This is a genomic window from Paenibacillus sp. sgz302190, from assembly GCF_059820445.1.
The window spans coordinates 1-115,343 of the sequence record NZ_JBZYAO010000012.1 but is presented as its reverse complement, the minus strand read 5'-3'; the positions used below and the strand labels follow the sequence as shown (position 1 = coordinate 115,343).

The 115,343-nt window shown below is 53.5% G+C and carries 89 protein-coding genes and 2 riboswitches (1 of these 91 running past the window's edge); of the genes, 71 read left to right on the top strand and 18 right to left on the bottom strand.

Features of this window, described 5'->3' with window-relative positions; all coding sequences use genetic code 11:
- From AC6RNO_RS15555 to AC6RNO_RS15525, 7 genes are all read right to left on the bottom strand, one after another.
- Window positions 1–242, bottom strand: partial view of a BadF/BadG/BcrA/BcrD ATPase family protein gene (locus AC6RNO_RS15555; protein WP_497105973.1) — the 5' end (the start) only. 679 nt of this gene lie to the left of the window's left edge; 242 of the gene's 921 nt are visible here — the first part of the coding sequence; it begins with the start codon at window positions 240–242; the stop codon falls past the left edge of the window.
- A 12-nt stretch (window positions 243–254) separates the two neighbouring features.
- Window positions 255–1,172, bottom strand: a complete 918-nt coding sequence (gene murQ / locus AC6RNO_RS15550; RefSeq protein ID WP_474684788.1) for an N-acetylmuramic acid 6-phosphate etherase — start codon at window positions 1,170–1,172, stop codon at window positions 255–257.
- Window positions 1,173–1,212: 40 nt separating this feature from the next.
- Window positions 1,213–2,037, bottom strand: a complete 825-nt coding sequence (locus tag AC6RNO_RS15545) for an ABC transporter permease subunit (protein ID WP_497105972.1) — start codon at window positions 2,035–2,037, stop codon at window positions 1,213–1,215.
- On the bottom strand, window positions 2,034–2,957 hold the full coding sequence (locus AC6RNO_RS15540; RefSeq protein WP_474684786.1) for a carbohydrate ABC transporter permease: 924 nt from the start codon (window positions 2,955–2,957) through the stop codon (window positions 2,034–2,036). Before AC6RNO_RS15540 ends, AC6RNO_RS15545 begins: the two co-directional genes overlap by 4 nt.
- 144 nt (window positions 2,958–3,101) lie before the next feature.
- Window positions 3,102–4,403 carry an extracellular solute-binding protein gene (locus tag AC6RNO_RS15535; RefSeq protein ID WP_497105971.1) on the bottom strand — a complete coding sequence of 434 codons (1,302 nt, stop codon included), beginning with the start codon at window positions 4,401–4,403 and terminating at the stop codon, window positions 3,102–3,104.
- A gap of 34 nt (window positions 4,404–4,437) precedes the next feature.
- Entirely contained in the window at window positions 4,438–5,436 is a 999-nt protein-coding gene (locus AC6RNO_RS15530; protein WP_497105970.1) for a serine hydrolase, read from the bottom strand.
- Window positions 5,411–6,292, bottom strand: coding sequence for a MurR/RpiR family transcriptional regulator (locus tag AC6RNO_RS15525; protein WP_474684783.1), 882 nt, complete (start codon window positions 6,290–6,292; stop codon window positions 5,411–5,413). Before AC6RNO_RS15525 ends, AC6RNO_RS15530 begins: the two co-directional genes overlap by 26 nt.
- A gap of 338 nt (window positions 6,293–6,630) precedes the next feature.
- Here AC6RNO_RS15525 and AC6RNO_RS15520 point away from each other — a divergent pair, with 338 nt between their 5' ends.
- The 3 genes from AC6RNO_RS15520 (at window position 6,631) to AC6RNO_RS15510 (ending at window position 9,070) form a co-directional block, all read left to right on the top strand.
- Window positions 6,631–7,914 (top strand): sodium:proton antiporter, encoded by a 1,284-nt coding sequence (locus AC6RNO_RS15520; protein ID WP_497105969.1) that lies wholly within the window; start codon window positions 6,631–6,633, stop codon window positions 7,912–7,914.
- 164 nt (window positions 7,915–8,078) lie between these two features.
- A complete protein-coding gene (locus AC6RNO_RS15515) occupies window positions 8,079–8,309 on the top strand; it encodes a hypothetical protein (protein ID WP_474684781.1) in 231 nt (76 codons plus the stop codon).
- A gap of 2 nt (window positions 8,310–8,311) precedes the next feature.
- Window positions 8,312–9,070: a type II toxin-antitoxin system VapC family toxin gene (locus AC6RNO_RS15510; protein ID WP_474684780.1), complete on the top strand. Its 759-nt coding sequence runs from the start codon at window positions 8,312–8,314 to the stop codon at window positions 9,068–9,070.
- A 389-nt stretch (window positions 9,071–9,459) separates the two neighbouring features.
- Here AC6RNO_RS15510 and AC6RNO_RS15505 read toward each other — a convergent pair whose 3' ends face one another.
- From AC6RNO_RS15505 to AC6RNO_RS15495, 3 genes are all read right to left on the bottom strand, one after another.
- Complete coding sequence (locus AC6RNO_RS15505; RefSeq protein WP_497105968.1) at window positions 9,460–10,338, bottom strand: haloalkane dehalogenase; 879 nt, start codon at window positions 10,336–10,338, stop codon at window positions 9,460–9,462.
- 15 nt (window positions 10,339–10,353) lie between these two features.
- Complete coding sequence (locus AC6RNO_RS15500) at window positions 10,354–10,803, bottom strand: MarR family winged helix-turn-helix transcriptional regulator (protein WP_474684778.1); 450 nt, start codon at window positions 10,801–10,803, stop codon at window positions 10,354–10,356.
- A gap of 235 nt (window positions 10,804–11,038) precedes the next feature.
- On the bottom strand, window positions 11,039–11,911 hold the full coding sequence (locus AC6RNO_RS15495) for a putative RNA methyltransferase (protein ID WP_497105967.1): 873 nt from the start codon (window positions 11,909–11,911) through the stop codon (window positions 11,039–11,041).
- A 303-nt stretch (window positions 11,912–12,214) separates the two neighbouring features.
- On the opposite strand from AC6RNO_RS15495, the gene nikA reads away from it, so the two are divergent.
- From nikA to AC6RNO_RS15405, 18 genes are all read left to right on the top strand, one after another.
- The gene (gene nikA, locus AC6RNO_RS15490) at window positions 12,215–13,828 is read left to right on the top strand and encodes a nickel ABC transporter substrate-binding protein (protein WP_497105966.1); all 1,614 of its coding nucleotides are present in this window, start codon (window positions 12,215–12,217) and stop codon (window positions 13,826–13,828) included.
- 8 nt (window positions 13,829–13,836) lie between these two features.
- Complete coding sequence (gene nikB / locus AC6RNO_RS15485; protein ID WP_497105965.1) at window positions 13,837–14,772, top strand: nickel ABC transporter permease; 936 nt, start codon at window positions 13,837–13,839, stop codon at window positions 14,770–14,772.
- Window positions 14,773–14,776: 4 nt separating this feature from the next.
- Window positions 14,777–15,607, top strand: coding sequence for an ABC transporter permease (locus AC6RNO_RS15480; RefSeq protein WP_488436034.1), 831 nt, complete (start codon window positions 14,777–14,779; stop codon window positions 15,605–15,607).
- 16 nt (window positions 15,608–15,623) lie between these two features.
- Window positions 15,624–16,556: an ATP-binding cassette domain-containing protein gene (locus tag AC6RNO_RS15475; protein ID WP_497105964.1), complete on the top strand. Its 933-nt coding sequence runs from the start codon at window positions 15,624–15,626 to the stop codon at window positions 16,554–16,556.
- On the top strand, window positions 16,553–17,356 hold the full coding sequence (locus tag AC6RNO_RS15470) for an ATP-binding cassette domain-containing protein (protein WP_497105963.1): 804 nt from the start codon (window positions 16,553–16,555) through the stop codon (window positions 17,354–17,356). Before AC6RNO_RS15475 ends, AC6RNO_RS15470 begins: the two co-directional genes overlap by 4 nt.
- A gap of 455 nt (window positions 17,357–17,811) precedes the next feature.
- Window positions 17,812–21,642 carry an S-layer homology domain-containing protein gene (locus AC6RNO_RS15465; RefSeq protein ID WP_497105962.1) on the top strand — a complete coding sequence of 1,277 codons (3,831 nt, stop codon included), beginning with the start codon at window positions 17,812–17,814 and terminating at the stop codon, window positions 21,640–21,642.
- Window positions 21,643–21,688: 46 nt separating this feature from the next.
- A riboswitch (cyclic di-AMP (ydaO/yuaA leader) is annotated at window positions 21,689–21,828 on the top strand.
- 225 nt (window positions 21,829–22,053) lie between these two features.
- Entirely contained in the window at window positions 22,054–23,202 is a 1,149-nt protein-coding gene (locus tag AC6RNO_RS15460; protein WP_488436038.1) for a KamA family radical SAM protein, read from the top strand.
- A gap of 161 nt (window positions 23,203–23,363) precedes the next feature.
- Complete coding sequence (locus tag AC6RNO_RS15455; protein WP_474684769.1) at window positions 23,364–23,876, top strand: hypothetical protein; 513 nt, start codon at window positions 23,364–23,366, stop codon at window positions 23,874–23,876.
- Window positions 23,877–24,228: 352 nt separating this feature from the next.
- Window positions 24,229–24,331: riboswitch (purine riboswitch) on the top strand.
- A gap of 116 nt (window positions 24,332–24,447) precedes the next feature.
- Entirely contained in the window at window positions 24,448–25,008 is a 561-nt protein-coding gene (locus AC6RNO_RS15450; protein WP_488436039.1) for a phosphoribosyltransferase, read from the top strand.
- Window positions 25,009–25,040: 32 nt separating this feature from the next.
- A complete protein-coding gene (locus AC6RNO_RS15445) occupies window positions 25,041–26,552 on the top strand; it encodes an IMP dehydrogenase (protein ID WP_497105961.1) in 1,512 nt (503 codons plus the stop codon).
- A 25-nt stretch (window positions 26,553–26,577) separates the two neighbouring features.
- Window positions 26,578–27,120, top strand: coding sequence for a hypoxanthine phosphoribosyltransferase (hpt, locus tag AC6RNO_RS15440; protein ID WP_497105960.1), 543 nt, complete (start codon window positions 26,578–26,580; stop codon window positions 27,118–27,120).
- 295 nt (window positions 27,121–27,415) lie between these two features.
- The gene (locus AC6RNO_RS15435; RefSeq protein ID WP_488436132.1) at window positions 27,416–28,462 is read left to right on the top strand and encodes a Rieske 2Fe-2S domain-containing protein; all 1,047 of its coding nucleotides are present in this window, start codon (window positions 27,416–27,418) and stop codon (window positions 28,460–28,462) included.
- Window positions 28,463–30,009: 1,547 nt separating this feature from the next.
- On the top strand, window positions 30,010–31,785 hold the full coding sequence (locus AC6RNO_RS15430; protein WP_497105959.1) for a histidine kinase: 1,776 nt from the start codon (window positions 30,010–30,012) through the stop codon (window positions 31,783–31,785).
- Complete coding sequence (locus AC6RNO_RS15425) at window positions 31,785–33,347, top strand: response regulator transcription factor (RefSeq protein WP_488436041.1); 1,563 nt, start codon at window positions 31,785–31,787, stop codon at window positions 33,345–33,347. The genes AC6RNO_RS15430 and AC6RNO_RS15425 overlap by 1 nt, the downstream gene beginning before the upstream one ends.
- Window positions 33,348–33,440: 93 nt before the next feature.
- Window positions 33,441–34,787 (top strand): ABC transporter substrate-binding protein, encoded by a 1,347-nt coding sequence (locus tag AC6RNO_RS15420; RefSeq protein WP_488436042.1) that lies wholly within the window; start codon window positions 33,441–33,443, stop codon window positions 34,785–34,787.
- 91 nt (window positions 34,788–34,878) lie between these two features.
- Complete coding sequence (locus tag AC6RNO_RS15415) at window positions 34,879–35,745, top strand: carbohydrate ABC transporter permease (RefSeq protein ID WP_488436043.1); 867 nt, start codon at window positions 34,879–34,881, stop codon at window positions 35,743–35,745.
- Window positions 35,742–36,572, top strand: a complete 831-nt coding sequence (locus AC6RNO_RS15410) for a carbohydrate ABC transporter permease (protein ID WP_474684124.1) — start codon at window positions 35,742–35,744, stop codon at window positions 36,570–36,572. Before AC6RNO_RS15415 ends, AC6RNO_RS15410 begins: the two co-directional genes overlap by 4 nt.
- Before the next feature lie 57 nt (window positions 36,573–36,629).
- Entirely contained in the window at window positions 36,630–39,524 is a 2,895-nt protein-coding gene (locus AC6RNO_RS15405; RefSeq protein WP_497105958.1) for a family 78 glycoside hydrolase catalytic domain, read from the top strand.
- A gap of 1,004 nt (window positions 39,525–40,528) precedes the next feature.
- Here AC6RNO_RS15405 and AC6RNO_RS15400 read toward each other — a convergent pair.
- Entirely contained in the window at window positions 40,529–41,434 is a 906-nt protein-coding gene (locus tag AC6RNO_RS15400; RefSeq protein WP_488436045.1) for an S-layer homology domain-containing protein, read from the bottom strand.
- A 184-nt stretch (window positions 41,435–41,618) separates the two neighbouring features.
- Entirely contained in the window at window positions 41,619–42,821 is a 1,203-nt protein-coding gene (locus tag AC6RNO_RS15395; RefSeq protein ID WP_488436046.1) for an oxalate decarboxylase family bicupin, read from the bottom strand.
- A gap of 213 nt (window positions 42,822–43,034) precedes the next feature.
- Here AC6RNO_RS15395 and AC6RNO_RS15390 point away from each other — a divergent pair, with 213 nt between their 5' ends.
- Both AC6RNO_RS15390 and AC6RNO_RS15385 read left to right on the top strand, forming a co-directional pair.
- Window positions 43,035–44,012: a PfkB family carbohydrate kinase gene (locus AC6RNO_RS15390; protein ID WP_497105957.1), complete on the top strand. Its 978-nt coding sequence runs from the start codon at window positions 43,035–43,037 to the stop codon at window positions 44,010–44,012.
- 399 nt (window positions 44,013–44,411) lie between these two features.
- A complete protein-coding gene (locus AC6RNO_RS15385) occupies window positions 44,412–45,392 on the top strand; it encodes an alpha/beta hydrolase family protein (protein WP_497105956.1) in 981 nt (326 codons plus the stop codon).
- A 306-nt stretch (window positions 45,393–45,698) separates the two neighbouring features.
- Here AC6RNO_RS15385 and AC6RNO_RS15380 read toward each other — a convergent pair whose 3' ends face one another.
- Window positions 45,699–46,331 carry a TetR/AcrR family transcriptional regulator gene (locus AC6RNO_RS15380; protein WP_474684130.1) on the bottom strand — a complete coding sequence of 211 codons (633 nt, stop codon included), beginning with the start codon at window positions 46,329–46,331 and terminating at the stop codon, window positions 45,699–45,701.
- Window positions 46,332–46,718: 387 nt separating this feature from the next.
- Between AC6RNO_RS15380 and AC6RNO_RS15375 the strand changes: the two genes are divergently transcribed.
- From AC6RNO_RS15375 to AC6RNO_RS15365, 3 genes are all read left to right on the top strand, one after another.
- Window positions 46,719–48,131 carry an NAD-dependent malic enzyme gene (locus AC6RNO_RS15375; protein WP_474684131.1) on the top strand — a complete coding sequence of 471 codons (1,413 nt, stop codon included), beginning with the start codon at window positions 46,719–46,721 and terminating at the stop codon, window positions 48,129–48,131.
- Window positions 48,132–48,357: 226 nt separating this feature from the next.
- Window positions 48,358–48,747, top strand: a complete 390-nt coding sequence (locus AC6RNO_RS15370; RefSeq protein WP_488436048.1) for an OsmC family protein — start codon at window positions 48,358–48,360, stop codon at window positions 48,745–48,747.
- 108 nt (window positions 48,748–48,855) lie between these two features.
- On the top strand, window positions 48,856–49,776 hold the full coding sequence (locus AC6RNO_RS15365) for an EamA family transporter (protein WP_497105955.1): 921 nt from the start codon (window positions 48,856–48,858) through the stop codon (window positions 49,774–49,776).
- A gap of 62 nt (window positions 49,777–49,838) precedes the next feature.
- Here AC6RNO_RS15365 and AC6RNO_RS15360 read toward each other — a convergent pair whose 3' ends face one another.
- Entirely contained in the window at window positions 49,839–50,750 is a 912-nt protein-coding gene (locus AC6RNO_RS15360) for a helix-turn-helix domain-containing protein (protein ID WP_474684134.1), read from the bottom strand.
- A 325-nt stretch (window positions 50,751–51,075) separates the two neighbouring features.
- On the opposite strand from AC6RNO_RS15360, the gene AC6RNO_RS15355 reads away from it, so the two are divergent.
- From AC6RNO_RS15355 to AC6RNO_RS15290, 14 genes are all read left to right on the top strand, one after another.
- Complete coding sequence (locus AC6RNO_RS15355; RefSeq protein WP_497105954.1) at window positions 51,076–53,154, top strand: alpha-glucuronidase family glycosyl hydrolase; 2,079 nt, start codon at window positions 51,076–51,078, stop codon at window positions 53,152–53,154.
- An 826-nt stretch (window positions 53,155–53,980) separates the two neighbouring features.
- Window positions 53,981–55,147: an iron-containing alcohol dehydrogenase gene (locus AC6RNO_RS15350; protein ID WP_497105953.1), complete on the top strand. Its 1,167-nt coding sequence runs from the start codon at window positions 53,981–53,983 to the stop codon at window positions 55,145–55,147.
- Window positions 55,148–55,165: 18 nt separating this feature from the next.
- Window positions 55,166–56,449, top strand: coding sequence for a four-carbon acid sugar kinase family protein (locus AC6RNO_RS15345; RefSeq protein ID WP_497105952.1), 1,284 nt, complete (start codon window positions 55,166–55,168; stop codon window positions 56,447–56,449).
- The gene (gene pdxA, locus AC6RNO_RS15340) at window positions 56,446–57,441 is read left to right on the top strand and encodes a 4-hydroxythreonine-4-phosphate dehydrogenase PdxA (protein WP_497105951.1); all 996 of its coding nucleotides are present in this window, start codon (window positions 56,446–56,448) and stop codon (window positions 57,439–57,441) included. Before AC6RNO_RS15345 ends, pdxA begins: the two co-directional genes overlap by 4 nt.
- Before the next feature lie 19 nt (window positions 57,442–57,460).
- Complete coding sequence (locus tag AC6RNO_RS15335; protein WP_497105950.1) at window positions 57,461–58,411, top strand: NAD(P)-dependent oxidoreductase; 951 nt, start codon at window positions 57,461–57,463, stop codon at window positions 58,409–58,411.
- Window positions 58,412–58,444: 33 nt separating this feature from the next.
- Window positions 58,445–59,710, top strand: a complete 1,266-nt coding sequence (locus AC6RNO_RS15330) for an MFS transporter (protein ID WP_488436056.1) — start codon at window positions 58,445–58,447, stop codon at window positions 59,708–59,710.
- A gap of 69 nt (window positions 59,711–59,779) precedes the next feature.
- The gene (dapA, locus tag AC6RNO_RS15325) at window positions 59,780–60,676 is read left to right on the top strand and encodes a 4-hydroxy-tetrahydrodipicolinate synthase (RefSeq protein ID WP_497105949.1); all 897 of its coding nucleotides are present in this window, start codon (window positions 59,780–59,782) and stop codon (window positions 60,674–60,676) included.
- 8 nt (window positions 60,677–60,684) lie between these two features.
- A complete protein-coding gene (locus AC6RNO_RS15320; protein ID WP_497106017.1) occupies window positions 60,685–61,938 on the top strand; it encodes a nickel pincer cofactor-dependent isomerase, group 22 in 1,254 nt (417 codons plus the stop codon).
- Window positions 61,939–62,326: 388 nt separating this feature from the next.
- On the top strand, window positions 62,327–64,549 hold the full coding sequence (locus AC6RNO_RS15315) for a UvrD-helicase domain-containing protein (RefSeq protein ID WP_497105948.1): 2,223 nt from the start codon (window positions 62,327–62,329) through the stop codon (window positions 64,547–64,549).
- Between the two features lie 1,513 nt (window positions 64,550–66,062).
- Window positions 66,063–66,440 carry a GntR family transcriptional regulator gene (locus AC6RNO_RS15310; protein ID WP_474684145.1) on the top strand — a complete coding sequence of 126 codons (378 nt, stop codon included), beginning with the start codon at window positions 66,063–66,065 and terminating at the stop codon, window positions 66,438–66,440.
- Window positions 66,441–66,513: 73 nt separating this feature from the next.
- The gene (locus AC6RNO_RS15305; RefSeq protein ID WP_497105947.1) at window positions 66,514–67,203 is read left to right on the top strand and encodes an ATP-binding cassette domain-containing protein; all 690 of its coding nucleotides are present in this window, start codon (window positions 66,514–66,516) and stop codon (window positions 67,201–67,203) included.
- On the top strand, window positions 67,200–68,033 hold the full coding sequence (locus AC6RNO_RS15300) for a hypothetical protein (RefSeq protein WP_497105946.1): 834 nt from the start codon (window positions 67,200–67,202) through the stop codon (window positions 68,031–68,033). Before AC6RNO_RS15305 ends, AC6RNO_RS15300 begins: the two co-directional genes overlap by 4 nt.
- A gap of 12 nt (window positions 68,034–68,045) precedes the next feature.
- Window positions 68,046–69,356: a hypothetical protein gene (locus tag AC6RNO_RS15295; RefSeq protein ID WP_497105945.1), complete on the top strand. Its 1,311-nt coding sequence runs from the start codon at window positions 68,046–68,048 to the stop codon at window positions 69,354–69,356.
- Between the two features lie 507 nt (window positions 69,357–69,863).
- The gene (locus AC6RNO_RS15290; protein ID WP_497105944.1) at window positions 69,864–70,838 is read left to right on the top strand and encodes a substrate-binding domain-containing protein; all 975 of its coding nucleotides are present in this window, start codon (window positions 69,864–69,866) and stop codon (window positions 70,836–70,838) included.
- A 248-nt stretch (window positions 70,839–71,086) separates the two neighbouring features.
- Here AC6RNO_RS15290 and AC6RNO_RS15285 read toward each other — a convergent pair whose 3' ends face one another.
- Window positions 71,087–71,992, bottom strand: a complete 906-nt coding sequence (locus tag AC6RNO_RS15285) for an alpha/beta hydrolase fold domain-containing protein (protein ID WP_497105943.1) — start codon at window positions 71,990–71,992, stop codon at window positions 71,087–71,089.
- Window positions 71,993–72,107: 115 nt separating this feature from the next.
- On the opposite strand from AC6RNO_RS15285, the gene AC6RNO_RS15280 reads away from it, so the two are divergent.
- The 3 genes from AC6RNO_RS15280 (at window position 72,108) to AC6RNO_RS15270 (ending at window position 75,373) form a co-directional block, all read left to right on the top strand.
- On the top strand, window positions 72,108–72,458 hold the full coding sequence (locus AC6RNO_RS15280) for a hypothetical protein (protein ID WP_497105942.1): 351 nt from the start codon (window positions 72,108–72,110) through the stop codon (window positions 72,456–72,458).
- A gap of 480 nt (window positions 72,459–72,938) precedes the next feature.
- On the top strand, window positions 72,939–74,396 hold the full coding sequence (locus tag AC6RNO_RS15275; RefSeq protein ID WP_497105941.1) for a sucrose-6-phosphate hydrolase: 1,458 nt from the start codon (window positions 72,939–72,941) through the stop codon (window positions 74,394–74,396).
- Between the two features lie 14 nt (window positions 74,397–74,410).
- Window positions 74,411–75,373 (top strand): PfkB family carbohydrate kinase, encoded by a 963-nt coding sequence (locus AC6RNO_RS15270; RefSeq protein WP_497105940.1) that lies wholly within the window; start codon window positions 74,411–74,413, stop codon window positions 75,371–75,373.
- A gap of 377 nt (window positions 75,374–75,750) precedes the next feature.
- Here AC6RNO_RS15270 and AC6RNO_RS15265 read toward each other — a convergent pair whose 3' ends face one another.
- Complete coding sequence (locus tag AC6RNO_RS15265; RefSeq protein WP_488436068.1) at window positions 75,751–76,092, bottom strand: helix-turn-helix domain-containing protein; 342 nt, start codon at window positions 76,090–76,092, stop codon at window positions 75,751–75,753.
- A gap of 184 nt (window positions 76,093–76,276) precedes the next feature.
- Here AC6RNO_RS15265 and AC6RNO_RS15260 point away from each other — a divergent pair, with 184 nt between their 5' ends.
- The 21 genes from AC6RNO_RS15260 to AC6RNO_RS15160 all read left to right on the top strand — a co-directional run bounded on the left by AC6RNO_RS15260 (window position 76,277) and on the right by AC6RNO_RS15160 (window position 100,662).
- The gene (locus AC6RNO_RS15260) at window positions 76,277–76,660 is read left to right on the top strand and encodes a hypothetical protein (RefSeq protein WP_488436069.1); all 384 of its coding nucleotides are present in this window, start codon (window positions 76,277–76,279) and stop codon (window positions 76,658–76,660) included.
- A 637-nt stretch (window positions 76,661–77,297) separates the two neighbouring features.
- Window positions 77,298–78,953 carry an ATP-binding protein gene (locus AC6RNO_RS15255; protein ID WP_497105939.1) on the top strand — a complete coding sequence of 552 codons (1,656 nt, stop codon included), beginning with the start codon at window positions 77,298–77,300 and terminating at the stop codon, window positions 78,951–78,953.
- Window positions 78,954–78,994: 41 nt separating this feature from the next.
- On the top strand, window positions 78,995–79,624 hold the full coding sequence (locus AC6RNO_RS15250) for a response regulator (RefSeq protein WP_474684156.1): 630 nt from the start codon (window positions 78,995–78,997) through the stop codon (window positions 79,622–79,624).
- Between the two features lie 155 nt (window positions 79,625–79,779).
- Window positions 79,780–80,523, top strand: a complete 744-nt coding sequence (locus AC6RNO_RS15245; RefSeq protein WP_497105938.1) for a Wzz/FepE/Etk N-terminal domain-containing protein — start codon at window positions 79,780–79,782, stop codon at window positions 80,521–80,523.
- Complete coding sequence (locus AC6RNO_RS15240; RefSeq protein ID WP_474684158.1) at window positions 80,507–81,142, top strand: CpsD/CapB family tyrosine-protein kinase; 636 nt, start codon at window positions 80,507–80,509, stop codon at window positions 81,140–81,142. Before AC6RNO_RS15245 ends, AC6RNO_RS15240 begins: the two co-directional genes overlap by 17 nt.
- A gap of 77 nt (window positions 81,143–81,219) precedes the next feature.
- Entirely contained in the window at window positions 81,220–82,158 is a 939-nt protein-coding gene (gene galU, locus AC6RNO_RS15235; protein ID WP_474684159.1) for a UTP--glucose-1-phosphate uridylyltransferase GalU, read from the top strand.
- Window positions 82,127–82,822, top strand: coding sequence for a sugar transferase (locus AC6RNO_RS15230; protein WP_474684160.1), 696 nt, complete (start codon window positions 82,127–82,129; stop codon window positions 82,820–82,822). Before galU ends, AC6RNO_RS15230 begins: the two co-directional genes overlap by 32 nt.
- Complete coding sequence (locus AC6RNO_RS15225) at window positions 82,800–83,756, top strand: glycosyltransferase (RefSeq protein WP_497105937.1); 957 nt, start codon at window positions 82,800–82,802, stop codon at window positions 83,754–83,756. Before AC6RNO_RS15230 ends, AC6RNO_RS15225 begins: the two co-directional genes overlap by 23 nt.
- 5 nt (window positions 83,757–83,761) lie before the next feature.
- Complete coding sequence (locus AC6RNO_RS15220) at window positions 83,762–85,102, top strand: O-antigen ligase family protein (protein WP_497105936.1); 1,341 nt, start codon at window positions 83,762–83,764, stop codon at window positions 85,100–85,102.
- Window positions 85,099–85,875: a WecB/TagA/CpsF family glycosyltransferase gene (locus AC6RNO_RS15215; RefSeq protein ID WP_497105935.1), complete on the top strand. Its 777-nt coding sequence runs from the start codon at window positions 85,099–85,101 to the stop codon at window positions 85,873–85,875. The genes AC6RNO_RS15220 and AC6RNO_RS15215 overlap by 4 nt, the downstream gene beginning before the upstream one ends.
- A 21-nt stretch (window positions 85,876–85,896) precedes the next feature.
- Window positions 85,897–86,418, top strand: a complete 522-nt coding sequence (locus tag AC6RNO_RS15210) for a VanZ family protein (RefSeq protein ID WP_497105934.1) — start codon at window positions 85,897–85,899, stop codon at window positions 86,416–86,418.
- The gene (locus tag AC6RNO_RS15205) at window positions 86,415–87,899 is read left to right on the top strand and encodes an O-antigen ligase family protein (RefSeq protein WP_497105933.1); all 1,485 of its coding nucleotides are present in this window, start codon (window positions 86,415–86,417) and stop codon (window positions 87,897–87,899) included. The genes AC6RNO_RS15210 and AC6RNO_RS15205 overlap by 4 nt, the downstream gene beginning before the upstream one ends.
- Window positions 87,862–89,250: an oligosaccharide flippase family protein gene (locus tag AC6RNO_RS15200; RefSeq protein ID WP_497105932.1), complete on the top strand. Its 1,389-nt coding sequence runs from the start codon at window positions 87,862–87,864 to the stop codon at window positions 89,248–89,250. The genes AC6RNO_RS15205 and AC6RNO_RS15200 overlap by 38 nt, the downstream gene beginning before the upstream one ends.
- A 16-nt stretch (window positions 89,251–89,266) precedes the next feature.
- Window positions 89,267–90,109, top strand: a complete 843-nt coding sequence (locus AC6RNO_RS15195) for a glycosyltransferase family 2 protein (RefSeq protein ID WP_474684167.1) — start codon at window positions 89,267–89,269, stop codon at window positions 90,107–90,109.
- Window positions 90,096–91,355: a glycosyltransferase gene (locus tag AC6RNO_RS15190; RefSeq protein WP_497105931.1), complete on the top strand. Its 1,260-nt coding sequence runs from the start codon at window positions 90,096–90,098 to the stop codon at window positions 91,353–91,355. The genes AC6RNO_RS15195 and AC6RNO_RS15190 overlap by 14 nt, the downstream gene beginning before the upstream one ends.
- Window positions 91,333–92,475 carry a glycosyltransferase gene (locus AC6RNO_RS15185; RefSeq protein WP_497105930.1) on the top strand — a complete coding sequence of 381 codons (1,143 nt, stop codon included), beginning with the start codon at window positions 91,333–91,335 and terminating at the stop codon, window positions 92,473–92,475. The genes AC6RNO_RS15190 and AC6RNO_RS15185 overlap by 23 nt, the downstream gene beginning before the upstream one ends.
- A gap of 29 nt (window positions 92,476–92,504) precedes the next feature.
- Complete coding sequence (locus AC6RNO_RS15180) at window positions 92,505–93,605, top strand: glycosyltransferase (RefSeq protein WP_474684170.1); 1,101 nt, start codon at window positions 92,505–92,507, stop codon at window positions 93,603–93,605.
- Between the two features lie 4 nt (window positions 93,606–93,609).
- Window positions 93,610–94,938, top strand: a complete 1,329-nt coding sequence (locus AC6RNO_RS15175; RefSeq protein ID WP_474684171.1) for a UDP-glucose dehydrogenase family protein — start codon at window positions 93,610–93,612, stop codon at window positions 94,936–94,938.
- Between the two features lie 42 nt (window positions 94,939–94,980).
- On the top strand, window positions 94,981–96,351 hold the full coding sequence (locus AC6RNO_RS15170) for a sugar phosphate nucleotidyltransferase (protein WP_497105929.1): 1,371 nt from the start codon (window positions 94,981–94,983) through the stop codon (window positions 96,349–96,351).
- Between the two features lie 127 nt (window positions 96,352–96,478).
- Window positions 96,479–97,966, top strand: a complete 1,488-nt coding sequence (locus AC6RNO_RS15165; RefSeq protein ID WP_497105928.1) for a glycosyl hydrolase — start codon at window positions 96,479–96,481, stop codon at window positions 97,964–97,966.
- A gap of 38 nt (window positions 97,967–98,004) precedes the next feature.
- Entirely contained in the window at window positions 98,005–100,662 is a 2,658-nt protein-coding gene (locus tag AC6RNO_RS15160) for a discoidin domain-containing protein (protein WP_497105927.1), read from the top strand.
- Here AC6RNO_RS15160 and AC6RNO_RS15155 read toward each other — a convergent pair.
- Together AC6RNO_RS15155 and AC6RNO_RS15150 are read right to left on the bottom strand one after the other, a co-directional pair.
- The gene (locus tag AC6RNO_RS15155; RefSeq protein WP_497105926.1) at window positions 100,626–102,428 is read right to left on the bottom strand and encodes a sulfatase-like hydrolase/transferase; all 1,803 of its coding nucleotides are present in this window, start codon (window positions 102,426–102,428) and stop codon (window positions 100,626–100,628) included. The genes AC6RNO_RS15160 and AC6RNO_RS15155 overlap by 37 nt on opposite strands.
- A 59-nt stretch (window positions 102,429–102,487) precedes the next feature.
- Window positions 102,488–104,788, bottom strand: coding sequence for a helix-turn-helix domain-containing protein (locus AC6RNO_RS15150; RefSeq protein ID WP_497105925.1), 2,301 nt, complete (start codon window positions 104,786–104,788; stop codon window positions 102,488–102,490).
- Window positions 104,789–104,939: 151 nt separating this feature from the next.
- Between AC6RNO_RS15150 and AC6RNO_RS15145 the strand changes: the two genes are divergently transcribed.
- From AC6RNO_RS15145 to AC6RNO_RS15115, 7 genes are all read left to right on the top strand, one after another.
- Window positions 104,940–106,463: an extracellular solute-binding protein gene (locus AC6RNO_RS15145; protein ID WP_497105924.1), complete on the top strand. Its 1,524-nt coding sequence runs from the start codon at window positions 104,940–104,942 to the stop codon at window positions 106,461–106,463.
- Between the two features lie 1,023 nt (window positions 106,464–107,486).
- Window positions 107,487–109,001, top strand: a complete 1,515-nt coding sequence (locus AC6RNO_RS15140) for an extracellular solute-binding protein (protein WP_497105923.1) — start codon at window positions 107,487–107,489, stop codon at window positions 108,999–109,001.
- Between the two features lie 101 nt (window positions 109,002–109,102).
- Window positions 109,103–110,053: an ABC transporter permease subunit gene (locus tag AC6RNO_RS15135; protein WP_497105922.1), complete on the top strand. Its 951-nt coding sequence runs from the start codon at window positions 109,103–109,105 to the stop codon at window positions 110,051–110,053.
- A 13-nt stretch (window positions 110,054–110,066) separates the two neighbouring features.
- Window positions 110,067–110,942, top strand: coding sequence for a carbohydrate ABC transporter permease (locus AC6RNO_RS15130; protein ID WP_488436078.1), 876 nt, complete (start codon window positions 110,067–110,069; stop codon window positions 110,940–110,942).
- A gap of 24 nt (window positions 110,943–110,966) precedes the next feature.
- Window positions 110,967–112,085 carry a hypothetical protein gene (locus AC6RNO_RS15125; protein WP_497106016.1) on the top strand — a complete coding sequence of 373 codons (1,119 nt, stop codon included), beginning with the start codon at window positions 110,967–110,969 and terminating at the stop codon, window positions 112,083–112,085.
- A gap of 38 nt (window positions 112,086–112,123) precedes the next feature.
- On the top strand, window positions 112,124–113,227 hold the full coding sequence (locus AC6RNO_RS15120; RefSeq protein ID WP_497105921.1) for a glycoside hydrolase family 88 protein: 1,104 nt from the start codon (window positions 112,124–112,126) through the stop codon (window positions 113,225–113,227).
- A gap of 12 nt (window positions 113,228–113,239) precedes the next feature.
- A complete protein-coding gene (locus AC6RNO_RS15115) occupies window positions 113,240–114,757 on the top strand; it encodes a glycosyl hydrolase family 28 protein (RefSeq protein WP_497105920.1) in 1,518 nt (505 codons plus the stop codon).
- The last annotated feature ends 586 nt before the right edge of the window (window positions 114,758–115,343 follow it).

Here is a 115,343-nt window from a genome sequence, read left to right as displayed (position 1 = left end):
TCATCAGGCCGATCAACGCCGGCGCTGCCCAGACATAATGCGGCGCAATCGGCGATATTTCTCCCCGAAGCCTCCGCCGTACGGGCAAGCAGCTCGGTCAGCTCCCGCTCAACCGCCTGCACGCTCGTAGCATACATATTGGTCGGTCCGCCTTGCAGCTCAAACAGCGGATTTCCCGCCAAATCCATCATGTGCAGGAGGCTTTTGGTCCCGCCGCCGTCAATCCCAATGACGTATTTCATTCGTCCATCGACCTACTTTCCAAGCTCCGCACGCGCACGGGCTATCGCTTGAGTGACAAACCCATTCGTCTCATCCAGATAACGGGATGCCTCCGGTTTGCTTACGCCTGCTTCGATCATCACGATTGCCGTCTTCACATGATTGTCCGCTTCGAGCAGTTTGCCCGCCGCTTCCTCGGCAGTCGCGCCCGTTGCCTGCATCAAAATATTACGCGCTCTCTCTTGCAGCTTCTGGTTGCTGACATGCAGATCGATCATCAGATTCTGGTAAACTTTTCCTCTTTTGATCATGGCCGTCGTTGTCAGCATATTCAGGATCATTTTCTGAGCCGTTGCCGCCTTCAGCCTCGTAGATCCCGTCAGCACCTCGGGGCCGACCTCGACTTCGATGGGCAAATCGGCGTATTCGCTCAGGTGGGAGTTCGGATTGCAGGTGATCGTTGCCGTGACCGCTCCGACTTCCTTGGCGTAAAGCAAAGCGCCTTTGACATAAGGCGTTCTGCCGCTGGCCGCCAGCCCGACAAGAACATCTTTCGCCGTCAAATTCTTATTTTGCAAATCGCTGGCTCCTTGCTGCTCGTCATCCTCGGCGCCTTCCACCGCGGTGATGAACGCACGCTCTCCACCGGCAATCAGCGCTTCGACAGTATGATAATCTACGCCAAAAGTAGGCGGGCATTCGGCGGCGTCCAGCACACCCAATCTTCCGCTCGTCCCGGCCCCGACATAGATCAATCTGCCGCCTTGCTCCAATGCCTTCACAATTTCAGTGATGACAAGTTCTATTTTAGGCAATACTTGCCGAACCGCCCCGGCCACCTTGCCGTCTTCGTCATTCATGATTTCAACAATTTCTTTGATGCTGAGTTCGCTCAAATCAAGCGTTCGTTCGTTGCGTTGTTCGGTCACAAGATGCTGTAAGGTATCCATCCCATATTCCTCCTGTTGTCTTTCCGGTCTTTCTCTTTATTTATTTAACTGCGCCCGCCGTCATTCCATCCATGAACTGCCTGGAGGCAACAATGAACATGACGATCATGGGCAGCGAAGCAAGCGTAAGCCCTGCGAATAATGTGCTCCAATCGGAGGCATATTCGCCGAACAGCGACATCATTCCGACCGGAATCGTCTTCTTGGTCTCGCTTTGGATGAAGATGAGCGGGAAGAAGAAGTCGTTCCAAGCGTTTACGAAGTTAATAATCATGACGGTGCCTAACGCCGGACGCATGAGCGGTGTGATAATAAGCCGCAAAATTTGCATATCGGTGCAGCCGTCGATTCTGGCGGCTTCTTCCAGTTCTTTGGGCAGCGTTCGAAAGAAACCCGAAAGAATCAGGACGCCGAGCGGTATTCCCATAGCCGTATAGATGAATATGAGCGACCAAGCCGTGTTGATCAAGCCGATGCCTTTCATTAGCAGAAACAAAGGCACAATGCCCAGCTTGATGGGAATCATCATGCCAAGCATGAAAATAAACAGCAAAGCTCCGTTCCATTTGAAAGAGGTTCGAGAAATATAATAAGAAGCCAAGGAGCATGAAATCAAAATAATAACGACACTGACTCCGGAAACGAAAATGCTGTTCCATAAAAACTTGCCGAACGGCAGTTGATCAAGCAGCTTTTCATAAGCGGCGAATGACAGTTTTGAAGGCAATGCCAGCGGTTCCTTGAATATCTCGACAGTTGACTTAAAGGATGAAGAAACCATGAGAAATACCGGGTACAGGCTGAGCAAGGCAAACAGATAGCCGATCCCATGCTGTGTGATGCGTATCGATATGCTTGGTTTCATTCCTGGGTCACCTTCCTTGTCAAAGCCATGAAACCTGCTGAAATAACGGCGATAATCGCGAACATGACGACAGCCAGCGCAGAACCGAGACCGATTGCGACCGAGTCGCCGGAGGAACCTCCGAATGCGGTACGGTAAAAGAAGACAGCCAAAGTATCGGTCGAGTAATACGGTTCTCCTGTCGAGCCCTGCATGGCATACACAAGCTCAAAGGCTTCAAACGATTGGATAAAAGTCAGCACCGTAACCATAATAATCGATTGGGCCATTAAGGGAACAATCATAGTCCGAATGAACTTGAACCCTTTGACTCCGTCAAGATGGGACGCTTCCAGAACCTCGGTGGGAATAGCTTGCAGGCCGGCGAGAAAAATAAGCAGAGACAATCCGACGCCAAACCAGCTGTTGACGAGAATGATGGAGATGAGTGCGGTGCTCGGCTCGCCCAGCCAAGACATGGTCCATGCTTCCAGGCCTAACTTTTTCAGCAGAACGTTAATCGTGCCATACGTCGGATTTAAAATTAATTTCCATAAAAAACCGATGACAATTACGGATAACAGCCTGGGCAAAAAATATGCCACTTTGAGAAATCCGGACCCTTTAAGCTTTTTGAACACGAGATAGGCAAGGAGGAACGCAATGCCGTTCATCACGACCATTTGCACGACAAAATAGATGACATTGTGTTCAAGCGCGTTCCAGAACATCGTGTTAAAAGGCTCAAGCGTAAATAAATCTTTGAAGTTCTTGGCTCCGATAAAACCAAGCTTCTTAATGCCTTGCCAATCATACAAGCTATACAAGAAGGCGGCGCAAATTGGATAGATGATGAACAGCAAATAGATGGCGAGGGCTGGAATGGGCAAAAGGTGGATGGACCAACTGTTGCGTTGGAGACGTTTGGGTTTGTCGGCCATGGTAAGTTTACACCTCGCTTACATGAATAGAACGCAAGAGCAGCCCCGAAAAGTTCCAAGCGCGTTAGCGGACGAACGTTTCCACACGGACGTTGAGACTTTGATTTCCGGGGCTGGCCATGAATTGCGGTTTACAAGATGAGATTACGGCTTAAACCAGGTGTCTGCGTTTTTCTGCAGGTCTTCAGCTACTTGCTGCGCGTTCTTTTTGTCAAAATAAAAGGCTTGCAGCGAATTCTCCAGCGTAACTTTGGTTGTCGGATTGCCGCTGTTGAAGTTCGTAACCATCAAATAGGGGGTTGAATTTTTGGCGGCATATTCGGCGAATTGCGCAATGACCGGATCGTTGACCTTAACTCCCGGAATCGGGCTGACCCGTTTCATTTCATTGGCGAACAAGTTGCCGAAAGTACTGCTTGTTGCGAATTTCAGAAATTTTTTGGCTTCCTCTTTGTGCTTGGATGCGGCATTAACCGCATAGGAGCCGTCTACATAGGTCGTTACCGTCGGCGAACCGCCGGCAGTTTTCGGAGGAATCGGGAATACGCCCAGATCCAGATTAGGATTCATGGAGCGGATGACGCTTACATCGAAATCTCCCAGCACATACATAGCTGCTTGCTCGGTTGCGAATAACGTTCTCATATCCTCATAGCTGATGCCGGTAAATTTGTCAGGGAAGTAGGGGGACAGATCCTTCATCATTTGCAAAGATTGCACATATTCCGCATCCGTAAATTTCTTCTGGCCTTTCACGAGCTTGCCGGCGAAGTCGTTGCCTCCGTATCCCGCCGGACCGATTGCGCCCTGCGTCATCGATAAAATCCAGCCGTCTTTCGCCCCGAAACCGAACGGAACGATCTTTTTATCTTTGAGGGTTTTGGAGATTTGCAGCAGTTCATCCCAGGTTTTGGGGATTTCGAGATTGTTGTCTTTGAAAATTTTCTTGTTGTACATGACCGCTACCGTGTTGAGCGCCATAGGCACGCCGTAGATTTTGCCGTCTTTGCCTGTAGCTGCAGCCAGCACGTCGGCCGGGAACGCATTCAAGCCAGGCAGTCCGTTAATCGGCTCGATATAACCGGCGTCGCCGAGTCCGATTCCCGCCGCATAAGGACGCAGATGAATGATGTCGGGGCCTTCGCCCGTTTGCAGAGCAACGCCTAGAGCCGTGTTGTATTCCGTGCTTTTCGTAGGCGAAAATTGAATTTCGATATTCGGATATTGCTTGTTGAATTCCGCAAATACTTTTTCGTACACAGCTTTGTCGTCGGTTCTCCAACTGCCCATAACCAGCTTCACTTTTTGGCCGGAACTTGCCGATGCTTTAGGTGCGGCGGAACTGCCGGGCGACGATTCGCTTGCATTTTTGTTGTCCCCGCACCCCGTCAAGACGGCCGATGTTAAAAGCAGCGTAATCGTAGCTTGCGTGAATAAGCGTTTCATTTATTAGATTCCTCCCTTGGAGTAAAAATGCTTGTTATTCATCTATAAATGAGGAGATTATGGCATCGTGAAGTATAGGTCTAAGCTGCCTAATGGGATTGTCTCTGCCGTAATGAACCGCATTCGTAAGAAACACAACGACGAGCTCCCGTACGGGGTCGATCCACAGACTCGTACCGGTAAAGCCCGTATGGCCGAAGCTGCCGATGGACCAGTTCGGTCCGCAAGCGAGTGTCGAATCGCGGCCGTCCTGTATTTGCCATCCAAGGCCGCGTCCCTCAAACGGGAATTTCGTGCACGCGTCTACATTCGTTCGGGTTAAGAGCGGGAAACGTTCGGGGTAGAGCCAGCACAACGCATACCGTGCCAAGTCTTCGGCTGATGCGAACAAGCCTGCGCTGCCGGACACGCCCCCAAGGCGACAGCAGGTTTCATCGTGAACTTCGCCTATGATGTATTTGCCGCCGTCCCATTCCGTCGGGGCAATCCGATCTTTCCAATTCCCGGGCGGATTGAAGCGGCAATCCGTTAGGCCGAGCGGCGCGAATATTTCATCTTTAGCGAAAACGTCCAAATTTTTGCCGGTGACCAGCGAGACGATCCATCCGAGAATGATCATGCCCACATCGCTGTATTGCACGCGACTGCCCGGTTCGAATTCCAGCGCCTGCGAGAGGATTTTCTGCCGGACATCCCTGTCCGCATACCGTTCCCGATAACCGGGAAGCGAGGCCGGCAATCCGGAGGTGTGCTGCAAGCAGTGTCCGATCGTCACCTCCGCGTGGCGAAATTCCGGTATAAACTGCTGTACCGGGTCGCTCAGAGACAGCTTCGACGATTGGACCAGCAGTATGACAGCAGGCAAAGTGACGACCACTTTCGTCAGAGAAGCGACATCAAACAAGGTCGATAGTGAAGAACTGCCGAACGAGCATTGGACCCTCTTCTTATTCTTGACTCGAATATCCAGCACGGCGCCAGGAATCCGCTTCTCCCGAATCCAACTGTTAATTAATCGGTTCAATGTATCCATTGCGCTTTGAAGGGCTCACGGCTTTTCTTGTTCTTTCCAGCAATTTTACCGTTTCATCGTAATGCAGCTGGGCGATGCCCACATACAAAATATCGATGACATTTAATTGCGTAATGCGTGAAGCCATCGCTCCGCTCCGTATGCTCTTCTCCAATGAACTGGTGAACAATCGGACGTTTGCCAACTCGGAGACGGGATTGCTGCCGAACTTGGTGAGGGAAATAATCGTAGCTCCGTTTTGCTTCGCAATCGAGAGTGAGCCGATAATGTCTTCCGTCTGCCCCGAATATGAAACGCCGAACGCCACATCTCCCTCCTTCAAATTGGCTGCGAGCGTAGCTTGCGAGTTAAAATCAAACGCAGCCTCGCACCATCGGTCGATACGCGTCAGTTTTTGCATGAAATCCTGGGCGATGACGGCGGAAGCGCCTATGCCAAAGACGCATATTTTTCTGGCTGCGCCGATTGCTTCAATAGCTCGTTCTACCTCTTCGGCCGACAGAACCGACAGCGTATCCTGAATAGACTGGGCGTTGTTGTGAGAAATCGAGTTAATTAAAGCCGTCACCGAGCTATTAGGCTGAATTTCCTGATAAGTGTCCGCTTCCTTGGAAGCTTGCGCCGATTGTGCCAAATCCGCGACAATCCGCATTTTCAAATCCTGGAACCCTTTGAAATGAAGCGAGCGTGAAAGTCGAACAATGGTAGCTTCGCTGACACCAGTCAGCTCTGCAAGCTTTTGAACGGATAGATTCACGATTTGTTCCGGATGCTCCAGAATAAAATCGGCTACAATCCGTTCCTGGGGTTTTAACGTGTGGATAACTTCCTTGATACTCACGAGCCCACCATGCATAGCGGATCCCACCTTTAATTAATCAATCGTTTGGTGCTGGATGATCGTTGTTTACCGGTAACAACTCATGGGATAATAATAAATCAATATTTCATAAATATCAATAAAATTATAAAATAAAATTTCATAATCTGCTTTGATGGTGTTATGTATATGTCATTTTAAGTGTTTATAAAGTAATTTTATGTTAGTTTAACTGACGTAAAATCACTATGCTTTACTTTCCTTTCGAAAAAAGGTACAGTAAAACGTATATATGGAATTACCGGAGGAGCCTGCCAACAGCGGGCTCTTTTTGTCTTTTTTTCAAAAATCAACGGGTTTATAAGGGGGAGTATATGGAACAGCAAGCTATTTGGGCAATTGGCATCTTTTTAGCTATTTATGCAATGATTATTTCTGAAAAAATTCACCGTACCGTTCTGGCTATGCTCGGAGCCGTTTTGATGGTCGTTCTGGGCATTGTGGACCAGGAAACGGCGCTGCATCACATTGACTTCAATACGCTGGGGCTGCTTGTCGGGATGATGATTATTGTAGGCGTGACCGCCGAAACCGGACTGTTCAAATATATAGCCGTGAAAGCGGCCAAGTCCGCCAAGGGGAAGCCGGTCAGCATCATGATCGCGCTTGTTGCCATTACGGCAGTCGGCTCGGCGTTTTTGGACAACGTCACGACCGTCCTGCTCATGGTCCCGGTCACGCTCGGCATTACGAGACAGCTTCGCGTAAATCCCGTCCCATTTCTGATCACGCAAATCATTGCGTCGAATGTAGGCGGTACGGCCACTCTAATCGGCGATCCGCCCAATATTATGATCGGCAGCGCGGTCAAAGAGCTGACTTTTATGGCGTTCATCTATAATTTGGCGCCACTGGCGGTCATTATTATGTTGACTTATATCCCTTTGTTCATATGGATGTTCGGCAAGCAAATTCGTACCACGCCCGAGCTGCAGCGGAGCATGATGGACATGGACGAAAATTCCATGATTACCGACCGCAAGCTGCTGATCAAATGCCTCGTCGTGCTCGGACTAACGATGCTGGGTTTCTTCCTTCATCAAGCTTTGCATTTGGAGTCGGCGACCGTAGCGTTAAGCGGCGCGTTCCTGCTGCTGCTTTTGACCGGGGAGACGATGCTGGAAAAAGCGTTCCATAGCGTCGAATGGATGACCCTGTTTTTCTTTGTCGGCTTGTTTGTACTTGTCTCAGGATTGGTGGAGACCGGAGTGATCGCCCAACTGGCGGCAAAGGCCATACAATTTACAGGGGGCGATCCGCTTGCGACCTCTATGCTGATTCTCTGGCTAAGCGCAATTGCTTCCGCATTCCTGGACAACATTCCTTTCGTCGCCACGATGATTCCGATGATTCAAGAGATGGGGAATCTGGGGGTTATCCATCTGGAGCCAATATGGTGGAGCCTTGCCCTGGGCGCATGTCTTGGCGGCAACGGGACATTGATCGGAGCGAGCGCCAACTTGATCGTAGCCGGGATGGCCGGAAAAGAGGGGTATCCGATCACATTTGTAAAATATATGAAGTACGGATTTCCGTTGATGATTCTATCCATACTGCTGTCCAGCGCATATATTTATTTCCGTTATTTTGTTATTTGATGTAAAATACGAGCTCGTTAAACTCTTGTGGTCATTGGCCGGGCATCACCCGGTCTCTTTCTATTCCCAGGCACATCAAGTTTAAAAGGGGGGAGGATTGGGGAGAAAGGATACTAAAAAGCTTAAAAAAACCGCAATTTCCACGGTTTAGAAAAGGATTAAACATGGACAAACCTTCCCAAAAGAAGTATAGTAATGGCATAAACATCGTAAAAAACGAGGAGTTGATGGCCATGGCAGTAGTCGAGAAAAACATGGCATCGCGGACGAAGCAAATAACAGAGAGTAATACAACACGTGTTCCGCTTTCCCAAGCTATTAAAAAAATTGGTGTACGATCAGCTTTTGGTGTAACGGCTGTTGATCTGCATCGTTATGATCGGAAGGGAAAGTAAGGATGAGTTTTGTTGTAACTGCTGAGAGTGTTCTCCGAGAGAATGTTACACAAGCATCCGTTTACTTGGATGCTTGTTTTATTTTGGCCGCTATAAACGTTGAGGATAGGCGACATGATTTAGTGCTGGATGTATTAGACCATATGGCAGACCAAGGGGTATGTTGGATTACCAATATACACGTAGCTTCTGAGGTTGTCAGTAATTTATTTAAAATCAAAATTCTACGCGCTTTACAAGTGTATCATGAAAAGGTTGTTTCTATCCCGGAGAATCGTCGAAAGCCACTAACTGCGGAACAAAAGGATGAAATCATCGATCAAAGTGCGATAGCCTCGATTTACACACAAGCAAAGGCGAAGGATTATTTGACCATAAAAGGTCGCTATGTTAGTGTGAAGCCGTATGAACTTGTGAAATTTTTGAAGCAGCTTCCCCGTCAGAGGGCGTTGCTTGCAAGTTTTTATAAAAGCGCAACGCAAACATTTGAAGAGTTTAAGGGGCTTCTTCGTGAATATGGTTTCCATGTTCAGTATGTTCAATCAGATGAATCTACTGAGCAATTGGCACTTGCGTATTCATATTTATTTCAGGTTGATATGCCCGATGCCATCCATCTTGCGAGTGCCCGTTGGAACCATTGTGATTTATTTCTGACATTGGACGGAGATTTTGAGGTTGGTAACTACAACGAAGAGGACGTTAGTTTGCTGCCTAAGGATTTAATCGGCAGGAGCATAAGGATTTATAAAGTGGCTTAAGTAGACGGGAGAATAAATTTCTCAGCGTCTTTTTTATTTTTGTAATAAAGGATAAAATGTTCAGTTCCTTTCTATCCCGAATCCGCCGCAGTCGATTTGCTAAGGATCTCTTGTTGCCATATGTTGTTGTATAAGCAAGACTCTCCGCCGGTATCCTTTCAAAAGATTCCTGCTTCGAGGCTTACCCAAAGTAAGTTTGGAGGTCGGGTGGCTTTCGCTTGCCCATAATTTGCTGAAGGAAGCAGCAGTAAACGCAAAAAGCAAAGGAGTTAGGCACATGCAAGCCGCTTAACTCCTTTGTTTATTTTAAAAATCATTTTTTTGAGTATCAAACGTATCCTACGCCTCTTTAATTTTTACTTATGGAACAACCTCTTACCCGCGTAACGTTAATCCAAATTTTTCAGCCATGCGGCAAGCGCTTCGCCAACTTCATCGGGTGCGTCTTCTTGGGGATAGTGGCGGCCTGGCACAGTAACTTCGATCTGCGATGGCCATGTACGGCAGAAATCGATGTGGGATTGCGGCAATAAGCCGGGGTCGCATTGAACGAATAGTTTGGGAACAGCGCTTTGCGCCAGCCATTCTCCATACTCGGTGACAATCTCCGTTATATCAGCCGGATCTCCGTCGAACGGAAGTTGGCGTGCCCAGCTGAGCATAGGACGGCGGCTTTCGCCCGGCTCCAGGAACGGTCGACGGTACTGTGCCATCTCTTCATCCGTTAGCTTGCGCAATATGTTGACCGGCAAGTTGAACTCGATGAACGAATTTTGCTCTAACACCATTCGCTCTCCTTCCGGCGTCCGGAGCGTCTGGAAGATTTTGCGTCCAGTCTCCGGAATTTCACTCCAACTGCGCGGCTTAATAATCGCCTCCATGTATGCGATGCCTTTGACCGCGTCGGGATGCCGCTTACTCCAGTCGAAGCCCAGTGCCGATCCCCAATCGTGCACCACGAAAGTCACACGCTCGCTCACGCCAAGCTGATTGAGCAGCTCGTCAAGATAGCGGCGGTGCTCGGCAAAGGTGTATGCGTGAGGCCCGCTGTCCGGAAGCTTTGCGGAATCGCCCATTCCAATGAGATCGGGCGCAATGCAGCGGCCAAACTTACGGGCATAAGGAATAATGTTGCGCCAGAGATAGGAGGATGCCGGATTGCCGTGCAGGAAAACAATCGGGTCACCGCTTCCTTCCTCCACATACGCCATCTCTAACCCGAATACTTGATTTCGCTTTTTCTCATAAGGGAATGCCTCGTTAATCATGTTTCATCTCTCCTCCTACTCGGTCAGATTGCGAAGCACGATGTTCAGCAGACTCAGTAAAAAGTCATACTCCTCATCGGTAATGCCTTTCCGGGTTTTGTTCTTAACGCGGGCCAGTGCTTCCTGCACCTTAGGTACCACCTCACGTCCCGAGTCCGTCAAATAGAGCAGATGATAGCGGTTGTCGGCGGGATCGGCTTCTCTCCGCACGTAACCTTCTGCTTCCAGCTTGGTAATCGCTTTAGCGGTAGTCGTTTTGTCAATGAGCAGTTTCTCGCTTAGCGCCTTCTGAGTGATTGGTTGCTGAAACGCAATCGCCATCAGAAAAATATACTGTCCGCTTCCGATTCGATATGGCGCCAACTCGGCTGAGATGAATATCTGCATGTGCCGATAGATGGCTGAAATGTATTGACCGTGCGATTCCGCTGGACCCTTGTCATTTTGTCTCCAATGCTCGCTCAAATTAGCCTCCTCCTTGTTTGTGAAAATAGGATGTTATTGCAACTAATTTCACTATACGGCAAATAGGATGTTATTGCAACTAATTTTTTGTGAGACTTATCCAGTTAGCCGATAATTATGCTATCGCCTTGTTGGATTGTTGCACAATCTCCCGTTACTTCAACGAACTGGAGCAGGCGCTGCGGCACCTGCTCCAATCTCCTCGCTGTCAGTAACGGCAACGCTTCACGCTAAATCAGCCGCGCTTTTTGCCGACCAAAACGGTCAAATCGATTGTGACCTCCATAATCTCCATTGCACGAACTCTTTGCAGGCGCTCTGCCCGCGCTCCCCATGTTAACGGCGTCATGCGCACCAAATGTTCAATAAGGGGCTGGCGCAGATGAGCTTTGTAGTGCAAACGCTTGGTTTCCAGCAGTTCGAAATGCATGCCGAAGCGCTCCTGCGTGTCGCGATTGGAGTACGCCTGTTTGCCGGTTTGATCGTAAAAAAGGGCCCGCAGCTCTTGCAAATAACTGCTCCCGGGTATGACCTTGATCAGCTTCCCGCCACCTTTGAACAATCTTTGAAATTCCGAATAGTTGGAAGGTGAGAGGATGTTAAGAATAAAATCGAATTGCTTATCGGCGAGCGGGCATTTGGCCAGATCGGCTGCGCACCAAATCGAATCGGCGTCGTTTTTGGCGGCCAGGACGATTGCTTCTTTGGAAATATCGAGGCCGACTCCGAGCACGTCTTTCCCGGTCGCACGGGCGATTATCTTTTTGATGCCCGATAAATGAGACCCTTCGCCGCAGCCGGCGTCGAGCACTTTTGTCGTATCGCATTTTGCTCCAAGCGCATGAATGATCTGCTCGGAAATATACGCATCCACCGGCTTCCAAAAGCCGCTGGCGCCAATGGCCCTGCGGGACTCGAAAAGCTGCTTGTCATATTTCGTTGCGACAGGGCGGGGCAGCAAATTGATATACCCGCGTTTGGCCAGATCGAAGCAATGCTTATTCGGACATACGAAACTTTTACCGTCGTTCGCAGCATTCATTGGAGCGAAGCATAGCGGACATCGGAAAATATCGCAAAAAGAGGCGATAAAATGAGCGGTATTCATAAAAAAGCACCCCATTCATTCGGATTCGGTGAATGAAAAAAGGCACAGACAAATAAACCTGACCTTTGAATTTGAAAAAAAGGCCGGTTTTATGATCTGCACCTCACATTACCGCAAACGAATGAATTGGATGATCATAGCTGTGAATCGCTCCTGTTCTGCAAGTCAATCTGGGGGAGTCCCCATCTCATCATATATCATTAGGGGTTTGTAAATAAAGTATTGCAATATATGTCCGTTTTCATATAATAGTAATTATTACTATTAATATTTTTGCGTAGAAAGTGTAGGGGAAAGAGAACGATGAAACGAAGAGTAACTCAATTAATCGTGACGGCCGCCGTAAGTGCGATGGCATTGACCGGCTGCGCCCAGTCTGCGGGAGATTCCGCTGCGGGGGCGGATGAAGCGAAACCGAAAGCGAAAGCCATCACGCTGTCCTGGGCCAAAGATGTCGGCAGCCTGAATCCGCATCTGTATGCGCCGAACGAGCTTTTCGCCCAGGCGATGGTGTATGAGCCGCTTGTGAAATACGGAGCGGATGGCAGCATGCAGCCCGCGCTGGCTGAGAGGTGGGACGTTGCGCCGGACGGCAAAACGTACACGTTTCATTTGCGCCAGGGCGTGAAATTTTCCGATGGCTCGGCATTCGATGCGGCGATTGTGAAGAAAAATTTCGACGCCGTATTGGCTAACGGCAAGCGCCATAGCTGGCTTGAGGCGGTAAACGAAATCCGGCAAACGGAAGCGGTGGATGCGCAAACTTTTAAGGTGGAGCTGAAAAATGCATACTATCCGTTCCTGCAGGAGCTGTCGCTTATTCGTCCGCTTCGCATCCTCGGCAATGCCGGCTTTCCCGATGACGGGAGTACGGCCCAGACGATCAAACAGCCGATAGGAACGGGCCCTTGGGTGCTGACCGACTATAAAAAAGACGAACAAGCGGTATTTACGCGCAATGAACATTACTGGGGCGAGAAGCCGAAGTTGGAAAAGGTGACGACCAAAATCATTCCCGACCCGCAGGCCAGGGCGATGGCGTTGGAGAATAAAGACATCGATTTGATTTTCGGCAGCGGTCAGTTGACCCCGAATGCGTTCAAATCGCTGAAGGATACGGGCAAATACCAGACGTACGTCTCCGAGCCGCTGTCCACGCGATCGCTGGCGATCAACTCGAACAGAGGTCCGACGCGGGAATTGGGCGTGCGCCAGGCTCTTGAATACGCGCTGGACAAAAAGACCGTGATCGAGCATGTGCTCAATGGCATCGAGAAGCAGGCTGACACGCTGTTTGCGCCGACTTTGCCTTACAGCAACGTGAACTTGAAGCCGTACGAGTACAATTTGGAAAAAGCAAAATCGCTTTTGACTGAAGCGGGTTGGGTAGAGGTGGCCGGCAAGCCGTTTCGCGAAAAAGACGGGAAAGTGCTGGAGCTCGATCTGGCCTATGACAGCAACGACCAGGTTCAAAAAACGATTTTTGAGTACATGCAGGGAGAATGGCGCAAAATCGGGATCAAAGGCAGCATGATAGGCGAAGAGAAGCAAGCTTTTACGAACCGGCAAAAAGAAGGCGCATTTAATCTCGCTTTCAACGAAACGTGGGGCATTCCTTACGATCCGCATACGGTCGTGGCCTCGATGCGCGAGTCGGGTCATGCCGACTATCAGGCGCAGGCGGGCTTGCCGATGAAAAAAGAAATCGACGATAAAATTACGCAAGTGATCACGAGCACCGACGAGAAAACGAGGCAGGAACTGTATACATACATTTTGACGACATTGCATGAGCAGGCGGTGTACCTGCCGATCTCCTACACGGTCAATGTGGCTGTTGCGAACAATCATGTGAGCGGTGTTTCATTTTACCCGATGCAGTTTGAAATTCCTTTCGATGCGTTCGACATCAAATAGGTGCGGTCATGGTATCCTTTGTGGCCGGAAGAATCGGCAGTATGCTGGTTGTCGTCTTGGGAATAACGATCGTAGCTTTTTTGTTAATCCGGCTTATCCCGGTTGATCCGGCGGAAGCTTACCTGAATTTGTCCAAAGTGCCCGTTACGCAAGCTGCGCTTGAGGCGGCACGCAAGGAGCTCGGACTCGACCGCTCTTTGCTCGAACAGTACGTTCAGTGGATGCGCGATGCGGCGCGTCTGGATTTCGGCGTTTCTTTTATATCGAAAAAGCCTGTATTGGCCGAGCTGGGAGCGCGCTTCGCAGTGACGGCTCAGCTTGGGGCCGTATCCTTCGTTTTGATGCTGCTGATCAGCGTGCCGGCAGGCATTTGGTCAGCGGTGCGCAAAAATGGCTGGTTCGATCGGATAACCCGGCTCGGTGTATTTGCAGTCGCCTCGATGCCGAGTTTTTGGCTGGCGTTTGTTTTGGTGTATTGGCTCGGATTGAAGTGGGGCTTATTTCCGCTCATGGGACGGGGGACGGCGGCGCATATGGTGCTGCCGTCTCTCGCGCTGGCGCTCACCTACAGCACGTATTACATCCGGCTCATTCGCACCGGCATGCTGGAGCATATGGAACAGCCGCACGTCCGGTATGCGCGGTCGCGCGGGGTACGGGAACCGCTCGTCATCGTCCGCCATGTGCTGAAGAGCGCCCTGCTGCCCGTCGTAACATCGCTCGGGATTACGCTGGGCCATCTGCTCGGGGGCACCGTCATCGTTGAAAACGTATTTGCCATCCCGGGCATCGGCCGATACTTGATCGAGTCGATGATGAACCGGGATTATGCGGTTGTGCAATGTTTTGTGCTGCTGATCGGCGTCTTTTTCGTCGTCGTCAATTTGCTGGCCGAGATCGTCTGCGCCATCATCGATCCGCGCATTCGCGCGAAAGGAGCGTGACGGCATGGGCGAACGCTTTAACCTCAAGCTTCGCCGTCCGGCGGCGCTGATGATCAGCGGGATTTGCCTGCTGGCGCTCGTGATGATGGCCGTGCTCGGTCCGTACTTGATGCCGCACGATCCGTATGAGGTCGATATCGTCCGCAAATTGCAGCCGCCTTCCTGGGAGTACCCGCTGGGTACGGACCATCTGGGCCGCTGCGTTTGGTCGCGGATCATCGCCGGCGCGCGCGTATCGCTCGCTGCGGCTTTTGTCGTTACGGCGATCACCCTTGCGCTGAGCCTGATTGTAGGAATCGCTGCGGGCTACAGAGGAGGCTGGTTGGACAGGCTTTTGATGCGCATTTGCGATTTGTTTCTTGCTTTTCCGAGCTTGATTTTCGCACTGGCTATTGTCGGTTTGCTGGGCGGCGGCGTGGTGAATCTGGTCGTTGCGCTGGTCGTCGTCAATTGGGTCGGCTACGCGAGGATGATCCGGATGTCGGTCGTCAGTTTAAAAGAGCGGAATTATGTGTTGTCGGCGAAAATCACGGGAGCTTCCGGCTTCGGAATTGTGCTTCGGCATATTGTGCCGTTCGTGCTGCCGCAAATGATGGCGGTTCAATTTTTGCAGATGGGTGCGGTCATTTTGCAAATTTCGGAATTGTCGTTTCTCGGTTTGGGCGTGCAAGCGCCGATGGCCGAATGGGGGATGATGATCAACGACAGCAAATCTTTGATGGGCAGCCATCCGCTGCTGATGATCGCGCCCGGGATGATGATCTTCGCCACCGTGGTGGCGTTCAGTTGGTTCGGCGACGCGCTGCGCGATACGCTTGATCCGAAATCCGTCTAAACGATAGGAGTTGTGTATGGGACTACCAATATTGCTGGATATCCGGCGATTGCAAGTTGATTTGCCTGTCCCCGGAGGGGCGGCGAAGCGCGTTGTGAACAATGTAAGCTTGGCGCTCGGTCAGGGGCGGGTGCTGGGGATCGTCGGAGAGAGCGGAAGCGGCAAAACGATGATATGCTCGGCGATTGTCCGCTTGCTCGGCGCAGGGCAGCGGGTCAATGGCAGCATCCGCTTTCGCGGCGAGGAATTGCTGGACCTGCCAGCCGAGAAAATGCGCCGGCTGCGCGGGCGCGACATAGCCGTTATTATGCAAAATCCGATGTCCGCCTTCAATCCGATGATGACGGTGGGCGGCCATTTTATCGAGACGATTCGCGCCCATTTGCCCATGCGAAAAGCGGAAGCTCGCGAGCTTGCGGCGGCGCAAATCCGGCGGTTCCGGCTGCCGCATGGCGAAAGGCTGCTGAGTATGTACCCCTTCGAGCTGAGCGGGGGGATGCTGCAGCGGGCGATGATCGCCATGGCCGCTTGCCTGAATCCGGCACTGCTGATCGCCGACGAGCCGACGACCGCGCTCGACACGACCACACAGGCCGCTATCCTGGACGAGCTGCAAATGCTGCGCGGGCAGAGCGGCATGGGCATGCTGCTCGTGTCCCACGATCTTGGCGTCATCGCCAGGCTTGCGGACGAAGTGGCCGTGATGCGTAAGGGGCGGCTGCTGGAAAAAGGCCCGGCAGCGCTGCTGCTGAACCGCCCGCGCCATCCGTATACGCAGGCGCTGCTTGCGGCGCGGCAAGGCGGTGTCGACGGCAGCGTCGGCATGGCGGCCGATTGGCACGAGGCCCAGCCCGCAAACACAGAAGGGGATGGCGCTGCGGACGATGGTTTGTTCGAGGCGGCGCCCGGGCATTGGGTGGCGAATTTCGGGGGCGGGGTGAAACGATGAACATATTGGAACTGAATCGCGTGTCAAAAACGTACCGCTCCCGCCGGTTTGGCTGGAACCGCCGCACTGTGATCGAGGCGGTAAAAAACGTCTCCCTTCGCCTCGACGAAGGGACGTGCCTTGCGCTCGTCGGCGAAAGCGGCTCAGGCAAAAGCACGCTGGGCAAAATCGTGCTCGGACTGGAGCGCCCGGACAGCGGGGAAGTGCTGTTTCTGGGCCGTCGGCTGCATGACGTCTCGGCCAAGGAGCGCAAGCAGCTGCGACGCGACATGCAGCTGGTGTTTCAGGACGTTCACAGCGCGGTCAATCCGCGCATGAACGTGCAGAGCATCATCGCCGAGCCGCTGCGCGTTCACGAGCGAATGACTGCGCCTGCGCAGCGGCAACGCGTCCGCGAGCTGCTGGAAGCGGTCGGCCTGCACGGCGACGACGCCGGGAAATACCCGCACGAGTTCAGCGGCGGGCAGCTGCAGCGGGTCGGCATCGCCCGCGCGATTGCCCTCCGGCCGAAGCTGATCGTGCTGGACGAGGCGGTCAACAGCCTGGACGTGCTCGTGCAGGCCGGTATTTTGCGGCTGCTCGGCCGGCTGAAGGAGCAGTTCGGCCTGTCGTATTTATTCATCTCCCACGACTTGTCGGCCGTGAGGGTTCTTGCCGACCGCGTAGCGGTCATGGAGCGGGGCGAAATCGTCGAGACGCTGGATGACGCATCGCGGCTTGACGAACTGCGCCACCCGGCCGGCCGGCGGTTGCTCCAGGCGGTGCTGCCGATCCTCCCGCAGCGGCCCGTTCCGCTATGACGAATCCGGCTTAGCTGCCGCCGGATAATAAACGCAGGCCGTGCCGGATTTGCCGCCCCGGCCCTGCAGATCGCCGCCGCAAATATTCGTGCGTCAGGAAAGCTTATAGCTACGAGTTAGACATCCCTTGAACTCGAATGATTAACATGCCCTCCCTTATAGGGGGCGATGGAAGTTAGCGCCTAAGCCGGTGCCGGTGGTTACAATTCTTCGATTTTTCGGAGCGGCGCAAACTATCTCCTCGAATGTCTCGCTATCATCGTTGTCCTGTGATTTTTTGAATGCCCCGCTATCGTCGTTGTCCTGCGATTTTTGGCATGCTTGTACTTTGCTCACATTTGAATGCGCTTTCATTTTGTTGTTGAAGGCACATTTGTGAGAATTTTGAGAGAGATGCCTGGTAAAATGCAGGAGGGATTGCGTGTAAGTTCAGCCAGAGGAGGAGAATGGGAGTTATGAATCGGAGATATGCAAAACCGGCTGCAGGAAAGCTATGGGTGTGGGGCATTGTATTTATTATGGTCTGTAATACATTACTCACATTTCCTGTGCAAGCAGCGGAACTATGGAGTCAATATGCCAAGATCGGATCGACCGGCAATAATGCGCCCGGCGGGTTTTCGAATCCGACCGGAGTAGCGGTAGACAGTAGTGGGAATGTATATGTGGCGGATAACAATAACCATCGTATCCAGAAGCTGGATACAGCCACCGGAGTGTGGAACGAGTGGAAAAAGAGCGGCGATGGGCCGGCGTATGGAAGCGGTTTGGGCGAGTTTTCCAATCCGGCAGGCGTAGCGGTAGGCGTCAGCGGGAACGTGTATGTGGCGGATACCAGTAATCATCGCATTCAGAAGCTGACGGTATCCACAGGAGTATGGAGCGAATGGAAGAAAAGCGGAGGGGGCGCGGGAAGCGGCCTGGGCGAGTTTAATAATCCGAGAGGCGTGGCTGTAGACAATAGCGGGAATGTGTATGTGGCGGATGCTTGGAATCATCGCATTCAGAAATTGGATGCAGTTACTGGCGTGTGGAGCGAGTGGAAGAAGAGCGGGGGCGGTAAAGGGAGCGGGTTAGGCGAGTTTAATTTTCCATCCCGCGTTGCGCTGGACAGCAGCGGCAATATGTACGTGGCGGATACCGGCAACCATCGCATTCAGAAGCTGACGGTATCCACGGGAGTATGGAGCGAGTGGAAGAAGAGCGGAGGAGGCGCGGGAAGCGGTCCGGGCGAGTTTAATAATCCGTACGACGTTGCCGTAGACAACAACGGGAATATATACGTGGCCGAGTATGGCAACCATCGCATTCAAAAGCTGACGGTATCCACAGGAGTATGGAGCGAGTGGAAGAAGAACGGCGGTGGTTCGGGCAGCGGCCTGGGAGAGTTTAATCAACCCAAAGGCATAGCGGTGGATGGAAGCGGGAATGTGTATGTGGCCGATTCTGGCAATGAGCGCATTCAGAAGCTGACGGTATCCACAGGAGTATGGATCGAATGGGTATATAGGGGAGCGGTTGCCGGCAAAGGCTTGGGCGAGTTTAGTTATCCGAGCGGTGTGGCGGTGGACAGCGAGCGGAATGTGTATGTGGCCGATTACGATAATCATCGCATCCAGAAGCTGACGGTGTCCACAGGAATATGGAGCGAGTGGAAGAAGAGCGGAGGCGGTTCGGGTGACGGTCTTGGAGAGTTTGAGAATCCGACCGACGTTGCTGTAGACAGCAATGGGAATGTATACGTGGCCGATCGTGATAACCACCGTATCCAGAAGCTTACGGCATCCACGGGAGCATGGAGAGAGTGGAAGAAGAGCGGAGGCGGCAAAGGAAGCGGCCGTGGGGAATTTGATTATCCGAGCGGAGTGGCGGTAGATCGCAGCGGGAATGTGTACGTGGCGGATACGAATAACAGTCGTATTCAGAAGCTGGATGCAGTCACGGGAGTATGGAGCGAGTGGAAAAAGAGCGGAGGGGGCGCGGGAAGCGGCCTCGGAGAATTTTATGGACCTTCCGGCATCGAGGTGGACGGCAGCGGAAATGTGTATGTAGCGGATACCAATAACCACCGTATCCAGAAGCTGACGGCAGCTACAGGAGTATGGAGTGAGTGGAAGAAGAGCGGCGGCGGTTCGGGGAAAGGCCTTGGAGAATTTGACGAGCCTTACAGCGTGGCGGTAGATGCCGGCGGGAATGTATACGTTGCTGACATGAGCAACAATCGCATCCAGAAGCTGGACGTTTCCACGGGGGTGTGGAGAGAATGGAAGAAGAGCGGAGGCGGAGAGGGAAGCGGCCTTGGGGAATTTATTAGTCCAAGCGGTGTAGCGATAGATAGCGGAAACACTGTATATGTCGCTGATTTCGGCAACCACCGTATCCAGAAATTATCTGAGATAACTACCCCTCCGGACGTACCGACCGATGTAAAATCGGAGGTGGCGGAAGGCCAATCGCAAGCAAAGGTCAGTTTTACGGCCCCGCTCAACGATGGAGGCAGCCTCATAACCGGCTATACGGTAACTTCAAGTCCGGGAGGATTGACGTGGACGGGTACAAGCAGCCCAATCACGGTTACGGGCTTAACGTATGGGACGGCATATACGTTTACGGTTGTAGCGACGAATAGCGCAGGAAACTCCGGCCCTTCGGCCGCATCGAACAGCGTGACACCGACAGCGCCGGGAGTGCCTGCTGCGGTACCTGACGCCCCGACGGGCGTAACCGCCGTTGCAGCCAACGGCGGAGCGAAGGTAAGCTTCAATGCGCCATCCAGCAATGGAGGCAGTGAGATCGTCGGCTACACCGTGACCTCGATTCCGGGAGGACTGACTGCAACCGGAACCGGCAGCCCAATCACAGTTACGGGCTTAACGTATGGCACGACCTATACGTTTACTGTGGCGGCGATTAACAGCGTTGGCAGCAGCCCTGTTTCTGCCGTTTCTAATACCGTAAGACTGGAGATCCCTTCCGACGGCGACAGTGGTGGAAGTACGCCGCCACAGTCGATGCCTTCGACTACATCGCAACCTGATAAAACGGGCGTTACCGTTCTCATTAACGGCAAATCGGTGAATGTTGGGACGGCCAAGGTGACGAGCGTAAATTCACAGACGGTAACAACCATCAGCATTGACCGGGACAAGCTGGGGGATCTATTGGCGAAGGAAGGGCGATTCGCTGTGGTGACGATGCTGGCGGATGCCAAATCCGATGTCGTGCGCGGAGAGCTTGACGGACAGATGATCAGCAAAATGGAACTGCAGCAAGCGGTATTGGAAATAAAAACAGATAAAGCGACCTATAACTTACCGGCCGGGCAGATCGACATCCAATCGATTTCGAATCAGTTGGGCAAATCGGCAGCCTTGGAGGATATCAAGATTCAAATCGAAATTGCTGTGTCAAAAACGCCGGCGCAAGGGGTTCTGAAAGAATCCGGGGAAGGGAAAATTTCGGTCGTTGTCCCGCCGCTTGATTTTACGGTAAGAGCTTTTTATAAGGACAAGACGATCGAAGTCAACGGGTTCAAAGCTTATGTTGAACGTACAATAGCGATTCCGGATGGCGTTGATCCTGACAAAATCACAACTGGTGTCGTGGTTGAAACGGATGGAACGCTGCGCCATGTGCCGACCAAGATCGTGCGGCTGGACGGCAAGCTTTATGCCAAGATAAACAGCATGACGAATAGTGCCTATTCCGTCGTATGGCATCCGGTTGAGTTTAAGGATGCGGAGGCGCACTGGGCCAAAGAAGCGATAAACGATATGGGATCGCGTATGATCATCAATGGCGTCGGCAAAGGCTTCTTCAATCCCGATCAAGATATTACACGAGCGGAGTTTGCGGCAATTTTGATTCGCGGATTAGGAGTGCAGCCAAAAGCAGGGGCACTGTCTTTCTCTGACGTTAATTCGAAAGATTGGTATGCCGGCGCGGTTGGAACGGCCTTCGCGTACAACCTGATTAGTGGTTTTGAAGACGGCACCTTCCGCCCGAATGATAAGATTACACGCGAACAAGCGATGGTGATCATGGCCAGAGCAATGGCTATTACAGGGCTCAAAGCGAAGTCTTCCGCAAATGCAGGACAGCTATTGAACTCCTTCACCGACGCGGGTACGATATCGAATTGGGCGAAGAACGGGATTTCCGACTGCTTGGCATCCGGGATCTTTTCCGGACGAAACGGCGCCGTGCTGGATCCTGGAGCCTTCATATCAAGAGCGGAGGTTTCCGTTATTGTTCAAAGACTTCTGCGAAAGTCCGATCTGATTTAATGCGGAATCCCGCTGCGTCATTGACTCTCCGGCGGTGTTTGTGTAAGATAAAAATACGCTTAATTTCCGGTTTAACGAATCGGAAAGCGGGGGAACCAATCTTTTTGGGGCGAATCATGATGTTTATGTAGGGAACCATCTTTCCCGAGCCCGGCAGCTAACCTCGTCAGCAGTAGGTGGGTCATAGTTGCATTGTGTTATATTTGCATTTGCTGACCCGTTTATTCGGGTCTTTTTGCGTTCAATTGGACCCGACGTATAGTTTTCGGCCCGGAGGCATCGACATGTCCTCTTGCCGGCTATAAGACGGGTCATTTTTATTTTGCAGCTTTGATCCGCGGAAGGAGGAGATAGATAGCCGTCTTGGATTCGTTGAAAGCCAACATTCTGTCTTTTCAAGGAGGATGAAATATGCCGCAACCGAAATATATTACCGATATTGATAAAATCCTGGAGATTCCCGAACGCGATCGAACAAGGTTGAAGCAAATAACGGAAAAATTCGTGTTTCGCGTAAACGATTATTACTTGAAACTGATAGATTGGAACAACCCGGAAGATCCGATCAAGAAATTGATCGTTCCCAATGACGGGGAGCTGTCCGAATATGGAAGGTGGGACGCGTCGGATGAGGACACGAATTACGTCGTTCCCGGCTGCCAGCATAAATACAGGACGACGGCCCTTTTGATCGTATCCGAGGTTTGCGGCGCTTACTGCCGCTATTGTTTCCGCAAGCGGTTGTTCCGCAACGATGTCAGCGAGGCGATGTCGAACGTCGACCCGGGGCTGGCCTATATCGCCCGGCACAAGGAGATCAACAATGTGCTGCTGACGGGAGGGGACAGTTTGATCCTTTCCACGGCAAGGCTGAACGGCATCTTCGAACGGTTGAGAGCGATCGACCATGTGAAGATCATTCGGCTCGGCTCGAAAATTCCCGTGTTCAATCCGATGCGGATCTACGAAGACGAGAAGCTGCTGGAGTCCATCCGGAAGCATTCCGACTCGGAGCGCCGCATCTACGTGATGGCGCATATCAATCATCCGCGCGAAATTACGGCGGAAGCGAAGAGGGGCTTCGAAGCGCTCCATCAAGCGGGAGCGATTGTCGTGAACCAAACGCCTGTTCTAAAAGGGATCAATGATCGGCCCGAGGTGCTTGCGGAGCTGCTGGATAAGCTTTCGTGGGCGGGTGTCACGCCTTATTATTTTTTCATTAACCGGCCCGTCGCCGGCAATAAAGATTTCGTACTGCCGCTGGAACGCGTGTACCGGATCGTGGAAGAGGCGAAGGCCCTCACGTCCGGCCTGGGCAAGCGTGTCCGCCTATCGATGAGTCACACTTCCGGCAAAATCGAAATTTTGGCCATCGAGAATGGGAAGGCTTATTTGAAATACCATCAATCCCGGGACGACCAGTACGGGAAATTTATGGCGCTCGACTGCCCTGAGCATGCGGCCTGGTTCGATGATTTGCCCGGAAATGAGCAGTTCTGGAACAAGCCGAAAAAGAAAAACGACAACATTGTCTCCGCCAACGAATTGCTAAGCCGCTAACCGTTTTCTCATGCGCCGCCGCTAACCGTACCTGTACCCGGGAGGGGGCCGCGCCTCCGTCTCGGGACGTAGGGAAAATCGTTCCAGGGGTGCTGGCGGAGCAAGCCGATTTATTCTAGAATGAAGTAAATATTGATTTTATGGAATAGCGGAGGTAAACGGTGGATAAGAAGACGCTGCTTGGAGCACTTCTCGTCTTGGCGGGAATTTTCTTCTTCTTTACGAGTCAGGGAAATGCGATGGATCCTGGGATGGTGTTCGCCTATTTTTGGCCAAGTTTGTTTGTCATTCCTTTGGGGCTCCTGTTTCATTGGATGTATTTCTATGCGACTCGGCGGCGTGGGGCCGGATTGTTGATTCCGGGAGGGATTCTCCTTGTGGCCGGAGGCGTATGCCAGATTTCCATGCTGTTCGACATCTGGGAGTATACGTGGCCGGGATTCCCGCTGGCGGTAGCGTTCGGGCTGCTGGAGTTTTACTGGTTCGGCGGCAAAAACAGATGGATCCTCCTTCCCGTCTTTATTCTGGGAAGCGTTTCGGTGATCTTTTTCGCCATCTTCACGCTTGGGAGTATCATCAGCCTGAACATTATGGGGCAGTCTTCGCTGGCGATCGGGTTGATTGTCGTAGGGTTGATCGTTATGTTGACCAAGAAACAAGGGTACGACGCATAAGTGCTTCTGCCGGCAGGCCGCTTCCAATCGGGAGCGGCTTTTTTGCCGTCGCGTTCGAGCGGTTTTCGGCGAGCCTGGCATGCTCTTGCCGGAGGGTGACCAGGCGGCGGGAGGTGGCTGGGGCGGAGCTGAGGCTGCTTGATAGCATGCACCGCGCAGCTCCCGGCGCGCGTTGATGCGCTGCTTGATGGCGGTCGGTTGATCATATTTGTTGTGATATTTGTGTTACATATACAAAAACAAGGCTTCTTTTTGTGCAGATTTATGTAATGTATTTTAACGTGTAGTTAGTTATTGACAGCGAAAAAGTGCGGTGATACTATGTAAAAAATAATAAATGTTAGAAATTATAACATTAAAGCGCGATAACTCTTGTATAAGCTCATTAATATGGTGTGAGCGTTTCTACAGGCAACCGTAAATTGCCCCAGGCTATAAGAGGCAGCAGTTAACGAATTCCTTTCCCTTTGGGCGCATCGCTGTGTTCAGGTAGGGGATTGTCCGTACTGCGCCTCTTGTCTCTGGGGTTATTTGCAATACGCGCAGGTGACCTCGGAAGGAGTGAACGAATATGAACAACATGTGTGCCAGGCTGAATGAGTCGATCAGCAGCGCAAAAACAGTAAAGATTATGAAAGACCGCGATACCGTCTACGATTTTAAGTTGTATCCCTTTGGGGAGCGGGGGACGTATATCGTTCCCGAGCTGCTGACGGAGATTACGGACAATCTCGCGGAGAGCATTTTGGAGCAATTTCCGGAATTCGACTATATCGTTTCGCCGGAGCCGGGCGGTCATACGTGGGGGATGCTGACGGCCTACAAGCTGCAAAAACCGATGAACATTCTCAGGCTAAGCACGGAATTGTACGAAGATTTCCAAATTTGCATAAAACGGGAGACCGCATATAACGAAAATTATATTTATTTTGACGGTTTCCAAAAAAATGACCGCGTGTTGATCCTCGACGATGTAATCAGCTCGGGCTCTACGATTCGCTCTATTGTCAAGCAATTGGAAGAAATGGAAGTCAGGCTTGTCGGCGTGCAAGTCATTCTCGTCAAAGGCGAGCATTACCGGAAGCTCGAGGATGACTTCGGGATTCCGACGCGGTTTTTAAGTAAGGTATAATCGGCAGAACTTTATTTTGGGAGAGGATGGACATGGCGTTTTATTACGAGCGGCCCTCAAGAACTTTCAGCGAATTTTTGCTTGTTCCCAATCTGACCGCGAAAAATTGCATTCCGGAAAATGTAAATCTCCGAACCCCCGTAACAAAATTCAGGAGCGGCGAGCGGCCCGCGCTGGAAATGAATCTTCCTGTCACTTCGTCGATCATGCAGGCCGTATCGGATCATGAAATGGCGATCGCTTTGGCCAAATGCGGCGGCATTTCGTTTATTTACGGCTCGCAGCCGATCGAGCAGCAGGCGGAGATGGTGAAGAAAGTTAAAAAGTTTAAGGCAGGCTTTGTCGTCAGCGACTCCAATCTGAGGCCCGGGGACACGCTGAAAGATGTGCTGCGGCTCAAGGCGGACAGCGGTCATTCCACCATCGCCATTACGGAAGACGGGCTGCCGACCGGCAAGCTGATGGGCATCGTTACCAGCAGGGATTACCGCGAAAACCGGACCCCGCACCACACTCCGATCTCTCAGTTCATGACCCCGTTCTCTTCCCTGATCTATGCCGAAGAAGGCATTACGCTGTCCGAGGCTAACGATATGATCTGGGAGCACAAGCTCAATTGCCTGCCTGTTGTCGACAAAAATGGCAACCTGCTGTATCTCGTTTTCCGCAAAGATTACGACAGCGGGTGGGAACACCCGCTGGAACTGCACGACGAGAACAAGCAGTTGATTGTGGGGGCTGGCATCAATACCCGAGACTTCCGCGAGCGGGTTCCGGCGCTGATCGAAGCCGGGGCGGATATTTTCTGCATCGACTCCTCGGACGGCTATTCGGAGTGGCAGGCGGATACGATCCGCTATATCAAGGATACGTTCGGGGATCGGGTCAAGGTCGGCGCCGGCAATGTCGTGGATAGCGACGGCTTCCTCTATTTGGCGGAGGCGGGCGCGGATTTCATCAAGGTCGGCATCGGCGGCGGTTCGATCTGCATCACCCGCGAGCAGAAAGGCATCGGACGCGGCCAGGCGTCCGCGGTCATGGAAGTCGCCGAAGCGAGACAGCGGTACTTCGAGGAGACGGACGAATACGTCCCGATCTGCTCCGACGGCGGCATCGTCCACGACTACCACATCGTGCTCGCTCTGGCGATGGGGGCGGATTTTGTCATGCTGGGCAGATATTTCGCCCGTTTCGACGAGAGCCCCGGACGCAAAGTTCTGATCGGCGGCAATTTTGTCAAGGAGTATTGGGGTGAGGGCTCAAGCCGGGCGCGCAACTGGCAGCGGTACGATTTTGGCGGCGAAGGCAAGGAATCCAAGCTGGAATTCGAGGAAGGCGTCGATTCGTTCATCCCTTACGCCGGCCGGCTGAAAGACAATCTGGATATCACCGTCAGCAAAATCAAATCCACCATGTGCAACTGCGGCGCGATTTCTATTCCCGAGCTGCAGCAAAAGGCCAAAATTACGCTAGTCTCCTCGACCAGCATTGTTGAGGGCGGGGCGCATGATGTCATCCTGAAGGAACAGGACCGGTCGAACTGATACCGGCATCGGAAAAGGGGGCTGGATGGTGACGGAAGCAATCAAAAAAGTGCTGGTCAGCAAAGCGGAACTGCATCGCAAGGTGCAGGAAATGGGCAGGGAGATAACCGCGGATTATCGCGGCAAAGACCTGGTGCTTATCGGTATTTTGCAGGGCGGCGCGGTGTTTATGGCCGATTTGATGCGGGAGATTGCGTTCCCTGTCGAGACGGACTACATGTCGGTTTCCAGCTACGGCAGCGGCTCGCAAACTTCGGGAGAGATCACCGTCAAGAAAGATACCGATGTGGATGTAGCGGGCAAGGACGTTCTTATTGTGGAGGACCTGGTCGAATCCGGGTTCACCCTGAAATTTCTGAGAGAGCTGTTTCTGGCCCGCCAAGCCCGCAGCGTCAAAATATGCACGATTCTCGACAAGCCTTCCGGCCGCCGGGTCGAAGTCCATGTCGATTACAAAGGCATCGAGATTCCCGACGAGTTCGTCGTCGGATATGGCCTCGACTATGCCGGCAAATACCGCAATTTGCCGGAAGTATGCGCGCTCGACGCGAGCGTGCTGGCGAAGTAGGGAAGCGGCGCGGGGCGCTCGGGAGGGCCGCGCGAGGGGAGAGGCGCTCGTCGTGGCTCTGCACGACGAGCGGTAAGACCTCGCGTGCGTGGGGCGAGAGACCGCCTCTTTCCCGGAGCGCGTTGCGGCGCTGTACGGCAGGTGGCCATACCCCATGCGTGAGGCACCTCTCCCCCAACGCACGTCGTGGCTCTCCACGACGGGGGCGCCATACCCCATGCGTGGGATGCGAGGCCGGGGCAGCCGGCCGGTCGTGATTTGATTTTATCCAAAATATGATGGGGTGGATTCGATGATGGTAAATGAGAGTATGACAGCGAGCGCCGAAGTTCAGCTTCCACGGGATTGCACGTTTACACCTCAAGATTGGCAAGTGCTGTCCAAATATTGGTATCCGGTAGCCGCAGTCAGCGAAGTGGGGGATAAGCCGCTTGCTGTCAAGCTTTTGGATGTGAAGCTCGTGTGCTACCGCAGCAACGGCAAAATCGTGATTGCCCGGGACCTCTGCTTTCATCGCGGCGCCCCGTTGAGCATGGGTTGGGTGGAGAACGGGGAAATCGTCTGCCCCTATCATGGCTTCCGTTACAATTGCGAAGGCAAATGTACAGCGGTTCCGGCGCATCCGGACGCTAAAATTTCACCGAAATTGAAATTGATCGTATACCCGGCCGTTGAACGATACGGCTTGGTATGGACCTCGCTTGCTTCAACGGAAGAACAGCTTCCATCGTTTCCCGGATGGGACGATCCGGATTATATGAACGTGCTGCCGCCGAGTTTCGACATTGCGGGATCGGCAGGGCGGCAGATGGAAGGCTTTCTGGATGTGTCGCATTTCGCCTTTGTGCATACCGAAACATTTGGCGACCGCAACAACACCGAAGTTCCCCAATACAAAGTAACGCGTGAAGGCAACCAACTGTTGGCCGAGTATTGGAGCACCGTCAGCAATTACGGAAGAGGCCAGGAAAATCCGGCGCCGGACGGATTCATGTGGCTCCGCGAATTCCGCGTATTCCCTCCGTTTGCGGCTTCGCTCACCGTATATTTCCCGAATGACGGCAAGCTGATGATCTTGAACTGCGCATCGCCGGTTTCGGCGCGCTATACGAGATTGTTTTGCCCGATATCGCGAAATTTCGATAAAAACGCGCCCGTCGAGGACACCATCAAGTTTAACCTGCAGGTGTTCCAAGAGGACCGGGATATGGTCGAAGCGCAGACGCCGGAAGATCTGCCACTTGATTTGCAAGCCGAAGCGCATATTCCGGCGGACCGCACCTCCATCGCGTACCGCCAGCTTCTTACCGAGTTGGGGCTCGGCAAAACCTACACGTCATAGAAGGCAAAACACGGCCCGACATGCTGTAGATGTGCGATTGACCGAGAAAGTCACGATACTTGGCCAGGCAGCCAGAGGAGGCGCTACAAAAACCTGCGAAAGTGCAGGCTTTTTCCGTAAAAGGGGCCCGTTTTGGCGAAAAGCCTGCGAAAGTGCAGGAATTTCTGGTGAAAATGAGCTTGGGCCCGTGTGTTCGATGAAATTCCTGCACATTTGCAGGAATTTCTCGTTGCAGGGGTAAGTACCCGCAAAAACCTGCACATTTGCAGGAATTTCTCACTGCTGGGGTAAACACGCGCAAAAACCTGCACATTATACGAAAATAGACGCAGTAGGCCTGAATTATTTCATTCCGTGGGGCTACGTCCACGGCGTCATGGGGGTTTTTGCAGGGATTTCTCGTTACAGGGGTAAGCACGTGCAAAAACCTGCACTTTATACGAAAATAGAACGCAGTGTGCCTGATTATTTTCATTCCGTGGGGCTACGTCCACGGCGTCATGGGGGTTTTTGCAGGAATTTCTCGCTGCTGGCGTAAGCACGAGTGAAAACCTGCACTTTATACGAAAATAGAACGCAGTGTGCCTGATTATTTTCATTCTGTGGAGTGACGTCCACGGCGTCATGGGGGTTTTTACAGGTTTTCACCGCGTTGCCGAGTAGATGTGCTTGCGAGTAGCGGGCGAGTCTTTCAACAGCCTGCGATGGCGAGCGATGGTGCAGGAATGTTTTGTGACTTGTATGTTTTGCAGGAATTGTGCACGCTGCCGGCTTCAGCGATGGGCTAGCGAGTTTGCGACAGGTCTCAGAAATGCTCCGAAAGGAGCATTTTTTTACCACATAAGAATGTTTAAGTTCTTTACAGCGCTAAAGCGCGTAAAACAGCATTCTTATTGGCGAATAAACCTACCTCTGAACGCGGTCGCTCATCTTCGAAAAGACCTCGATAGAGGTTTATCTCACTGTTTAGGAAATTATGATTTTAGTTGCTTGTGGATAAAGTGTGCATAAAGTTGGGGGTAAGTGCTTTGTCAGCCGTCGGGGTGATTTTGTTCTTTCAAGGTCAGGATTTCCACGTATGGAACCAAGTCGGACCGGGGAACCTATAGCGAGTGGTGCATGAGCAAATTTTGGTGGAATCAGTTTCTTCAATCGGGGGAATTTGCCGGGGGAACTTGCGGCGAGCGTTCTTCATTATTTTGTCTGCCAGATGGTCGGGGTAGTGTTTTTTGTCTGTCCGATGGTCGAGGTATCGTTTATGAGGCATTCCGGCAGCCGCCCCCCCCAAAAAAAAATTATCCCCGCTAACAAGGTGCACGCTGACGCGTGTTTTTTTTTGTTGTATCGGTGCGATGCGGGAAGCGTATCGTTCACCCAAAAAAAACGGACATGCGCCAAAAAAATGTGTACATTTTGTATGTCTGTACACCCTATATATAATAGCCTTATAGGATTTGTATTGTTCAGCGACCTGTTTCGTCTCTTCAGGCCGCTGATTGGCGTTGCGGAACGCCGCACAAAACGAAAGCGACGACAGGGGGGTCAGCATGAAATCTTGGATGCGTTTACTTCGCAGCAAATTACGTTTCCAAAAGCTTAGAAGCCGCTTTCTCGCGGCGATGATTGTCGTATCTTTGCCCCCGCTGTTCATACTGGGGTACATTTCCTTCAATATCGCCAAAAGCACGCTCATGGAGACGAACGCGCAGACGAATGAGGATCACTTGGAAACGTCCAGCGAAGTGGCCGATTTGCTGCTGCGGAATATTGTCAATCTGCACCGGTCGATCGTGATGAACGACGAAATGCGGGGCGTGCTGAGCAGCAGCAACACCGGCAGCGGCACGCAGCCGATCTTCGGGCAAGGCAGCTCGCTGGAATGGACGCCCAGCAGGCTTCAGAAGCTGGTCAATAGCAATCTTTCCGACACCAAATTCGTGAATTCCGTCTGTGTATTCAATCTCGATTTCCGGACGTTTTGCACCGGGCGGTCCGATGATGCCGGCATTTATGAGAAACCGAACAAGCAGGCGCTGATCCAACAAACGGAGTGGTATCGAAACGCTTTTAACGCCCAGGGGAGGGTCGTCTTTTTCGGCTATGACGTGCTGGGGGAGTCGAAGGATTCGTTTTCTACGGTAAAACTGTTCCGGGATGCTTCCGATCCGAACGGCGAGCCGATCGGTCTGCTCGTCGTCAACGTATCGAAATCGATATTCAACAACATATTTAATGCAAGCAACGATTACGGCGGCTTTATGGCGCTCGAACCCGATCAGGGAAAGACCAACATCGTATTTAATAACGGCATGCCGGATTTGCCGTCTTCCCGGGAAGGGGACCTTGGCGCCGTGCTTAGCGAACTGCGGGACAACGGATTTTTGATCAGCCAATATCAGAATCAGACGACGGGCTGGACCTTTGTCCACTTGATTAAAATTCAGGAGCTGCTGAAAAAATCGAATAGAATCGCCATGGTCACAACCTCCATCGCGGTTTCGATGGGATTCGTCGCGCTTATCGTATCTATTTTTATTTCCGGCACCATTACCCGGCCGCTCCTGCAGATCAAAAAAATGATGGTCGAGTGGACAAAAGGAACCCGCGATTTTACGGAGACGTTCGAACAGGATGAAGTCGGAACGATCGGCGAGACGTTCAAGCGGCTGGCTTCGGAAAACAAGGATTTGAACGAGCGGCTGACCCTCTCCGAGCTCAAAGAGCGCGAAGCCGAATTAAGGGCGCTGCAGGCGCAGATCAAGCCTCATTTTTTGTATAACACGCTGGATTCGATCTACTGGATGGCTACACTGCAAAAAAACAACGATATCGCCCAAATGGCGGTCTCTTTATCGGAAAGCTTCAAGCTGAGCTTGAATAAAGGGAAAGATATGATATCGGTGTTCAAGGAATTGAAGCACATTGAGCATTATATGACGATACAAAATATCCGGTATGACAACCGATTTCAATATGTGGAAGAAGTGGAGCCCTCCATCATGGGGATGGAGATTATGAAGCTGCTGCTGCAGCCGCTTGTCGAGAATGCGATTTATCACGGCCTGGAGCCCAAAGTCGGGGACGGCACGATTCGTCTGACCGGCAGGAGGGAGGATGGAGTTCTTATTTTTACGGTCGAGGATAACGGGGTCGGCATTGAAGATATGAAACGGACGGAGCAGGGGTACGGCTTGCGGAATGTGCGGGAACGGCTGCTTTTGTATTACGGAGCGAGCAGTTCCATGACGATTTCGAGCCGGGTGAATCAAGGGACGAAGATCGAAATTCGCTTTAACCCAATTATGGAAAAGAGGGATGACTGATGCTGAAAGCAGCTGTATTTGATGATGAATATATCGTGCTCAAAGGCCTCCGGGAAATGATCGATTGGGCGGGCTTCGGCATCGAACTGGCCGGTACCGCAAGCGACGGTTTGTCCGCGCTGTCTCTTTTTCGCAGCGAGCGGCCGGATATGATATTTACTGACATTCGGATGCCGGGCATGGACGGGCTGCAGCTGATCGAGGAGGTCATGCGGGAAGCACCGGAGACGTATTGTGTCGTGTTCAGCGGATTCAACGAGTTTGAATATGTGAAAAGGGCTATCAACCTGGACGTTGTCGATTATTTGGAGAAGCCGATTACGATCCAGAGCGTGGAAAAAGCTATCCGCAAAGTGCTTGACCGTATTGGCCGGCAAAAGGAGATCCGGGAATTAAAGCGGGCGTCGCAAAATAACAGGCGGGAGCTGCTCGAAAAGGCGACGCTCGATCTGCTGCTGATCGGGGCGGAAGCCGAGGCGAAGTGGCGGGAGAGCTTCGGGCCGGACGCGCAGCGGGTGCAGGCCGTAACCGTCATCGCCGCTGCGGCGGACGAGCTCGCGCCTCCGGAGGGCGCTGCGTACGATGCGGTCGCCGTCAGGCACGGGCAGGAGCGGATGATCGTTTTTTTTCATTACGACGTTCCGGCGCAGGAGTTCTGGGAGCATGCGATAGGCGAATTCGAGCATGCCGAAATGCCGGTCGGCAGCGGCGGGACGAAGCTGCGCGTTTCGGAAGCGTCCCTCAGCTGCAAAGAGGCGCTTCGCGCGCTGAGAACGGCGCGTTTTTTGGGCGAGAAGGGGATGATACGCTTTGAGGATTTGGGCGACCTTGCGGATGTGCCCGAAGGGGTGACGGAGCGGGAAGAAGCGATCATTCTGAGTCTGCGCTCTGGCAACAAAGCGGTGCTGCTTGAGCAGATCGACAGCTTTATTCAATGGCTGCAAAGCGGGAAGTTCGATCCGGAAGTGACGGAGCATGAGATGCTCAAGCTGATTTATTTGCTGCTGGAGGAAGCGAAAAAAAGCGCCGGAGACAAGTCTTTCCGGCTGCATGACAGCATGCCGCATGTCGAGTTCGGCGAAATGGCCGCGAAAGGGCGGGTCGCTGAATGGTTCCGCAGCCAGATCGAGCGGATCGCCGACGTCACGATCGATGCCCGTGGCGATTCGCGACATGCCGCCGTCGTCCGGGCGTGCCATTTTATCCGGCAGAACTGCACCCGTGATTTGACCCTGCAGGAAGTGTCCGAGCACGTAGGTATGAACCAGACGTATTTCAGCGTGCTGTTCAAAGAGGAGATGGGCGAGTCGTACATCAAATATGTGACCCGGTACCGGATGGAGCTGGCCAAATCGCTGCTTGGCAAAGGCTTGAAGGTGAACGAAGTCAGCGAGAAGGTAGGCTATCATACGTATAGACATTTTTCCGAGGTGTTTAAAAAGTATACAGGGGTAGCGCCGGGGCAATATAAAGAGCAGCATGTACATTATATGGATATACGTGCACATTCAGAAATAGATGCGGTGCAATCAGAAAAAAACGGACATGAAACAAAAAAATGAAGCACTGCCGCACCCCATGAGCCGGTATTACAATAAAACTGCAGGGGGATCGAACTCTGTACAACAAGTCAACATCATAAGGGGGCTTAACCGATGAATAAAAAGGGAACAAAACTTGTCGCGTCATTGTCAACCGCGGTGCTGCTTTCCGGCGCGCTCGCAGGCTGCGGCGGCGCATCGCAGCAAGCCGGAGATAAAAGCGGACAACCGGCGGCTCAAACCGACGCTTCGGGGAAAAAAGTGACGATTTCGCTGCTTGTAGACAATTCGCAGGATGCCGTCAATACCTCCAACGCGGTTGTCGCGGCATTTGAAAAGAAATATCCGAATATTCATGTTGAAACGGAAACCCGTCCGGGCGGCGGCGAAGGCGACAATATCGTAAAAACCCGTCTTGCTACGGGGGATATGTCCGACGTTTTCTGGTATAATGCCGGTTCTCTTATGCAAGCGCTTAATCCGGAGCAAAACTTGCTGGATCTGACTAACGAGCCGTTCATGGCGAATGTGATCGATTCCTTCAAGCCTACGGTTACTTTTAAAGGCAAAATCTACGGGGCCCCGCAAGGCTCGACATCGGGCGGCGGCTGGTTTTACAACAAAAAGATTTATGCGGATCTGGGTCTTTCCGTTCCGAAAACGTGGGATGAACTGATGGCCAATAACGAGAAGATCAAAGCGGCCGGCATTACGCCTGTCATCGGCTCCTACAAGGATGATTGGACCTCTCAGATCGTCGTGCTCGCGGACTATTACAATGTGCAAGCTAAAAATCCGAAATTCGCGGACGATTACACGGCCAACAAAGCCAAATACTCGACCGATCCGGCCGCTCTGAGAAGCTTTGAGAAGCTGGAGGAACTTGCGAAGAAAGGGTATATGAATAAAGACTTTTTGGCCACGAATTATGATGCCGGTTTGAAAATGCTGGCGGAAGGCAAGGGCGCGCAATATCCGATGCTTTCCTTTGCGATTCCTACTTTGGAACAGAATTATCCGGACAAAATGAAGGATATCGGCTTCTTCGCACAGCCCGGGGACAGCGCGGATCAAAACGGTTTGACCCTTTGGATGCCGAATGGAGCTTATATTTACAAGAAGAGCCAGCACATCGAAGAAGCCAAAAAATTCCTCAACTTCACCGCATCTTTAGAAGGCATCGCCGCGACGCTTTCGGTTTCCAAGCCTACGGGACCGTATGCGATCAAGGACGCCAAGCTTCCTGACAATGTATCGCAAGCGGTTAAGGATATGTTCCCGTATTTCAATTCCGGCAAAACGGCTCCGGCGCTGGAGTATGTATCTCCTGTCAAAGGCTCCAGCATGCCGCAAATTACGACGGAAGTCGGCGCAGGCATCAAGACGGGCAAACAAGGTGCGGAGGCATACGACAAAGATGTAGAAAAACAAGCGAAGCAGCTTGGTCTTCAAGGATGGTAGTCGCTAACGGATAGAATCTGAGGGGAGCCCGTCCTCATGCAAATTAGATGCAGGACCGGCTCCCCTTCTTTAAGATACAGGGGTGAACTCGATGACCAAGATTTTCAAACGCACGTATTCATACGCTTTTCTGATCCCGGCGGCGGTTGTTTACCTGGTGATCTTCCTGCTGCCGACCGTCATGTCCTTTTTCTTCAGCTTGACCAGGTGGAATTTGGCGGATTGGGAATTTATCGGTTTGGACAATTTCAAAATGTTTTTCCAGGAAGCATCGCTCGTTATCGGCTTCAAAAATACATTCATTTACGCGGTCGTCACTTGCGTCCTGAAAGTGGTTTTGGGACTTTTGCTGGGCGTATTTCTAACTTCAAAAATAAGAACCAAAGGTTACCTGAGGTCTGTCATATTTTTCCCGACTTTGCTTAGCGCCATTGCGGTCGGCATTACTTTCAGCATGATGATGCATCCTACTCAAGGCTTGATCAATACTTCGCTAGCCGTGCTCGGCATCACCGGGCCGGATTGGTTGGGCGATACCCGCATCGCGCTGTTGTCCGTAGCGCTTGTGGACGTCTGGAAAGGCGTCGGCTTCGCCACCGTCATTTACATTGCCGGAATCATGTCGATTCCTCAAGACTATTATGAAGCGCTGGAAATCGACGGCGGCGGCTCGTTCCGCAAGTTCTGGAACATCATCCTTCCGCTCAGCCGCCCGGCGACGAACTCGGTCATCATTTTGGCGTTTATCGGCGGATTGCGCTCCTTTGACCTCGTATGGGCGATGACCAAAGGGGGACCGGGCTTTACGACCGACCTCATCGCTTCGATCATTTACAAGCAGTACCAAGGCGGCTACTACGGTCTGGCGACGGCAGGCAACGTCATTCTGTTTATTTTCGTCACGGCATTGGCTTTCCCGCTGTATACGTACTTGAATAGAAAAGAGGTTGACCTATGAGCAAAGGAATAAGAAGGTTCAGTGTGGAGGCCGTTGCCGTTCTTCTGACGGTTGTCGTTTTCTGGATCCCTTTTTATTTCGTTATCGTCAATGCGATAAAGGATAAGCAGGAATCTTCGCTCTTGAACTTGGCGTGGCCGACGACGATTCATTTTTGGGACAATTTAAAACAAGTGATCGCTGCGCGGGATTATATGCTGATAAGGGCGTTCTACAACAGCACGCTGCTCACGGTCGTATCGATCGTCGTGCTCGTTATCGTCTGCGCCATGGCCGGATACGTTATGCAGCGCAGGCAGGATAGGGCTACGCCGTGGCTGAACTTTCTCGTCCTTTCGGGACTGATCATTCCGCCCGCCATCGTGCCTACGATCTGGGTGCTGAACGGTCTCGGACTGTTTAAAACGATGCCAGGACTTGTCCTGGTCGAGGTTGCGCTCGGCTTCCCGTTCGGCGTCCTGCTCTACAAAGGCTTTATGTCCGCGATTCCGCGAGAGATCGACGAGGCGGCGGTCGTTGACGGGTGCAGCGGCTTCAAGCTGTTTTACCGGATCATCCTCCCTTTGCTTCAACCTGTTACCGCAACGATTATCGTCACTTCTTCGGTCGGCATCTTCAACGACTTTACGAATCCGCTGTACTTTTTCCCGGGAGCGAAAAACGCTACGGTGCAGCTTACGCTTTACAATTTCCAAAGCCAGTACGTCACGCAGTGGAACTTGCTGTTTATGAATATTTTGCTCATTACTTTGCCGCCGCTGATTTTGTTCATCTTTTTCAACAAAAAGATTGTGGCCGGCATGACCGCAGGCGCAGTCAAAGGTTAATTAATAGCGCTAATATTTATGCTGTTAATCATAAGGCCAAAGAAGAGGAGAGATTTTATGGGGAAATTGACAGTTGAAGCGCTAAAATGCGAATACCGCACGAATCCGCTTGGCATTGGAGTCGCGAGCCCGCGGTTTAGCTGGCAGCTTCAATCGGACCGCCGCAGCACGATGCAGCGCGGATATCGGATTGTCGTAGCCGGCATGGACGGCGATTTTGGCGCGCCGCTGTGGGATTCGGGCTTCGTCGAATCGGAGCAGTCGATCCAAATTCCGTACGCGGGACCCGGGCTGAAATCGCGCATGCGCTACTCGTATCGGGTAAAAGTATGGGACCGCTTCGACCGCGAATCCGAATGGAGTGAAACCGCCTGGTGGGAAATGGGGCTTCTCGATCAAAGCGAATGGCATGCGCAATGGATTACGCCGCATGCGGATGAGATCGATCCTGACGCCGAGCCGGCTTTTCTTCTCCGCAGACGGTTCGAGGCGAAAGAAGGGCTTGTGTCCGCCCGCATTTATGCGACAGCGGCAGGGGTTTACGAACTGTATATGAATGGCCGGCGTGTGTCCGACGAGGTGCTTGCCCCGGGCTGGACCAGCTACCACAACCGGCTGCAGTACCAGTCGTACGACGTGACGGAGCTGCTGCTTGAGGGCGGCAACGGAATCGGCATCATGCTTGGGGACGGCTGGTACAAGAGCGGTATGGGCTTTGAAAATAAAAACTACAAGTACGGCGACCGCCGGGCGGCGCTGCTGCAGCTTCATCTTCAATACAAGGACGGAACGGAAACGGTCATTGCCACGGATTCGTCATGGAAGGCTTCTACAGGCGCGATTTTGTATTCGACGATCTACCACGGAGAAACCTACGATGCGCGATTGGAGCAAGAAGGCTGGAGCGGCGCGGAGCTGAGCGAAGGGCAGTGGAAGTCCGTGCAGATTTGCGAAGGTTTGCCGCTAAGCGTCCTGGTCGCTCAAGAGAACGATCCGACGCGGGTAACCGAAATCTTGCGCCCCGTTTCTTACTTTGTAACGCCTGCCGGCGATCATGTGCTGGATATGGGGCAAAATATGGTGGGCCGGGTTCGGTTTACAGTGAACGCTCCGGCCGGAACCCGCATTCAGCTGCGGCATGCGGAAGTGCTGGACAAAGACGGCAACATCTATTTCGGCAACCTTCGTCCGGCGAAGCAGACCGTTGAGTATGTCGCAAAAGGCAGCGGCGAGGAAAGCTATGCTCCTTATTTCACGTTCATGGGCTTCCGTTACGTGAAAGTGGAGGGCTTCCCGGGCCAGGAGAACGGACTGCCGCTGGATGCTTTTACGGGCGAAGTGATTCATACGGACATGGAGCCGACCGGCGAGTTCGAATGCTCCGACGAGCGGGTGAACCGGCTGCAAAGCAACATCAAGTGGGGGCAGAGAGGCAACTTCCTGGATGTGCCGACCGATTGCCCGCAGCGCGACGAGCGGCTGGGCTGGACCGGGGACGCACAGGTATTTATCAGCACGGCGCTGTTTAACTTCCAGGGCGGGCCGTTTTTTACCAAATGGCTGCACGATCTGAAGGCGGAGCAGCTGCCGAACGGCGGAGTTCCTTTCGTCATTCCGGACGTGGCGGGCGGCGCGAATTCGGCTGCATGGGGCGACGCCGCGGTCATTTGCCCGTGGACCGTTTACCAATACTACGGGGATACGCGTCTGTTAGCCGAGCAGTACGAAAGCATGAAAGCCTGGGTCGAGTACATTCGTGCTCAAGGCGAAAACGAATATTTATGGAACACGGGGTTCCATTTCGGCGATTGGCTCGGTCTTGACGCCAAGGAGAACAGTTACATCGGAGCGACTCCGACGGCTTTGATCGCGACCGCTTACTACGCGTATTCGACGCGTCTCCTCCGCGATGCCGCACTCGCTCTCGGCAAAGAGGACGATGCCCGGCTGTACGGCGAGCTTTACGGGAAGGTCGTGCAAGCGTTCCGGGAAGAGTTCGTCACGAAAACCGGCAGGGTCGCCGCTCCTACGCAAACGGCTCATGTGCTTGCGCTTGTTTTTGATTTGGTCGACGATAGCGTTCGAGCGAGAGTCGCGCATGATTTGAACGAGCTGCTCGTGGACAACGAGTACCACTTAACGACAGGTTTCGTAGGGACGCCATACCTGTGCTTCGCGCTTTCGAATAACGGCTACCACCGTACGGCCGTGAAGCTGCTGCTGCAGGAAAGCTATCCGGGCTGGCTGTACTCCGTCTCCAAAGGCGCGACGACGATCTGGGAGCATTGGGACAGCATCAAGCCGGACGGTTCGTTCTGGAGCGATGACATGAACTCTTTCAACCATTATTCCTACGGCGCCATCGGCGACTGGATGTACCGCAAAGTAGCCGGCTTGGACATGGATGCCGCGGTGCCGGCGTTCAAACGGATGCATATCGAGCCTTTGTTCGGCCTGAACAAGCTCGCTTACGCTTCAGCCGCCCATCGATCGATGTACGGCCGGGTTGAATCCGGGTGGCGGGTCGACGGCGACCGGATTGAAGTGAACGTGCGGATTCCGGCGAACACGACCGCTGAGGTTGTGCTTAGGGGCGCGACGATCGGCGGCCTGAAAGAAAGCGGTGTGGAACTGGGCTCGGCCGAAGGCATCCAACTGATCGGTGAGAGCGAGCAGGGAGTGCGGCTGATGATCGGTTCGGGAGCGTACTCCTTCACCTACACGAATGCGAATTTGTTCCGCGTCATCTACACGGTGAACACGAGAATCGACGACGTGCTGAGCGATCCGGCGGCGACCGAAGTGCTGAAAAAGCACTTGCCGGATCTTTTCGGTGGCGGCGCCTTCCATATCGTGAAAAAGTCCACTTTCAAGCAGTTGGCGGAGCTGCCGTTCGTGAGCCTGCCGGGCGAAAAGCTGTCCGCGCTGCTCGAAGAGCTCTCCGGCTTGTAAGAACTGCCCCGCAGGTGCTGATGCCGCTTGCAGGCACCAAAGCCGCCCTGCAAGCGCTGATGCCACCCCGCAAGCACCAAAACCCACTCCACAAACGCTGATGCCGCTTGTGGGGTGGGTTTGGCTTTCTTCAGGGGGGAGCGGGTGCGTCGTCGTTCCGTTCCTGCGAGATGCCGTGCTGGAACACTGCTTGCTAAGGCATCGTCGGCATCGCGCGCTGAAAGCCTGCAAAAGTGCATCTTTTTGCAGCCAACTGTGCTAGTTTCGAAGAATTCCTGCAAATCTGCAGGTTTTTACGCCCGAACTCAAGCACAGGCCCATCATTTCGGAAAATTCCTGCACAATTGCAGGCTTTTCCTCGAAACGAGCCGGTTTCCTCGAAAAAGCCTGTATTTTTGCAGTTTTTCTGGCCCTGAAGCTGTTGATCAAACCGAATCAGCCGATTACGGGTGGGCGAAATCATCCCTCGACTGACAAAACTAGCCACTTGTTACCGGACAATACGCTCATCTTATCTCCAGCCGCTGAAAAGTTGTACCCAAAAACCTGCCTATCAGCACTCCCCAGCCTTCCCGCACCCTCCGACATCCCTCACACCCCCCTTGGTGCTGTAACGATGGGTTGTGACCGCCATGCATCGTGTACAAGCGAGAGGAGAGAGTGCCTCGGGTCGTTGAAGTGGGCTTTGGATCGATGTTGTAACGATGTGGCTGACCGACCGCCGTCATGCAGCAGCACCACCGCGCGCAAGGAGCTGAGCGTAGTGCGACCATGCATCGTGCACAGCTGGAGGAGAGAGTGCCTCGGGTCGTTGAAGGAGGCTTGGATCGATGTTGTAACGATGTGGCCGACCGACCGCCGTTATGCAGCAGCACCACCGCGCGCTGGGAGCTGAGCGCAGTGCGACCATGCATCGTACAGCGCTCCCGGCCAAGCTGCTACAACACGAAAAAGACGCCCCCCATCCACTGGTACAGCGGGTGCCGGAGGCGTCTTTTCTAGCATTACTTCGCAGCGGCTGGTTCGGCCACTGCTTTGTATTTGGAGGAAACGTAAGTCACGGCCTGCGGCTCGGTAATTACGGTTAAGTTCATCGAATCCGGCTGCGGGTCCTGCAGCGTATACGTGATGACGGCTTGGCCGTCCTGCTCGAACCGGATGCCGGTAATTGTTATCCCATAGCCCGTGCTGGGCTTGGAACCGCGGGACAGCGTCACTTTGTTGATGTCGTCGTTGATTTTTTCGACAGCCACCGAAACGTTCTCGGCCTGTGCCGGTTTTTGCGTGTGGGCGGCTGCGACCTTAGCCGCGTTGTAAACCCAAGTCGCCGCTTCCCCGCGGGTAAGCTCGCCTTTCGGATTCAGCTTGCCGTCCTTGTCGAGCGAAGTGATTTTATACAAAAGCATGCGCTGCAGCGCGCCTTGATACTCAGTCGTAATTTGATCGGCATCCTTGATCTCGACATACATTTTCACCAGCGGGAACTTCCCGTCTTTCTCCAGGGCGTGAACCAGCAAGTTCCCGAACTGTTCCCGTGTAATGATGGCGTTCGGATTCACATCCTTGGGAATCTCCAGGCCGTTGTAATGAGCGATGATGAACGCGTCCGCATACCAGGCATTGTTTGGAATGTTGGTGTAAGTATCCGATGCCTCCGGCTTTTTGACAAATTTGATCGTGTCTAAGTTTAAATTCAAGCCTTTTACGATCATTTGCACGCTTTGTGCATAGCTGATCTTGCCTTTGGGCATGAAGTGCTCGCTATCGATTCCGCTGACGACGCCGCGGCTTTGCAGCGCCGATACAGCTTCCGCTTGTCCGCTTTCGACATCCGAAAAAGCGAATGCCGTACTAAATGTCAGACTGCCGACCATTAAAGACGTTAAGGTTAATGCGATTAATTTTTTCAATGTTATTTCGCTCCTTATTATTCATGATTTATGTTGTTGTCCTCTAGAGTTAACCTTAAAACGGAAATGGCGTGGAAAAAGTTGCAGGGCTTTCGGAAAATTCGTCAATTTTCCGGATGCGCCGTTTTATCGATGGGTTGGGAAAATAAAAACAAAAGCCATAAGACAGCTAGTATTAGTTGTCTTATGGCTTTCTATGTATGGGCGCGGGCGCCGGGTAGCGGACGACAGGCCATTTTTCTTTGCGCAGAGCGTTCATCAACGCCGGTTCCGCATCCAGATTATTTTGCACGAGCTCGTAAGGGGTCAGGGCCATCCATTGGTTGAGCGATATGTCGGCGAAGCGGTTGCTTTTGAACATTTCCAGAAACCACAGGTTTTGGTTCCCGGTGTTTTGGATGTAATGTCCGAAAGCGAAGGGTACGTACCCTACGTCCCCCGCCCGGTAGTTGAACGTGCGGGCTGTGCCTTCAGCCGCAAAAACAGTCATGCGCCCCGTGCCCGAAAGGTAATACTGCCATTCGTCGTTGTTAGGGTGCCAGTGCATTTCGCGCATTCCGCCGGGCTTGATTTCCACCAAAGCGGCGGCTATCGCGGTCGCAATAGGAAAGTTGGTGGAGTCGGCGATGCGCACCGTTCCCCCTGGCGTTACCAGCGGCTTTTGCGCGAGCAGCCGGTATGTGAAACTTTTGGGCACCGTACCGTACGGGTCGGCAACTTGCCGACTTTCGAGAGAACCGGGCACCCGGGCTTGAAAAATATATTTCTGTCCGTTCGGAACATGGGCAAAGACGCTCTCGGGTACGCCGAAATTCGCCGACAGCACATCTTTCGGCGTATGAGCGAACCAGTCGGAGATCGAGAAAGTGTCGATATCGGAGAAATTGCCGTCATCGAAGACGAGCAGAAACTCGCAGCCTTCCGCCAGCCCTTGAATCGAGTGCGGGATGCCGGGAGGAAAATACCACAGATCGCCCACGCCGACATCGGCGATAAAGTTCCGCCCATCCTGATCGACCGCAGTGATGCGCGCCCTCCCCAGCGTCACAATGGCCCATTCGGCCTGCTTGTGCCAGTGCAGCTCCCTGACGCCGCCCGGCGTCAGCCGCATGTTCACCCCGGCCAGCGTGGTAGCGATGGGGAGTTCCCTTGCGGTCACTTCCCGCGACCACCCGCCGTAATTCAGCTGCATATGAGTATCGGAAAAAGAAAACTTCATGTTGGGAATCGTTCCGGCATCCGTCGCCGGCGGGACCAGCATGTCGGGGTTTTCCAAATCCCGCATAACGTCCCGTGGGCCGAAATCCGTCGCCCCGGCGCCATCGCTTCTGATGGGCTGCGGGATATTGACATACGCCGGCCGCCCCGATAAAGGCCTGCCACCCATTCAAACGTCCTCCTTTCGCCGGACCGCCGTTTCTGTTTAGCATGCGGTCGGCTGTCATTTTACAAATTTATGATGCGTTTTTCGTACATATGCCAGCCGTCAAACGCCTTGCTTGTGCTCCAAACCAAACGCGCATTCGCCCGCTTTCATAAGCTAGGGTATGCGTGTATAATGGGCAGAAGAAAAATGAGTATACTTAGCCAAAGGATTTGAATGATGGATACGAATGTAACGGTTATCGGCACTATTCTTATGGATTGCAAAGGATTTTCATCAGACGCTTACCGGCACAACGGGCGGAATCTGGGGGCTGTTCGTTTCGTACACGGCGGGGTCGGAAGAAATGTAGCGGAAAATCTGGCCCGGCTCGGCGTCCGGGTATCGATGATGTCTACCGTGAATGCCGACGGCAACGGCAGGGCCGTGGTGGAGCATCTGCGGGATTGCGGAGTTCGGACGGAGTACATTAAGCCCATTCCGGAGAAAGGGATGGGTTTTTGGCTTGCGATTTTGGACGAAAACGGCAACTTGGTCGGTTCTATTTCGGACATGCCGGAGCTTGGGGCGTTAGAGCGGATGGTAGAAGAGAAGGGCGAGCAAATTTTGTCCGAGTCAAGCCATGTGGTGCTTGTCCTTGATTTGAACGAGCAGTTGACCAAACGAATTCTCCGTCAGGCGCAAAAGCTGAACAAAAACGTTTACGGGCTGCCCAGCAACTTTAGCGTGATCGCTTCTCATCCCGAGGTGTTGGAAGGGTTGGAGTGCTTCATCTGCAATGAGTTCGAAGCGGCGCGGTTGTTCGGCAGCCCGTCTCTGGCCGAATTGAGCAGGGAGGCCCAGACGCAAATGCTGCGGCAATTCATGACGTCCCGTTCCATCAAGCAGATGGTCGTAACTCTTGGAGCAAGCGGGGCAATCTATCACGATGCCCGAACCGGCGAATCCGGGTTCCAGCCTGTCCGGCCGGTCAAACTGGTCGATACGAGCGGCGCCGGAGACGCCTTTTTCTCGGGGACGGTTATGGCCCTGGCAAACGGTAAAGACCTCGGAACCGCGGTCGCGGCAGGCACCCGGATTGCAGGCTGGACGATAGAATCGTCGGAGAGCTGCTGCCGCTCACTGAGCGCGCAAGCGGAACAGGATGCTTTTATCCGCACGATGTTGGGAAATGCCGGGAACGACGCGGAGTAAGAGGGAAGTTTGTGAATAGCGCGCAAAGCCTTTAATCGCCCATATTTTTCGGCAGGTCTGCGTTCCTTTTGAAGCCCTGGTTTGCTATACGGACAACACGAAACTTATCGACGATGATTGCTGCCTTAAGCAATACAGCCCGCACAGCTTCTTTATAAGTAAGCCATAGTTACGAAAAGCCGATGATCAGGTAATATGTGAGGTTTCTCTCCAGTTCCTAGGATAAACCTCAATTACCTCTTTTGGCGTGCCCTTTTTCAATCTAAACGAGTGTTTAATCGAAATACTTATTGCAAACGGAACGATGTTCCATATATAATTGGAACGTGGTTCCGTTTGTGTTTGTCTTTAGCACAACAAGGCGGGTTGGCCATAAATCGATGAAAAAAGGAGTTTACTATGAAAGATCATTCCATGAGCAATACAACCACGCCGGCTATAGATAAGGCCCTCAGCACGCCCGCTCCCGTCCTCTCGGTCAGTCCGGTAGTGCTGTCAACTCCCGGCCGAGCCGTGGACCTGGAGGTGCGAGTCTCCGCGCCCGTGACCGGGAGCGACCTGCCGGTCATCCTCCTCTCGCACGGTCAGGGCTACTCGAACAACCTCTCCTCACTGAACGGATACGCCCCCCTCGCCAACTTCTGGGCGGCGCACGGCTTCGTCGTGATCCAGCCCACCCATCTGAGCTCGAGGACGCTGAGCCTGGATACCGGCGACCCTGAGGCGCCTCTGTACTGGCGATCGCGGGCCGAGGATATGAAGCGCATCCTCGACCAGTTCGACGTGATCGAGGCCGCTGTCCCGCAGCTCCTCGGGCGCTTGGACCGAAGCAAGATCGCCGTAGCCGGGCACTCGATGGGTGGGCACACCGCGAGCCTGCTGCTGGGCGCCCGGCTCACCGATCCGCACGACGGAACGGAAGTGAACCTGGTCGAGCCCCGGATCAAGGCGGGTGTACTGCTTGCCGCGCCCGGCAGAGGCGGCGATGCCCTCAGCGAGTTCGCGGCCGAGAAGTATCCTTTCTTCTTGACCACGGACTTCTCCGAGATGACGACGCCTGCGCTCGTGGTCACCGGCGATAAAGACACGTCTACCCACCTGACGGTTCGTGGTCCGGCTTGGCACACCGATCCGTACTTCCTCTCCCCAGGCCCCAAGTCCCTGCTCACCCTGTTTGACGCAGAGCATGGGCTCGGCGGGGTCTCTGGATATGACGTCGCCGAGACCACGGACGAGAACCCCGAGCGAGTCGCTGTGGTCCAGCGGCTCACGTGGGCTTACCTTCGCAACGCGCTCGACCTCGACGATTCCAGTTGGCCGGCAGCTCGCGCGGCTCTGGAAGAGAGCGCCAGCCCGCTGGGGCGCATCGAGTCCAAGTAAGGGCCTGATGGGCACTTCGTTTCGAATAAATCCGAACGCATGTCGAACGGGTAGCTTCGTTAAGAAACAAACGATAGAGGCTTCCATTAGCTAAGAGAAAAGGGGAGCCATTTGCATGGCTTCCCCTATCGACTGTACATACCTTATTATGGCGGTAAGAACCTGAACCGTTCCTACTGCCAATTTGTTACTATGTAAAATCTGCACAATAATTGGAAGGAGCTCTCGATCTGTTGGCACGGTACGCGAGAGTTCCTTTTACTTATTGCATGGTCAAATTGCATTGGAGGTTCATCGGACAGACTTCTAGGAGGGCGTGTTTGCTGACGGGATCGCGCGGTAGCGCAACCCATCTACGAGCAGAGCAACCATTTGCCGCGCATGCACGGGATCGCCGTTGTGTACCACCGTACAAAGGCTCGCGACCGCCCGCAGCAAATCGTCTGGCTCAACGTCGGCACGCACCTTACCGGCAGCCGTCGCCGTTTCAAGTAAGGTTCTCAGCGCGGGATTTAGTCGCTTTTCGAAGTAGGAAGGCAAGGTCTCGTATGCAGGGTTGCCTGAATGCAGAGCCGCCGCGAGTCCTCGTTTAGCCGCTATGAAGTCCACGTATCGCTGCATCCACCGCGCCAGTGCCTCACCGGGTTCATGCTTGGCGGCCAAATCCTCCGCGGCATCTGCGCAAGCATCGACCTCGTGACGGAAGACGGCCTCGATAAGGTCCGAGCGCTGTGGAAAATGGCGGTAAACAGTGCCGACGCCGACGCCGGCCTTCTCCGCAATCTCCCGCACTGGAGCGTCCACTCCCGAGGTCGCGAACACCGTCATCGCGGACTGGAGCAAAGCATTGATGTTGCGCTGTGCGTCGGCGCGCACGCGTCGATCCGTGTGGTCGCGAGGTTCCAAGCCATCACTGGGGTTATCCGTTTTGTTATTCATCAAGTAGTCCCCCCCATAAATTTAATCCTCAATTTACATTTACGAATTCATCCATTACCGCATATGTGAATAATTATACTATTACCACCAACATGGCTCAACCGTGTATTCCGATTTTAAACCTTTGTGAAAGTGGATTGGTTTCAACCATTTTTTTCCTAGGAGCCATTTTTCATAAAGAAACCGGCAGCGCCGGTTTTTTTTGTTTTTACGAGAAATGCAGATGTAAAATAATAACACACATTAAATGGGTGATAAAATATTATTTAGTATGCAATAAATATTTTAATGTTGCGATTTATGTCGCGAAAAATATAATGATTATATGAGATGGCGCAGGTTGATCTCAAATATGATGTCGGATTTTTATTTGTGGGAGGTTTAACAATGTCGGTAGAAACAAAGGGAAGTCAAAGCGTCATTCTGCGTTTGGAAATTGAACGGGCCGTCTCCTTTTTTGAAGTTGTGTCTATGATGAATGAATGGGGCGCAGAGATTATTGCTGTGGATATGATCAGAACGCTGCAGGATTCCACTGTGCGAGATATAACGATCAATATTTCGGACGACTCCCGCCAAAACCAACTTGTACAAGCTCTCGAGGCGCATCCGGGTATCGAGGTGCTGCATGTTTCCGATCAGACCTTTTTGCTTCATCTAGGAGGCAAGATTGAAACTAAACTTAAAGTTCCGGTAAAAAACCGTGACGATTTGTCCCGGGTATACACGCCGGGCGTCGCCAAAGTCAGCATGGCGATCCACCACGATCCGTCGAAGGCGTACTCGCTGACGATTAAGCGCAACACGGTTGCGGTCATTTCCGACGGCACCGCCGTTCTCGGATTAGGCGATATCGGTCCGCTCGGCGCACTGCCGGTGATGGAAGGCAAGGCGATGCTGTTCAAGGAAATGGCCGATTTGGACTCTTTTCCGATATGTCTGGACACGAAAGATACCGAAGAAATCATTCAAATAATAAAAGCGATTGCCCCGGTTTTTGGCGGCATTAATTTGGAGGATATTTCCTCGCCGCGCTGTTTTGAAATCGAAGAAAGACTGAAGAAGGAACTGGATATTCCCGTATTCCACGATGATCAGCACGGCACGGCTGTCGTTTTGCTGGCGGGTTTGATCAACGCATTGAAAATCGTAGGAAAAAGCATGGAAGAGATCAAGGTCGTCTTCACCGGCGTCGGCGCCGCAGGGGTGGCCTGCACGAAAATTTTGCAGCGCGCCGGGGTGAAGCATATCATTGGCGTAGAACGGACAGGCATACTGAACCGCAATCATACGTACACCAACCCTGTACATGAATGGTACGCGGCGAATACGAACGAGGAATTGGCGGAAGGGACGCTCGCCGACGCCATTCAAGGAGCCGACGTGTTCATCGGATTGTCCGGCCCCGGTGTTCTGAAAGTCGAAGACGTTAAAAAGATGGCCAAGGATCCGATCGTATTCGCCATGGCGAATCCTACCCCCGAGATCAGCCCGGAAGAAGCGGCGCCTTATGTGCGCGTGATGGCGACCGGACGGTCGGATTATCCGAACCAGATCAATAATGTGCTCTGCTTCCCCGGCATTTTCCGCGGGGCCCTGGATTGCCGGGCGACGACAATCAACGAAGAAATGAAAATCGCCGCTGCGCAGGCGATCGCTTCCATAATTGGAGAGCATGAATTGAACGAGCAGTATATCATTCCGAGCGTGTTCAATCACAAGGTCGTCGAATCCGTCCGCCAGAAAGTCATACAAGCAGCCATCGAAACAGGCGTAGCTCGAAGAAATCCCAATACGTAGTACCGTGCAACGGCCCCGACAGGAATCGGCGGCAGATGAAGCTAAAGCTATCCCTTATTCATAAGGGCGGCTTTAGCTTTTGTCATTTACTTTTCGATTAAGGATAATTTATAGGTAATAACTATTAAATAAATTGCTTTAATATATTTCACTTATATCATCGCAAGAGCAATAATAAAGTTATCCTGATGTATGAAGTGAAAAATTTATAATTGGAGGGAATACAATGGTTATCTCAACAAGTGGAAGCGAAACTTATATTACTGAGATTTTTAACGGTACTTCTAAAATTTATTCAGATGTTACCGAAGAGAAAGGGGGGAGTGGAAAATATTTTAGACCACATGATCTGATAGAATCCGGCTTTGCTTCGTGTTTAAATATTACTGCGAGAATGATATTGGACTCAATGAATGTATCTTACGACGGAGTTACTGTTAAAGTTGAAATGGATAGAAGCAACGAAGCAAAGACTATATTTAAGTACCACATTGACATTTCAGGATCAATCGATAAAGAAACCAAGGAAGTAGTATTAAGAAAGGTAATGAACTGTCCAGTCAAAAAAACATTATCTAAACAGCTAGAGTTTATTGATGAAAGCAGTATTATTTGAACAAAGAAGCTAGTGGTTGCTTATTCTGTGGTTGAGGTATTAACAAATATTGCGCGGGGGCGGTATACTTTCTAATGAAAGTTACTGCGTGGAAGGAGCTGGACGCTAATGTTTCGAAATTCGCCCTACATATTACTCATTCTGGCAACTTGCATTTGGGGCGGCAATTTTGTCGCCGGCAAGGCGCTGGTTACGCAAATGCCCCCGCTGACGCTTGCGGCTTTGCGGTGGAGCATTGCCTTCGTTTGCCTGCTTCCGTTGTTCGGCAAGGAAGCGTGGCGATTGAGAGCCGACTTTCTTCGCCATTGGAAAATGATCGTGTTCCTCTCCGTGACAGGGGTAGCGGGCTTTAATACGCTGACGTATGTGGCTGTACAGTACACCGGTTCGATCAATGCTTCCCTGATGAACTCGGCAACTCCCATTATGGTTGTCATTCTGTCGCGTCTGATGTTCAAGGAGAAGATCGCCTGGTCCGCCATTCCCGGGATCGTCGTTTCCATGGCGGGGGTGTTCTGGATTATCGGCCGGGGCAGCCTGGCCGCGCTCATCGGCCTGTCTTTCAATAAAGGCGATTTGTGGATGATGCTGGCTATTTTGTGCTGGGCGCTCTACTCGGTCGGCATGAAAAGAGCGGCTGGCTTATTTCCGGCTAGCCCGTTTTTGCTTGTTCAAGTGGCGGTCGCCTTGCTGCTGCTGCTTCCGCTTTCTGCGGTTGAGCTGGCGGCTGCCGCTTCGCCGATTGTTTGGACGCCGTCGCTGCTTATCGGTCTGCTCTATATCGGCTTGTTCGCCTCGGTTATCGCCTTCTCGTCCTGGAATCGGGCGATCGAGCTGGCGGGGCCTCAGCGCTGCGCGGGCTTTCTCAATCTGATTCCCTTGTTCAGCGCCCTGTTCGCGACGGGATTCACCGGGGAATCGCTCCATTTGTATCATCTGCTAGGCGCTGCGCTGATCGTTGCAGGGGTGTACGCGACCAATCGCGCGATGAAAAGGAAGGGCGGCGGGCGTCCGGCGCGGCAGTCCTGATCGGGCGCGGTTGACCGCCGCCGCCACGCGATGTCAAACGGCCTGCTGTAAAAGCGGGCCGTTCAACTGCCCGGCGGGTTCTGCCGCCGGTATTCGCTCGGCGACAAGCCCGACCACCGCTTGAATTGGCGGCTGAAGTGGGCGATGTCCCGGTAGCCGAGCATGGACGCGATGTCCTGCACCGACAGCCGCGCATTGGACAGCAGCAGCTTGGCTTCGTGCAGCACCAGCTCGGACAGATGGGCGCGCGGCGAGACGCCGAACACGTGCCGGAAAATGCGGTTGCAATGGGAGGTGCTGATCCCCAGCCCTGCGGCAATGTCGTCGATGCCGTAATGCTGTTCCACGGCGATCCCTTGCTTGAAATGCTGGCTGACCAGCGCCTGCAGCCGGTTGCGGATTTGATGGGCAAGCTCGACCTTCTCGTAAGCGGTGGAAGACACGAGGACGGCTTCCTGGGAAATGGCTTCCCACAGCATGCCGAAAAGCTCAAAAATCGCGGAATGCAGCCGCATCCGCTGGGCCATCGTCGCCTCCCCGGACCGGCTTGTAATGTCGATCAGCCTGGATAGCACAGGCTGGATGTGCCCGGTCACGGAGCCGTCCCGCGGGAACAGCACCTGCTCCATGCGGCTGAGCAGGGACAGGAATATTTTGTCGTCGATATCAAAATGAATGCAAAAATAAGTAAAAGGCTCCCGATCTACGCTGCGGCTGGAATGGACATCCCCCGGACGAAGCAGGATGAGATCGCCGGCCTCCTGAACGAGTTTACGCCCGCCGACGGTCATGAGCTGCCGCCCCTCCAGCAAATAGTTGATCTCGTACTGCGGATGCTCATGCGCCGGATACTCCCATTCGCCGCTGACGCTGCGCAGATGGATGCCGAACAGGTTGACGGTCGTCCGGATATCCGGCAGCACGATGTCGTGAATAATTTGTCCCAATGTTGGAGGGGTGAATGTTGCGGCCATAGGCTGTTCTCCTTTGCCTGCTGATCGTTATGCAGTCAGTATAACCTAACTCGCCCGATTTGGGTAAATTTTTGATCGATTTGTCAATGGTCAGCCGGCCTGTTGCTGTGCTAGGATGGACGGGAATCTGCCGGTTCCGGGCGTTAATCCGGGCTGGCAGCTGATCAATATGCGCAAATTGGATTCGATCCCGCGCAGCCGGAATGTACAAAGCTTTGGAAGGCAACGGCAAAAGGCGAGAGCGGTTTGATGTTGGGAAATGGAAGAAAAGGGTAAGGGGAACTCGGGATAGGCTACAGGCGGTAATAGCGAGGGAGGAACTAGGATGAGTGGAGCAACGAGGTTAGGCGCAGAGACGGGCTATAACGGCTGGCTCGGGTATAACCGATTGACGGAGAACGGGCCCGGCGGGGGATATGAAGCATGGTTCGGCAAAATTGTCGCGACCGAGACGGATGAAGTGATCCGGACGGCCGTATCGGAATGGATAAAAGGCATCGAGTCGATGCTCGGGCAGCGTCCCGTCGCGGCCGGGCATGCGGAAGGGGCTCCTTGCATCGCCGTCGGAACTTTTGGCGGCGGCAATGAAATTGTCGGCCGGACCTTCAGCGAATCTGCGCGTTCGGCTGCGGGGGCGGAGGGCTTCGCGATCAAAGCGAATGCGGAGGAGAGCTGCATCGCGATTGGGGCGGCGACCGCGGCGGGCGTTCTGTACGGCGTGTTTCATTTGCTCAGATTGATCGGTACAGGCAGCGCGGTCGGCGGTCTCGATATCGCGGAAGCACCGGCCGGCATGCTGCGCATGATCAATCAATGGGACAATATCGACGGCAGCATCGAACGCGGTTATGCCGGCAATTCGATTTTTTACGCCGATAATGAAATTACATCCGATCTGGAACGCGTGCGCGATTATGCCGGATTGCTCGCTTCTACGGGAATCAATGCGATCGCGATCAACAATGTAAACGTACATAAGTATGAAACGATGTTTCTTACGGAGCGTTATCTTCCTGATGTGGCCAAGCTGGCCGGCGTTTTCCGGGCTTACGGCGTCAAGCTGTTTCTGAGCGTCAACTACGCCAGCCCGATCGAAATCGGCGGCTTGTCCACAGCCGATCCGCTGGATGCGGATGTGCGCCGGTGGTGGCGGGATACGGCCGCCGAGGTGTATGCGGCGATTCCGGATTTTGGCGGCTTTCTCGTCAAAGCCGACTCCGAGAACAGGCCCGGCCCGTTCACCTACGGACGGGATCATGCGGACGGCTCGAACATGCTGGCAGAAGCGCTTGAGCCGTACGGCGGCATTGTGATCTGGCGCTGCTTCGTTTACAACTGCAAGCAGGATTGGCGCGACCGCTCGACGGACCGGGCGAGGGCGGCCTATGATCATTTCAAGCCGCTGGACGGCCGGTTTAAGGATAACGTGATTTTGCAGGTGAAGAACGGTCCGATGGATTTCCAGGTGCGGGAAGGCGTCTCGCCGCTGTTCGGCGCGATGGAAGCGACAAATCAGGTGCTGGAATTTCAAATTACGCAGGAATACACGGGACAACAGCGGCATCTCTGTTACCTCGTTCCGCAGTGGAAAGAGGTGCTCGATTTTGAAACTTACGCCAAAGGCGAAGGCTCTACGGTGAAGCGGATCGCCGGCGGTGCGCTGTACGGCAACCGCTGCAACGGCTTCGCCGCGGTTTCGAACATCGGAGACGATGCCAATTGGACGGGGCATCTACTGGCGCAGGCCAACCTGTACGGCTTCGGCCGTCTGGCCTGGAACCCGGATCTGACTTCCGAAGCGATTGCCGAGGAATGGATTCGGCTGACGTTCGGGGGCGATGAGCGGGTGGTACGGACGATTGCGGCCATGCTGCTGGATTCGTGGAGCATTTACGAATCCTATACGTCGCCGCTCGGCGTAGGCTGGATGGTCAACCCGAATCATCACTACGGGCCGAATGTCGACGGCTATGAATATTCGAAATGGGGCACGTACCATTTTGCCGACTGCCACGGCATCGGCGTCGACCGGACGGTGGCGACGGGAACGGGATATGCCGGACAATATCAAGGAGCGAACGCGGTGATGTACGAGTCCGCGGAGTCGTGCCCCGATGAGCTTCTGCTCTTTTTCCACCATGTTCCGTACACGCATGTGCTGCATTCCGGCAAAACGATCATCCAGCACATTTACGATACTCATTTTGAAGGCGTGGAGCGGGCGGAACAGCTGGAGCAATCGTGGAGCGCATTGAAGGGAATCGTGGCCGACGGATTGCACGGGCAGGTGGAAGAGCGCCTGGCCGAGCAGGCTGAGCATGCCAAGGAATGGCGCGATATGATCAACACGTATTTTTACCGGAAAAGCGGTGTCGCCGACGCGCACGGCCGCAAAATTTACTAGAAATTGCAACGCTCTCTTGGTGGGGCCTACAGGGCCAAGCCGGAGGGCGTTTTTTGTCGTTTGGGAAATCATGCTTGTTGGTACTTAGCACGCTTCATGGTGCTATCGTTCAAGCGGCGTGCAAAAAAACATTCCGGTAATTTGCCTCTGAATGCGGTTGTACGTCTCGATAGACCTTGGTGAAGGCTTCCTGTTGAGGCATAAGGTAGGGGCGATGCAAATCGGTTTGGCTTTGTTCCGCTTGCAGGGGTTTTTCGAAGTATATACACTACAGCGCATAAATTGAAAAACCCCCACGTTCGAGGAGATAACCATAATTTGCCCGCCTGCACGAAGAAAACCTGCAAAAATACATGAATTTGCGTCCTTGATCGCTGTCCACGGACAATTCCTGCAAAAGTGCAGGCTTTTCACCAAACATATAGACTTATACTCACTTTCAGCGAAAATTCCTGCACTTTCGCAGGCTTTTCGCCAAAACAAGCCAATTTCAGCGGAAGAACCTGCACTTTTGCAGGTTTTTTCCACCGAAAGCTGATTTCTGCCCAGTCGTGCAGTTACACGACCTGCCCCGGGAGAGGCACGCGGCCAGAAAATAAAGAGGCGGCTGCCTTTTTTCGCGCCGATAGCTTCTGTCCGGGAGTATTCTTGCCGAGGATGAGTCAGGATTTCACCTCAAAAATATTGCATTATGCATCAATATTATTCATTTTTCCTTTTATTAAATTTATATGTTGATAAATAAAACAATTATGATTATAATCCAATTATACAATCCTTGTTTCAATTTGATGTTTCAATATGGAACATGATGTGGAGGTGGAATATGAATACGCTGTATCAATTTCAAACTGCAGAGCGAATTGTGGCAGGGCGCAACTCATTTCAATCTTTAGGAGATTATATTCATACACTTGGAGCTGCGGTGAAATCGGTTTTGATCGTTACGCAGCCATCCATGAAAGCGTTTGGATTCGTTGACGATCTTGTAAGCAGACTATCCGCTCAAGGAATAAGCGCCGACATTAATATGGGAATTGCTCCCGAGCCGACGGCAGACAATATTGAAGAAGTGTTTAGGAGCATTTCCGGCGAGCGTTACGATGCGCTCATAGGTTTTGGCGGCGGAAGCGTGTTGGATGCTGCGAAAATTTTATCCGTACTGTCGACTAACGACAATTCGGTTCGCGAGCTGCTGGGGACGGATTTGGTGAAAAATCCGGGCATTCCGACGATTTTGATTCCGACGACTTCGGGAACCGGATCTGAAGTAACGCCGAATGCGATTGTGACTTTGCCCGACGAGGAGCTGAAGATAGGGATCGTAAGTAAGCGTTTGCTGCCCAAGCTGGTCATTCTCGATCCGGTGCTGACGTTAAGCTTGCCGAAGCCTATTACCGCTGCAACGGGAATGGATGCTTTCACTCACGCCCTGGAATCGTATATTTCGAACAAAGCCAACCCGTTCAGCGACATGTTCGCTTTGGAATCGATCCGGCTGATCTCGGTAAGCATCGTGGAGGCGTACCGGAACGGCTCGTCCGTCGATGCAAGGGAGAACATGCTCGTAGGCTCCATGTACGGGGGAATGGCCCTGACTGCCGCCGGAACGGCAGCGGTTCATGCGCTGGCTTACCCGCTTGGCGGCAAATTTAAGGTCGCACACGGAGTCGCCAATTCGATGCTGCTGCCTCATGTGATGGAATTCAACATGGATGCGATTACGGACAGGCTTTCCCGGGTCGCAGAGCCGATGGGCATCGGCATTCAAGGACTTTCCGCCGCGCAGGCCGCCGGGAAGGTAGTCGAGAAAATGGTGGAATGGACGAATGTTTTGGAAATTCCGCAAGATTTGAGGAGCTTTGGCGTAAAAGAAGACGACGTGCCGGCCCTGGCCGTATCCGCTTCCAAAGTAACGCGTCTGCTCAACAACAATCCGAAGTCGCTCACTTTAACCGATATGGAAACGATTTATCGCAGATTGCTTGTCTAGCTAGAAGGTGATGAAAACATGAGGATATTCGTTATTTCAGACGATTTGACGGGCGCAAGCGATTGCGGAGGGCAGCTCGTGCGGTACGGGATGGACGTTTCGGTCGTTATGGACCGCAAGGCCGAAGGCCTGGGCAATAAAGAAGCGGTTATTCTGGACACCGACAGCCGTTCCGTATCCGGGGAAGAAGCTTACCGCAGGGTGCGGAATGTCAGCGAGTGGATCAAAAACGAGTCTTTCGATGTGGTGTACAAGAAGATCGACTCCACGATGAGAGGAAATATCGGGCAGGAAATCAACGCGGTATACGATGTTTTTCAACCGGATTTCGTCGTCATCGCCCCGGGGTATCCGGAAATCGGGCGCCAGGTGAAGGACGGGATTCATCTTTTGGGCGGAAAGAAGCTGCATGAAACCGAGGTGGCCAAAGACCCGAAAACGCCCGTTACCGAATCTAACATTATGCGGTTGATGCAAATTCAAACACATAGAGAAGTCGGTCATCTGACGCATGACGATTTGAAGCAAGGTTACCCGCAGTTTATGGAGAAGCTGTTGGCTTTTAAAAAGCGGAACATCTCCTACGTGACGGCGGATTCCGTTACGGAGTCGGATCTGGAGACGCTTGTCGTATGGATGAAGCAGACTCCGTTTTCCGTCATATGGGCCGGTTCGGCCGGCTTGATGAATTATTTGCCGCTTGCTTACGGGATGCGGCGCGGGCGTTCCGCGGCGAGTGTGCCCAAGCATGACAGCCCTGTTTTGCTCGTCGCCGGCAGCGTCAGCAAGGTCGGGCGGGAGCAGCTGCGGCAATTGCTGGCGAATGCCGATGTTGCCGGAATCGAGATGCGGTCGGATCAAGTGATTGCAGACGGAGCAGACAAAGAGCGGGAGCGGAACCGGGTGATGGAGGAAGCCGGGAACGCTTTTCGCAATGGACTGCATGTTGCGCTGTTTTCTTCGAATGAGGTGGAACGGACGCAGCGATTGGGAGCCGAACAAGGCTGCAGCCCCGTTCAAATCAGCAATAGGGTATCGGAGGCGCTGGGGGAGATGGCGGTTTCGCTCGTGAAGCGGCATGCATTGCGCCATCTTTTTCTAACGGGCGGAGATACGGCCCATCAAGTGTTCCGCCAACTGCACGCACAGGAGTTCCATTTGCTGGACGAGGTCGAGCCGGGCATTCCGCTCGGGAAAATTGTCGCGGACGAAGAGGTGTTTGTCGTGACGAAAGCCGGCAGCTTCGGTACGCAGCAGGCTATGGTCAAGGCAGTCCGCAAACTTCAAGGAGGATCAGAATGAAGCCCATTATCGGAATTACGATGGGAGACGCGGCGGGGATCGGCCCCGAGGTCATCGTGAAAGCGTTAGCCCATCGTTCTGTTTATGACATTTGCCGTCCGGTTGTAATCGGGGATGCCGGCATATTGAATCGCGCTATTCAGGTTACACAGGCGAAAGTCAATCTTCAAACCGTCCGGCGGGTTGAAGACGGCAAGTTCGTCCCGGGCACGGTGGATTGCCTGGATATGAATCTGCTGCCGGAAGATCTGCCGTTCGGGGAAATATCCCCCGCCGCCGGCGATGCCGCTTTTCAATATTTGAAGCAAGCGGTTGAGCTGGCCAAGGAGAAGCGCATTCATGCGATTTGCACGGCGCCCTTAAATAAAGAAGCGCTGCAAAAAGGCGGGCACCTGTATCCGGGGCACACGGAAATTTTGGCCGATCTTACGGATACGGCCGATTACTCCATGATGCTTTCCTCGCCTAAGCTGAAAGTGATTCATTTGACGACGCATGTAGGCTTGATCGATGCGATTAAGGCCATTACACCGGTGCGGACTTACAAAGTGATCAAGCTCGCTTATGAAACGTTAAGCCGCGCGGGCTATTCGAATCCGAAAATCGCGGTTTGCGGCATCAACCCGCATGCCGGGGAGAACGGGCTTTTCGGCAACGGGGAAGAAGAGGAGAAGCTGATTCCCGCTATTGAACAAGCCGCCGCCGAAGGCATCCAAGCGAGCGGTCCGTATCCGGCCGACACTTTATTTTTCCGGGCTGTCCGCAAAGATTTCGATATCGTTGTCGCCTGCTATCACGATCAGGGGCATGTCCCGATCAAAGTGCTGGGGCTGGAAGAAGGCGTCAATATTACCGTGGGCCTAAAAGGCGGTGTGATCCGCACTTCCGTCGACCACGGCACCGCATTCGATATCGCCGGGAAAAATATCGCGGATGAGCGAAGCATGCTGGCCGCGATCGGGTCGGCTGCCGATTTGTCCCCGAAAAACTAAAGCGAAGGAGCAACCTGTTATGAAAGTCGTATCTACTTCACCGTCCTTTGCCAAGTATTCGCAGGAGCCGATTCATTATTTGGAAAAGCACGGCATCCAGGTCGTCCACGTGCCGTCCGACATTCAAGAGGAGCAGTTTATTGAAGCGGTCCGGGATGCGGACGCGGCGATTGTCGCTTTTAACGAAATGACTCCTAACGTGTTTGCGTACGCTCCGCGCTTGAAGATCGTGTGCAAGCATGGAGTCGGTGTGGATAACATTCATCTGGAAGCGGCCAAAGCGGGCGGCGTCTGGGTGACGAACGTTCCGAACGCCAACAAGCATGCGGTAGCCGATTTTACTTTTGCGCTCATGCTGTCGTTAGCCAGACAGATTCCGCTTGCCAATGACTTGACGAAAAAAGGCGAGTGGCCGCGCATTTTCGGCTCCGACGTGTATCGGGCAGCGGTCGGCATTATCGGACTCGGCAGCATCGGCAAAGAGGTTGCCCGCAGAGCGGCCGGCTTCGATATGGAGATTTTGGCTTACGATCCTTATCCCGATCATGCTTTTGCCCAAGCGCATGGGGTTAAATTCGTAACGATGGAGGAAATTTTGGCGGGCAGCGATTTTGTCACGCTTCACATTGCTCTGACCGACCAAACGAAACATTTAATCGGCGCAGCCCAGCTTGGCATGATGAAAAAGAGCGCTTACCTCATCAACGCGTCCAGAGGCGGCATCGTCGTTGAAGATGCGCTGTACGAAGCGTTGACGACAGGGGCGATTGCCGGCGCCGCATTGGATGTGTTCGAGCAAGAGCCGCTGAAGGAGCACCGACTGTTCGCTTTGCCCAATTTTATCGCGCTGCCTCATATCGCCGGGTATACGAGCGGAGCCATTAACGCATTAAGCCTGACCTGCGCCAAAAATATCGTTGAAGTGCTCGTAAACAACAAAAGGCCCGACCATGTGATGAACGGGCTATAACACAATCGGATACGGAGAGGTTGAGTTGCAAACATGAATAAAAGATCAAACGTACGCTGGGTAGTCGCGTTTCTGATGTGGGCGGCCATCGCCATCAATTATATCGACCGCACTGTTCTCTCGGCAGCGGCTCCGTATATCACCAAGGAGTTCGGTTTGAATGCCGCACAGATGGGCCTTATTTTATCGGGATTTTTCTGGTCTTATGCCTTATTGCAAATTCCTTCCGGATGGGTCGCGGACAAAATCGGGCAAAAGAAAACGCTCGGCTTCGCCGTTATCTGGTGGTCGCTCGCAACGGCGGTGACCGGCCTGGCGACCGGCTTTAAGTCGATTTTCGGCTTTCGGGTAGCGCTGGGGATCGGCGAAGCGGCGGCTTATCCCAGCAACGCGGGGATCGCGTCCAAATGGTTTCCGGATAAGGAGCGGGCGACGGTAGCCGGTATTTTTGACAGCGGTTCCAAGTTCGGCGGTGCTGTCGCCATCCCTTTGATCGTCTGGCTCATTTCGATGTTTCAATGGAAAATGACGTTTGCCATAATCGGTTTGCTCGGGATCGTATGGGCGGCTGTCTGGTTGTGGTATTTTAAAGAGAGGCCGGAAGATCATAAAGGCGTAAACGAGGCGGAACTGAAACATATCCGCGGCGGCCAGGCGACAAAAGAAAGCGACGGCGCCGAGCGTCCGATGAAATGGTACCATCTGCTCAAATACCGGAATATTTGGGCGATGTGCATCGGATTTTTCATGATCAACTACAATTCGTATTTCTTCATTACGTGGCTGCCGACTTACCTGGTCAAAGAAAGAGGCATGGGCCTGATTGAAATGGGTTTTATGGCATCGCTTCCATTGTTGTGCGCCATGGTCATGGAAGTGGTGGCGGGTTGGCTGTCCGACCGTATTTATGCCAAAGGGCTGCTCTCGTTAACGGCGACAAGAAAGCTGTTCCTGATCGTCGGCCTGCTGATGGCTTGCTGCATCGGGTTTGCCGCGTTCGCCCATTCGGCCGTGTTGGCCGTAGTGCTCTTGTGCATCGCCAAGTCCGGCACGACCGTAGCCGCTTCCCAGGTTTGGGCGCTTCCGGGAGATGTTGCGCCGAAGAACATGACCTCTATCGTTGCCGGCATGCAGAACACGGTTTCCAATATGGGAGGCGTAGTGGGGCCGATTATAACGGGATTTTTCGTTGCTGCTTACGGTTCGTTCGTGCCCGCTTTGCTGTTCTCGGCCGCGCTCATCGTCATCGGAATTCTCAATTACTTGTTCTTGCTCGGAAAAGTAAAACCGATTCAATAGCAATGACGAACAACTGCAAATCATAATAACGGTTACTGCATGTGATGCAATGAAAAAGGAGATGCTGAAATGTTCATTCCAAAAGGTATCATTCCCGCCATGGTCACTCCGTTTACGGCGGATTATAAGTTGAACGAAACGGCTTTGCGCCAGATGACCCGCCGTTTTATCGATTCGGGCGTTCACGGTTTGTTCGCTCTGGGGACGAACGGCGAGTTTTTCTCGCTCACTTCCGAAGAAAAAATCAGAATTGCGGAGATTGTCGTTGAAGAAGCAAAAGGCCGGGTTCCCGTCTATATGGGTGCAGGCGGGATCAGCACGGAGGAAACGATTGTTTTGACCCGCAAATTTGAAGCAATCGGCGTCGATGCCGTATCCGTGATCACCCCTTACTTTTTGGCGTTTACGCAAAAAGAGCTGTCGGACCACTACGTCAGCCTGGCCGGCTCGACTTCGCTGCCGATTGTGCTGTACAACATCCCGGCGCGGACCGGGAACAGCTTGCAGCCTGCGACCGTAGCCCAACTATCCCGCATCCCGAATATCGTCGGCATCAAAGACAGCAGCGGCAGCTACGATAACATTCTGGCTTATCTCGAAGCTACCGATCCTGCCGATTTTTCCGTTTTGGCCGGGACGGACTCTTTAATTCTCTCCACGCTGCTGGCCGGAGGACATGGCGCCATTGCCTCGACGGCGAACGTATTCCCGCAGCAGGTCGTGTCGATTTATGAATACTGGAAACAAGGCGAAGTCGCAAAAGCCGAGGAGGCGCAAAGAGTGCTGAGAAAACTTCGCGGCGCCTTCAGTCTCGGAACGCTTCCCTCTGTTTTGAAAGAAGTGCTGAACATGATCGGCGTTCCGGCCGGACCGTCGCGTAAGCCGGTCGGTCTTGTTACGGAGCAGGCTAAGGAAAAGCTGGAGCAGATGGTGAAGGAGTACCGCGAACAAGGATTCGTCGAGTAAAGCCTATGCTGAAAAAAATCGAACAATTGCTGAGGGATATCCCGATTCCGAGAATGGCAAAAGTTCAGCAAAACTTTGTTGCCCCCGAGCTTGACGATACGGCAAAGGCTGTTCATCAAGCCATTGAAGCGGCAGGCGTTATGTCACGCATTCTTCCGGGGGACCAGGTAGCGATCGCAGTCGGCAGCCGAGGGGTAGCCGATATACCGATTCTGGTCAGGGAAGTCGTCCGTGCCGTTAAATCGGCCGGGGCGTTTCCTTTCATCGTGCCCGCTATGGGCAGCCATGGCGGGGCGACGGCGGAGGGCCAAGCCGAAGTGTTGGAGCAATTGGGGGTCACGGAGACTTCCGTGGGAGCGCCGATTCGGTCAAGCATGGAAGTCGTGGAGGTCGGGAGGCTGCCCAAAGGCTTGCCCGTGTACACCGACAAACTAGCTTATGAAGCCGATAAAATTATCGTCATCAACCGGATCAAACCGCACACCGCGTTCAGCGGTCCCATTGAAAGCGGCTTGATGAAGATGGTGACCATCGGCCTTGGCAAGCATAAAGGCGCGGATGCCGCTCACGCCTACGGGTTCGGCAGCATGGCGGAGCATGTTCCCGCGATGGCCCGCATCGCGCTTGCCAAGCTCCCGGTCGCGTTCGGCCTGGCCTCCGTTGAAAATGCGTATGACCGCCCGGCCAAAATCGTAGCCGTACCCGCCGAGCGGATCGAACATGCAGAGCCGGAGCTGCTGCTGGAAGCGAAGTCGCTCATGCCGCGGCTGTTGTTCGACCCGATCGACGTCCTGATCGTCGATGAGATCGGCAAAGACATATCCGGCAGCGGCATGGACCCGAATATAACCGGGCGCTTCAATACGCCTTATGTGAAAAGCACGGCTCCTGCCATCAGCCGAATCGTAATACTCGGCCTGACGGAAAAAACGCAAGGCAACGCGCTCGGCATCGGCCCGGCGGATGTCATTACGCAGCGCCTGTTCGACCAAATCGATTGGGAGAAGGGCTATTTGAACGCTTTTACAAGCACGGTATTGACGCCGGTCAAAGTCCCGATGTTCCTTCCGACGGAGCAAATGGCAGTGCAAGCGGCGATCAAGACATGCAACGTCCCGGATCTGCATCAGGTGAGGATGGTGCGCATCAAAAACACGCTGGAGCTGAAGCATATTTGGATTTCCGAGAGCATGCTGCCCGACGCGCGGAACATCAAAGAAGTCGACGTATTGAAGGAGCCGTCCGCCATGCATTTTTCATAAATGAAAGGCGCTGCACGCGAGCAGCGCTTTTTTTCAATACGTGGGGGGCGGGGCCTGGCTGCGCAAAGAAAACCTGCGAAAGTACATCTTTTTGCTCGATGGATACGCTGGCCACGACAAATTCCTGCAAATGTGCAGGCTTTTTGCTGCGAATATGGGCTCAGGTTCATTTTCATCGAAAATTCCTGCACAATCGCAGGCTTTTTGCCAAAACGAACCGGTTTCCCGGAAAAAGCCTGCACTTTCGCAGGCATTTCCTGCCGATCGCAGACCCTGCCTGGCTGCGCGAAGATAATCTGCAAAAGTGCCGTTTGGTTTGAATAGCATGAATATGGGCAATCGATTATAATAGCGAATGATCATGTTCATTGCAAAGAGGGTTTGTACCATGTTGACCAGGGAACATTTTTTTGACCGCAAAAAGCGGGAAACGGGCGTTGCCCTGAACGACGCCCAGAAAAGGGCGGTTCTTCATACCGACGGAGCGCTGCTGCTCTTGGCGTCGCCCGGTTCCGGGAAGACGACGACACTCATGATGAGAATTGGCTACCTCATTGAGGAAAAAGGGGTGAAGCCGGAGAGAATCAAGGCTGTGACCTTCAGCCGAGCCGCGGCCGCCGACATGCAGGAGCGGTTCAAGCGCTTTTTCCCCGGGGTGCCGCCCGTTCATTTTTCGACGATACATAGTTTGGCGTTTGAAGTGATGCGGGAGCATTTGCGCAGGTCGGGAACCGCGTATCAGTTGATCGAGGGAGAAGTGAACCTGGAGGAGCAGGGGGGATTCGACCCGGAGCGTCCGCCGCTGCACAAAAAGTTTATTTTGCGCCGGCTGTTTCAGGAGATCGCAGGCGAGAATATCACCGACGACCAGATGGAAGAGCTGACTACATACATCAGCTTCGTCAAGAACAAAATGCTTCCGCAGCACGAATGGGCCGGGGTTCCGTGCGACGTTCCGCTGGCGGAGGCGGTTATGCGGCAGTACGAGACTTTCAAGCAGTCCGGCGCGGACAAGCTTTTGATCGATTATGACGACATGCTGACGCTTGGCAATCAGGCGCTTGAGGAAAACAGCTGGCTTTTGCGGAAATACCAGCAAAGGTATGATTACGTGCTGACGGACGAAAGTCAGGACACCTCGCTCGTGCAGCATGCGATCATCGAAAAGCTGGTGCGCAAGCACGGCAATTTGTGCGTCGTGGCCGACGACGATCAGAGCATCTACACGTGGCGGGCGGCGGAGCCGGAGTACCTACTCCATTTTCGCAGCGTGTATCCGAATGCGGCGACGCTGATGATGGAGCAAAATTACCGCTCCTCGAAGGATATCGTTGATGTGGCGAACCGTTTTATCAAGCGCAACAAGAACCGTTACGACAAAAACATGTTTACGCACAATCCCCGGCAAAAGCCGATCGTCCTGAGAAGCTTCGCCGATTATAAATATCAGTCCAAATACGTGGCGGAAAAAGTGGCGGAGCTTGCCGATCTGCGCGAGGCGGCCGTACTTTACCGGAACAACGCGTCCTCGATCATGCTGATGAACGAATTCGACCGGGCCGGAATCCCTTTTTACATGAAGGACACCGATAACCGCTTTTTTTCCCATTGGGTCGTTGAAGACGTATTGAACTTTATGCGCATGAGCTTTAGCGACCGCCGTCCGGACCTGCTGGAGAAAATTCATACCAAATGCATCGGCTATATTACGAAAAAGCAGATGGCGGCGCTTATGGGCATTGCAGACGGCCAAGTCTCGGTATTCGATACATTGCTGGACCGCGTCCCGCTGCAGGATTACCAGGTAAAGCAGCTGAAGGAAGCCAAAGAAACTTTTCAGCAAATGAGAGGCGTCGCTCCGCTCCACGCTATCCGCATGATCCGGGGGCTGCTCGGATACGAGAAGGCGATTGATAAAATGTGCGAGCGGCTCGGTTTTCGCAGGGAGGCATTGATCGGCATTTTGAACACGCTGGAAGCGATCGCCGATACGCTGGAGACGATGGAGGAGTTTGCGGCCCGGCTCAAGCATCTGGAATCGGCGCTGAAAACGTCGAAATTCAACAAGCATGAAAATGCGGTCACATTGTCCACCCTGCACAGCGCCAAAGGTCTGGAGTTCGACCAGGTGTTCATGGTCGATTTAGTCGACGGCATCCTGCCCGCTGCGGACGATATTCAAAAATTCGCCAAAGGCAGCAAAGCGCAGATGGAGGAATCCGCGCGGTTGTTCTACGTCGGCATGACGCGTGCCCGTACGCACCTGGAGCTGCTGACTTACAGAGCGAGGGACGGGGAAAAGGCTGCGGAATCCCAATTTGTTGCGGATGTCCGGCTTTTGCTGCAGCCTGGCAAGCCTGCGCCGGTTAAAAAGGAGCTGCCGCGGGCGCTTACGGTTACGGTGAAAATGGCCGCGCCGGCCCCCGTCAACCCGCGCGCGATCCGCGGGAGGGACCGGCTGCAGGCAGGCGGCGCCGTCAAGCACGGCGTATTCGGAAACGGGGAAATCGTGTCGCTCGGGAGCGAAACGATTTTGATCCGTTTCCAGGCCGGGGAGAAGCGGCTGTCCGTCGCGGCCTGCCTGGAAAGGGGCCTGCTCGAGCCGGGGTGACCCGGCGGTTCGCGGCAGCGCTGGCGGCCGGGGCCGCCGGACCGCACGCGGTTGCAGGCGCGGGAGGGTCGCCCCGCGGTGCGGCGCCGCCAAAGCGGCAGGGCCGCCGCTGGGGGTTGACCGCCGCCAGGCGCCGGCGCCGACTCGCGTGCGGGAATCGCGGGGGCCGGGCGCCGGGCCTACCCCGGCCCGTGCGTTCGGGATTCGCGCGGGGCGCCGGCCCTACCCCGGCCCGTGCGTCCGGGATTCGCGCGGGGCGCCGGCCCTACCCCGGCCCGTGCGTCCGGGATTCGCGCGGGGCGCCGGCCCACCCCGGCCCGTGCGTCCGGGATTCGCGCGGGGCGCCGGGCCTACCCCGGCCCGTACGTCCGGGATTCGTGCGGGGCGGGGTGGGGTGGGGGCCTTTGGGCGGAAGCGCTCCGCGGCAGGCGCATAAAGCGGCAAAAGATGTACTTTCGCTGGTTGTTGCGAAAGGTTTGGTTGATTGCCGCCCACAGGTTCAGCCCAGCCATTTGTGAAGCTGTGGGGGAGGAGCCCTGAAAGCTGCGAAAGTGCGGGCAGCCCAGAAACCCATACGCCGAAGCGGGTCGCATTCTAGTTGCGCGAAGAAAACCTGCAAAAGTACAGTTTTTTGCTCGTTGATGTGCTGGCAGCGAAAAATTCCTGCAATTGTGCAGGCTTTTCGCCGCGAACAGGGGCTCTGGTTCATTTTCATCGAAAATTCCTGCACAATTGCAGGCATTTCGCCAAAATGAACCATTTCTACGAAGAAAACCTGCACTTTTGCAGGTTTTCTCCCTGCCGCCGTCTTGTCCCCACCACTTCAGCACCGCAACCCGTGCAGGAGGGCGTGGGTCGGGGAAGAGCGGCTGTACCTACTCTGGTTCCTCTAACTCGTCACTTTATCAACAATCTGACTTTGCAGACTTTTTTGCGATGGGTGGTGATTTTGTCGAGCAAGCTATTTGCCGCTCTTCAGATCATCGCCGGAGCCGGGGGCCGGGAGGGGGGGGACTCGCCAAGCCGATGCCAACCACCACCGCGCCGAGGCTAGGCGCTGAGCCGGGTGCCCGCTCCCCGCCGGAGCGATGCCAACCACCACCGCGCCGAGGCTAGGCGCTGAGCCGGGTGCCCGCTCCCCGCCGGAGCGATGCCAACCACCACCGCGCCGAGGCTAGGCGCTGAGCCGAACGCTTCGCTCCCTGCCGGAGCACCGCCAAGCACCACCGCGCCGAGGCTAGGCGCTCAGCCGTGCGCCCGCTCCCTGCCGGAGCGCCGCCAACCACCGCCGCGCCGGGCCTAGCCGCCCCATCCGGCGCCCCGAGCCCCCCCATACACGAACGATGCCAAGAATCGTTCGTGTATTTTATTATTGACACAACTACTGTATTAAGGGTATAGTACACCCATAGTGTATGAACTACTTAGTACACACACTTCGTTTTTTCGGAATGCTGGTTTCGAGGACTGTTTGGTCAGGCTTCACGAGAAAGGAACTTAGGGAGATGGGCCGATGAACGTTACGTTTAATAATCGCGATCCGGTGTATTTGCAGGTGGTGCGGTACTTTAAAGAGGAGATTGCGACCGGCAGATTGGCGGCAGGCCAGGAGATACCGTCCCGCAGGGAGCTGGCAGGATTGCTCCAGATTAATCCCAATACGGTGCAGCGGGCTTATAAGGAAATGGAGGAGCAGAAATTGATTACGACGGAAGGCAATTCCCCGAGCCGTATTACGACGGATGAGCGGGTGCTGAGCTTGATTCGGGAGGAGCTCATTCGGGAAGCGGTCGAAGTGTTCGTGAATTCGGTCAAGAAAATCGCGGTGCCCGTCGACGAGCTGATGCAAATTGTCAAGGACAAATACGAATCGGAGCGGGCTAAGGAATAGGAGACGGGCTAAGGAGCAGCTGACGTTGTCTGAAGCCGGTTTTTCTGAAGGAAGACTTGAAGGAGGTTGCCCTATGGTTGAAGTGAACCGGATAAGCAAGAAATACGGAAGAAAAAGAGTGCTGGACGAAGTTACGTTCACAGCGGAGAAAGGCCAGATCACGTGCCTGGTAGGCATGAATGGGGTAGGCAAGTCAACGGTCCTGAAATCCATTATGGGGCTGACGCCGGTTAGCGGCGGCCATATTCGAATCGACGGCCAGCCGATGAATAAGCGGCTCTACGAAAAAATCGCATATATTCCGGATACGCTGACGATGCCGCCCTCTATGAAGATCGGTGAGGCGATGGACTTTATGCAGGATTTTTATGAATCCTGGAACGTGCGACGCGCTGTGGAACTGCTCGCTTTTTTCAAGCTGAAGGAAGGGGACCGGATCGGTGATTTGTCCAAAGGGAACGCGGCCAAGGTCAATCTGCTGCTCGGCTTGTCGCTTGACGCGGATTATGTATTGATGGACGAGCCTTTTTCCGGGATCGATATTTTCAGCAGGGAGCAGATTGCCGCCGTGTTCACCAGCCATTTGATCGAAGAACGCGGGGTCATCATTACGACGCACGAAATTCATGATATCGAGCATTTGATCGACAAGGTCGTGCTGCTTGACCAAGGCAGGGTGATGAAAGAGTTTATCGCGGAAGATATCCGCATGAAAGAAGGCAAGTCCGTCGTGGACGTGATGAGAGAGGTGTATTTGGCATGAATCGTTACTGGAAGCTTCTGAGCTGGGAAATGAACCGGTTCGCCAAAATTTACGGTGTATTATGGCTTGTAGTTCTGCTCTCGCAAATGACCGGCGTGTTTTTGTACGCCCATAATTATACGAGTATTGCTGACGAAAGAATGTACAATGATTCTTTAACCGCAGCCGAATACGCCACCCGTTTTGGGCCGGCGAGCTTTGAACATACGATCTCGTCTTCCTGGTTTGAAGCGCCATTTTCTTTGTGTGCGGCGGCGCTCCTGCTGTATGTATTCCTGATCTGGTATCGGGACTGGTTCGGCAAACATACTTTTGCCTACCGGCTTCTCATGCTTCCGACTTCGCGGATGAATGTGTTTTGGGCCAAGCTGAGCGCCATTCTGCTGTTTGTGCTGGGATTTGTCGCTTTCCAACTGCTGATTCTTCGGCCGCAGCTGCTCTTTTTCAATCTGATGATTCCGAGTGAATTCAGGGTTCCTGTATCCATGGGGGAGCTGATTTCAAGCAGTTCCAACTTGGGTACGGTCATTCCCCGGCATTTCTTTCAGTTCGTCCTGTATTACGGCGCTGGAATTATGGCAGTAACGGTCGTTTTTGCGGCCATTTTGCTGGAACGCAGCTTCCGCATCAAGGGAATCGTCGCAGGCATTGTTTATGCGGCACTGGCCGGTTTATTGCTCCTATTGCCCATGTTCATCGCTAAAAACCTGCTTCCGAATTATTTTTATCGCAGCGAGTTATATTTGATGGAAGCCGCCGCCGGGCTTGTGGTGCTGGGCGTCTCGCTGTGGTTCAGTTCCTATCTGCTTCGTAACAAGGTAACCGTCTAAGGAGGAGTAAGAATGAAGCGTTATTGGAAATTAGCCGTGCTCATTCCTCTTATCGTTGTGTGCATAGGCATTTATTATATATGGCTGTCCAGCGGTGCTTATCCGCAATACGTTTTGAAGTGGCAGGAGGGTAACGAAAAAGAGGCTTTGCCGGTCTTACTTCAAGCTAATTACAGAAATGAACCGCTCAGTATCAGTTCGGCCGGAAGCCTGTATCGCAACGAGCAGTCCGTTCGGGAAATAACGGATGCTTATAATATGTTTAACGATGACTTTAACAAGCTTGTGAAGGAACACCGTTCGTTCATGCGGGGGAAAAGAAACCTCGGCGGCGTCTACGAGGATGACCGCATTATCGGGTATGCGGATATCAAATACGAGTCCGATTCGAAAAAAAGCAATTTTTTAGCCTTCCATCCTTTCAATTTCCGTTTTGCCGTGTCGGTATACGATAAGTCGCGGAAAGAAAGCTCTTCCTTCGAGGTCAATGTGCCAAGGGAGAACGAATATAATAATCTGAATATGGCTGAAGTTCAAATCGACGGTCAGAATATGAAGCTGATTACATATAATTCCAAGCGAAATCCAAACAAGCAGGGAAGCTACATTTCGGAAGTTCATCTGTATACGCTGAATTTGGACGCGAAAACTGTGGCCGAGGATCAGGCGATTTTAACTGGTCTTGTACAGGACGACGATAACCCGATCGACATCGGGGGTGTGCTTGAGGCGAATCCGACGAAGGCAAGCCGCTACGCTATTTTTAATCTTACATATTCCAAAAAGAATACGGCAAAACAATCATCGGAAACGGTTGCTTCTCGGGAGTATGTAAAGGATAAAGAGGAACTGATTGTCTACGACATACCAAGCGGCAAGCTGGCGGTGATACAGGATGCAGCGATAACAAGTTTGCTGAAAGAAACCGATGCCGTCACAGTCAGACACTCCGGGAACGAGCTGTTCCTGACCTCATGGAAGGACCCCAAAGGGCCCCGTGTTATCCGATATAGTCTGGCGGACAACAAAATTATGAAAGATCTGACGATAGCGTTCAAAGACGGGGGCAAAGGCGGGGAAGAGGTGCGAACCGCAAGTATTGCGAATAATCGTATATACATGCTGGTTAACTCGATGAAGGATGAAACATCCCCTCCAAGGGTAGTCATCGCCGAACTGGACAACGGAACGGTCGTTTATCAGGGCGCGGTCGCGACCAACGATAATCGGAAGTTTAGAAATTTGACGATTTTTGATATAGAAGGCAAACAGCAAGAAGAGCCGTCCCGGCAGTCGGCCTGGGCCCTTCTGCCGCCGTCGTAATACGAAGAACCTCCGCGCTGCGCGCATGCAGCGGTCTGGAGGTTTTTTCGTTACCACATAAGAATGTTTAAGTTCTTTACAGCGCTATAGCGCGTAGAACAGCATTCTTATTGGCGAATAAACCTACCTCTAAACGCGGTCGCTCATCTTCGAAAAGACCTCGATAGAGGTTTATCTCATTGATCGAAGGGCCATACGCGTCCGCTCCTCGGAGTATCGAGTCTGTAATCGGAATACTTCACGTCATAGAACCCGTATGACCTGACAGCGCATTTTCAGCGCACATTCAGTGCACTTTCAGTTGGTTGTGCTACGATAATTGTTAAGGATGTTCGCATGGCTATGGAGAAAATCCCGTTGGAATAAGCGGCAGGCAGGCCGATTCCGCGCCGCCGTTTTTTGGCGGTGGCGGTTGGAGCATCGGCTGCCGTACTATCGGCGGCGCTTTATTTCCCGCTGCGGCCGTGCTATACTTTTGTAAATTTGCATGCGGAAGAGGACGAACAGATGGCGACGATCAAGGATGTGGCTGAGAAAGCGGGAGTAACCGTTACAACGGTTTCCAGGGTTCTCAATAACCGTGGCTATATTAGCGACGCTACCCGGCAAAAAGTACATAAAGTCATGGAAGAGCTGCAGTATCAGCCCAATGAAATTGCGCGCTCGCTTATGCGCAAAAAATCGATGATGCTGGGATTGATCATTCCCGCCATTGCTCATCCTTTTTTCGGGGAGCTGGCGAATAAGCTGGAAAATTACGCCTCTCTCAAAGGGTACAAAATTTTACTGTGCAATTCCCGGCTCGACCAGGCGAAGGAAAAAGAATATATCGATATGCTCAAGAGCAATCGCGTCGATGGCATTATTATGGGCAGCCACACGCTGGATGTGCTTGAGTATTTACAGCTTCGCAAGCCCGTCGTGACGTTTGACCGGCGCATTGCGGATATCCCCTACGTATCCTCGGATAACTATCAGGGCGGCGTAATGGCGGCGGAATTGCTGATCCGCAAGGGATGCAGAAACATTGGGCATATTTGCGGCAATTTGTCCCTGGACATGCTGGGCAACCGCCGGACCGAAGGGTTTGTGGCAACGCTCAAACGGCATTCGCTGGAGCCCGTCATTATCGAGCTCGGAACGGATGTGTTCGAAAGCGGCGACTACGAAAGGGCGGTCAGGCGGATGCTGGCCGACTATCCGGAGGTGGACGGCGTTTTTGCAAGCAGCGACATGATCGCCTACTATATGATCAAAGCTTGCACATCGCTCGGAATTCGAATTCCGGAGCAGTTGAAACTGATCGGCTACGACGATATTCAGTTCTCCTCGCTGGTGACGCCGGGGCTGACCACGATCAGACAACCGCTCGAAGCGATGAGCCGGATGGCGCTCGACATTATCGACAGACTGACGGCAGGGGAAACCGTCCCTTTGGAGAACGTGCTTCCCGTGACTTTGGTGGAACGACAAACTACGTAAACGAAAAAGCCGAATCCCTTTTGCGGGATAAGGCTTTTTTTGCGCATATGGTTCATTTTGCGGAAAAGCCCGCAATCGTGCAGGAATTCCTGATAAAAATGGGCCCACAGGCCGTGGAGCCGGAGACCCGGAATGCGCAGCGGCACGTCGAGCAGTTTTTGCATATCCATCCGTCTGATTTCAAAATAAAGGCAGAGTGACCGGAAAAGCCAAAGGAGGACTTATGCCCTCCAATAAAATTACAGCTCTTATACATGCGCCGCCAAAAAAGCGCGGACGATATCAAGCACCTTCGGCGTCCAAAAGCGCGCCCCGTGCCCCGCTCCTTTCACCTTATAGAAGGTTGCCTGATGCCCCGCTTCCTTTAAAGATTCGTATAATAAAACGCTTTGGTTGAAAGGAACGATTTCATCTTGATCGCCATGCATAATTAAAAACGGCGGAAGCGGCTTCTCTTTGGAAATATAGAAAATCGGATTTGTCAGGGCCGCCTTCTCCTTGTTCTGTTGAATCGGGCCGCCGATCAGCAAAGATTCGGGAGAACCGGCCGCGTCATGGTCGATCCTGGACGGATATTTGCTCATTTGAAGAATGTCGGTCGGCCCGTAAAAATCGATAACTGCGTTGACGCTGCTCGGTTGTTCCGGGAATAAATCCGAATCGAAGCCGGCTACGCCTTCGCTGACCCCTGTAAGCGCTGCCAGATGTCCTCCCGAAGAATCTCCCCAGACAGCAACCCGGCCCGGATCAATTTGATAGGTTGCGGCATGTTTTCTTAAATACCGGATAGCCGTTTTCACGTCCTGGATTTGAGCCGGAAATTTGGCTTCGAGCGAATGCCTGTATTCGACGCTTGCTACAACGTAGCCATGATGGGCAAAATCGGATAACTGCGGGATGGCCGTATACCGTTCCTGCGGAAGCCAGCCTGATCCTTGAATGTAAACTAGCAGCGGGAACGGTCCCTTGCAGTGAGCCGGCTTTATAAGATTGATACGAATATCGCGCTCTCCGAAAGAGGCGAAAACGATGTCCGGTATGTACTTGGCGATATAGCGATCTTCTTCGTCTCCGCTTACGATCTGCATTTCTTCGGATTCGTAGTTATCCACAGGAACTTTGACTTGAAGAAAAGTCAATTTGGGGGCTTCCATTTGTTAATTCCTCCTTAGTTTGGCGGATCGTTTTACTGGCCGATTGCGGCAATTCGCACCGCGCGCAGCTCTCAGCCCGCGGTGTTGTGCTGCATGACGGCGGCCGGTCGACCACATGGGCACGGCATTCTGCGAGGCAATCGGGATTTGGGATTTGGAGAATCGTGAAACCGCTAACGACACTTGCGTCAATGTTATTCAGAACGCCCGAGAAAGTCGCGAGCGTTATCCAGAACCACCGGAGAAAGGCACCGATGGTATCCAGGACGCCCGAGAAAGTCTTGGGGGAGCTGTGCTCGAAGCAATGGTGTTTCGCTTTCCCGCCCAAGCCGATGCGGTCGCCTGTGAAGCGGATTGGCCACCCGAAAAACCTGCGAAAGTGCAGGCTTTTTCGACGGAAGCGGTTCGTTTTGTGGAAAAGCCTGCAATTGTGCAGGAATTCCCAATAAAAACGGGTCCAAGCTAGAATATTGGTGGAAAAGCCTGCACATTTGCAGGAATGTTGCGTTCTGAGCGTACCAACGAGGAAAAAGATGTACTTTTGCAGGTTTTCCACGCGTTGCCAAGTAGAAATGCTGCCTCTTAGCATGCGGGTTCTTCAACAGTCACACATTTGCAGGCGTTTCTCCACGTTGCCGAGTAGATTTGCCAGCTCTAGCGAGCGAGAATTCAGCAAATACTTGCGGATGGCGGGGTGGCGAAAAGCGGCTGTTTGCGCTCGTTCGATGATGCAACTAGTGTAATCGGTATAGTTACACAAATTAGTATAGATTTGCCTGTACCTATAGTCAATATCCTCGGTAAAATGCTCCCTTTTCAGGTGCCGGTAAACAACAAAACTCGATGATATGTCAAACGATTGACATAACACCGGCGGATCACTATAATCTCACTTAGATACGGTTTGGGGAGCAGGGCTCCGCCAAATGGGAAAGAAGGGTGCGCGATGAGCTATACCAGGGAAAAGGCCGACGCGTTTATTCGCGAGAATAAGCATTTGCTTCGCAATGATTATCGGCCAGGGTATCATTTGGCCGGGGAATTGGGCTGGATCAACGATCCGAACGGTTTTGTCCATTTTCAGGGAGAATACCATTTGTTTTATCAGCATTATCCGTATAAGCCTGTCTGGGGGCCGATGCATTGGGGGCATGCGGTCAGCCGGGATTTGATCCGCTGGTCGTATCTGCCGGTTGCGCTCGCTCCGGACCGGGAATACGACAAGGACGGCTGCTTCTCGGGCAGCGCGATTGTGAAGGACGGGCAATTGACGCTTATGTATACCGGGCATGTGGTGACAGGCCCCGATAAAGACCGCGATTATGTGCAGACCCAGAGTCTGGCGCTGTCGGTGGACGGGGTCGCTTTTACGAAAAGCGGGCTCAATCCGGTCATCCCTGCGTCCCAAATCCCGGCTCATGCCAGCCAAAAAGATTTTCGCGATCCGAAGGTGTTCGAGCGGGACGGGCAATACTACGTCGTGCTCGGCTCCAACGACGGTGCCGGCAGCGGAATTATTTTGATGTACCGGTCGGCGGATTTGCGGGAGTGGACGTTCGCCGGCGAAATTGCCAGGAGCGATGGCACGCTGGGAGATAATTGGGAATGTCCGGATTTATTCCGGTTGGAGGACCGCGACGTGCTGATGATGTCCCCGCAGCGCATGCCGTCGCAGGGCGATAACTATCATAATTTGCATTCCACGGTTTTCATGCTGGGCAGGCTGGACACGGCGGAAGGAAAGTTCCATTACGACAGCTACAGCCCGATCGACTATGGGTTCGATTTTTACGCGCCGCAAACGTGCGAGGACGATCGGGGAAGACGCATCATGGTCGGATGGATGGACATGTGGGAATCGGACATGCCGACTCAGCAAGGACACTTTTGGGCGGGGGCGATGACTCTGCCGCGGGAAGTCAGGCTGCATGGCGACAAGCTGCTCTTCGTGCCTGTGCAAGAAATAGAGGCTTATCGGGAACAGCCGTATGAGCTTGCGGCACAAGAGCTTGACGGCGAACTGACGCTCGGCTGCACGGGGGACCGCTACGAGCTGGATGTTGTCATCGAGGCGGGGGAAGCGTCCGCGTTCGGCTTGAAGCTGCGCCAGGGTGCGGAAGAAGAGACGCTGATCGCCTACGATACAGTTTCCGGTTTGCTGCGCTTCAACCGCGACCGTTCGGGAAGCGGGCCGAAAGGCGAGCGCAGAACCGCGGTAGAGCTTAAGGATAACAAGCTTGCTCTGCGAGTATTCGTAGACCGCTCTTCCGTCGAGGCGTTCATTCAAGACGGCGAGAAAGCTATGACCGGGCGGATCTACCCGGGGCCGGAATCGCTGGGCATTCAGCTTTTCTCTGAAGGGCAGTGCCGGATCGTTTCGCTGCGCAAATGGGACATTCGTTAAGAGGAGGACAGCACATGAGAACTGTATATACAATTGGCGAAGCATTGATTGATTTTATACCTGCGGAGACCGGCGTCCCGCTGAAGACGGTCGGCAGTTTTGCCAAAGCGGCGGGCGGAGCGCCGGCGAATGTCGCTTGTACGGTCGCGAAGCTCGGAGGGCGGAGCGCTTTTATCGGCAAGCTCGGCGAAGATGCCTTCGGCGATTTTCTTGTGGAGACGCTGGATCGGCTTGGCGTGGATACGCGTTATGTATCCCGCACCGCACAAGCGAATACGGCGCTCGCGTTCGTCAGCCTGCAGGCGGACGGCAGCAGGGATTTTTCGTTCTATCGCAAGCCGAGCGCAGACATGCTGCTGGAGGAAAGTGATATCGACGCATGCCCGTTCGCGGCGGGGGATTTGCTGCACTTCGGCTCCGTCGATCTGATCGAAGCGCCCGTGAAGTACGCGCATATCAAAGCGATCGAAACGATGAAAAGCCGCGGAGGCTTAATCAGCTTCGATCCGAACGTCAGGCTCCCGCTGTGGAACAGCGCGGAGGAGTGCCGCCGGACGATTCTGGAGTTTATTCCGCGCAGCCATATGGTCAAAATCAGCGATGAAGAGCTCGCCTTCATCACCGGAATCGAGGACGAAGCCGAGGCGATTGCATCGCTGTTCGCGGGCGATGTCGCGCATGTCCTCTATACGCGCGGCTCAAAAGGGGCTTCATGGCATACGCGAACCGGAAACGTCTCGGTTCCGGGACATGCCGTGCAAGCCGTCGATACGACCGGCGCTGGCGACTCGTTCATCGGCGCGCTGCTGTACCGGCTCAGCCTCGAAGCCGGGACGCTGCGCGAGCTGGACAGCGGCGTGATGCAGCAGGCGCTGTCCTTCGCCAACGCAGCCGCGGCGCTGACGACGACGCGCCACGGCGCGATCCCCTCGCTGCCGACGCTGGAAGAGGTGCGGCAGTTCGTTGCCGCGCGCTAGCCGCGCAGGCATGCAAGCTGCCGCTAAGCCGTGCTGCGGCCTGCGCCTGTTGGAGCTGACGGCCCGGCAGCTGGTAGTCGCCTTTAGCCGGTGCCGCTCCAGAAAGCCTGCAAAAGTGCAGGCTTTTGCTCGCTGATACGCTTTCCTCGAACAATTCCTGCAAATCTGCAGTTATTTTGCCGACATTTAGGGCTCAGGCCCCTCATGATCGTAAATTCCTGCACAATCGCAGGCTTTTCACCAAAACGGGCCGCTTTCGCAGAAAAAACCTGCACTTTTGCAGGTTTTCCCAACGCCGCTAAGCCGTCGGCAATGACGCCGTCCGGTGGCGCGACAAAAAGACCGTTTCAAGTCCTAAACAGAGGCTTGAAACGGTCTTATCGTTGTTGCTCTTTGCGATGTGCCTTTTCCTCGAGTTCCCTCTTCTTCTTTCTGTATGCTTCAACGGTTGCGATTGCCAATTCTTTCTCTTCATCTGTCCAGGATGCCCCAAATGACGGGCTTGTCTCCGACTTAGGCTTGTCGGTGCGACCAAGCAAATAGTCTGTGTCTACCTGGTACAAATCGGCAAGCTTTTTTAATGTTTCAGTATCGGGGTCTCGATAGTTGCGCTCATAATTGGACAGAACTGAGTTAGTGATTCCAATTTGGTCAGCAACATATTTTTGTGACCATCCTTTTTTGTCACGTTCGTTTTTTAATCGCGTTCCAAGGGACATGGATTCATACCGCCTATTTGCCTGCTTTTGAAAATAATCGTAGCATTATTTCGCACCCTGCTAAATAAAATCAACTATTAGTTGATTTTGTGGTTGTTTTCAACGTTTTGTTGAGTTATAATCGGTTCATCATTCAACTTTACGTTGAATTGAATTCATGAACTTTACAAAGGAAGGTGAAGGGATGGAACAATTGCTGCGCAAGTACGAGTCTGTAGTCGAGGAAGAACAAATTCTGAACGAAAGAATCAGGGTATGTAATGAATGTGTTGAAATCATATTGGATTTTATTGAAAAGAGGGCAGATCAGATCCATGTGCTTACAGCGGAGGATATTGTTTCGGCCGCGCATACAATCGGTAAGGATTTGCAGACAGAGTTGCTTCATATAAGATTGCTTTCGATATATTTCTCGATCCCGCCAGTACGCCCCAAAGAACACCTCCCGAGGCGTTCTTTTTTCTTTTTGCCCGGTTTTCCTGGGCCTTGGCGCGGTGCAGCCGGTCGGAGGAAATATGTGAGTTCGGACCCAAGAGAGGACCATAGCGGCACTCGAAGGCACGTTTAGAATCAGATGGCGGATATAGTAAATTTTACTAGAGGCCGTCAGACGGCTCCCCGGCTTGCGGCGAAGTTGTTTTGTATACGCATTCATTTGTATAAAAGAGAAAAATATGCACTCGATCCGGTTATTTTTTATGGAAGTGCAGACTTTGGTAGGAGAGTACATGGGATCAGAGCATAGCAAAAAAATGGTTAAAATTATCCTGTAACAAAATGCAAAACCCGAAAAATAGGTCGATGCGATGGACGCATGGGTCGGCAAAATCGGGACTAAGCACCTAAAAAATGCTCATTTTCAGCGTTTATGGACAAAAAAGTGGAAAAAAAAGCGAAACCTATAAAGGTTTCAGATAAGAATCTGTCGACTTATTCATTTTCGTGCATGATCATGAAATAATTATTTTCAAGATCTATTTTGGGAAAGGGGAGAGTTCGTTCTAAAGGACCTATAAGTAAGTATGATTAATATTCAGAAAATTTAATTAATGAGATAAACTTCTATCGAGGTCTTTCGAAGATGAGCGACAGCGTTTAGAGGCAGGTTTATTCGCCAATAAGAATGCTGTTCTTCACGCTTTAGCGCTGTAAAGAACTTAAACATTCTTATGTGGTAAAAAAATGCATAAAGGAATGGTGCTGCGATGAAGCCAATGGCCGCAAAAGAGGACGGCGCCATTTATTTTTACCGATACACGTCGCTTTCGCTCACTTCTATCGTTTTTTTGTTGGGGGACAGCAATCCGCCGTCTATGTGGAAAATGGGCGTTGTATTGGCGCTGTTCATTGCGGTGAAATGGATAACGGCGTTTTACCGGAGAAGCCATAAAGGCTCCCGGACGTTCAAAGTGACCGTGGGCCTGGAGATGGCCGGCATGATTTGCCTGCTGATTTCCACCGGCGGCATGGATAGTCCCTTTCTCTGGTGTGTGATGAACCCGACCCTGATCGCAGCAAGCTACCTCTCCACGGTGTACTGCTGGTTTATTCTGCTCGGATACCTCCTGTTCGTAACGTCATTCTCTTATTTTATCGCCGGCAACAGCGACCACTCGATCTGGAGAATCGTGTTGGACAACAGCGACTTTTATCTGGTGCTGCTCCTGATGACGCTTGCCATTCAGGTGCTGGCCGGCATGAAAAACAAGCTGGAGAGAGCCAATACGCGAACCAACGAGACGATGGAGCATATCAAATCCTTGTATCAAATCGTCGAAGCGGCCACTCAAAGCGAATCGGGCAACCTGCAGAAAATTTTTGCCGAGTTCGCGTTCAAGCTGACGAAGCAAAAGATGGCGTTCTTCTGGGACGTCAACGGCGAGGACGACGAGGACAAGCTTATTGTCCAAGGCAAAAGGTTCAAGGATACCGAGGCTTCCCTATGCGCAGCCATTGAGTCGAATTTGACCGGACTGCGGAGGCAGGACAACTGCACGGTGATGAATTTGCCCGGCCACGGCGAGTTTCTGATCACGCCGGTCAAGTCGGCGAGCAAATTTTGGGGAGTGCTCGGCATCAAGATCGAACGCTGGAATCACGAGGAAGGAAGCCGGTGGTTCGTGCAGCAGCTTTATTTCCTCTCCGAACTGTGCGCGGTCATTCTTGAGCGGCACCGGCTTGAGCGCATCGAAAATCAGCTGATGATTATCGAGGAGCAGAACCGGATCGCCGACGAAATGCATGACAGCGTCTCACAGCACATGTTCGGCATCGTGTACGCGATCCACTCGCTCAACCGCAAATGGCAGGACATCCCGGCAGACCAGCTGAAGACACAGCTGGAATTTATCCGGGAATCCGCCAACACCGCTTCGCAAGAACTTCGCACGACCATTTACAGTCTCAGCTCCAGAAAAAGCGGCGCCGCCTTTTGGCTGAGCACGGTCCAGGCTCATCTGGACAGCTTGTCCAAGCTGTATGCCGTGAAAATCCGCCTGAACGTAACGGGAGACGATCACCGCCTTCCGGTCAGCCACCAGAAAGCTTTATCCAGAATTATTTCCGAGGCTGCGGGCAATGCGATCCGACACGGCTCCAGCAGTTCCATCGTCGTGGAATTATGTCTGAAACCAAGCGAGGTCAAGCTGGCCGTCAGCGATAACGGGGAAGGGTTTGACGTCAATGTGCATATGTCGGATCCGAAAGTTTCGGGACTGGGGCTCAGCAATATGAAATTCCTCGTGCAATCGTTAGGCGGAACGCTGCAAATTTCCAGCAACCAAGGAGAGGGCACGCGCATCTCCGTGTTCATCCCTATGGATCAACAGGACAAAAAAGCTTTGGAAGAGGTTATGGGGTAAAGCCGGTAGTTTCTCATTCGATGAAAGAAGGTGTATAAGCGATGAAGATTGTTATTGTAGACGACCATCCTTTGGTGAGAAGAGGGCTTTCAGCCGTATTGAAACTGGAGCGGGACATCGAAATTATGGGCGAATCGGAAATGGTTGAGGAAGCGATGGAACTGATCGAGGAAACGAAGCCCGACCTGGCTATTGTCGACATCAAGCTCGGCAACCGGTCGGGATTTGAAGTTGTTGAGAAGCTGAAAGATACGGACTGCCGTTGTATGATCCTGACATCTTCGATGATGGAGACGGATGTGCGCCGGGCGGAAGCGTCGGGGGCGGACGGGTACGTGCTCAAAGAGGCGCTGCCGGAAGAGCTGCTGCTGGCGATCAAGCTGATTTCCAAAGGGAAACGGTATTACGATCCGGGCTTGATGGAGATGCTGATCAAAAAGGACGACGACGATCAGTTGGACAGGCTGACTCCCAAGGAGCGGGAAGTTCTGATGGGTCTGGGAGAAGGGCTGTCCAACCAGGGGATAGCGCGCAAGCTGACGATTACGGAATTTACCGTCAAGAAGCATGTCAGCCAGGTTTTGAACAAATTGAATTTGAACGACCGGACCCAGGCGGCCCTGTATGCGCAATCCAAAGGGCTGGTTCATTTCAGCGTGGAGCATGCATAATGGAAGTTATGGTACGAAAGTATACCGCCTGGGTAGTACATAGAGGGGATGCAGGATATTCCAATTGATACCTAAAAAATCGTAATATCGGATAATATCATAATATTTGTAATTCATATAAAATAAATGACAAGCAGTTCTATCGGGAGGGTGTTATGGAGAAGACAATACTGGATTACTTCATCCTGATTCGAAAGAAGCTATGGGCTATTGCATTGTTTGTTCTTCTTTCCTGCATGATCACATTCGTCGTCAGCAAAGTGCTCATCAAGCCTGTATATCAGGCCGACAGCCAACTGTTGGTCAACAGCGTTTTTAAAAATTCGGACTCGATACAGCTAAACGATGTCGTGATGAACTTGAATCTGATCGACAGCTACAAGGAGATCATCAAATCGAACGCCATTCTCGACGAGGTGCTCGCCAACCATCCCGAATTCGCGCTAACCAGGGAAAAGCTGGATAAGAAATTGAAAGTAAGCTCCATCGATAAAACGAATATTATCACCGTCGAAGTGGAAGACAACAACTACGGCAAAGCCGTGCTAATCGCAAACGAAATTACGCAAACTTTTGTGAAACGAATCCCGGATCTGATGAATATGAGCAATGTCAAAATATTGACGGCCGCCGATTCCGGCAACCTGCCTCCCTCGGGGAGCGCCGGCCTTGTCATGAATCTCGCAATCAGCTTTGTACTGTCGGCAATGGCCGCCCTCGGCGTCATATTTTTCTTGGAAAACATCAACGACACGCTGCGTTCCGCCAAAGAAGCCGAGCACTACGTAGGGCTGCCGGTGCTTGCGACCATCGAACCGATCAAGAACAATAAAGCCCGGAGCCGCTCAAAAGCTGCGAGCAGAGAGGTGAGTGATACGAAGTATGCCACCGTTAAGTGAAACGCTTGTCACTGCGTCCGAGCCGGCTTCATCCGCCGCCGAGATTTACCGCTCCCTGCGGACCGCAATCAGGCAGAAGAGGGTGAAACAATCGGATGACGGGGTCGTCCTCATGGTCGCCTCGCCGGGCGAGCAGGAAGGCAAGACGACCATCGTAGCGAATCTGGCCGTCACGTATGCGCAGGATGGGAAAACGGTCGTCGTCGTCGACTGCAACTTGCGCAGCTCCTCCGTGCACACCCTGTTCGGATTGCCGGGCCAAACCGGACTTGTGCAGTGCCTGAAATCGGCTTCCGCTGCGAAAGACGCGATCTGCCGGACATCGGTGCCTAACCTGCACGTGCTGCCGGCAGGGGGCCAGCCGCCGAACCCTTCGGAGCTGCTCGGTTCCCGGTCGATGGAGGAACTGCTGGATGAGCTGAAGCGGCAGTACGATGTCGTGCTGCTCGACTCGCCTTCCGCGCTCAGCTTCACGGACGCCGGGCTGCTGGCGGAATACAGCGACGGCGTCATGCTGGTAGCGAAGCACGGTACAACGAAGCGCGAGCATGCCAAGCAAGCGAGGCTCCGGCTCGAGCAGTCGGGCGCCAAGATGCTGGGGATCGTCATGAACGGCTGAAGCGCCGGCCGGCAATCGCTCACAGGGCCGGCCAGGCCTGTGTTTTGCTCCGCCAATTTGATAGGAGGATGAGAGAGATGAAAAAAGTGAAGAAAGCCATTATTCCTGCGGCAGGACTCGGTACCCGGTTCTTGCCCGCAACGAAGGCGATGCCCAAAGAGATGCTTCCGATCATCAACAAGCCGACTATCCAATACATCGTGGAAGAAGCAATCGAATCCGGAATTGAAGACATCATTATCGTAACCGGCAAAGGGAAAAGGGCCATCGAGGATCATTTCGACAACGCTTTTGAACTGGAGAACAAGCTGCTGGAAACCGGCAAGCTGGAACTGCTCCAGGAAGTGCAGCGCTCGGCCAAGGTGGATATTCACTACATCCGCCAGAAGGAGCCCAAGGGTCTCGGACATGCCGTATGGTGCGCCCGAAGGTTTATCGGCAACGAGCCGTTCGGGGTGCTGCTGGGCGACGATATTGTCACAGGCAGGGTGCCTTGCCTGAAACAGCTAATCGAGCAGTATGAATTATCAGAAAATTCTGTCATCGGCGTGCAAACTGTGCCTTCCGAAGTGACGCATCGTTACGGAATCATCGATCCGGGCGCTCAGGATAACAGGTTGTATGAAGTTAACGACTTTGTGGAAAAGCCAAAGCAGGGCACGGCCCCTTCCAATTTGGCGATCATGGGCAGGTACGTATTTTCCCCGCAAATTTTCGATTACCTGGAGCTTCAGGAAAAAGGAGCCGGCGGCGAAATTCAGCTGACGGACGCGATCCAAAAGCTGAACCGGGTCCAGCAGGTGCTCGCTTATCATTTTGACGGCATCCGCTACGACGTCGGGGAACGCCTCGGTTACATTCTCACTACGCTAAGTTTTGCTCTCGAAAGCAAGGATTTGCGCGATCCGGTTCTGGATGCTATGGCTGCCATGCTGATTAAGGAACAATATCCGTCCATTATGGACCATTTAGGAGGTAGGGAGAATGAGTTTGCCAAAATTGCAGGAGGATTATGAGTATGCGGTACCGCAAAAAAATTATTACCGCACTGTGGCGTCAAGGGATCGCGGCCTGGATTCGTATCTGTTCTTCAAACGCGCGCTCGATATCGTATTGTCGTTGTGCGGGATGATTGTCCTGCTCCCCGCAGGGCTGATCATCGCTCTGCTGATCAAGCTGGAAGATCCGAAAGGCACGGTTTTCTTTAAACAGAACCGCGTAGGGAAAGACGAAGCGCTGTTTCCGATGTATAAATTCAGATCGATGGTTTCCAACGCCGAAGAGCTGAAAGCGAAGCTGCTGGAGCAAAACGAAGTCAGCGGCGCGATGTTCAAAATGAAGAACGATCCGCGGGTGACGCGCATCGGCAAAATTTTGCGCAAAACGAGCGTCGACGAGCTACCTCAATTGTGGAACGTGTTCGTGGGCGACATGAGCTTGGTCGGACCTCGCCCCGCTCTGCCGGCTGAAGTCGCGGAGTATACGGCGTACGATAAAAAGCGGCTGGCCGTGACGCCGGGCTGCACAGGGCTGTGGCAGGTGAGCGGGCGGAGCAGCGTCGGATTCAAAGAGATGGTCGAGCTGGACTTGACCTATATCAAAAACCGCACCATTTGGTACGATTTGAAAATTATCGTAAAAACCGTCCGGGTGCTGCTTGGTTCCAAAGATGCCTTTTAATCAGCCTTACAAAGATAAGCCGCTTGTCTCGATCGTCGTATGCACCTATAATCGCGCCGACTTGCTGCGGATTACTTTGGATTCGCTGCCTGGGCTGCCTGGAATCGAAAAAGCCGAAATTGTCATTGTGGACAACAATTCCACCGATCATACGCGCAGCGTTGCGGAACAATTTGCCGAGCGTCAGACAGGCAAGCTGGAGGTCCGCTACCGCTTCGAACGGAGTCAAGGGCTGTCCGTCGCGCGGAATACGGGCGTTCAGGCGGCCCGGGGAGAGATCGTCGCTTTTCTGGACGATGACGCCATACCTTGTCCGACATGGTTAAGCACGATATGCGTGGTTTTTAGCGGCAGGCGCGACGTTGATGCGCTGGGCGGCATCATCCGCCCGAATTTTGAAACGCATCGCCCGGATTGGCTCATTCCGGCGCTCGAACTGCCGTACACGATAGTGAATCTGGGCGATGCGCCCAGGGCGTATCCGGCGGGCCTGCACCCATACGGGGCCAATATGGCGATGCGCAAATCTTTTATGGAAAGCCATCCGTTCCCGGCCGGGCTTGGGCGCAAAGGGCAGCTGCTGCTGTCAGGCGAGGAATCGTGGCTGTTTGACAAGATGAAAAAGGAAGGCAAGACGTTTCTTTATCATCCTGACATGGCTGTCGACCACTTCATCCCGGCCGGCCGGCTGACCAAGGAATGGATTTTGCAGCGCTACTACTATCAAGGCATTTCCAACGGGCTTATGCGCCAGGGATTCGGAGGCAAGCTGTTCCAACTCGTCACGGTCGCAGCGAGGATGGTGTACATTACGGCAGACTCGCTGCTCGCCCGCAGCGAAGGAAGGAAGCTGCTGATCCAGTGCAGGCTGGAAAGCATTCGCGGAACGCTCTATATGCTGAGAAGACGCGAAAATATGCCATCAACCAGGTGAGGACTATGACGGGGCTCCATTTGAACATCAAAAAGCCGGTAACCTATGCGGCCGCCTATTTATTCACTGCGCTGCTTACGGGAGCCGCAGCGGTGTACCAGCCGGCACTTGGCGTCGGTGGAGCCGCCCTCTTACTCCTGCTGGCGGTCACTCTGCACAGACCGGAAACCGTCAGCTATCCGGTGCTGCTGTCAACCGCCATATCCATCAACTACATTATCGATACGAATGTGCTCGGGATTGAAATCATTTCGCTGTATAAGCTCGGCATTTTGGCGCTGCTCGTCCCGTGCATGCTGCGCACCGGCATCCGGCTAAAGTTCATTTATCCGATTGCGGCGCTCACGGCGATGCTGTTCATCACCTTTTTCTTTTCCGAATGGCATCCGAGGCTGACGGCTTCGCTGACGCTCAAAGCCTATATCGGATTGGCGCTGCCCTTCGTCTTCCTGCTGATAGAGTGGAGCCGGGAGATGGCGGCACGGCATATTCAGCTCATCTGCCTGCTTCCGCTCGTCAGCGTTGCGGCGGGGCTGCTGCTCCAGCTCACGCACCTGTACTCTTTCCTGGACGTCGAGTTCACCGGGGCCGTGCGGGTGCAAGGGGCGAATATCGCGCCTCATTTGGCGATGCTCGCTTTTCTCGGGATGACGATCGCGTTGATCGAGACGAAGCGGAATCCGCGGAAGGCGAAATTTTTCTATTTTACGCTCGCCGCCAACTTCGCCGTATTGATCGCGACGGGAACGCGAGGGCCGATTCTGGCCATGCTGGCGATGCTCGCCTATTACTTTTTCGATATGGTCAAACAATATATCAAAGGGAAAGTGATCTTGATCATCCCGCTCGCCTGTTCCTTAGCGCTGATCGGAGCGGCATTGTACGTGCAGTGGGACAATATGACGAAGCGCTCCTTCGAGCGCGAGACTTCTTCGGGAATCGATTTGTCCGGCAGAACCGAAGCGTGGGCGTTTTTCCTGAACGGGGTCAAAGATAACCCGCTGGCGGGCAGAGGGCTCGGCGCCGTTACCGTGGCGAACGACGGCAGCTTATACAAAGGTTTCGTCGTCCCGCACAACGAATACATCCGCTTTTACTACGACGCCGGCTACATGGGCAGCGGGCTGCTGTTTCTTTCGCTGATCATCGTATTTATTTTGATTTACCGGGCTTTGGCGCCCCCGATCAAAGTGTATTATTTGGCGTTTATATGGGGATTTTTCCTCTACTCTTTTTCCGACAATACGCTCTCTACCGTTCAGTTCATCATTCCATTCTGCTGGTATTTGAATTGCCTGTACGTATTGTCCAAGACAACTCCGAACAAAGAAGATGTGATCCCATGAGTAGTAGAGTCAATATGTTCGATGTCAATTTTGACAATTACGATTTTATGGATCTGCTCGGATTCATTGATGACGTGATTCGCCGGAACAACCATTCTTACATTTTAACCTGCAATGTGGATCATTTAATCAAGCTCAGAAAGGATGCCGAATTTCAGAAGGTGTACTCGAACGCAGGGGCCATCGTCGCAGACGGAATGCCGATTGTATGGGCGTCCAGGGTGCTGAGAAAGCCGCTGAAGCAGAAGGTGTCGGGTTCCGACTTGTTCGAGAAGCTGGGCAAAGCTTTTGAACACCGGCAGTACCGCCTGTTCTTCCTCGGATCGGCAAACGGGGTGCCGGAGCGGGCGATGAAAAACCTGAAATCGCTGTTCCCGGGCATCAATATTGTCGGATGCTACTCGCCGTCCTACGGTTTCGAGCATAAAGAAGAGGAGAACCGCCATATTGTCCAGATGCTGATCGATGCCAAACCGGATATCGTTTTCGTCGGCGTCGGAGCGCCAAAGCAGGAGAAATGGATCTACAAGCATTATCTAAAATACCGGGTGCCGGTTTCCATCGGCGTCGGAGCGACCTTCGACTTTATTTCCGGCTCGGTCCAACGGGCTCCTAGCGTGATGCAAAAAATCGGCTTCGAATGGTTCTGGAGACTTGTGCAGGAGCCGAAAAGGCTGTGGAAGCGTTATTTGGTGGACGACTCGATGTTTATCGTGCTGGTATGGATGGAATTCATTAAGCAATTCAAGCTGAAACGGGGGGAAACGGAATGAACAGAGGATTTTCCGGCCGGTATGACTAGGAGCTTCACCGCCGTGTGGGGGCCTGCCATCATTGTGATGGGCGTTATCTTCATGCTTTCTTCCCAATCCTACGAGCAGCAATCGATCAAGAAGCAGCTGACGCGCGCAGTGGAACGGACTGCTCTGAGCCCTTATTTGTCCGATGTCAAGTTTCAATACGGCACCTTGACGGTCGACGGCCGCAAAGACGGGCCGGGGGGCGTGATGGAGTTTATACTCCGCAAGCTGGCCCATTTCACGGAATACTTCCTGCTCAGCCTATGCTTGCTTAAAGCGCTTCGCTATACGACCAGGCTGAGCGTCGCTTATGCCGTGCTTGTTACGATTCTGATTGCGGCCGGATATGCCGTAACGGATGAGATTCATCAATTGTTTGCCGTCAACCGGGGATCCAGGCCGCAGGATGTCATTCTCGATACGGCAGGCGCGGCAGCCGGCATGTTGACGTACATGGCGCTTGCAGGATGGAAGAAGCGCAGACACAGCGAATCTCGCATGACGGAGGGTGTATGAGAACGTTAAGAAGCATGACTGTCATTCCCTTCGCGAATCCGGCGGTAACGGCAAGCTTATGGGCGTGCTCCGCTTTGTTCATGGCTCTGGTTATCGGCTATGCCAGCGCCAAATTGAGCTTCAATGTCAGCATTCAGATCACGATCCTGTGCGTCATTCTATTCCCGGCTTTTATTATGGCTTTGCTGGAATCGCGCCGGATTGTGCCCTACATTTTGTTCATTTGGGCGATATGTCCCGAGATCCGGCGGATTGAGGATTGGCTGGAAGGCTCCTATCATTCGGTTTCCATGTTAAGTCTGGCGCCGCTTTTGACAAGCGCCGTGCTGATTATTCCGGTTCTCGCCAATATGCACAAGCTGGATGCGCCGATCAAAAAAATCATTCTTTTCCTGTCGCTGGCTCTGATTTACGGAACTTTGGTCGGCATTACGAAGAACGGGACGGGAACGTTTTACGATTTGGCCAACTATCTCATTCCGATGCTGCTCATTCCGTATTTTGCCCTTGCTTCCTTCGATAACAAAGACTTGGACGGGCTGCTCATCACCTTTTCCAACGTCGCTATTCTGGTCGCGGTGTACGGGATCATTCAGTATTTGATCGTACCTCCGTGGGACGCATTCTGGATGAATCATGTGGAAATGAACTCGATCGGCAAGCCGTATCCGCTGGAAATACGCGTATTCTCCAGTCTGAATTCCCCGGGCCCGGCCGGCATGTTCATGGGGGCTGCGCTGGCGCCGATGATTTTGGAGAAAAAATGGCGGGGACCGCTCGGCTGGGCAGGCGTCCTGCTGGTCGCCGTGGGCTTGCTCATCACGCTCGTCCGCTCGGCATGGGTGATGCTGTTTATCGATATTTTCGCTTATACGATGATCTCGTCGGGCAAGCAAAAATGGAAACTGCTGACGCAAATGACGCTGGTCGCCGCAGCTTTGTATTTTATCATCCCCAAGCTTCCGGGCGCAGAGGGTCTTGTCGCCAGGATGAACACGATGACCGACATTCAGGGCGATCATTCGTATCAGGAGCGGCTGAGCTTTTTCAACACCGTGTTCCCGGTCATTTTCGGCAAACCGCAGGGCATGGGTCTCGGCAGCATCGGCGTCGGGACGAAGCTGAACAACGATGGAGCGCTTGGCGAATACGGGGTATTCGATAACGGGTTCGTCGCCGTCTTTCTGACCTTCGGCGTGTTGGGCGGCGCAGTGTTTTTCTGGGGTCTGGGGCTGATCATTAAAATGCTCATTGCCCGCCAAGAGGGGAATACCGGGTTGTTGTCTTATCGAAGAATGGGAGTTGCCGCTTTGATCGGAAGTATGGTGAGCTTGATTTTCGAGAACGGCTATACGGGCTTGAGGGGTTTTCTGTTGTGGAAAATGGTCGGCATCGGGATCATGGCGCACAGAACCATCACCCAAAAAAGGAGGCAAAACCCGGATGGAGCAGCCGGTGAATTTAAAAGTAGTCCGCATTAGACCGCTCTTCGGGTTGGTCAGAACGTTATTGTCCAGCAAAAGCAATATGGCCAATACGGTCAGAACGATGTTCTTCAGCATTTTTATACTGGTCATCAATATGCTTACGGGAATTTTGACCGCTCGCTTCCTCGGTCCGTCCGGACGGGGCGAGCAGACGGCCATGGTGCTGTGGTCGCAATTTCTCGCTTTCAGCTTCACGTTCGGCATTCCTTCGGCCTTGATTTACAACATCAAAAAGAACATAAAGGATGCTGCGAAGCTTTATACGACGGCCTTGTGGATGGGACTCGCAGGCGGTGCGATCGCCATGGCGATCGGCGTGGCGGCTCTGCCCTACTGGCTGAAATCCTACTCCCACAGCGTAGTGCTGTTCTCGCAATGGACGATGCTCCTTGTGCCCTTGATCGTATTCTCGCAGATCAACAACGCGATGATGCAGGTGAGGGGCGAATACAAGCTGTATAACCGGATGCGGTTCCTCGTTCCGCTCAGCACGCTGGTGTGCTTGAGCGTTCTGATTTTGACCGGAACGATGAGCGCCCATACGTCGGCAGTCGCTTATTTGGCTCCAGCGATACCCTTCTATATATACACGACTTTGCGGTTAGTCGGGATTTATCGAGTTGTGCTGGAGGATACGCTCCGCTCCTTCAAGCAGTTAATCACGTACGGGCTTGGCTCTTACGGCAACGATTTGATGGGCAATGTCTCTTATTATATCGATCAGATCGTCATCGTGGGGCTGTTGAACCCGGCGGAATTAGGGCTTTATGCAGTAGCCGTCAGCCTCTCGCGGATCGTGAACGTGTTCTCCACTTCCATTATCGTCGTTCTGTTTCCCAAAGCGTCCGGCCTGGAAAAAGAAGAGGTGATCGCGCTGACGTTCCGCGTCTACCGCATAAGCACCTGCATCGCTGTGCTGGCCTCGCTGGTCATCATGCTGGTCGCACCGTTCGTATTAACGCTGTTGTACGGATCTGAATTCAGGGAAGCGCTAGGGGTATTCCGGCTGCTGCTGCTGGAGGTGTCCATCTCCGGCGGAACGATGGTGCTGGCCCAAGCCTTTATGGCGCTTGGGAAACCGAAGATCGTCACCATTCTGCAGGGCCTTGGGCTGCTGCTCGTCATTCCGATGCTGACACTGCTCGTTCCGAAGTTCGGGCTGACCGGCGCAGGACTCGCGATGCTGTCGTCCGTCGTGCTGCGGTTTCTGTTTATTTTGATCAACGTGCGCTTTACTTTAAAAATGAAAATTCCCAACTTGCTGATTACAAGGGAAGATGTGAGATGGTTGATATCGCAGCTATCGGCGTACACCGCCAAAAAATCTGCCAAATCAACGGAATGATGGAGGGGGGAAACCGATGCTTGACCATAGTAATTCCGCAGGAAAGTACCGCATTTCTGCAGTCATAATTGCACAGGATGACGAACAGCGGATTGCCGATGCGATTGCTTCCTGTAAAGCTTTTGCCGATGAGATCGTCGTGGTGGACGGGGGGAGCAAGGACGGAACCGTACGCGTCTCGGAGCAATTGGGGTGCAAGGTATACACGAATCCTTGGCCCGGATATGCCAAGCAGCGGATTTACGGAAGCGAATGCGCATCGTACGACTGGATTTTCGCGATCGATACCGATGAGGTCGTCAGCGAAACGTTGGCCAAGGCGATATTAGAGAGAAAGCAGGACTTGTCCGACGGCGAACGGGCCTACGCCGTGTTCAGGATCGGCGACTTTTTGGGCCGGTGGATGGGCAAAGGCGAGCGCCTGGTGCGCCTGTACAACCGCAAACACGTGGAGTTCAAAGATATTCTGGTTCATGAAGCTCCGGATGTAGCGGAAAGGCAGGTCACGCATTTGCCGGGAACTTTGTGGCACTACGGTTTTAGAAGCGTCAGCGATCACGTCAGGCGCTTTAACAAATATACCGATCTGGAAGCGGAAGGCGTGATGGCGGCGGGCAAATCGTTCAGACTGCTGCGGATGCTGTACCGTCCACCCCTGCGTTTCGTGCAAAAATACGTGTTCCAGGGCTTGTACCGCAAAGGCATACCGGGCCTGGCCGTAGCCGTCTTCTGGAGCTTGTACGAATTTCTCGTCTGTCTGAAGCATTACGAAAGGCTCCAGGAGCGCAAACAAGTGAAGCTCCGGCATGAAGAAGAGCCGTTAAAAAAGAAGGAGGGGAAAGCTTATGCCATCCAATAGCTTGCGCATTTTGTCTACCGGAATGGGCTGGCCGTCGGCACAGCCCGGGGGGTTGAATACCTACTTCCAGAACATTACCGAGCGGCTTTCGGAACGCCACGTGGTGCAAGCGCTGGTCTGCAGCCAGGAAGAGCCTGTGGTGAAGCCGGGACTGTTCGTCGAGAACATCGCCGATCCGAAGCTCAGCCTCAGGAGGCGGAGAATTGTTTTCGGCGAGTATGCGGCCCGGCAGATGGAAGAGCAGAAGTTCGACCTTGTCTATACGCATTTCGCCCCTTACGGCCTAGGCGTAGCCATGGAAGCGAAGAAGCGGAACATTCCGGTCGTCATGGCGTTTCACGGCCCTTGGAGCGAAGAAATCAAAGTGGAAGGGGGCGGGATGAGGGAGCGGCTCAAAAGATGGATCGCCAAATCGATTGAGATGAAAGCTTACAGGTTTGCGGACGCGTTCATCGTGTTAAGCGAAACGTTCCGCGATATTTTACACAAGCATTACCAGGTGCCGCTGGACAAAATCCACATCGTCGCCGGTGCGGCCGACACTGTGCGATTCCAGCCGTCCGCGGACCGGACGGCGGTGCGCATGCGACTGGGGCTGGCACCGCATCAAACGGCGGTGCTGACCGTGCGCCGGCTGGTCAACCGCATGGGGCTGCTGCAACTGCTCGCAGCCTGGAAAGAAGTCGCCGGGCAAGCTCAGGACGCCGTGCTGCTGATAGGCGGGCGCGGCCCGCTGAAGGGCGAGCTGGAGAGCCGCATCGCCGAATACGGGCTTCAAGACCGCGTGCGGCTGCTGGGCTATATCCCCGACGGCGAGCTGGCGGGCGTGTATCAGGCGGCTGATCTGTTCGTCGTGCCGACCCAGTCGCTGGAAGGCTTCGGACTGATCACGGTGGAAGCGATGGCTTCCGGGGTCCCGGTCATGGCTACGCCGATTGGCGGCAGCCGGGAAATATTGAGCAAATTCAATCCGGCGATGCTGTTCAAGAGCGCGAATAGCGGCGATATGGCGGCGGGCCTCATTCATATGCTGAATCACCGCGAACAGTGGCCTTCGTCGGAGCAATGCCGGAATCACGTTCTGGACCATTATACGTGGGATCTGGTGACGACACAGGTGGAAGCCGTGTTCGAGCAGGCCATGGGCCGCAAAATCCAGGCGTTCATGGTCAAGGACCGCGACGCCGGGGGCCTGCGTGTCAGGAGAGGAGGGACGGATACGGATGTTGAGAGTAGCCTACATTGATCATACGGCCAGATGGAGCGGAGGCGAAGTCGCCCTTTACAATATTTTGACCCATCTGGGCAGCAGAGTGGACCCGCTGGTCATTTTAGCGGAAGAGGGCGTGCTGGCCGACAGGCTGCGGGAAAAGGGCATCGACGTCAGGGTCATTTCCCTGGACGATAAAGTCCGCAACCGCAACCGCAACGCCGTCAACCTGCAGGTCGTATCCGCAGCGTTCCAACTGTTCGTTTACGGAAGAAGACTGGCCCGGATTTTGCGGGAAGAGCAAGTCGTTTGCGTCCACACGAATTCGTTGAAATCGGCGTTTTACGGCGCCGTTGCCGCCAAAATGGCGGGCATCCCGCTGATCTGGCACATTCGCGACCATATCGGCGCACCGTATTTGAAGCCGGCCGTCGCCCAGGTGATCCGCTTTCTGTCGCGGGTGCTGCCTAACGGCGTCATCGCCAATTCCAACTCAACGCTTGCGGCATTGCAGCTGCCGAAATCCAAAAAAACGCTTGTCGTCTATTCTTCCTTCGCCAAAGTCGTTAGTCAGGCGGCTCTCGTCATCAAGCCGAGGAAGACGTTCACGGTGCTGCTGGTCGGCCGTCTGGCCGAATGGAAAGGCCAGCATATTTTGCTGGAAGCGGCCAAATCCTTTTTGCCCGATGCCCATGTCCGATTCTGGCTGGCCGGCGATGCGCTGTTCGGCGAGGAAGCTTACAAGCAAGGGCTGATGGATCAAATCCGGGAGAACAAGCTGGATAACGTAACGCTGCTTGGACATGTCGATGATATTCAGGGGCTGATGCAGCAGGCCGATCTTCTCGTACATACGTCGATCACGCCCGAGCCTTTCGGGCAGGTCATCGTAGAAGGAATGGCCGCCGGTCTGCCGGTGATCGCATCCAATGAGGGCGGGCCGACCGAAACCGTCGTCCATAACGAAACGGGACTGCTTATCACTCCCAAAGATCCCGCTCTGCTGGCGATGTCGATCCGGCATTTGCTGGAGCACCCCGTAGAGAGGCAGAGCATGGGGGAAAAAGGGAGAAAACGCGTACAAGAGCATTTTGTCATCGAACGAACCGTTACACAGATCACCAGGTACTATGAAGGGTTGATTGCCAATCCTTGAAAGTAACCTCGGAAAAAGGGGTGGATCAAATGAGAATAGCAATCGCGCATGATTATTTGATTCAAATGGGCGGAGCCGAAAGAGTCGTCGAGGTCTTTCACCATATGTTTCCGCAGGCGCCTATATTCACGACGATGTTCAGCAGCAACCGGCTGATCGGCACGTTGAAGGAAGCGGATATACGGGCGTCGTGGCTGCAAAAGATGCCGGGAGGGAAGGATAACTTCAAAGGGATGCTTCCCCTGTACCCATTTGCGATCCGGGATTTTGATTTTCGTGATTTTGACATCGTGCTCAGTTCCAGCAGCGCATTCATGAAGAGCATTCAAGTTCCGAAAGAAACGTTTCACCTCTGTTACTGCCATACGCCGATGCGGTTTGCATGGGATTACGATACTTACATAGAACGACAATCCAACTCCGGCATTACGAAACGGCTTTTGAAAATTTATATGAACCAGCTTAAGCAGTGGGACCGGAAAACGTCGAAGAACGTCAACCAGTTTATCGCCAATTCGTCGGTCGTCAAAAACAGGATTCAAAATTATTATCACCGGGATTCCGACGTTATTTTTCCGCCGATCAACACATCGCGCTTCCGCAGCTCCGAGGCGATCGGGGATTACTATTTGATCGTCTCCAGGCTCGTATCCTATAAGCGGATCGACCTGGCCGTGGAGGCGTTCAACCGCAACGGACTGCCCCTGTACATCGTCGGGGAAGGGCCCGATCTCGAGCGTTTGAAGCAAATGGCGAAAAGCAACGTCCGCTTTCTCGGAAGGCTGGGGGACGCTACGGTGACGGAATTGATGGCGCAGTGCCGGGCGCTGATTTTCCCGGGCGAAGAGGATTTCGGCATCACGCCGCTCGAAGCCAATGCCGCCGGCAGGCCGGTTATCGCTTATCAGGCGGGCGGCGCGCTCGATACGATTGTACCGAAGGTGAACGGCGTCTTTTTCCGCCGGCAGGAGGTCGACGATTTGCTTGCCGCCATCGGCGAGGTGGAGAATCATGCCTGGAACGTGCCGCAGATCGTGAAGCACGCGCAAAAGTTCGACGAGAAGACGTTCATGGAAAAGCTTAAAAACTATATGATCAAAGCCTATGACAAATTCAGAGAGGAACGGTGATGGTATGAAATTAGCGGTAATCGGAACCGGCTATGTCGGATTAGTTTCGGGTGTGTGCTTTGCGGAGACAGGCAATCACGTCATTTGTGTCGATCAGGACCCCGGCAAAATCGCCATGCTGCAAAATGCGGTTTCACCCATCTACGAGCCTGGGATCGAAGCGTTCATAGAACGCAATATGCAAGCCGGCAGGCTGCAGTTTTCAACCGATTTGCGGGAGGCCGTGCAGCAGTCCGAGCTCGTCATCATCGCGGTCGGCACGCCTTCGCTGCCTAACGGCGAGGCCGATCTGCAATACATCGAGGCGGCAGCCGGAGAAATTGCCAGGGCGATGAACGGCCACAAGATCGTCGTGACCAAAAGCACCGTTCCGGTCGGAACGAACGAGAGAATTTACCGCATTTTGGCGGAACATACCGCCGAACCGTTCGATGTCGTCTCCGTGCCGGAGTTTTTGCGGGAAGGGTCGGCGATTCAGGACACGCTTCACCCGGACCGGATTGTCATCGGTTTGGACAATAAGGAGCTGGAGCAGACGATGGTGGAGCTGCACAGCCGTTTTACGGATCAAATCTTCGTCACGGATATCCGCAGCGCCGAGATGATCAAATATGCCTCCAATGCGTTCCTGGCGACAAAAATATCGTTCATCAACGAAATATCCAACATTTGCGAAAAGGTCGACGCCGATGTTACGCAGGTAGCCCTCGGAATGGGCAAGGATTCGCGGATCGGCCCCTCGTTCCTGAATGCCGGGATCGGATACGGCGGGTCCTGCTTTCCCAAAGATACGAAAGCTTTGATCCAGATCGCGGGCAATGTCAACTACGAATTCCAGCTGTTGAAATCGGTCGTGGAAGTGAATAAAGCGCAGCGCTACAAAGTCATTACGAGGCTGGAGGAATCGCTCGGACAGCTGTACAACACGGTCGTCGGGATTTGGGGCTTGTCCTTCAAGCCGAACACGGACGATATCCGCGATGCGCCGGCGCTCGAAATCGTCGAGACGTTGATCCGCCGGGGCGCGAAAGTGAAGCTGTACGATCCCGCCGCCATGGATAAATTCAGGGAACAGCTGGACCACCCTGCGATTCAATGGTGCAGTCTGGCGCTGGAGGCTGCCGGAGGCGTCGACGCTTTATGCCTGCTCACCGATTGGCAGGAATTCAAGGAAGTTTCGCTGCACCAGCTGACCTTCCTGATGAAGCAGCCGATTATGATCGACGGCAGAAATGTATTTTCCAAAGAACAGATCGAGGGAACCGGCTTGAATTACTATTCGGTGGGAAGACCGGATATGACCCCGCACTTCCGTCCGCGGGCCTACGTTTGACAAGTTTAAGTTCGTCCAATAATAAGAGGGAGTGTGATTAGCATGAAACTGGTTCTTTTATCCGGCGGGTCGGGCAAGCGGCTGTGGCCGCTCTCCAACGATTCCAGATCCAAGCAGTTTTTAAAGGTGCTCGACAGCCCGAATCAGGAGATCGAATCGATGGTGCAGCGGGTGTGGAGACAGTTGAATGACGCCGGTCTGGGAACTTCCGCTTATTTGGCAACGAACCGTTCCCAGGTTGAAATGATCGCCAGCCAGCTTGGCGGCGAGGTTCCTCTGATCGTAGAGCCGGAAAGAAGGGATACTTTCGCCGCCATCGCGCTCGCCGCAACTTATATGTATTCGATGGCCGACATGCCGCTGGATACGGTCGTCGCCGTTCTGCCGGTCGATCCCTACGTGGACGAAGCTTTCTTCGAGAAGATCAAGGAGTTGGAGCAGGTGCTTCGGGAAACGGATGCGAACCTGGCGCTGATCGGCGTCGTACCGAGCGTCCCGTCAGAGAAGTACGGCTATATCGTCCCTGCGGACCCGCACCCAGATTATGCGGAGGCGCTTCGGGTCAGCCATTTCCGGGAGAAGCCGGACCGCGCGCAAGCGGAAGCTTTGATCCGCCGGAACGCTCTGTGGAACTGCGGCGTGTTCGGATTCCGCCTCGATTATTTAATACAAGTGCTGGCGGAAAAAGGACTTCCGATCCAGTACGAAGAAATGCTTAAACAATACAAAGAGCTTCCGAAAATCAGCTTCGACTACGAAGTGGTGGAGAAGGAAGAGAATGTGGTCGTCCTTCCGTACGACGGCTTCTGGAAAGACCTTGGCACGTGGAACACGCTGACGGAGGAAATGAACCGTTCCCAGATCGGCACGGGCATTGTGACGGAGGACTCCGTGAACACGCATTTGATCAACGAACTGGATATTCCGGTTACGGTGATCGGCATGAACGATGTCGTCGTTGCTGCAAGCCCGGACGGCATTCTGGTCACTTCGAAGGCGGAAAGCCCGCGAATCAAGGAAGTGATGAACGCGATCCAGCAGCGTCCGATGTATGAAGAGCGGAGATGGGGGCGCTATCGCGTCATCGACTATGTCAAATACGCGGAGGGCAGCGAAGTGCTCACCAAACGCATCCTCGTCCGCGCCGGCAAAAACATCAGCTACCAGCTTCATTACAAAAGAAGCGAAGTATGGACGATCGTCAGCGGCATAGCCGATATCGTCATCAACGACAAGCCGTATCAAGTGAAGCCCGGCGATGTCGTACGGATTCCGGAAGGGACCAAGCACAGCATATTGGCGATAACCGATCTGGAACTGATCGAGGTCCAAACCGGATCGCAGCTGATTGAGGAGGACATTGTGCGAATTTGCATGGAATGGAAAGATATCAAGCTTCATCAGTTTATATGAGGTTTGGATTGTGAAATAAACAACCCCTTTTTGTTCTCTTTTTCATGGGACTGGAAGGCGGTTGTTTATTTGGTAATCCGATGGGCATAGCAATGGCATCTTAAAATCATCCAATGGAGGGCGCGTTATGCGGGTGTTTCAAGGCAGAAAGGGTGGTGTAAAAGGAAAGGCGGCGATCCTGCTTTTATTCGCGCTGATTTTGCCCCAACTTCCTTTTTATCCGAACATTGCTTCTGCTTCGTCTGTCCCTGTGAATCCGTCTGCCTCGGCGGAGGCGAAGGCCGTTTTGCAGATTTTATATGACATTTCGGGCAAAAATATTATAGGCGGCCAGCACGATTACCTGGAAAGTCCGGACGAATTAAACGATAAATCGCAAAAATTGACGGGAGCGTACGCCGGAATCCACGGTTACGAGTTCGGCGCGATTATGAACCAATCCAAGACGGCGGTTGCTTCGCAAAGGCTGAATGTCGTGAAGAGCGCGATCGATTGGCATGAAGCCGGAGGTCTCGTAACCTTAACTTATCATCAGAGCATTCCCGGCAAATGCCGCTGCTGGTCCAACGTATCGACGGAAATGAGCCAGTCCGATTTCGACCGGTACGTCACTCCGGGAACGCCGGAATACGATAAGCTGATTGCCGATCTCGACGATGTGGCGGTGTACCTGCAAAAGCTGAAGGATGCCGGGGTCCCCGTATTGTGGCGCCCGTACCATGAGATGAACGGTGGCTGGTTCTGGTGGGGCAAAAAAAATAATTACCCCGCCCTTTGGGATACCATGTATGACCGGTTCGTCAATGTGCACAAGCTGGACAACCTGCTCTGGGTGTGGAGTCCGAACGCGCCCAACGCTTATGCCGATCCTTACCGGCTGACGTATCCGGGCGCCGACAAGGTCGATGTGCTGGCCGTCGACATCTACGACAACGATTACCGGCAGGATTACTATGACGACATCGTCGATCTGGCCGCCGGCAAGCCGGTGGCGATCGGGGAAAACGGCGAAGTGCCGGATCACGCAGTTCTTGAAAAGCAGCCCAAATGGGCGTACATGATGATTTGGGGCAAAATGCTGACGGATAACAATTCCTATCAGGGGCTGCAATCTTTTTACAAAAATTCGAAATCGCTGTCGAGGGGCGCCGTGCCTTCTTATTTTCAAATGGCCGACAGGCCGCCGGCTGTCATGCACGGTCTGCGGGCCGAATATTTCGACGATAAAAACTTGACCTTGCTCAAAGAGGTGCGAACAGACCCCAAAATCGACTTTAACTGGCATAAGTCCGCTCCGGTGCCGTCCGTTCATGCCGATAAATTTTCCGTCAGGTGGACGGGCAAGCTGAAGCCGAAATATTCGGAAACCTATACGATTTCCACGGTCAGCGACGACGGAATCCGGGTGTGGATCGACGGGACTTTGGTGATAGACAGTTGGAACAATCAGAGCTGGGTGGAACGAACGGGAAAGATAGCGCTAACCGCCGGGCGGCTTGTAGACATTAAAGTGGAATATTATGATCATACGGAAGGGGCTGCGGCTAAGCTCATGTGGGCCAGTTCCTCCCAAGCGAAAGAAATCATTCCCGAAGGCGTCCTCTTCCTCCCTTGATGAATTCGCAAAAGCTAAGACTGGAAAGAGAGGACATCATGAAAAGAAGAGCGTTTCAGTTTATTGCCCTGTCGGCCGTCTTGCTTTGCATCATCATCTTGTCTTCCGCTTCGTATTATTGGAGCGTGGCGGCGAAGACGGCGAATCCTTCCGCTCAGGCTCAGGCTTCATTGGCACTCATGGGCGACAGCCGGCTTTTGTGGATGTTGGGCAGTCCGGACGATTCCTTTGTTGAGTTCGCCAATTACGACGCCGGCATCCGAAGGTACTCGGCCTCGGCGGCCCCGGCTAACGGCGCGAATTGGAAAAAGGTGCCCAAAGGCCTCAACAAATCGGTGAATCCCGATTTCAGCATCGACTATTCCCTGGACACGGTTCCGGAATACGGCGTTCAGCTCCAGGTCAAGGTGCTGGGTGCCTACAAGTCCGTTCCGCAGATGGCTGTATTTTCCAACGGCATGCTGTCGGGCATCGTGCAAATCGCCGGCGTCGGCGGGACGACAAGCAAGTATGCTTACAAAAAGACGTACGATCTTTACATCCCGAAGGAAATGCTGCGGCAGGGCGACAATGAATTGAAGCTTGAGGCGATCGGCTGCATGTACTGTTCGCCGGCGGAAAACCAGTACCTGTGGTGGAACTGGGATTACATTGCGCTGACAGCTTTGCCGGCGCCGGCGGAGGAGCCGATTCACGGCAATTACATCGCGTCCGGCACGAGCGTCAACAATATGTCCTTCTATTACGACGAAGGCGCCGTCCGCCACCTTCCGTACGTGCTGAAATGGCTCGGCATCGCCTATAGCGGCAACATTATGCGGACCGGCTGCGCCACGGATGTCAAGAATGCCTGCTCGTCCATCAAGGAATATTACGAGACTTTGCGGGACTATAACACGCAAGCCGTCTCCTTTCACCTGCACACAGGCAACATCAAGCTGAAAGCGGACGGCACCCTGCCGGACGATGCCGAAGCGAAGCTGGCCGATTATTTGAAAAACTACGGTTCGCTCTTTCAATATTATGAAGTAGACAACGAGCCCGGCTTGTTCAACAGGTCCAAGGCGGTCAATCTGGCGATTGCCAAATGGCTGGGCGAGCATATTCCCATTCTGGCGCCTCATATGAAGACGGTAGCTCCCGGATGGGCATACGCCCCGGAGTATGAGGAGAAAGCGTGCAAAAACCAATCGCCCGGCCAGACCGCCCGCTGCGGCGATCCGGACGGCTGGGAAAGCGATCCGGCCCAGCGCAAGGAGCTGGAGCGGGTGACGGATTTGACCAACGGGCACGCTTACGGCTCATCCTACGTGGATAACGATGGCGGGAGCTTCGTGGAAAATTTGGAGACGTTCGGAGGAGCGGAGGATGGCTTGCCGAAAATGATGCTGAACACCGAGTACGGGACGTCGGACAGCCACACCGACGACAAGCAGTACGGGGCCGTTCAGCCGAAAGCGGCCGCTTTCGACCGCATCATGCGCGCCCATATCGGCTATGCGGACATGTTCACGCAGCATGCGGCTTTTTATCCGTCGTATTCGCTGTTCGAAACGGGCTTTGATCTGAACGGCCATAATCCGTCCGAGACGCGAATCCACAGCAACCCGCCGGAGCAGGATTCCCGCGCAGCCGTCATGCGCAGGCTCAATCTGGCCTATGCGACCCATGGCCGGCCGCTGGCCTACGAGGTCACGAACAAGAGCGGCTTGACGGGCAAGCTGGTATATGTTCGCGCTGTGGATACCTCATCGTTGAAGCCGCTGCCCGGATCGCAGGGGACATCGGACAAAATATTGCTGAACTTCGTCAATTTTGAGAAAACCGCGCAAACGATAGAGGTCAAAGTGACGATGCCGGAAGCGGCGGAATTTGAAGGGGAACGGTTCGGAGCGGGCGACACGTATGAGGAAGCCCGGACGTACGTATCGGGGCTGCAAGCCGCCCCCGAACTGCAGCTGAAGGAAACGCTCGCGCCGGGCGAAGCGGTGCAGTATATTTTGACGCGTTCCGCAAAAGTGAAGCCCAAGGCCTCGGCCTGGCTGGATGCGGCGCCTTTGCAGCAGCATGCGATCGAGCTGGACTGGCAGGAATCGGAAGGAGCGCGGGGCTACGATGTATGGCGCAGCTCCGTTCCGGGCGGCAGCTACACGATGATCGCCGAAAATATACAAAAAACGCATTATTTCGACAATGACACGCAGCCTGAAACGGCTTATTCTTATCAAATACAGGTGACGGGGACTAAACGGGGTTCTCCGGTCACGCAGGCGACCGCCACCGATTATGCGTCTTTGGACCGTAAGGATTGGGCGGTTTCCAGCAGTTCCGGGAAGCCGGAGCGCGCGATTGATGACAATCCCAACAGCCGCTGGGATACGGGCACTGCGCAGACGGAAGGGCAGTACTACCAGGTCGATATGAAAAAAACGGCGGAGATCAACCGGATCGTGCTCCGGACGGAAGGCTCGCCGAACGATTTCTCGAAAGGGTACGAGGTCTACCTGTCGGACGACGGCTCCGCATGGGGAAGCCCGGCCGCGACGGGGCGCGGGGCTACGGTGACGGACATCCGCTTCGCGCCGCGGCGGGCCAGATACGTGAAAATCGTGCAAACCGCGAGAAGCGGCAGCTATTGGTCCATTCATGAGCTTTACGTTTACGGGATCGGAGAGGGTCCGGGTACACCGGGCTGATACGGCTTCAGCCGCTTGCGGCTCCGCTGCTCTTCCAGCAGCCGGGCCATCCGCAGCTGCATGTTTCGGGATTGCGGCGTGGCCAGGGAAGGATGAGCGAGATTGCGCACTTCGAGCGGGTCCTCGGTCAAGTTGTAGAGCTCATACTCTTCCGGCACAGGCTCGGTTTTGACCGTCACGGCGCAAGAGGCGCAGGCCGACCACTGCGGAGGCCCGCCGGCATACCCGCCCGGAGGCGGCACGCTGACGGTGACATCCCGGACTCCGGGCTCGCTCCAAAACTGCTCGTTGTCGAAGTAGCGGGAATACTTCCACAGTTCTTTGACGTTATTTCGCCGTACGGTGGCGATAACGGTTTCGATGTGGTTCGGTTGGACAACGGCGGGATAGGGCACTCCGAGCAGGCTGACCTGGTGCTGGCCGCGCAGAAGGTCGTCCTCGGTCATGAAATAGATCGGATCGTCCAGCGGATCGGTCTCGTCCTGTTCCAGAAGCAGCCGCGAAAGATCGCGTCCTGCCAGGGGGTGAACCTGGCTGAACTTGCTTTGCAGCCGGCTCTCGATCGCCGCGATATCGGCGCCCGCCAAGCCCAGCATGGTGGGCAGAAGATCGAGGTGGCTGGTCAGCGATCGAAAGGCTCGGCGCTGCGGGAACAGCTTTTGATGGTGAATGAGACAGGGGACGTGCAGCATCTCTTCGTAAGCGCAGTACATCTTTTGGTGCAAATGGTTGTGAGCCCCCAGCAGATCGCCGTGATCGGACGTAAAAATGACGATCGTGTTTTCATAGAAAGGCGAGTTCACGAGCGCATCGAAAACTTTGCCCATCTGTTCATCGGCATTTTTTTGCAGCTGGTAGTATAGCTTGCGGTAAAATGGCTCGTCGATGATGGGCTGCAGCGCCAGGGGATACAGATCCCGGTAGCTCGCCTGGCATCGCGGTTTCGTGTCCAGAGGTTCGTCCAGAGTCGGCGGCGGATCGACCGAAGGCATGGGATCCACGGCGAACCGGAAAAAAGGCAGCCGCTCCGTGACCGAGCCGTACAGCGTAATATCGTGCGGATTCACGAACGATGCGACGAGGAGCCACGGCTCGGCGCTGCTGCCGGCGCTTTGTTCGCGGCCGAGCGCCTCGATAAGCTGCGCCGCCTCGGCGGCGTAGACGACGTCTCTGCCGCTGACGCCGAATGCCGCCGACGAGGCGGAGTTTCGCGGGTCGGCGCCGTGCGGCTCGGGGCCGATCCAACTGGAGAAGCCGAAGCTTTCCAGGGGATCGGCCTGCAGGTACAAATCTTCCTTCGCCCGATCGGGCACCCCGGTCAAGGGATGATAGCTCGGAACGCTGCGGTGCGTGCCCGGAATCCCGATATCTTCAAAGGAGATATGCCACTTTCCTTTATAATACGTCCGGTATCCCGCCTCGCGGAAATAATTTCCCATCGTCGGCACCGTATTTCTACCCAGCCAAAACATATCGGAATCGAAGGATCTCTTGGCCAATCCATTGGTCTGGCTGACGCCGTGGAGCGACGGATATTGGCCCGTAAACAAGGTGGCGCGGCTCGGACAGCAGGCGGTGCTGCCGATATAATGCCGATGGAACTCCAGACTGTTCGCTCGCAACCGCTCCTGCGTCGTAAGATTTTGCCTGCGCCATTCGCGGATTTCCGCATTTTCGTATACGGGAGGATAACGCTCCTCATCAACGAGCAGGACGAGAAAATTAGGCTGTTCCGGCTTGCGTGAAGGCTCCCCGTTCCTAACCATGGCATACACATCCTAAGCGTTTTTTACCTAGATTATGCCGGGGAGCTTCAAAAGAGTATTCATGCGTTCTTTTCCCTGTATTGACCCGGAGTAATGCCCTCCTGCTTGCGGAACGAGCGGATAAAGTTTTGCGGATTGTTGTACCTGAGCCTGGATGAAATATCCTTAATCGGTATATCTGTCTCGGCCAGCCATTTCTTCGCCATATTAAATCTGTAGGCGGATAAATATTCGCTGAACGAATGGTTCGTTTCTTTGCGGAAAATACTGCTTAAATAATTAGCGTTGTAATGCAGCTGCGAAGCGCACTCCTCCAGCGTCAAATCCGTGTCGTAGCAGCGCTGCACCAGATCGATGATTTTCTCCGAAATGTTGTGGTACTGCGCATCCTGCCGGTCGCGGAAAATTTTGATCATCGGATATACGACCTGCGTCCAGAACCAGTCCTCGATTTCAGCCGCGATTTGCAGCTCCAGCAATTCCTCGAATAAAGAGCCGTTTCCGGGGTGAATCTGATTCAGGCTGATGCCGGATTCCTGCATGACGATCAGCAGATTGTTCAGGAAGCGGGCCAGCGGAACCTGGTACTCCTGCGGGGACAGCTGTGCCGAAAGCACGGACTGCAGCAATTGCTTCAGCAGTTCCTTCGATTTATCCTTCTCCGCCACTTTGATGGCATCCTTCAGTTCCTGCTCGATATGTTTCGGATAGTTCAGATTCAAATAATGTTTGCCCGAGTTAATATTCTCATATTGAATAATGATGCCTTCGCCCAGCTTGATCCGGTGCTTCAACGCTTCCAGCCCTTCCCGGTAGGCGATGGACATGTTCGTAAACGACGACGTCGGCAGGCTCATGCCGATGCTGACCTGCAAGTTCAGGTAGCTGAATATTTTTTGCTGCAAATTTTCCGTCAAGGCGTACAAAGTGTTGCGGAAAGCCGCCGGATCGCTGTCCGGACTGCCGATCAGTGTGACGACGGTATGGTCGATAATGACTGGCGCGAACCGCTGCTCGGTTCCGATCAGCTCCTCGATAATGTTGTGCACCGCGAACAGCAGCAGATCCACGTCCTGCTTTTCGTACCTGGTATTGTCGATCGAGTCGATCTGCACCGTAATGGCGGCCATCGTTCTCCATTCGGCCATTTGGACGCCGTAGCCGAACTGCTGCAGTTTTTCCAGCAATTCGTTATGCTTGATGTTGCCCTGGAACGCTTTGATCAGGAAAAACGTGCGCACCTGCTGGATATGCTGGCGCACTTCGTTTTCCAGCTGGGATTTGGACTGGAACAAATCGCGAACCTGTTCGCCGATCATCTGGAACTCGTTGGCTTTGCGCTGCTGGTTCACGGTTACAAGCTCTCCGATCTGCTTGAGCAGCAGCTGAATCGGCGAGTACATCCGGCGGGAGCCCAGCCATGCCAGCAGCATGGAGACGAGCAGCATGATCACGCACACATAGATCGTATAGGTGCCGATTTTATCGGATTCCTTGGTCAGGCTGTCGATGGACGTCACCGACAAGTACGCCCAGCCGTTCAGATTGGAGCGCAAATACGTCACCGCGTACGGCTTTTGATTCATCTGCGTGGTGAATTGGCCGCGGGGCTCCGATGGGAGCTCGATATTTTTTAGTCCCGTTTCGGCGACCGGCTTGCCGATGAACTCGGGGTTCGGGTGCATCAGAATCCGGTTGTGCTCATCAATGATCATAATATCGTCATACTGCGGCGTATCGCTGCTCAGCAAATCCTGCAGACTGCACGCCGGTATGTTGGCCAGCGCTATACCGAACTGCTCGAACCCGGTGGTCGGCAGCTTTTTGACCAAGCTGATATGGTAATCGCAAGCGACGCTTCTGGCATTTTCCTCCGTGTAAAACCATGCGGACGGATTCAGCACCCAGGAGCTGTTCTCGGACCCGTTCATCAGTGCGGCCAACTGGTCGTGGTACGGGTACTCGTTGAACTTGTACAGCCCGGAGTTTTTGACCATCCAGTTATAGCGTCCGTTAATAAGGACAACGTCTTCCAGCTTCGTATCGAAAGACTGCATGTAGCGAATCTCGCTGCGCAAGTCGTCGTACATTTTGAAATCGTTTACAGTCAGTGGAATATCCAACGCTTTTTTTAGCACGGTAGAATTAATCACTTGATTCAAAGTATGGTTGACAGTCGTTAATTTCTGCTCTACATTTGAATTAATTTGCATGATTAACTGCATTTTACCTTCGTTTACATTTTTTTGGATCTCTTTGGAAGAAGTCACAAACGAGAAAGCACCGATGAAAATGACCGGAAGCGTGCTCAACAAGAACCCGAAAATCGTCATTTTGCTCAAAAAACTTAAAGAACGCACAGCATCCAACACCTTATCATGGAGGTTACGAAGCATCTAACATGTCTATTGTAGTAAACGCTTTAGTTAAGGACAATAATCATCTGGACGGCGGATAATCATTTTATTAGATTATGACGATAAATCGAAGTATCAGCAAGGGGGAATTCGTATGAAGAAGGGTCCGGTGCAAAAAAACAAGAGAATTGCCGGCCTAATATTTATGGTGCTGGCCATCCTGTGGCTAAGCGCCTGCGGGAACGACAACACGGCAAAATCCGGGTCAGCGGCCGATGGCCGTCCGGCGATTTCCATCATGGCTCCTTTACATTTTCCACACCCTCCGAATCAGGAGCTCGTGCAGGAAATCGAACGAATGACCGGCACGAAGCTCGAAATGAACTGGGTTCCCGATGGCATTTACACGGACAAAGTGAACACCGCGCTAACGACCAACACGCTGAAAAAAGCGACTTTTATCAAATATTCGGACTACATCATCCTGAAAAATTCGATCCGCTCCGGCTCGTTCTGGGAGATCGGACCTTATTTGAGCCAATACCCGAATTTGAAGCAGCTCAGCCGGGACATTCTCGGTCAGGCGGCGGTCGACGACAAAATATACGGCTTGTACACGGAGCGTCCCTCGTCCCGCCAGGGAATCATTATCCGCGAGGACTGGCTGAACAACCTCGGCTTGTCCAAACCGGCGAACCTGGATGAGCTGTACAACGTATTGAAGCAGTTTACGTACGGGGACCCCGACGGGAACGGAAAGCAGGATACGATCGGATTAACCGACCGGAATGATCTGGTGTTCGGCGCGTTCAAGACGCTAAGTTCCTATTTCGGCACGCCGAACGGCTGGAGCATAGCGGACAATCGGCTTGTTCCGGATTTCGAATCGCCCGCCTACATGGATACGATGGATTTTATGAAAAAGCTGTACACCGAGAAGCTGATCAATCCGGATTTTGCCGTAACCAGCAAGGAAGTGCAGCGGGACAAGCTGATCCGCGGCATCGCCGGCGTATATATCGGCAGCATGCAGGACGTGCAGCGGCTGACCGATGAAAGCAGAGCGATCAACCCGAAAGCGAAGTACACGCTCGTGAACCGCATCGAAGGGCCCGCCGGCTTGAGAATATGGTCCATACCCAACTATAACGGCTTGTATTTATTTTCAAAAAAAGCGATCAAAACCGAAGAAGAATTGAAGCAAATCCTCGCTTTCTTCGACCGGACGATGGACAAGGATGTCGCCAACCTGCTGCACTTCGGCATTGAAGGGAAACATTACACCAAAGTGGGCGATCAGGTCCGGCTTCTTGAGGAAACGTCGCAGCTCCGCGTGAACGAGGTGAATTCGCTTTATACGCTGATGATTGCGGATTTGAACAATAAGAACGTCATGCGCATCGCCGAGCAGGAGTCCTTGACCAAACTGGCGGATCAACTGAGCACGGATAATGAGAAGTTCATCGTCAAAGATCCGACCGTAAGCCTGGAGTCCAAAACGTACGATGAAAGAGGCCTGGAACTTTACAAAATTATTTCCGACGCGACCTACAACTATATACTGGGCAACTTGAACAAGGACGGGTTCCGTCAGGAAATCGCCCGCTGGAAGCAAAACGGCGGCAACCAGATCACAGACGAATACAGCAAAGCGTATTTTCTAAAAAAAGCAAACTAGCGGCGCGTCGGGAGTCATCGCTCCGTCCCGGCCGGCGGCGAAACAGCGCCCAGTCCGGGCGACCGGGGTGCGCGCCGGCATACAGCAAGCCAAGGTTCAGTGCCTTGGCTTTTTTGGGTTTTGGCTCGCGGGAAATTCGCTGAACGTCCGCGATCCGGCGTCCCGCAATTCCCGCCGCCATCAAGGACGTTTGCGCGCGATGCCCGCCAACGCGCACCTCTCCCGGCGTGCGCTGAAGGGCTATAAGGCGCCAGTGGGCCGGTCTAGGGTCGGCCCCCAAGCCTGCAGCCCACCATAACCTTCAGCCCCCCAAGTTTGCAGTAGTCAGGCTTTGACGATGGGAAACGGTTCCGTTCTTTGGGAAAAAGGTGATAGTGGGGGATACCCGATTAAAGTGGGCGTTTGGCATGAAGTGGTCTGACAGGCCAGGCCAGGACGGGCAGACCGGTACGGGAGGGCAGACCAGGAAGGGGGCAGGCCAGGTCGAACGGGCAGACCAGGACTGGGCGGAGAGAAAACCTGCAAAAGTACAGGTTTTTTCTGCCGGAATGGCCCATTTTGGCGAAAAGCCTGCGAAAGTGCAGGAATTTCGCTGAAATTGAATCTGAACCCATGTGCTCGGGTGAAAAGCCTGCACAATTGCAGGAATATTTCGTTTCCGGCGTATAAACGAGCAAAAAGATGCACTTTTGCAGGCTTTTTTCCCGCAGCCGGTGGATAAGCGGCCAGCTCTGGCTTGTGGTGTTTCAACAGCCTGCACTTACGCAGGCTTCTTCATTTGCAGCCAAGGGGGAGGTGCGACCGCTTCTAGTGCGGGGGGGCTAAACAGGGGCTAAACACCCCTGCTTTCACGCATGCGCCCGTCGGGCTTCCGGTGTGTCATCTTCCGCGGCAATAATCATTATCTCACATCCTTGTTTCGCAAGGCCGAAATGGGGAAATGATTGTTTCGGTAATCTAAGCGCCTGTGTAGTGTAGGAGGTGTAGCAGCACAAAACCATTTTTGTGGAGGTCTGACAAAATATGAAGAGAAAACTGGTCTCGATTCCCCTGAGCGTTCTGCTCGTTTCCAGCGTCCTGCTGGCCGCTTGCTCGAACGGGGACAAAACGGCGACTCCCGCATCGACCGCAGGTGGGGCAACTGACAATAAACCGACGGCAATCACGATTATGGCTCCGCTCAACACTCCGGAAACACCGCCGGACGTAGTCATCAAAGAGCTGGAGAAACTGACGAACACGAAGCTGACATTCCAGTTTTTCCCGGCTGACACTTATGAAGAGAAGCTGAACACGACGTTTGCGACCGGCGGTCTGCCGCAGGTGACTTACCTGAAAAACCAGGCGACATTCATCCAAATGAAGTCGGCGATTCGCGACGGCCAATTTTGGGAAATCGGGCCTTACCTGAAGGACTTCCCGAATCTCAGCAAATTGAAGTCGACGACCAACGACAATACGAAGGTTGACGGCAAGCTGTATACGCTTTACCGCGGCGTGGATATTGCCCGTCAAGGCATCATTTACCGGAAAGACTGGGCGGATAAGCTCGGGCTTAAGCCGCCGTCGAACCTCGATGAGCTGTATGCGATGATGAAGGCGTTCACCGAGAGTGACCCTGACGGCAACAACAAGAAGGACACGATCGGTCTGGCGGACCGCAACGATTTGATCTACGGCTCCTTCAAAACCGTAGCTACCTGGCTCGGCGTGCCGAACAACTGGGGCCTCAAAGACGGCAAACTGCAGCCGGAGTTCATGTTCCCTGAGTATGTGAAGGCGATGGACTTCTATAAAAAGCTGCGCGACGAAGGCATTATCAATAAAGATTTTGCCGCGACAAGCAAAACGGATCAGCAAAAGCTGTTCACCAAAGGCACGGCGGGCATGTATATCGGAGCTATGACAGACGTCTCGACGCTGAACAAAGATTTGATCAAAAACGTTCCTACGGCTGTCGTAGACGTGCACAGCATGGTCGCCGGTGCCGACGGCAAGTTCTCGTCGTGGGCGTTGAACGGCTACAACAACGTAATTCTGTTCCCGAAATCGGCGATCAAAACAGAGGCGGATCTGAAGAAAATTTTGGCATTCTTTGACAAAATGATGACCCCTGAAGTAGCCAACCTGATGTACTGGGGCGTCAAAGACGTTCACTACAGCGTAATCGACAACAAGGCGAAAAAGCTGGATGAGGAAAAATGGACGCGCGAAGTCAAGGCGTTTGCGGATGCGGCCATTGGCGACGAAGATACGTCCGGCAGATATTTGGGCATACCGAGCATACCTGCCCAAGGCAAGGCGGATGAGCTGAAATTTGCCAATCTGAAGTACGCCGTGCAGGACCCGGCCGCTGCGCTGGACTCCAAAACGTACATGGAGAAAGGCGTGCAGCTTCAAGACGTAATCAAAGACGCGACCTACAAATACATTTACGGCAACCTCGACAAGGCAGGATTCGATAAAGCTGTAGAGGATTGGAAAAACCGCGGAGGCAGCAAAATTATCGAAGAATATAATGCCGCGGGCAAAAAATAACTGATGGGTACGGAGTAACACAGGTTGAAAAAGAGAAGAGGCTGTTGCACGAACAGCAGCCTCTTTAATTTTATCTAATCTACCGGAGAGGAAGAAATGCTATGCAGGAAGCACACATTCAGCCAAAGGTGGTGCCGACAACCCGAAGCAGCGAGCTCGGCAGACGCCTTTGGAAAAATAAATTGATCTATATCATGCTGCTGCCGGGAGTGCTGTATTTTCTAATATTCAAATATATCCCCATGTACGGGCTGATCATTTCGTTTCAAAATTACAAACCGTTTAAAGGAATCAGCGGAAGCGAATGGGTCGGTTTCGAACATTTTCGCCGCTTGTTTACGGAACCCGATTTTTGGACGATTCTCAGCAATACGTTAATTCTGTTCGGCATGAATCTTTTGTTTTATTTTCCGATTCCGATCATTTTGGCGCTGATGTTAAACGAAGTCAGAGCGGAACTGTTTAAGAAAACTTTTCAGACGATTGTTTATTTGCCTCACTTCATGTCCTGGGTCATTATCGTCTCGATCACCTTCGTCATGCTGACGATGGACGGCGGGATTGTCAACGAGCTGCTTGAGTATTTCGGATTTACGGAAATCAACTTCCTTTTGAGCCCCGATTGGTTCAGGCCGATCTATACGCTTCAAGTCATTTGGAGAGAAGCAGGTTGGGGAACGATTATTTATTTGGCCGCGATCGCTTCCATCGATCCCCAGCTTTATGAGGCTGCGCGGATGGACGGCGCCGGGCGCATCAGACAAATGTGGCACATTACATTGCCGGCGGTTCGCAGTGTGATCATCGTATTGTTAATTTTGAAAATCGGTCATGTTCTCGACCTCGGTTTCGAGCACGTCTACCTGCTTCTCAACTCCATGAACCGGGAAGTTGCCGAGATCATTGACACTTATGTATATACGGCAGGTTTAAAGCAAGGGCAGTACAGCTACAGCGCCGCAATCGGATTTTTCAAATCGTTTATCGGACTGATTCTTGTCATGCTGGTCAACAGGATTTCCAAGAAGATAGGCGAAGAGGGCGTATATTGAGGAGGACTGGACAATGATTGATGACAGAACGATAGCCGGCAGAATGTTTAACATCATCAATTATGCATTATTAACGATTATCGGTTTAGTTACCGTGCTGCCGTTCGTGCATGTCGTAGCGGGTTCGTTCACGACAAGCGCGGAAATGGCCGCCAAGAAGTTTGTGCTTTTCCCTACGGATTGGAGCTTGGACGCTTACCGGTTTATTTTCTCGACGAATACGATTTTTAAAGCGATGGGCGTATCGATCGGAACTACTCTTTTCGGAACGATATTCAGTATGTTTGTGACGATTTTGATGGCATACGGTCTGGCGCGTAAAGATTTGGACGGAAGAAAGACGGTCAACTTCCTTGTCGTATTTACGATGCTGTTTAACGGCGGATTGATTCCGACCTTCCTGGTCGTCAAAGAGCTGGGCTTGATCGACACTTACTCGGCGTTGGTTCTGCCTACTGCAATCAGCGCATTCAACCTGATCATTTTGAAAAACTTCTTCCAAAACGTGCCGGAAGGGCTCGAAGAATCGGCCAAAATCGACGGCTGCAACGATTTCGGCATTTTGTTCCGCATTGTGCTGCCATTATCGATGCCGGCAATTGCAACCATCTCTTTATTCTACGCAGTGACTCATTGGAACACGTATATCAACGCAATCTTTTATATTAACGACAGCAAGCTGTGGCCGATTCAGGTGCTGCTCAGACAAATCGTCGTTCTGGCCAGCGGAATGGATTCCAGCTCAGCCTTAGACAATACGACTCCGCCGCCGGCGCAATCGATCAAAATGGCCGTTATCGTCGTTGCGACGCTGCCGATCCTGCTGGTGTACCCGTTCCTGCAAAAGCATTTCGCTAAAGGAGCGATGTTGGGCTCGATCAAGGGATAGGAAAAGAGGGTCTTGCACATGCACATGCAGACACACGAAGAGAATTTACGCGCTGCGCTTGCCGAAATGGACGGTTTGTTCAGCCGGTTTTTCGACTGGCTGGCCGGGCAGTACGATGCGCGCAGCGGCGGATTTTTCTACGCCCGCAGCTCGCGGGGGATCGCCGGCCTTACGCCGGACATCGAATCGACGGCCCAGGCGCTGAACATCTTGGAGCGCCGCGGCCTGTTGGAATCGATGCCGCCTGCGGTGAAGGAGCGGTTGGTCCGCTTTTTCCAAAACAAGCAGGACCCGGACACAGGCTGCTTTTACGATGCGAATTCGCATATGCGCGAAGACGAGGTGATGGTAGCCCGGGCGATTGGCTACAGTCTTAACGCCCTGCGCAAGCTCGGGGGCGAGCCGCTTTACGCTTTGCCGTATCAGGCGCGTCAGGCACCCGGCTACATGAGCTCGCCGGAAGCTTATCTCCGCTGGCTGCGCTCCGTGGAATTAAGCAACAGCTGGCGCGGCTGCGACCGCTTGTCAACTTCCGCGGTGTATGTGCGGCAAGTCGAGCCGCCGGAGCGCCGGGCGGAGTTTGCGCATACGGCGTTCCGGTTTTTTGCGGAAATTCAGGACCCGGACACTGGGCTTTGGGGCCGGGGAACGCAGTATGAGCGAATTTCCGGCACTTTTAAGCTGCATACCTTTTATGACAGCTTCGGTGTGCCCATGCCCGCAGAGCGGCGGATTTACAGCAGCATACTCCGCTGCCTGCGGACGGAGGAGGCCAGCGATATGTGCTACATTCGCAACCCGATCCACCTGCTTTCCTATATGAAGCCGGACATCCCGCCGGAGGAGCTGCGCGAGATCGTCCGCATCACGCTGGCGAACATGAGCAGGCTGCTTCGCGCGGACGGCGGATTTTCCCGCGAGCTGGCTCACTCGCCTTCGGCGCCGAATGTGGCGCAGATCAAGCGCGGGGAGTATTACCCGGACATGCCGAGGCCGGTTCATATCGGGCGCGGGCTTGTCGAGGGCGACATGAATGCGGGAACGCAGGCGCTGCTGATCCGGTCCGTGTGCTATCATCTGGCCGGCCTGCAGGAGCCGGGGTGGAGTTTTTCCGCCGATTCATTTTACAAACCAATACTGTGATAACCCTGGCAAGCTAGAGAGGGAAGGGAGAAATCAGAATGACTGTTATTGCAAAAAAGACACCGATCGAGTGGGCGAGGGCTGCCTGCGATTCCGTTATGAGCCAGTATACCCCGATGGAACTTCCGCCCGCCGGGCGCTGGCACTACCATCAGGGCGTATTTTTGTGCGGAGTGGAATTGCTGTCGGAGCAGGTGAAGGAGGAACGCTACGCCGACTATATCCAGGGATATGTGGACGGTCTTGTGGACGAATACGGCAATCTGTACTTTGCCCGCGACGAATTGGACGCGATTCAGGCCGGGCTGCTGCTGTTCCGTCTGGAACAGCGGACGGGCCGCAGCAAATACCGGATAGCCGCCGACAAGCTGAGAAGCTTGTTTCATACGCTGAACCTGACTTCCGAAGGCGGCTTCTGGCATAAGGACAAATACCCGTATCAAATGTGGCTGGACGGCTTGTATATGGGTGGCGTTTTCGCCTTGAAATACGCCAACGCCTACGGGGATCACAGCCTGCGGGCGACGGTGCTGCATCAGGAGAAGCTGATGCGCAAATACATGAAAGACGAGCGTACGGGCCTGCTCTACCACGCGTGGGACGAGAGCCGGAGAATGCCGTGGGCCAACCTGGAGACGGGCTGTTCGCCGGAGTTTTGGGGCAGGTCGCTGGGCTGGTACGGTCTGGCGCTGGCGCAGTTTTTGGATGAGCTGCCGGCAGGCGAAGCGGGCCGTGACGAACTGGCCGCCGCTTTGGGGGATTTTGTGTGCGCGCTGATTCGCTACCAGGACCAAGAAAGCGGTCTGTGGTACCAAATCGTGGACAAAGGGCACATGCCCGACAATTGGCTGGAGACATCCTGCACCAACTTGTTTGTGTACACGATCGCCAAAGCGATTAAGCACGGCGTTGTCGGAGACGAGTGCCTGGATGCGGCCCGAAGGGGATATGAGGGACTTATCCGCACGCTGCAGTTCGACAAGCAGGAGTGCCTGATTTTGCCGCACATCTGTATCGGAACTTCCGCCGGAGATTACGAAAATTATGTGACCCGGCCGACGAGCGAGAACGACCTGCACGGCATAGGCACATTCGTCATGGCTTGCGTGGAGATGCAATCGTTAACCGCAAATGAACACTAGAGGTGCAGCCAAATGTCGATATATAGCATTACACGGTTCGGAGCCGTTCCCGACGGAGTCACCGATAACAGTCAGGCGATCGCCGAGGCTATCGAAACTTGCGCGATCAACGGAGGCGGGACCGTCTACATTCCCGCAGGGACGTATGTCACAGGCAGAATCGCGCTGCGCAGCCGCATGACGCTGGAGCTGGAAGCGGGAGCCGTGCTGTTGTTCCGCACTGATTTTGACGACTATCCGCCTGTTCCGACCCGGTGGTCCGGCTATGAATGTTACGGCTACTCGCCGCTCATCTATGGCAGCGGCCTATCCCATGTGACGATCAAGGGCAGAGGGATCATCGACGGGCAGGGAGCCCCGTGGTGGCAGGCGAATCGGGCCCTGCGCCGGGGCGAAACCGTGGAAAGCGCGCGGACGAAGGAAATCGCCGGCTTGAACGAGGCGCTGCTCCGCTCGGTCAAGAGCAATATCGTGGAGTGGGAGTCGCAATTTCTCCGCCCGCCCTTGCTGCAGCTGATCGATTGCGAGCATGTGAGCATCGAAGGCGTTACACTGCAAAATTCGCCGTTCTGGAACACGCATCTGGTCTACTGCAAAAACGTGCATATTCACGGCGTGAATATTAAAAATCCCAGCGACACGCCGAACAGCGACGGCTTGGACATCGATTCGTGCTCGAATGTGCGGATCTCCGACTGCTTCTTCGACGTGGGGGACGACTGCCTCTGCATCAAGTCGGGCATCGACGAAGACGGACGCCGTGTCGGCAAGCCTTCGGAGAACATCGCGGTGACGAACTGCACGATGCTCAGAGGGCACGGCGGGGTCGTGCTCGGCAGTGAAATGGCCGGCGGCATTCGCAACGTCGTCATTTCGAACTGCATCTTCATCGGTACGGATCGCGGCATCCGCATGAAAACGAACCGCGCCCGCGGAGGGTACATCCGAAACATTCAGGTTAGCAATGTGTATATGGAGGATGTATTTTGCCCGCTGACGGTCAATTCGTTCTACCGGCACGGCGTGGATGAAAGCAATCCGTTGATCGGCAGTCCGCTTCCCGTCGCCGTCACCGACAGCACGCCCGCGATCGAGCACATCCGGATCAGCGACGTGACCGCCAAACGGTGCAGAGCTTCCGCCGGATTTATTTACGGATTGCCGGAGATGCCGATCCGGGACGTGCAGCTGCATCATGTGCTGATCGAAATGACGACCGATCCGCTGGAGCAGGGCGACGAGCCGGATATGGTGCGGGAACCGATCGTCATGGCCGGAGACGGCATGCTGTGCAAGCACGTGGAGGGCATGGAGCTCCACCACGTCCGCATCGAGACGCGGCAAGGTCCGGCGCTGCGCGCGGAAGACGTGCGCGACTTCGAAGCGCATGAGCTGTCCATGAAGCGCAGGCACAAAGATACGCCGGTCGTGGCGCTGACCCGCTCGGCGGAGGTGTTTATTGCCGGCAGGCATACGGCTGACGGCAGCTATTTGCAAACCGACGCGGGCAGCGCGCGCGTGGGGGGATGACGTACCAGGGGAGCTCGGTTCCCCTGGTTTTTTTCGGATAAGTCGGGCTTAGGCCCGACTATTTCTCGATGAGCATCGGCGGCTCCGGGTAGTACGATATTCACCCGAGTCCCCACCGTAGCAAAAGCTGTTTCTGCACAACGTCGTCCAAAGAAGGTGCGACCGTTTATGAAGCGGCCCGGCAGCCCGCAGTGGCCTTTTACCCCGTAGTGGCTTCACTCTGCAAGGCCTCCACCCCGCAAAACCTGCAAAAGTCAGGCTGTTGAAAAACCCCCGCGTCAGTGGCGATACCCACAAACTGCCTGGCTGCACGAAGAAAACCTGCAAAAATACATGAATTTGCGTCCTTGATCGCTGGCCACGGAAAATTCCTGCAATTGTGCAGGCTTTTCAGCGGGGATATGGGCTCAGGTTCACTTTCAGCGAAAATTCCTGCACTTTCGCAGGCTTTTCACCAAAACAAGCCAATTTCAGAGAAAAAAACCACTAGCTTTGCATCAAACCTGACATGAAAAATTTGTTTCAAAATGTTCCTAAAACTGTATTTTATTGATGCTTTTTGTCTGGCGGATAATTAAAAAATCTC

What these genes read in the sequence shown, in the direction of transcription:
- murQ (WP_474684788.1), bottom strand. Translation starts at nt 1,172, where the DNA reads ATGGATACCTTACAGCATCTTGTGACCGAACAACGCAACGAACGAACG.
- AC6RNO_RS15545 (WP_497105972.1), bottom strand. Translation starts at nt 2,037, where the DNA reads ATGAAACCAAGCATATCGATACGCATCACACAGCATGGGATCGGCTAT.
- AC6RNO_RS15540 (WP_474684786.1), bottom strand. Translation starts at nt 2,957, where the DNA reads ATGGCCGACAAACCCAAACGTCTCCAACGCAACAGTTGGTCCATCCAC.
- AC6RNO_RS15535 (WP_497105971.1), bottom strand. Translation starts at nt 4,403, where the DNA reads ATGAAACGCTTATTCACGCAAGCTACGATTACGCTGCTTTTAACATCG.
- AC6RNO_RS15530 (WP_497105970.1), bottom strand. Translation starts at nt 5,436, where the DNA reads ATGGATACATTGAACCGATTAATTAACAGTTGGATTCGGGAGAAGCGG.
- AC6RNO_RS15525 (WP_474684783.1), bottom strand. Translation starts at nt 6,292, where the DNA reads ATGCATGGTGGGCTCGTGAGTATCAAGGAAGTTATCCACACGTTAAAA.
- AC6RNO_RS15520 (WP_497105969.1), top strand. Translation starts at nt 6,631, where the DNA reads ATGGAACAGCAAGCTATTTGGGCAATTGGCATCTTTTTAGCTATTTAT.
- AC6RNO_RS15515 (WP_474684781.1), top strand. Translation starts at nt 8,079, where the DNA reads ATGGACAAACCTTCCCAAAAGAAGTATAGTAATGGCATAAACATCGTA.
- AC6RNO_RS15510 (WP_474684780.1), top strand. Translation starts at nt 8,312, where the DNA reads ATGAGTTTTGTTGTAACTGCTGAGAGTGTTCTCCGAGAGAATGTTACA.
- AC6RNO_RS15505 (WP_497105968.1), bottom strand. Translation starts at nt 10,338, where the DNA reads ATGATTAACGAGGCATTCCCTTATGAGAAAAAGCGAAATCAAGTATTC.
- AC6RNO_RS15495 (WP_497105967.1), bottom strand. Translation starts at nt 11,911, where the DNA reads ATGAATACCGCTCATTTTATCGCCTCTTTTTGCGATATTTTCCGATGT.
- nikA (WP_497105966.1), top strand. Translation starts at nt 12,215, where the DNA reads ATGAAACGAAGAGTAACTCAATTAATCGTGACGGCCGCCGTAAGTGCG.
- nikB (WP_497105965.1), top strand. Translation starts at nt 13,837, where the DNA reads ATGGTATCCTTTGTGGCCGGAAGAATCGGCAGTATGCTGGTTGTCGTC.
- AC6RNO_RS15480 (WP_488436034.1), top strand. Translation starts at nt 14,777, where the DNA reads ATGGGCGAACGCTTTAACCTCAAGCTTCGCCGTCCGGCGGCGCTGATG.
- AC6RNO_RS15475 (WP_497105964.1), top strand. Translation starts at nt 15,624, where the DNA reads ATGGGACTACCAATATTGCTGGATATCCGGCGATTGCAAGTTGATTTG.
- AC6RNO_RS15470 (WP_497105963.1), top strand. Translation starts at nt 16,553, where the DNA reads ATGAACATATTGGAACTGAATCGCGTGTCAAAAACGTACCGCTCCCGC.
- AC6RNO_RS15465 (WP_497105962.1), top strand. Translation starts at nt 17,812, where the DNA reads ATGAATCGGAGATATGCAAAACCGGCTGCAGGAAAGCTATGGGTGTGG.
- AC6RNO_RS15460 (WP_488436038.1), top strand. Translation starts at nt 22,054, where the DNA reads ATGCCGCAACCGAAATATATTACCGATATTGATAAAATCCTGGAGATT.
- AC6RNO_RS15450 (WP_488436039.1), top strand. Translation starts at nt 24,448, where the DNA reads ATGAACAACATGTGTGCCAGGCTGAATGAGTCGATCAGCAGCGCAAAA.
- AC6RNO_RS15445 (WP_497105961.1), top strand. Translation starts at nt 25,041, where the DNA reads ATGGCGTTTTATTACGAGCGGCCCTCAAGAACTTTCAGCGAATTTTTG.
- hpt (WP_497105960.1), top strand. Translation starts at nt 26,578, where the DNA reads ATGGTGACGGAAGCAATCAAAAAAGTGCTGGTCAGCAAAGCGGAACTG.
- AC6RNO_RS15435 (WP_488436132.1), top strand. Translation starts at nt 27,416, where the DNA reads ATGGTAAATGAGAGTATGACAGCGAGCGCCGAAGTTCAGCTTCCACGG.
- AC6RNO_RS15430 (WP_497105959.1), top strand. Translation starts at nt 30,010, where the DNA reads ATGAAATCTTGGATGCGTTTACTTCGCAGCAAATTACGTTTCCAAAAG.
- AC6RNO_RS15425 (WP_488436041.1), top strand. Translation starts at nt 31,785, where the DNA reads ATGCTGAAAGCAGCTGTATTTGATGATGAATATATCGTGCTCAAAGGC.
- AC6RNO_RS15420 (WP_488436042.1), top strand. Translation starts at nt 33,441, where the DNA reads ATGAATAAAAAGGGAACAAAACTTGTCGCGTCATTGTCAACCGCGGTG.
- AC6RNO_RS15415 (WP_488436043.1), top strand. Translation starts at nt 34,879, where the DNA reads ATGACCAAGATTTTCAAACGCACGTATTCATACGCTTTTCTGATCCCG.
- AC6RNO_RS15410 (WP_474684124.1), top strand. Translation starts at nt 35,742, where the DNA reads ATGAGCAAAGGAATAAGAAGGTTCAGTGTGGAGGCCGTTGCCGTTCTT.
- AC6RNO_RS15405 (WP_497105958.1), top strand. Translation starts at nt 36,630, where the DNA reads ATGGGGAAATTGACAGTTGAAGCGCTAAAATGCGAATACCGCACGAAT.
- AC6RNO_RS15395 (WP_488436046.1), bottom strand. Translation starts at nt 42,821, where the DNA reads ATGGGTGGCAGGCCTTTATCGGGGCGGCCGGCGTATGTCAATATCCCG.
- AC6RNO_RS15390 (WP_497105957.1), top strand. Translation starts at nt 43,035, where the DNA reads ATGATGGATACGAATGTAACGGTTATCGGCACTATTCTTATGGATTGC.
- AC6RNO_RS15385 (WP_497105956.1), top strand. Translation starts at nt 44,412, where the DNA reads ATGAAAGATCATTCCATGAGCAATACAACCACGCCGGCTATAGATAAG.
- AC6RNO_RS15380 (WP_474684130.1), bottom strand. Translation starts at nt 46,331, where the DNA reads ATGAATAACAAAACGGATAACCCCAGTGATGGCTTGGAACCTCGCGAC.
- AC6RNO_RS15375 (WP_474684131.1), top strand. Translation starts at nt 46,719, where the DNA reads ATGTCGGTAGAAACAAAGGGAAGTCAAAGCGTCATTCTGCGTTTGGAA.
- AC6RNO_RS15370 (WP_488436048.1), top strand. Translation starts at nt 48,358, where the DNA reads ATGGTTATCTCAACAAGTGGAAGCGAAACTTATATTACTGAGATTTTT.
- AC6RNO_RS15365 (WP_497105955.1), top strand. Translation starts at nt 48,856, where the DNA reads ATGTTTCGAAATTCGCCCTACATATTACTCATTCTGGCAACTTGCATT.
- AC6RNO_RS15360 (WP_474684134.1), bottom strand. Translation starts at nt 50,750, where the DNA reads ATGGCCGCAACATTCACCCCTCCAACATTGGGACAAATTATTCACGAC.
- AC6RNO_RS15355 (WP_497105954.1), top strand. Translation starts at nt 51,076, where the DNA reads ATGAGTGGAGCAACGAGGTTAGGCGCAGAGACGGGCTATAACGGCTGG.
- AC6RNO_RS15350 (WP_497105953.1), top strand. Translation starts at nt 53,981, where the DNA reads ATGAATACGCTGTATCAATTTCAAACTGCAGAGCGAATTGTGGCAGGG.
- AC6RNO_RS15345 (WP_497105952.1), top strand. Translation starts at nt 55,166, where the DNA reads ATGAGGATATTCGTTATTTCAGACGATTTGACGGGCGCAAGCGATTGC.
- pdxA (WP_497105951.1), top strand. Translation starts at nt 56,446, where the DNA reads ATGAAGCCCATTATCGGAATTACGATGGGAGACGCGGCGGGGATCGGC.
- AC6RNO_RS15335 (WP_497105950.1), top strand. Translation starts at nt 57,461, where the DNA reads ATGAAAGTCGTATCTACTTCACCGTCCTTTGCCAAGTATTCGCAGGAG.
- AC6RNO_RS15330 (WP_488436056.1), top strand. Translation starts at nt 58,445, where the DNA reads ATGAATAAAAGATCAAACGTACGCTGGGTAGTCGCGTTTCTGATGTGG.
- dapA (WP_497105949.1), top strand. Translation starts at nt 59,780, where the DNA reads ATGTTCATTCCAAAAGGTATCATTCCCGCCATGGTCACTCCGTTTACG.
- AC6RNO_RS15315 (WP_497105948.1), top strand. Translation starts at nt 62,327, where the DNA reads ATGTTGACCAGGGAACATTTTTTTGACCGCAAAAAGCGGGAAACGGGC.
- AC6RNO_RS15310 (WP_474684145.1), top strand. Translation starts at nt 66,063, where the DNA reads ATGAACGTTACGTTTAATAATCGCGATCCGGTGTATTTGCAGGTGGTG.
- AC6RNO_RS15305 (WP_497105947.1), top strand. Translation starts at nt 66,514, where the DNA reads ATGGTTGAAGTGAACCGGATAAGCAAGAAATACGGAAGAAAAAGAGTG.
- AC6RNO_RS15300 (WP_497105946.1), top strand. Translation starts at nt 67,200, where the DNA reads ATGAATCGTTACTGGAAGCTTCTGAGCTGGGAAATGAACCGGTTCGCC.
- AC6RNO_RS15295 (WP_497105945.1), top strand. Translation starts at nt 68,046, where the DNA reads ATGAAGCGTTATTGGAAATTAGCCGTGCTCATTCCTCTTATCGTTGTG.
- AC6RNO_RS15290 (WP_497105944.1), top strand. Translation starts at nt 69,864, where the DNA reads ATGGCGACGATCAAGGATGTGGCTGAGAAAGCGGGAGTAACCGTTACA.
- AC6RNO_RS15285 (WP_497105943.1), bottom strand. Translation starts at nt 71,992, where the DNA reads ATGGAAGCCCCCAAATTGACTTTTCTTCAAGTCAAAGTTCCTGTGGAT.
- AC6RNO_RS15280 (WP_497105942.1), top strand. Translation starts at nt 72,108, where the DNA reads ATGGGCACGGCATTCTGCGAGGCAATCGGGATTTGGGATTTGGAGAAT.
- AC6RNO_RS15275 (WP_497105941.1), top strand. Translation starts at nt 72,939, where the DNA reads ATGAGCTATACCAGGGAAAAGGCCGACGCGTTTATTCGCGAGAATAAG.
- AC6RNO_RS15270 (WP_497105940.1), top strand. Translation starts at nt 74,411, where the DNA reads ATGAGAACTGTATATACAATTGGCGAAGCATTGATTGATTTTATACCT.
- AC6RNO_RS15265 (WP_488436068.1), bottom strand. Translation starts at nt 76,092, where the DNA reads ATGTCCCTTGGAACGCGATTAAAAAACGAACGTGACAAAAAAGGATGG.
- AC6RNO_RS15260 (WP_488436069.1), top strand. Translation starts at nt 76,277, where the DNA reads ATGGAACAATTGCTGCGCAAGTACGAGTCTGTAGTCGAGGAAGAACAA.
- AC6RNO_RS15255 (WP_497105939.1), top strand. Translation starts at nt 77,298, where the DNA reads ATGAAGCCAATGGCCGCAAAAGAGGACGGCGCCATTTATTTTTACCGA.
- AC6RNO_RS15250 (WP_474684156.1), top strand. Translation starts at nt 78,995, where the DNA reads ATGAAGATTGTTATTGTAGACGACCATCCTTTGGTGAGAAGAGGGCTT.
- AC6RNO_RS15245 (WP_497105938.1), top strand. Translation starts at nt 79,780, where the DNA reads ATGGAGAAGACAATACTGGATTACTTCATCCTGATTCGAAAGAAGCTA.
- AC6RNO_RS15240 (WP_474684158.1), top strand. Translation starts at nt 80,507, where the DNA reads ATGCCACCGTTAAGTGAAACGCTTGTCACTGCGTCCGAGCCGGCTTCA.
- galU (WP_474684159.1), top strand. Translation starts at nt 81,220, where the DNA reads ATGAAAAAAGTGAAGAAAGCCATTATTCCTGCGGCAGGACTCGGTACC.
- AC6RNO_RS15230 (WP_474684160.1), top strand. Translation starts at nt 82,127, where the DNA reads ATGAGTTTGCCAAAATTGCAGGAGGATTATGAGTATGCGGTACCGCAA.
- AC6RNO_RS15220 (WP_497105936.1), top strand. Translation starts at nt 83,762, where the DNA reads ATGACGGGGCTCCATTTGAACATCAAAAAGCCGGTAACCTATGCGGCC.
- AC6RNO_RS15215 (WP_497105935.1), top strand. Translation starts at nt 85,099, where the DNA reads ATGAGTAGTAGAGTCAATATGTTCGATGTCAATTTTGACAATTACGAT.
- AC6RNO_RS15210 (WP_497105934.1), top strand. Translation starts at nt 85,897, where the DNA reads ATGACTAGGAGCTTCACCGCCGTGTGGGGGCCTGCCATCATTGTGATG.
- AC6RNO_RS15205 (WP_497105933.1), top strand. Translation starts at nt 86,415, where the DNA reads ATGAGAACGTTAAGAAGCATGACTGTCATTCCCTTCGCGAATCCGGCG.
- AC6RNO_RS15200 (WP_497105932.1), top strand. Translation starts at nt 87,862, where the DNA reads ATGGAGCAGCCGGTGAATTTAAAAGTAGTCCGCATTAGACCGCTCTTC.
- AC6RNO_RS15195 (WP_474684167.1), top strand. Translation starts at nt 89,267, where the DNA reads ATGCTTGACCATAGTAATTCCGCAGGAAAGTACCGCATTTCTGCAGTC.
- AC6RNO_RS15190 (WP_497105931.1), top strand. Translation starts at nt 90,096, where the DNA reads ATGCCATCCAATAGCTTGCGCATTTTGTCTACCGGAATGGGCTGGCCG.
- AC6RNO_RS15185 (WP_497105930.1), top strand. Translation starts at nt 91,333, where the DNA reads ATGTTGAGAGTAGCCTACATTGATCATACGGCCAGATGGAGCGGAGGC.
- AC6RNO_RS15180 (WP_474684170.1), top strand. Translation starts at nt 92,505, where the DNA reads ATGAGAATAGCAATCGCGCATGATTATTTGATTCAAATGGGCGGAGCC.
- AC6RNO_RS15175 (WP_474684171.1), top strand. Translation starts at nt 93,610, where the DNA reads ATGAAATTAGCGGTAATCGGAACCGGCTATGTCGGATTAGTTTCGGGT.
- AC6RNO_RS15170 (WP_497105929.1), top strand. Translation starts at nt 94,981, where the DNA reads ATGAAACTGGTTCTTTTATCCGGCGGGTCGGGCAAGCGGCTGTGGCCG.
- AC6RNO_RS15165 (WP_497105928.1), top strand. Translation starts at nt 96,479, where the DNA reads ATGCGGGTGTTTCAAGGCAGAAAGGGTGGTGTAAAAGGAAAGGCGGCG.
- AC6RNO_RS15160 (WP_497105927.1), top strand. Translation starts at nt 98,005, where the DNA reads ATGAAAAGAAGAGCGTTTCAGTTTATTGCCCTGTCGGCCGTCTTGCTT.
- AC6RNO_RS15155 (WP_497105926.1), bottom strand. Translation starts at nt 102,428, where the DNA reads ATGGTTAGGAACGGGGAGCCTTCACGCAAGCCGGAACAGCCTAATTTT.
- AC6RNO_RS15145 (WP_497105924.1), top strand. Translation starts at nt 104,940, where the DNA reads ATGAAGAAGGGTCCGGTGCAAAAAAACAAGAGAATTGCCGGCCTAATA.
- AC6RNO_RS15140 (WP_497105923.1), top strand. Translation starts at nt 107,487, where the DNA reads ATGAAGAGAAAACTGGTCTCGATTCCCCTGAGCGTTCTGCTCGTTTCC.
- AC6RNO_RS15135 (WP_497105922.1), top strand. Translation starts at nt 109,103, where the DNA reads ATGCAGGAAGCACACATTCAGCCAAAGGTGGTGCCGACAACCCGAAGC.
- AC6RNO_RS15130 (WP_488436078.1), top strand. Translation starts at nt 110,067, where the DNA reads ATGATTGATGACAGAACGATAGCCGGCAGAATGTTTAACATCATCAAT.
- AC6RNO_RS15125 (WP_497106016.1), top strand. Translation starts at nt 110,967, where the DNA reads ATGCAGACACACGAAGAGAATTTACGCGCTGCGCTTGCCGAAATGGAC.
- AC6RNO_RS15120 (WP_497105921.1), top strand. Translation starts at nt 112,124, where the DNA reads ATGACTGTTATTGCAAAAAAGACACCGATCGAGTGGGCGAGGGCTGCC.
- AC6RNO_RS15115 (WP_497105920.1), top strand. Translation starts at nt 113,240, where the DNA reads ATGTCGATATATAGCATTACACGGTTCGGAGCCGTTCCCGACGGAGTC.